Raw genomic sequence first — 115,343 nt, forward strand, 5'->3', positions numbered from 1 at the left:
AATAGTCTAGATGTAGAAGCAACGATTACGAAAAAAAATGAAAGTACAGCACTTTACACAAGTTCAAAAAAGAACATGCAAATGGCACCTAATTCTAATTTTAATTATCCAATCTCATTAAATGGAGAAAAATTAAAAGCGGGAAAATACACGTTAAAATTAAATGCACAAGCAAAAGAAGGAAAATGGAGTTTCACAAAAGATTTTACAATTAGCGAAACAGATGCGAAAAAATACAATAGTCAGGATGTTTCAATTAAAAAAGATTGGACATGGGTTTATATTTTAATTGGTATTTTATTGATTTTAATTGCACTATTTTTAATTTTCTTTATTATAAGACGTAACAGAAAAAAACAAGAAGAGCGTCGAAGACTGGAAGCGGCACGAAATAGAAAAAATGTTCGTCGTAAAAAACGTCCGTCAAAAGACCAGATACCCAAAAAATAATAAGGTAAAGAAATTCCAATTTTAAGCAATATTGGGGTTTCTTTTCAGTCATTATAAATAACATAAAAAACAAATTAGGTAATGAAAGGAGAGTGGAGAGGGATGAATAGTTTTTTATCTAAAACAGATGTCCGTAAACTACTCTTAATTCATACAATTGAAGAAAGTTTCCAACAAAAAGTGTCGATTTCAGATTTAAAAGAAAAAATGGGTGTGTCTGAATTTATTTTATTGAATACCTATGAAGAGTTAAAACAAGATATTCTTAAGTATCAATTAGATGAACAACTTCAGATTCAAAAATTAAATCAAGTTGTTCAGTTAAAAAAAAATAGCAGTTTTTCTACAGATACATTGAAAAATCTTTATGTAAAGGAATCTTTAGGATTCCAAATCATTCAGGATGTGTTTGAGGACATGTTTACAAATTCCAATGATTATGCAGATCTCTTTTACACGAGTCGTACAAAAGTTTACTCTAAAGTAAATCAACTTAAAGCCAAACTTGAAAAACTTGGAATAAAACTTTCATCACGATTTAAATTAGTTGGAGATGAAATTGCGATTCGAACCTATATAAACAACTTGTATACTTCAGTCTATGGCATGGACGATTACCCTTTTTCGACAACATTAAAGGAACAAACTATGCGTTTTATCAAATTGATTGAAACTAAAATGGATATTTATATGACTCAAACAAGTACGACCAAATTACTTTATTTTATTAGTATTTGTCGAATCCGAATTGAAAATGAGCAATTTGTAAAAAATGCACCGGCTACGATAACGGGTTTAGAAAGTGATTCTTTTGAAGATATTTTGAAGGAAACGTATCAAGAAGTATTTAATGAAAAAGTAAGTCACAATGAAATTGATTTACTGGTATTATTTATTGAAAGTCTAGACGAGTTTCCTCTTGAATTGGAAAATCAAGAACTAGATAGTTTAACGAACTTCTTTATCACAGAGTTTCAAAAACAATTTGGAAATCTTGATGAAACTTTTTTTAAGGAAGAATTAATTAATGAACTGGTAAAAATCCATTACCCTGTTTTAAATTTTAATTGTTTACAAACAGAACTAGACGTTCCAGTCCGAGCACGATTTATTGAAGAAAATTACCCAGAGGTATTAGAATTTTGTCGCCATTTTATCCAAAAAGCATCGAAATCGAAAAAATTTTATTTGATTAATCAAAATGATGTTTATTTATCCAATCATTATATTTTCTTGCTGATCAATGTGTTGCCACCATCCTTTTTTTCATATCCTGTAAAAGTATGCATTGATTTCTCATTGGGTAAAAATTACAATCAATTTATTTATCGAAACATTCAAACGTTTGATTTTATTAACATTGAAATCAGTCATCAATTAACAGAAGATATTGATATTTTGCTTTGTGATTATCCAATCAGTGGGCTTCATCAAGACACGAAAGTCATTGTGTGGAGTGCGCCACCAACTGCAGGAGATTGGGCAAACTTTGGTAGATGTATCGCAACTGCAAAAGGCAAAAAGCCACTAAAAAAAGGAGGTATTCCACTTGAACTATTTTAAACCAACGCCGTATACTAAAACGTGTTTATTATTTGGGTGTTTATTTTCCTTTAAAGTACTAGTATTGGATACTCCGACTGTTGCTCATGCAGAAGAGAGTGGCTATTTATATGAGGTTGACAACTCTGCATTTGAAACAAAACCAGTAGATCCATTTAATCCAACAGTGAATGTAGAGCCTGTTCCGCCAGTTTACACTCCAGATCAAAAAGTAGAAGAAAGTACAAAACGGTCCTATTCGACATCACCACCAAATGGAAAAGTCCCAATATTATTAAATAAAAATAAAAAACAATTTAAAAATGTGACCAATAAGGTAGATCCATTATTAAATCAAAATACATTAGTACTTACGCTAAATAGTGGGGGAAATGATTTTGGTGGAGATGATCCTAATATGCTTTATTTAGAAGAACTATATACAGTTTTAGCAGGAAATTTATTGTATGGGGAAGAAGCGAGTGGAATGGGGGATATTTAGTGATAGTTAATAAAAAATATTGGGAAGAGGTATCTATATATGCGATTGAATTTCTGACAAATGAACTGAAAGAACGTAAAATTTATAAATTATTAGTCTTTCCAATAGCATTTACAACTAATGAAATTCAAGAAGCGATTATTGAAAATTTTTATAATGTTAAAGAGGTAACATCGATAGAAATCCAATTAGATGGGTTGCTATTGAATACAAATGAAAATGAATCAATGGACTATTAAAAAAGAAAGATAAGACTCATTCCTTTAGCTGGAATGAATGTTATCTTTCTTTTTTAATAGTTTCTATTTTTCAAATTGAGAAGCATAAAGTTGATGATAAGGGCCATCCTGTTGAAGCAGATCTTTGTGGGCACCCATTTCAACAATGTCCCCATTTTCCATTACTAAAATCAAATCAGCTTCTTGAATGGTTGACAATCGATGGGCGATGACAAAGCTCGTACGCCCCTTCATCATTCTAAGAAAACCTTCTTGAATTTTTTGTTCGGTTAGCGTATCAACAGAGCTAGTAGCTTCATCTAAAATCAACATTGGCGGATTGCTCAACATGGATCTTGCAATAGTTAGTAATTGTTGCTGTCCGCCAGAAATTGAAACCCCGCCATTTCCTACAATTGTATCATAACCATGAGGCAATTTTATGATAAAAGAATGAGCAAGCGCAGACTTAGCAGCTTGAACAATTTCTTCTTCGCTAGCAGTAGCATTTCCATAGGCAATATTCTCTTTGATGGTTCCTGAAAAGAGCCAAGTATCTTGTAGAACCATTCCAAAAGAACGGCGTAGACTATCTTTTGTGTAACGCGTAATCGGTTGACCGTCAATTTCAATCGAACCGCTATTCAATTCATAAAAACGCATCAACAAATTAACTAAGGTGGATTTTCCAGCGCCGGTTTGTCCCACAATAGCAACTGTTTCACCTGGACTCACAGCTAGATTGAAGTCTCTTATCAAAGGGCGATCAGGAGAGTAGGAAAAAGCCACATGATTAAATTGAACTTCACCACGAACGTTTTCTAATTCCAATGCATTCGGTTCATCTGGAATTTCTTCTTTGCTATCAAGTACTTCAAAGACACGGCGTAGTCCAGCTGTGGCCGTCTGAATCTGAGTCGTGATACCAGACAATTCAATAAAAGGTTTTGAGAATTGAGAAGAATAGATAACAAAGCTAGAAACGGTTCCAACGGTTACGGCCCCATTTCCATTAACTACCAAAATACCTCCTATTACACCAATTAAAAGATAAGAAAGATGGTCAACAAAACGAGCAGAAGGATTTGTAATTGAGGAAGTAAACTGTGCTTTTTGTCCCCAGGTATATAAACGATGATTAATTTTTTCGAACTCTTCTTGGACTTGCTCTTCATGATGAAAAGCAGTAACGACTTTTTGATTCGTAACCATTTCAGAGACAAATCCTGAAATCTCACCAACAATCTGCTGCTGCTTCGTAAAGTTTTTTTGAGAAAGAAAAGCCACAATCCAGGCAATTAAAAAGATTAATGGAGTAGTAACTAAAACGATTAGCGTTAAAATAGGGCTTAGATAAAGCATAAAGCCAAGAGAAACAAAGACAATTACAACGCCTGAAAAGAGATTATTCAATGTGATGCTTACGGCATCTGAGATACTATCCAAATCATTTGTAAAACGACTGATGACATTGCCATGAGGCGTGTTGTCAAAAAAGCTTAAGGGTAATTTTGTGATTTTATCAAAGGTTGCAATACGTAAGTCCTTTACAGCACGATAAGCGACTTGGTTTGAAAAATAAATAATCAGCCATTGTGTAATAGTAGCTAGTAGGAAAGCTAGACCAAGTAGCAATAAGACGTGAAATAAATCAGAAAAAAGAACTTGCCCCTTTCCGACAATTGCATCAATCGCCTTTCCAGTATAATAAGTTGCACTAACGGAAGCGACTCCTCCGATTAATCCACAAAGGAGTGCCCAGCTGATTGAGCTACGATAATGGAGTAAATAAGGCAAGACACGTTTGATATCAGTTGTTTTTATTTTTTTAAGCATTATCAGCACCTCCGTTGGCTTCATTTTGAGAATAATAGAAGTCTTGATACATTTGAGAATGGGCTAATAAGTCTTGGTGTGTTCCTTTTGCTGCCATTTTTCCATCATTTAAGACTAAAATTTCATCAGCAGATTGAATGGAACTAATTCGTTGCGACACAATAACCAAGGTAGTGTCGTTTAAACGTTGACGCAAGGCTTGTCTTAAATTCAAATCGGTTTGATAATCCAATGCGCTTAAAGAATCATCTAAGATTAAAATAGCTGGTTTAGCAATTAAGGCCCGAGCAATGGTCAACCGCTGACGTTGTCCACCTGAAAAATTCTTTCCTCCTTCAAAAACAGGAGAGTGGATTCCTTCTGGTAATTGATTGACGAAATCTGCGCTTTGTGCGATTTCTAATGCTTCTTGAATATCTTCATCTGTGGCATCTGCTTTCCCCCAACGAAGGTTTTCAGCAATTGATCCAGTAAATAAGCTGCTGTTTTGTGGAACGATGCCGACTTGCTTTCTTAAAGATTCGAGAGAAAATTCTGAGACTGGCAAACCGTAAACATAGACACCCCCACTAGTAGCATTGTAAAAGCGAGGAATCAAATTGATAAGTGTGCTTTTACCACTACCGGTAGGACCTGTAATACCTAAGACCTTACCTTTTAACAAATCAAATTTAATAGCAGTTAACGCGTTTCCAGCATCCTGTTGATACGTAAAATCAACATTTTTAAAACGCACTGCATAAGAATGTTTCGCATGTAGTTTATTAGGAAATAATTTAGGTTGAGAAGGGTCAGTAACTGTAATAGGAGTATCCAGTACTTCGTTAATCCTTTGCGCAGAAGCAGAAGCTTTGGTAAAAAGGACGACTAAATTTGCAACAATAATTAACGCTAACAACATTTGAGTGATATAGTTAATCAACGCCAGTACGTCTCCTTGGCTCATATTGCCACTATTTACTTGGAATCCCCCTGCGTACAAAATCACAATAATTCCAGTATTCATAATCAAGGAAGTTGCGGGCGTCATTAAAGCAGATAAGTTTCCTACTCGAATATAAGCTTTAGCTAAATCATCACTAACATCATGGGCACGTTTTTTTTCTGCATTACTTTTAGCAAAGGCACGAATCACCCGAACACCACTTAAATTTTCACCAACTACTTGAGCTAAGCGATCCACTTTTTTTTGCACACGGCGATATAAAGGAATCGTTTTAGCCATAATAAAATACAAGATAACGCAAAATAAGGGCAATAAAATAGCAAAAACTAAAGCGAGCTTAGGATTAACATAAATCGCCATAATAATCGAACCAATACATAGAAATGGGGCACGAATTACTAGCCGAATTAGCATAGCTAAAGCCAACTGCATTTGATTAATGTCATTTGTAGCACGAGTAATTAAAGTAGATGTTCCAAAGGCGTCAATTTCAGCATGAGAAAAAGAATTAATTTTCTTCATCAAAGTACTTCGTAATTCGGTTCCAAATCCCTGTGAAGCAATAGAAGCCGAATATTGGCAAATAAAAACAGAGATTAACCCAATGACTGACATCAAAAGCATTAAGCCTCCCATTTTATAAATATAGACAGTGTCCCCTTTATTGATTCCGTTATCAATCAATTTAGCCATTAACAATGGAAGAAACAATTCAAAAATGGCTTCAATCAATTTGAAAATGGGGCCAATCACCATTTGAACACGATATTTTTTGGCGTATTTTAATAATGCAATCAAATTATTAAACTTCCTTTCATATATATAGCATTTTATCTCTAAAGTATATCATAAAAGAAAACGATGCTAAAAGGTTGAAATTGATAAAAAAATCACAAAGTAGTATGATGAAGTTAAAAATAGTTTGAAGGAGTGAAAATATGGCAGTTTCTTTTCCACAAATAATGCTTTTATTTTTTGTTTATGCCGTAATTGGCTGGTTATGGGAGACGGTTTATTGTTCTTTAAAAGCTAGGAAATTTGTTTATCGAGGTTTTTTAATTGGCCCCTACTGTCCAATATACGGTTTTGGTGTGTTAGCTGTTTTGTATTTTATTGAACCTTATCAGAAAAATATTATTTTTTTATATGTTATGTCAGCTATTGTTGTTACCGTGTTGGAGTATGTGACAAGTTATGGGCTAGAGAAAATTTTTCATACGACTTGGTGGGATTATAAAGACGTTCCATTTAATATTAATGGACGGGTAGCTATTCCTATCTCGTTATTTTGGGGCTTAGGTTGTGTAGTAATTGTTAAGTGGATTCAACCGCTGGTGATGAAAATAGTCAATTATTTAATAACTGACTTTGGAAATAGCTTGCCATTGATTTTATTTGGACTCTTATTTATTGATTTTTGTTATTCAGTAGCGAGTATGAATGCGTTCCAAAAAGAAGTCGCTAAAATAAGTGAAGAATTAGAATCTAAAAAAGCCGAAATTAGCGAGGGGATTTCCGAATTAAAAGTAGAAGCAAAGCAAAAATTAAGTACCAATCATTTACGCTTCAATCAAAAAAGAATGTTAAATTCATATAGAAAAATCAATATGCCTGAAATTAAATATTTTAAAGAAATAAAAGAATTGCAAAATCAAAAAAAGCCTACGAAAAAAACTTCCAATTAAATCAGATAATTGGAAGTTTTTATTACAAAAAAAGATTACAAACCGTCATTTTTGTGTAATATTTCATCGTTTTCGTCTAAAATTCACGAATTTTTTTAATTAATTGCTCTGAATTTGAGAAAATCTCGCCATTTAATTTCACTAAACCAACGGTATACAGATTCATATAAGAAAATTGAGATTCTCCAACAATTTGTAAAGCTGCTAGTTTTTTTTGATTGGTAGCACCTAATTGTCTAGAATCGGTATACAAACCTAAAATGGGGATTCCTGCTTGATAAGCAACGCCAATTTCAGTAGCAACCCCCACATCAATAATAGCTCCATCCATTATTGCAATCATGAAATCACTTGACAATAAAGCGTTTGTGTCGTATTTTGCAATTTGCATGGAATCTGCATAGGCATTTTTATCATTAATTTCCATTTGCTCTTGTGGTACATAAATTTCTAGTTCAGGATAATTGGTCCGTATTTTTTTTACAAGTTGTTCATTGTAAAGCAATTCCATTTCAGAAAATAAAGGACTCGCAAAATAAGCTTTTTTCTTCATTTTAATTCCTCCTAATATCTTTTGTTACATTTTCAGTATACCTTAAAATTTGTTTGTAACAAAAAGTAACCTTTGTGAAATATATCGTTGCTCAATATTCGTTATAATTGTGAGAGCAAAAAGGAAAACAAGAATTATGAAAACTGAAAGGTGTTGTCACTCTGTGAAGATAAGAAAACTGGTTGCAAGTATGATAATTGCATTCATCAGCATTAACTTAATTGCAAGCGTAGGTCATGCAGCTTCTCTTGATGAAATTTCAAAAGAGCAACAAGCAAAACAAAGTAGCATGGCAGCAGTAGATAGCCAAATCAGCGAAACATTGGTTTCTCTAAATGAAAAAAATAAAGAAATTGAAGATTTAAATACACAAATTGCAGATAAAAAAGCAAGCTTATCAACAACAGCTACTCAAATCAAAGAAAAACAAGCAAGTGTAGATGAACGAATCGAGCAAGCTAAGAAACGTTTGCAAACTCTTCAAACGTCTGAAGTGAATAAAAATATGGTTTTAGTTATGATGGAATCTGAAAGTGTAACAGATTTCTTCAATCGTGCAATCATGGTTGGAACGTTACAATCAGCTGATAACGATAAATTAGAATTAGCAGTTAAAGAAAAAGAAGAACTAGCAAAATTAGAATCTAAATTAAAAACAGACGCAGTTGCTCTTGAAGAGAAAACAGTAGCTGTCGATAAACAATCTAAAGAACTAAACACCAAAATGGTAAGTCTACAAAAAACAATGGACGATAACAAAGCGGCTTTAGATGAATTGGATAAACAAAAACAATCAGAACAAAAACGTGTAGACGATGAAGCTTCTGCTAAACAAGCAGCTGAAGCAGCGGCTAAACAAGCGGCAGAAACAAAAGCTGTTGCTGTTCCAGCTGCAGATACTACACCTGTTGCCACTCCAGCAACACCGAATGCTCCAACTCCATCAACGGGTGGCGGTGCATCTTCAGGGAAAACCGTTATTGTTGAATCAACTGCTTACTCAGTTGCAGAAAGTGCATCAAGTTTTTATACGGCTTTAGGAATTGATCTACGTCAAAACCCAATGGTTATTGCAGTTGATCCTCGTGTGATTCCATTAGGTTCACGTGTTGAAGTTTCTGGTTATGGCACAGCAATTGCAGGAGATACTGGTGGCGCGATCAAAGGAAATAAAATTGATGTTCACTTCTCAAGCGTAGCGCAATGTTTACAATGGGGACGTAGAACCGTTACTGTTAAAATTTTAGACTAAATAAAAAAGGTGTCCTGTATATGGTAGATATCGAGTTTTATAAAGAACAAGATGAAGAAGCCTTTTTAGAACGTTGGGAAGCAAAATTTGGTGAAATTGAAGATATCGATGCTTTTTATCAAACCATTGCAACTACCGTTCAAAAAGAATATGAACAAAATCAAGTCAAATTAGGTAATAAGTATGTTTATGAAGGTATCTTAGTTGGATATGTAGATTACAATACTTATAATAATTGGTTTTTGTTTAGTAGTTCAAAATTATAATAAACAAATAAAGAGCAAATCCATCAAAGGATTTGCTCTTTATTTGTTTTAGATTAAAAAATTCAAATGAACCTAATGATGAATAGTGTTAAAATAGATAAGGTAATTTTATATAAAAGGAGTCTAAAATGAAGAATAATAATGAAGTACATAAAGCCTTTTTATTGGGGATTTCTCGTCAATTAATGTGGGGCTATGTTGCAATTGCGATATTTATGATTGGAAGTGGATTAGAGCAGGCATTTCTTTCAAAACAATTGATTGAAATGGGTTTTTTAGCAAATCAAGCAGCGTTCATTTTTACAATTTATGGAGTAGCTGTTGCAATTTCTGCGTGGCTTTCTGCTATTTTAGCAGAGTTGTTTGGTGCCAAAAAAATTATGGTGTTTGGAACGATTACATGGTTGGTTTTTCAAATTGGATTTATTTTATTCGGGATTATTCCAGAAAATTACTTAATGATTGTCTTGATGTACGGACTACGAGGGTTTAGTTTCCCATTATTTGTCTATGCGTTTATTAGCCTGATTACTCAAACTACTCCGATGAAGCAATTGCCAGGAGCAATGGGAGGGTTTTGGTTTGCCTATTCATTGGGATTAGGTGTATTTGGTTCCTATTTGCCTAGCTTTACGATTCCAAAGGTTGGTTATATTGGAACACTTTGGTTGGCGGTTCTTTTTGTTGGGCTAGGCGGTTTGATTAGTGTATTTGGTTTAAAAAATGTGAGGACTTTTGATCATTGTCAAATAGAAGAAGAGTCAAAAGAACCTTTTAAAGATAGCATAACCATTCTATTTCGCAAGCCAAAAATCTTTTTAGCAGCCATCGTAAAAATGATTAATCAATTGGCAGCAAATGGCTACGTTATTGCGATGCCTCTTTTTTTAACAAGTCATAAAATTGGCTTTACAATGTCAGAATGGCTTCAAATCTGGGGGTTAATGTATTTAGTTAATATTGCATTTAATTTGATTTGGGGAATGGTTGCCAATCATTTGCCGTGGCATCGAGTGGTGGAATGGTTTGGTTGTGTCGGAATGGCTCTTGCCTGTGTTTTATTTTATTATGTTCCGTATTTATATGGTCCTAATTTAATAGCAATGTTTGGTGTAGCAGCGTTATTCGGTGCGGCATTAGCAGCTTTTACACCTATTTCAGCTATTTTTGTAGCGTTGGCACCTGAAGAAACAGGAGCGGCAATGTCGATCCATAATTTAGCCGGTGGGCTAAGTCAGTTTGTTGGATATGGGGTGACGGGCGTGTTGTTAAGCTTGTTTGATACTGCAGGCTTTGTTTGGAGTATGGCAGGCATTTATTTAATAGGAGCCGTTTGTGCTCACTTTTTAGCAGCTGAGGACTAGCAAAAAAATAACCAAACTACGCTTAAACGTAGTTTGGTTATTTTTTATAGAACTTTTTCTAAGAAATTTTTAGTTCGCTCATTTTTAGGATGATCGAAGACTTCAGTAGGTGTTCCTTCTTCGACAATATAACCGCCATCCATAAAAATAACACGATCGGCCACTTCTTTAGCAAAGCCCATCTCATGCGTTACGACAATCATGGTCATTCCTTGTTTAGCTAAAGTTTGCATAACTTCTAAAACATCCCCAACCATTTCAGGGTCGAGAGCGCTTGTGGGCTCATCAAAGAGCATGATGTCTGGAGACATAGCTAAAGCTCTTGCAATCGCGACACGCTGTTTTTGACCACCTGAGAGGGATTTAGGATATGCATTGGCTTTATCTTTTAGACCAACCGTTTCTAACAAACTTAAAGCACGTTTTTTTGCAGAATCTTTTGTTTCTTTTTTTAGTTCAATTGGAGCTAATGTGATATTTTCTAAAATAGTTAAATGTGGAAAAAGATTAAAATGTTGGAAAACCATCCCGATATTTTGACGAACTTGATTGATGTCAATAGTTGGGTCCGTTAAATCGTAATCATCTACAATCACCGTTCCACCATTAATTTCTTCCAAGTGATTCATACAACGTAAGAAAGTACTCTTACCAGAACCAGATGGGCCAATCATACAGACAACTTCGCCTTCTTGAATTTCTAAATCCAAGCCCTTTAAGACTTCTAGACTGCCATAGCTTTTCTTTAAATTTTCAACTTTTAATTTAACCATTGTTGATTCTCCTTTCAAGACGATTGGATACTTTTGTTAGGAACGTAATCACGATAATATACATTAAGCCAATGATAAACCACATATTTGAATCGTAGGTTCTAGCGATAATGATTTTACCGGTTTGTGTTAATTCTACTAATCCGATAATGGATAAAATTGATGTATCTTTTAGTGTAATAACAAATTGATTGATAAATGAAGGGATCATAATTTTAACTGCTTGAGGCAAGATAATTTTACTCATTGATTTTCCATAAGGCAATCCGAGACTTCTAGCAGCCTCTAATTGACCATTGTCAACTGCATTGATACCACCACGAACAAGTTCGGCAATGTAAGCACCGGCATTTAAGCTTAAAATAATAATCGCAGCTAACGTAGCAGGCATTTTGATTCCTAGCATTTGTGGAATGGTAAAGTAGACGAAGAATGCAAATACAATCATCGGTACGCCACGCATGATATCAACATAGATCATTGCAATCCCACGTAAAATTTTACTTGGTGTCACACTTAGTAAGCCAAAAAGAATGCCTAAAACAGAAGCAATCGCAATTGAAATCAAGGTAATCAATAATGTTTTACCAAGTCCAGCCATTAATTGACCAGCATTTTCTTTTGCTAATGCTAACGTGCTTGTTTTTTCAACTTTCTTGTCAGCTTCGCCTAAATAACGATTTTGAATTTTTTCATACTCGCCATTGTTTTTAAGATTCGTTAAGCCATCATTGAACATTTTTAACAATTCTTGATTTTTGCCTTTATTAACAGCAAAGCCATATTGGCCGCCTTTTTCTTTATCTGTTACTAATTTTAAAGGTACATTTTGAGTAATCGCATAAGCCATTACTGGATAATCTTCAAAAGCAGCATCAGAATTTCCAGCTTTAACGTCTTCGTACATATTAGAAGAATCATCAAAGGTCGTCACTTTAAAACCATATTTATCTTTAATCGATTGAGCAAATTCAGCGCCCTGAGTTCCTGTTTTAACAGCTACTGTTTTGCCTTTTAAGTCGTCGTAGCCTTTTATGGTATCGTTTGTATCTGCGACCGCCATTACGACGCCACTTTCAAAGTAAGGGTCTGAGAAGTCGAATTTTTGTTTACGCTCATCGGTAATGCTCATTCCTGCAATAACACCGTCAACTTGATCCGTTTCAAGAGCTTGAACTGCAGCATTGAAGCCAAGGGGTTTGATTTCAACCTCAAAACCTTGATCTTTTCCAATGGCTTTTAACAAATCCATGTCAATTCCTACAAAATCACCTTTTTTATCTTGGAATTCAAAGGGGGCAAAGGTTACGTCCGTCCCGATAATGTATTTTTTAGTTGTTTCAGCAGCTGCTTTTTGTGGGGCTGCAAAGTTAAATAGCACACCTAATAGTAGTGTGATAGATAATAGAAATAAGTGTTTTCTATGTTGTTTCATCATATCTCCTCCTGTTTAAGAATTCATTTTATTTCAAAATTAAAAAACATGCAACTAATATGTAATCACGTTATGTCATAAGATATGACATTCTTTGTAAGGAGTTTAGAGTGAAGCATTTAAGATACTTTAATGAATAGAATGAAAGCGTCAGAACTTATACTATAGTTGACAATTTTGATTATTTAAAATAAAATGAATGAAAGTCAGTCATTTTTGATAGGAGGACTTTATGAAAGATAAAAAACAAAAATTAATCGAAGCAGCGATTGCGATTTTTACGGAAAAAGGGTTAGAACAAACAAAAATCTCTGACATTGTTAAGCATGCAGGCGTTGCACAAGGAACTTTTTATTTATACTTCCCTTCAAAATTAGCGATTATGCCGGCAATTGCAGAAGAAGTAGTGAAAGAAATTTTAGCGGTAGCCAAAAAAGAAGTCAATTCACGAGCAGCTTTTACAGAACAACTCAACCAACTGGTTGAGGTTAGTTTTACTTTGACGAATCGATACTCTGAAGTGATAGCTCTGACGTATGCGGGTTTAGCTTCAAGTGATTATTTAACAGAATGGGAAACCATCTATGAACCTTATTATGAATTTGTTGCTGCTATTTTAGAAGAAGCCATTCAAAAAAAAGAAATGGATGTCACGTTAAATCCTAAACAAATGGCTAGATTAATTATTGGATTAACAGAATCAGCAGCAGAACAACTTTATTTATATGATACTAAACCAAGTCAACAATTGATTGAAGAACAACAACAAGCAACTGCAGAATTTATTAAACGAGCGTTACGAATAACTATCTAAAGGAAAAGAGGAATAGCAATGATTAGAAAAGCAACAAAAGCAGATGCAGCATCGATTGCGCCGATGATTATGGTGATTCTAGAAGATATGGAATTAGATGTTTTTAAAACTTTATCAAGAGAACAGGTGATTGAATTATTGATTGCCGGTATTCAAACGGAAGATTATCGTTACAGCTACAATCATGGCCATGTATGGGAAAAGAACGGTGAGATAGCTGGGATTGTTTTTGGTTATCCAGGAGCAATTGAACCGCTAATTGATGCACCATTAACAGAAATTATTCAAGAAAAAGGGTTTGATACATCGATTCAACTATTTACAGAACCAGAAACATTTCCAAATGAATGGTACCTTGATTCAATTGTTACAAAAGAAGCTTTCCGTGGGCAAGGAGTTGGAACAGAGTTGTTAGCAGCTCTTCCAGATTTTGCTTTAGAAGACGGTCAAAAAGTAATTGGTTTAAATTGCGATCAACAAAACCCGCAAGCACAAAAATTGTATGAGCGAATGGGCTTCAAAAAGAACGGTGAAGTGACAATCAGTGGACATCTGTACAATCATATGCAAAAAGAAATAACTGAAAAATAAAAAAACCGTTAAATCACTTAGTGGTTTAACGGTTTTTAGTAAGTTTAGAAAAAAGAGTCTTAATACGGTTGAAAAGAAATACGGCGATTTCGAACCTTTTGAGGAAGTCGATTGAGCAATAAATGATCTAGTATTACTGCGATACATAAGCAAATCGGAGCATCTTTAGGATCTTCAATGGATAGGGCGTAAAAGTCTCCAGTAGGCAAATAACTTTTTTCCATCGTCATAATTAACTGGTGTCCTTTTTTTATTTGGTAATGATGATTGTAAAAATCCCCAGTCACCAGCCAGTGAAGCTTGCTTACTTTAAAAAAAGGCATTTTTAAGCCGTAATGTTTAGATAAGCTTCCTACTTTTTGATCTGCAAGATACAAATCGAATTTAGGCAAAATTGACAGTAGGGTTTGCTTTGCTTCAGCAACTAATGTACCGTCAATTTTATATAGATAAAGACCATCGCCAACATTTCCCCATTTTCCAATGAGTAGATAGCAATCTTTTCCAGACTCGTCTTTAATAATAATACGCTCTTGCATGGATACAAATTGTTGTTTCATATATAAATGAATCATAATTATCCACCTCTATGGATAGAATAGCACAAAACCAAGATTAAATCAGTTACGAAAAGCATAAGATTTTTTCAATTTTAGGTGTAAAAAAATATTAAAATAACCTAAATATCGTAATGTGTTAGTATTCAAATGAGGGAGAATGTGCTAAAGTAAAAAAAGAAAATTTCACGAAATGAGGAAGAGAAGATGAAGTTAATTGCGTATAATGTTCGAGAAGATGAAAGGAAATATATCGAAAAATGGGCAAAACGCAATAAAATCGAAGTAGCAATGACGGATGCAAGGATTACTGCAGAAACAGCTTTTCTAGCTAAAGGCTATGATGGTATTTGTGCGTTACAAACGAGCGCTTATGAAGCAGAAATGTTCCAATCAATAGCTCAATTAGGTATTCACAGTTTTGCAATTCGTTCGGTTGGCTATGACAGTGTAGACATCGAAGCTGCTAAAAAAAATAACGTGAAAGTGACCAATGTACCAGGATACTCACCGAGTGCAATTGCGGAATTTTCAGTTAGCCAAGCATTGCAATTAATTCGTCGTGTCCCTGCATTTAATCAACGTATGGAAGAGCAAGATTTTCGTTGGAGTGGTTTAATTTCAAAGGAATTGAAGCATATGACAGTTGGCGTGATTGGCACTGGTCGAATTGGCCAGAGTGCAATTGATATTTATCAAGGATTTGGAAGCAAAATTTTAGCGTATGACGTTTATCAAAATCCTGATTTAAAGGATCGCGTTACTTATGTAGAAGAAATAGCAGAGCTTTTCCAACAATCTGATTTAATCACCTTACATGCACCAGCTCTAGAAAGTAATTTTCACATGATTAACGAAGCCGCAATCAATCAAATGAAACAAGGTGTTTATCTTGTTAACACTGCACGAGGCAGCTTAGTTGATACGGATGCTTTATTGTCAGGTTTAAATAGTGGGAAAGTGGCAGGAGCTGCTTTGGATACCTATGAAAATGAAACAGCTTATTTTTCTCATGATTGGCGTGGCAAAACAATAGAAGACACAAGATTACAAGAATTATTAGATCGTAGTGACGTACTGTTAACGCCACATATTGCTTTTTATACAGAAAAAGCAGTTGAAAATATGGTAGATATTTCTCTAGATAGTGTAAAAGAACTTGTTGAAATAGGAAAAAGCAGAAATGAAATTTATTAACTTTCATTTCTGCTTTTTTTTATGAGAACTTAAATTTTATCTTGTTTTGTTAAACGATAGCCACCATGGAAAACAGGGCCAACATACTCGTTGAAATCAAAGCCACTACGGATTGCTTCTGAAACAAAGTCTTTTGCTTTTAAAACAGCGTCTTTAACAGAAAGACCGTTTGCTAGTCCAGCAGTAATTGCAGCTGCAAACGTACAACCAGCTCCATGGTTATGGGCCGGGGTGATTTTTTCTGTTTCTAACACAGTAAATTCAGAACCGTCATAAAAAAGGTCGATGGCTTTATCACCAGCTAAGGCTTTTCCGCCTTTAATCACCACGTTTTTCGCACCCCGTGCATGGATTTTTTCAGCAGCTTTTTTCATGTCCTCTAGATTGGTTAATTTACCTAAACCAGATAAAACACCCGCTTCAAATAAATTAGGTGTAGTGATAGTTGCTAAGGGAATCAACTGATCTCTTAATGCATCGGCACTATCTGGATTTAAGACCTCATCCTCACCTTTACAAACCATTACTGGATCAATCACGATATTTTCTAACTGATGCGTTTTAATCGTTTCAGCAACTAAGTCAATAATAGGAACCGTTCCAAGCATTCCTGTTTTCATTGCATCGATTTTTCCACCTGCTAAATTTGTTTTTAGCTGTTCCTTCACGATAGCAACGTCAATTGGAAAGACATTGTGATGCCAATCGTTGTCAGGATCCATGGTAACAATGGTTGTTAGAGCAGACAAACCATAGGTGCTATATTCTTCAAATGTTTTTAAATCGGCTTGGATACCAGCGCCACCACTTGAATCACTACCGGCAATTGTTAATGTTTTTGGAATAACTGTCATTTGGGAATTTCCTCCTTATATATCGGGTGTAGCATAAGTTGTTATTTTATTTTTACGTTAAATCCGTCTTATTGTCAATAGAAAATTATAAGTTTTCATTGATACTGCGCATAATGGCTTCAGCGACACCATTTTCATTGTTATTAGAAGTCAGGTGTTTCGCATGTTTTTTAACGTCTTCTTCCGCATTTTCCATCGCAAAGCTAACACCCGCAACATCTAGCATGGAGACATCGTTAAAATTATCGCCAATTGCCATCACGTTTTCTAATGGAATCCCTAATTTTTTAGCGGTTCGTTTTAAAGCAATGCCTTTTTGAGCGTTTTTATGATTGATTTCGATATTGTTGATAAATGAAGATGTAATCGCTAATGTTCCTAAGCTTTCAAGTTGCTCTTTGATTGGTTGCAAGGTACGTTGACCATCATCGCTAAAGGCGATTAATTTTAAAACTTCAATTGACTCATCATTTACAAGTTCTTGATAATCATCAACATAGTTAATATTCATTAATTCTAAACGAGCAGCAGCGAGAACAACGCCCATTTTATAAGTGGTATCAGGATTTAAATTGACTAGTAAAGAAGCCACAGATTCAATCCGTTTAACTTTACTTTCTGAATAGATTCCTTTTGAAGTGACCATTTCGGCATAGATATTGTGTTCTTTTAATGTTTTTAAAATAGCATGGACTGTTGCTTTATCAATTCCGATATTGTCAATAATTTGACCAAATTCATCGTAAACTTGCGCGCCGTTAAGTGTAATCATCGGACAACTAATTCCTACTTCAGCCAGTAAAGGATGAGCTTCAGTATAGCCACGCCCAGTTGAGACCATAAAACGAATGCCACGACGTTCTGCTTCAGCAATCGCTTCAGCGTTGGTTTTTGAAATAACCATTTTTTCATTTAACAAAGTTCCGTCCATATCTGATGCAATAAGTTCTATCATGATGTATCCCCCAATATGTTAGATTCATTTTAAGTTTACCATTAAATGACTGAAAAGAAACTTAAAAAGTTTGATAAAGAGGTTTTTTTACGTTATAAAAAGGAGAATGGCAATTTATAATAATATTAAATAACGATTGATACAATACGGTTTTTTTAGTAGAATTTAAGTAGTAGCCTAATTAAAGGAGGATAAAAGAATGAAAGAACTTATTCATAATGAGTGGCAAGAGGTGTTAAAAGATGAATTTGAAGCGCCTTATTATCAACAATTAAGACAATTTTTAAAAAAAGAATATCAAGAACAAGTTATTTTTCCAGAGATGAACCACATTTGGGAGGCTTTTGAATGGACGCCTTATGATAAAGTCAAAGTAGTGATTTTAGGACAAGATCCTTATCATGGACCTAACCAAGCTCATGGATTAAGCTTTTCAGTTCAACCAACAATCAAAACGCCCCCTTCTTTGGTAAATATATACAAAGAGTTGCAATCGGATTTAGGGATTCCTCCTGTGAATCACGGGTATTTGAAAGCATGGGCTGAGCAAGGCGTCTTGTTATTAAATACAGTTCTAACAGTTCGAAATGGACAAGCAAATTCTCATCGTGGTCAAGGATGGGAAACATTGACAGATGCTGTGATTAAAAAATTAAATGAACGAGCAACGCCGATTGTGTTTATTTTATGGGGAAAACCATCTATTTCTAAACTAAAATTAATCGATACAACAAGGCACGCAGTCATAACAGCGCCACATCCAAGTCCATTATCGGCTTACAGAGGATTTTTTGGTTCAAAACCTTTCTCAAAAACGAACGAAGCATTAATAAAATTTGGCGAAACCCCAATCAATTGGCAGCTACCAGAAACTGTGTAACACTTTTTGGGTGATACTATATAGAAACTGTATTAGTTTTAATTTAAGAATATTTGTTCTTTAGGGATTTCTTATAGAAAACAGCTGAAAAAACTGTTATTTTTTTTTTGAATAAGATATGGTAGAATAGAAGAAAATATGATAATTTGCTGGAGGTAAGTATTGTGGAGTTATTTGATAGTCTAAAGTTTAAAATTGTAAGAAAAAAAATTCGTGTGGTATTTCCTGAAGGAACTGAGCCTCGTATTATTGGTGCTGCTGTTCGTTTAGCATCTGAAGAATTGGTTTCTCCTGTGTTGATTGGGAGTGTTGAAGCAGTTTCTGAAGCGGCTAAAAAACGTGGCTTTAACGTTGACAATATCGAAATCATCGACCCTGCAAATTATGCAGAAATTGACGCTATGGTAGCATCATTAGTTGAACGTCGTAAAGGAAAAGTATCAGAAGAACAAGCTAGAGAATTATTAAAAGACGAAAATTACTTTGGAACAATGTTGACTTACATGGGCTTAACAGATGGTTTAGTAAGTGGTGCGGTTCATTCAACAGGAGATACGGTTCGTCCAGCATTGCAAATTATTAAAACAAAACCAGGCGTTTCACGTACAAGTGGTGCATTCATCATGTTACGTGGCCGCGATAACGAAAAATATTTATTCTCAGATTGCGCAATCAATGTGAACCCAAATGCTCAAGAATTAGCTGAAATCGCTGTTGAAAGTGCAAAAACAGCCGCTTTATTCGATATCGATCCAAAGGTAGCAATGCTAAGCTTCTCAACAAAAGGATCAGCAAATGCTCCTGAAGCTAAAAAAGTAGAAGAAGCAACAAAAATTGCTCAAGAATTGGCTCCAGATGTTTTAATTGATGGAGAATTACAATTTGATGCAGCTTATATCGCTTCTGTAGGACAACAAAAAGCACCTGATTCAAAAGTAGCAGGTCAAGCAACTGTCTTTGTTTTCCCAGAATTACAATCAGGAAACATTGGCTACAAAATTGCACAGCGTTTTGGAAACTTCGAAGCCATTGGTCCAATCTTGCAAGGTTTAAACAAACCAGTTTCAGATCTGTCTCGTGGATGTAACGAAGAAGATGTATACAAATTATCAATCATTACAGCTGCACAAAGCTTGATGAACTAAAAGAGCGTATTAGCATAGTGCTAATTAAATGCACTAAACTTAAAATTGTAGAATTTCTATAGAGCGAATCTTTCGCTCTATTTTTTTATTTTATTTTCTATACACTAGCTGAATTCTTTATGTATGAGGTTAGTATTAAACGTTTTTTTTATGATCAATAAGAAAGGATAGAACGAGAAAAAAGAGCTAATCAAATGATGCAAATTCCACATCATTGACCGAGCTCAATTAAAATAGTTAAGGATATCAAAATTTTAAAAAAACCTAAAATATTAATTTTTTAGGAATGCTTTTTAGTTCTAAGAAGTTTTTTTATTGCATGTGTATTGTAGCAGACGCATAACTTCTTTCTATTGGTCCGTTACCTTGCCAATCTGCATAGAGGCTAACTTCCAATTCATCATCAATAATATCTTTGTTGTCTAAAATAATATCTACGCTAGGAATCTGTTCCAAAATACCTGCTGATTTGCTGTAATATGATTTTCCTGTTTGTTTTCCAACTACATCTAAATGGCTTTCAAAAACGATACCTGCTACACTATATAAACTATTACCATGTATCTCCACTTGATTTGTATCCATATTTCTCCAAGCTTTGACAGGGTTTGGATCTAAATAATCATGTTCCCATTCTCCACCATAAGAATCAACCTTTAATTCTGTGATATTATTTTTTACAGTTGCTTGTTGATTTTCTTGTAATTCTGAAGCACCGACACTTTGACCAATCATTGTTGAACTTCCTAAAATAATCATAGATAAACACAGTACTGAAATACTTTTTTTCATCATACCTTCTCCTTTTAATATAAATTTAATTATCATAAATCTATTTTATATTATCATTTATAGAATTTATATAATAGTTAAATAGCACAATAGTGATAAAAATCATCGCATTTGTAATTTATAAGTAAAATAAATATTCAAAAATGAAATGTGGTTTAAGTTGTTCATTTAAATGGAGAAATCGATGAATAAAGGTAGCTAGAGATAACTTAAAAAAATTCTATTTACCTCATTTCAGTTAAAAGGTATAATGAATGTTATCTAGCGATTAAAAAAATTACTAAAGAAATGTTGAGGGAATTTAATGAAAGCAAATCCAAATTTTTACATTCAAACCGTGAATACAGCAATTACAGATACGGAAGACAATGGCGAACGTTTAAGTGAATACTTTGAAGTGTTACGTGGAGCGTTAGACAAGAAAGATTTAGCAGCTATTTCAACAGAAGAATTAAGCACCATTAAAGAAAACTTTGCAGAGGGTACCCAAAAATACGTTGCAATCGAAGCAAAATTAAAAGGTTTAAAAGCACCAATCAAATTATTGGGTGTAAATAGTCAATTATTAAAAGCGTACAAAGAATTTGTTGAAGGCTGTCAAGCAATGACCGACAGTATCGATGTAGCGAAGCATGAGGTTGATATCGCAGCCTTTGATCAAGCAGAAAATATGCAAGATCAAGCAACGGGCGCTTTAATGAAAGCTGTGGAACGCATTACAAAAATGATGTTTTAAGAGAAAAGGTCTATTTTTTAATAGGCCTTTTTTATTAGCAGAAACTTCTTATATGGTAAAGAAGTTAATAGAAATTTCTTTAGACTTTCGTTATACTACTTATTAAAGGATTGAGAACGTTACGTTTCTCCATTTGAAAAGGAGCGGAGCCAATGCGTACAAAACATGCGAAAAACGAAGCAGAAACAAAGGAAATCGCTAAAAGCTTAGCGGATTTTTTAAAAGAAGGCAGTGTTCTTTTATTAGAAGGAAATCTTGGTGCTGGTAAAACAACATTTACTAAAGGCATCGCAGAAGGTTTAGGTATTAAAGAAGTCATTAAAAGTCCAACTTATACCTTGATTCGAGAATACCAATCAGGTCGATTGCCACTTTATCATATGGACGTTTACCGTTTAGAAGAAGTGGGCGGAGATGAGTTAGGATTGGAAGAATATTTTCAAGGAGAAGGCGTGTCGATTGTTGAATGGGCGACCTTTATCCCAGAAGATTTGCCAAAGGAATTTTTAAAAATTAAATTGGTGCCGATGGGGGAAGATTTTTCTGAACGAAATCTTGTTTTTGAACCAGTGGGAGCACAGTACGAACAAATAGTAGCTAATTATTTTGAAGATAAATGATACCAAAAGGAGCGACACACGATGAAAAAAGAAAAAATCGATATTGTAATCAGAGAAGCGATTCCAGATGATGCAAAAGAGGTGTTGCGCTTTTTAGAAGGTGTTGCGACAGAAACAGGCTTTCTTTCTTATGGTGCAGAAGGGTTAGCGATATCTGAAGAAGATGAAAAATATTTTATTGAAAACATTTTGAATTCTGAAAACAATTTATTGTTAGTAGCCATACTAGGTGAGCAAATAATCGGAACGGCAAGCGTTAAAGCGGAAGCAAAACCTAAAATGAAACATATAGGAGAAATTGGAATCTCGATTTCTAAGGATTTTTGGGGCTTTGGGCTAGGTACGATGCTGATGGAAGAACTCATTATTTGGGCGGAAGAATCAAAGGTCATCAGACGCTTAGAATTGACGGTACAAGACCGAAACCAACGAGCTATTCATCTCTATGAGAAAATGGGCTTTGAGCAAGAGGGGCTATTAAAACGTGGTGTCTATGATGATGGGGAATATTTAGATGTTCAACTAATGAGCAAAATGATTGATGCCTAAAAAAACGACCAAATCTTTGAGATTTGGTCGTTTTTTTTATACGTGTTTTACTAATTTTTTTAAAGGTTCTGTGCCAAAATTATTTTCTAAATGCAATAAAATAGTCGCACAAGCATTGCTGTCATCTAATGCATAGTGGTGATTTTCTAAGTTGATACCAAAATGATCACAGACAGTGTTTAGCTTATGATTAGGTAGTTCCGTTAAGAGTCTACGACTTGATTGAACGGTACATAGTGTTTGGAAATGAGGGCGTTCAATTTCATAGTAGTCAAGACAGCCATTTAAAACCCCTTGATCAAAAGGTAAATTATGAGCTACAATCAATTTGTTTTCTTTGAAACAGGGCTTCATATCGTCCCATACTTTTGCAAAGTTTGGCGCATTTGCTACATCCCGTTCGTGGATGCCGTGAACTTGGACATTACGCCAGAAAAAAGGAGTCTCAGGTTTAATCAGTGTGTAATAGTTATCAACGATTTGACTGTTACGAACCACTGTTAAAGCTACTGAACAAGCACTATGTCGTTCATGGTTAGCTGTTTCAAAATCCAGTGCAACAAAATTCATTTTTTTCACCTCAAAACAAGTTTCTTTCATACCTAATAGTATAAACTTTTTACTAAGGAAATACTAGTTATGAAAAAGAAAAGAACCACGTCTAGCGATTAAATTTCTTATGAGGATAGTGTAAACCTTTATATTGAAATGAGGTAGTTAATTTTTGTTTAAGTTGATACTGTTTAACAACTAATTGTTTTCGTTCGTTAGGAAGAACTTCTAGTAGCAAAAAACTTCCATTTTTCACTTCATATAGAAAGTTAAAGGCTTTTTGTCCAGCAATCAAGCAATTATAAGGTTTATCTTTATGCTCCAAAGTAAAACGAGCGAAAGGCGTACCAGTTGAAGTACTGATGATTTTGATATCCGAAATAACTTTCCCGTGGATTTGATAGGTTTTCATATGAGTTCCTCCTAACAAGTTAAAATAGTTAAAACTATTATACGAACAAACGTTCCTTTTGTAAAGCGAAATCCTAAAAAATTTTTATTTGAAATGTTCCTTGACATGTAATGCATTACACAGATTATAGTAAAGACAGGAAAGAAAACGCTTTAATAATAGGAGGATTTTTATGACAAGAGATGCATTGAAGATTGTAACTATTGGTGGCGGTTCAAGTTATACACCAGAATTGATTGAAGGGTATATTAAACGTAAAGATGAATTACCCATTAAAGAAATTTGGCTTGTAGATATTGAAGAAGGCAAAGAAAAGCTTGCAATTGTTGGTGAGATGGCTAAACGGATGGTAAAAGCAGCGGGGCTTCCTTGGACAGTTCATTTAACATTAAACCGTCGTGAAGCTTTAAAAGATGCCGATTATGTTTCAACACAATTCCGTGTGGGTTTATTAAATGCTCGAATCAAAGATGAACGAATTCCTTTATCTCATGGTGTTTTAGGTCAAGAAACCAATGGCGCGGGTGGAATGTTCAAAGCCTTTAGAACGATTCCAGTGATTTTAGATATTATTAAAGATATGGAAGAATTATGTCCAGACGCATGGTTGGTGAACTTTACTAATCCAGCTGGAATGGTGACAGAAGCAGCAATCAAGCATGGTGGATGGAAAAAAACAGCTGGCTTATGTAATGTTCCGATTGGACATCGTAAACAAGCTGCTGAAAAATTAAATTTACCAGAAGATGAGTTGTTCTTTAAATTTGCAGGAATTAATCATTTCCATTGGCATCGTGTTTGGGATAAAACAGGAAAAGAACGGACAGCTGAATTGATTGATCTGATTTATGGACCGCAAAGTGAAACAGAAAGTCATTTGAAAAACATTCACAACGTGCCATTCCATTATGAACAAATTAAAGATTTAGGAATGTTGCCATGTGGCTATCATCGTTATTACTATATTGAAGACGAAATGTTAGAACATTCAATTGAAGAATTTAAAAAGGGTGAGACAAGAGCACAAGTGGTCAAAGCAACAGAGGCTCGTTTATTTGAACTTTATAAAGATCCTAATTTAGATTATAAACCGAAAGAATTAGAAGAACGTGGGGGTACTCACTATAGTGATGCTGCTTGTGAACTGATTGCTTCGATTCAAAATGACAAACGTACAGATATGGTTGTTTCAACAGCTAATAATGGAACGATTACAGATTTACCATATGATTGTATTGTTGAAGTATCGGGACCCGTTACAAGTCACGGACCAGAGCCTTACAACTGGGGAGCGTTCCCACCAGCAGCAAGAGGTATTATTCAAATGATGAAAGGGATGGAAGAAACCGTTATTCGTGCCGCGATTGATGGCGATTATGGCACAGCGTTACATGCCTTTACAGTGAATCCCTTAGTACCAGGTGGAGTGATGGCTAAAACATTATTGGATGAATTATTAGTTGCCCATAAGGAACATTTGCCACAATTTGCTGAAAAAATTAATGAAATTGAAGCAACACAACCTGAAACAGTAGCGTATGTTTCTCATCTAATGGAAAGTAATTAAAAAAAAATCCTGTTCGTGAAATTTCACGAACAGGATTTTTTTATTTAAGTTTATTTGTAATGATTTTTGTAATTTCCATTAAAATGACAGCTCCAAGTGCAAGACCAGCAGCAACAAGCCATTGATCCCAACCAAAGTTCGCTGGAATAGAGAAGATTTCACGAACACCTGGTAAGACAGTAAAGGCGTAAAGTACCGAACAAACCCCAACTGCTAATAAAACATATTTGTTACTGAAGAAACCAGCACCAAAAGCTGTTTGAGTATTTGAACGTGCTGCAAAAGTTTGTAACGTTCTTGCTAAAATCAAGGTTGTAAAGGCCATTGCGATACTCATTTCATTGGAATAACTTAGTCCAATGTATTGTGAAATAATCACGGCAATCCCAATCAAGATTCCACGATAAAGGACAGATTTTAAGGTGTCACCAGCAAAGATGCCTTCATTTACATCTCTTGGCTTACGGTCCATTACGTCAGGCTCAGCTTTTTCCATTCCTAGTGCAATTGCAGGTAAGGAATCATTTACTAAGTTAATAAATAGAAGTTGAAGAGCAGTAAACGGGTTCACCCAATCCATTACTAAAGCCGCAATGATTGCAATAATTGCCCCTAAGTTTCCTGCGAATAGATAGGCAATGGCTTTTTTGATGTTATCAAAGACATTTCGTCCAACTTCAACAGCACTGATAATTGAAACAAAGTTATCATCTGTTAACACCATTGCTGCAGCGTCCTTAGCAACGTCTGTTCCACTACCCATTGCAATTCCGATGTCTGCTTGTTTTAAAGCAGGAGCGTCGTTTACACCATCACCAGTCATTGCAGTGATATTGCCTTTTTTCTGCCAAGCACGAACAATTCTTATTTTATTTTCAGGAGAAACACGGGCATAGACAGAAATTTTTTCTAATTTAGCATCCAATTCATCATCAGATAAAGCATCTAATTCTTGACCTGTTAAGGCGATATCATCCTCTGCCATTAAACCAATTTCACGTCCAATTGCTTTAGCAGTCGTTTTATGGTCACCTGTAATCATAACGGTGTGGATACCGGCTTTATTCGCTTCGTCAATCGCTGCATAAACGGCTTCACGAGGAGGATCAATCATTGCCGTAATCCCAACTAAGATTAAGTCGTGTTCGGCATCTGCATCTAAAGTATTGTCTTTGCTGAACGGTTTGTAAGCATAAGCTAAGACACGCAACGCACGATTTGAAAATTCTTCATTTTGTGTTGAAAAACGAGTTAATAATTCATCTGTCAAAGGCACCACTTCGCCGTCTAATAAGACACTAGTACAACGATTAAAGACCACGTCAGGTCCACCTTTAGTCAATAAAACGCGTTCGTTGTCAATCGTATGAATAGTGGACATCAATTTACGATCTGAATCAAAAGGCAATTCATCTTCACGAGGGAATTTTGAACGTAAGTTTTGGTAAGGTAAATTCAATTTATTGCTGTATGCAATTAAGGCTACCTCTGTGGGGTCTCCAATTTCTTGACCTTCTTCACTGATACCAGAGTCATTACATAAAACCGCAATTTCGATTAAACGATTTTCTGAAATAGACCACGAAGTAGGATCAGCGTTGAAATCACCTGTTTGACCATTTGGTAAATAATAATCTACGACAGTCATTTTATTTTGAGTTAGGGTTCCTGTTTTATCTGTACAAATGACACTAGTTGAGCCTAATGTTTCAACAGCAGGTAACTTACGAATAATCGCATGTTTTTTTGCCATTTTATTAGTACCGACTGAAAGAACAATTGTAACAATTGATTGCAATGCTTCAGGAATTGCTGCAACAGCTACGGCAACAGCAAACATAAAGGCATGGATGATTTCAGTTGTTAAATCTTTTGGCTCACCAAGATAAATACGAACAGCTTGGATGGCAAAAATCAAAACACATAAAACTAAAATTCCAACCCCTAATTTTTTACTAAAAGCATCTAATTTAACTTGTAGAGGAGTAGCTTTATTACTAGCGCTATCAAGCAGACTTGCAACTTTACCAATCTCGGTATTATTAGCAGTACCGGTTACAACGAAAAGTCCACGACCATAAACGACCATTGAACCACTATAAACCATATTAAAGCGGTCGCCTAATGGCACTTCACCTTCAATTGTTTTAGTGTCTTTTTCGACGGGAACAGATTCACCTGTCAGCATGCCTTCATCCACACGCAAAGAACCGGATTCTAACAAGCGACCGTCTGCAGGTACATAATCGCCAGCATCTAGAAGAACAATATCACCAACTACGATTTCTCTAGCAGGAATAACTTCTTTAACGCCATTACGTACGACTTTTGCAAGAGGAGCGGACAGTTGTTTTAAAGCATCTAGTGAACCTTCAGCTTTCTTTGTTTGAATCACACTTACAATTGAATTAACCATCAGTACTGCAAAAATAATCAAAGACTCCATTACATCTCCAAGTGCCATTTGAATGACTGCTACAATTAGTAAGACAATTACCATTGCATCCTTGAAAGTACCTAGAAATAATTTTAAAGCAGAATCGGTTGTTTTAGTTTTTAGTTCATTGAAACCATCTTTTTCTTGACGTTTTTTAACCGCGCTGTTTTGTAGTCCGTCAATAGAACTAGTTAGATCTTTTAATATTTTTTCCTCATCTTGTTGATAAAATGACAAATGGGACACCCTTTCAAAAATAATATTTTGGTTTGTACTGATAAATAAAAAGCTTACCTAAAAACATCAAGTTAATCGAAAAATAATCCAAACAATTAGTTTCTAATTATCAATCGTATTATTTTTACCGCATAAGAAATACTATCATATAAAAGCAGTAGAAACAAGCTATATTCCTTAGTTAATAAGGAATATCTTACAGATAAAGAATAGGTTAATTGATTAAAAATAAACGATGTTTATAAAAATAAGATTCGAGAGGGTTCTCAAATCTTATTTCTATAAGTTGATTTCCAATTCAACTGGGCAATGATCGCTGCCTAAAATGTCATTGTGGATTTTTGCTGAAATTAATTGAGCTTTTAATTTTTCAGAGACACAGAAATAATCGATGCGCCATCCGGCGTTGTTTGCCCTTGCATTGAAGCGATAGCTCCACCAAGAATAAGCGCCCTCTAGATCTGGATAAAAATAACGGAATGTGTCAATAAATCCTTCGTTTAAAAAATCAGTGAATTTTTGACGTTCTTCATCAGAAAATCCAGCATTTTTTCGATTGGTTTTCCAATTTTTTAAATCAATATTTTCGTGGGCTACATTTAAATCGCCACACATAATAACGGGTTTGTCTTGATTTAAGGTTAATAAGTATGCTAAAAAGTCTTCTTCCCACGTCATGCGATAATCTAAACGTTTGAGTTCGTTTTGTGAATTAGGCGTATAGACAGTTACAACATAATAGTCAGAATAACGCAGTGTGATAACGCGGCCCTCTTGATCATGCTCTTCTTTTCCTAAGCCGTAAAAAACTTCTAAAGGTTCATGTTTGGTGAAAATGGCAGTTCCTGAATAGCCTTTTTTAACCGCATAGTTCCAATATTGGAAATAGCCTGGTAAGTCCAAATCAATTTGTCCTTCTTGAAGTTTTGTTTCTTGTAAGCAGAAAAAATCGGCATCAAGTGTATTAAAAATATCAACAAAGCCTTTTTTGACTACAGCACGTAACCCGTTGACGTTCCATGAAATCAATTTCATTTTGGCACCTCTTTTATATAGTAATAAGTTTATTGTATTTAAAGAGAGAAAAGAATGCAAAGTAATAATGGAGCTCCAACAAACAAAATTAATGTCACATGAATTAATTCTATTATTGTTTCACTAAATAATTTGGTAGAATAAAGAGAACGGTAGTATAGTTAGAAATGAGGATGAAAAAAATGAAAAAAATAGGTGTAATTGGATTAGGTGGAATTGCTCAGAAGGCTTATTTACCAGTAATGATGACGATGAGTGATGAAGTCGATTGGCATTTTTATACACGAAATCAAGAAAAATTAGCAAAAATTGGCAAACAGTACCGTGTGGAGAAGCTTTATTCAACCATTGAACAGCTGATTGAAAGTGGTATTACAATGGCATTTGTTCATACGGCTACCGAAACCCACGGTCAAATAATCAAACAATTACTAGAAAATAAGATTCATGTGTATGTGGATAAACCGATTAGTGAGAACCTTGAAGAAGTAAAAGAATTGATGGAATTAGCTTCTGAAAAAAAAGTGCAATTAGTAACAGGTTTTAATCGTCGCTTTGCGCCAATGATTCAAAAACTAAAAGCCGTACCAGAAAAAAATATGCTCTTTATTCAAAAGAACAAAACGAACAGTCAAACAAAAGTGCAACGAGGAATTTATGATATGTTTATCCATGTGTTAGATACAGCCGTTTATTTATTAGATGAACCGATTTTAAAAACATCGTATCATTTGAAAACAGAAGGAGAGTATCTCAAAAATTGTGTAATGGAAATCATTACTGAAAATTCAATTTGCATAGCCTCTATGAACTACATGTCGGGAGCGAATACAGAAACAGCTGAAGTGATGTCAACTGTTGGTGGAACCCATCGAGTGGTTAATTTAACGGAATATGAAGGCAATCAGAATGGTGAAAAAACGATAATTGAATTTGGCGATTGGGAAACAACTTTGGAAAAAAGAGGATTTGCTCCAATTATTCGTAAATTTATTGAAGGAGTTGAAACGGGTGAAGCAGCTGTGTCAATGGATTCAGCGTTAACTAGTCATCAACTGTGTCAAAAAATTGTGAATGGAGAAATTAAACATACGTTATAAACCTGTAAAAGCCTTTATGATTTCGCTCTAAAAAGAAATCATGGAGGCTTTTACCAATCCTTCAAAATCCCATAAGGCAATGCTAAAAATTCACGACAATAGCTTTTAAAGGTAGCAGAGCTAGTTGATTTTGCAGGCAGTCCGCTAGCATTGATACCTGCACGCTTAGCCAACATCAACGCGCGGTACATGTGGAAATCACTTGTTACGATTACAACATGATTTGAATGGAGCCATTTTTTTGAATTAGCGATATTTTCTTCTGTGCGTGTTGAGCGGTCTTCTTTTTGAATACGTTTTTCGTCAATACCATGAGCAATTAAATACTGCTCCATCACGTTTGCTTCGGTATCTGATTCATCAGGTCCTTGTCCACCGCTGACAATAACTTTAGTAGTGGGGTTTTCTTTTAAATAGGGAAGACTAGCATCTAATCTTTCTTGTAGCACTTTGCTTGGTACTGCTGGATTTCCTCGAACTTGTGCACCTAAAATAAGCATGGTTTCTATATTTTTTTCGGGTATTTTTCTTGTTCCTGAAAAAATTAAACTTCCTATTATTATTAAAATTACTAGTAATAGAGGGATTCCAAAAAGAAAGATTTTTTTTATCCATTTCATTATTTCCACCTACTTATCTGTTTTTCTCTATAGTTTAACAAATAAATTTAAAGAAAAACATAAGATATTTTAATTTAGACTAAAAGGTTTCCTTTTCTAAAGAATTACAAAGAAATGGTAGAGATTCTTTTCAAAGCAGAAGCAAAATGGTACTATTATATGGATGAAACTAAGAGTGGAGAGGTAAATCATGTCAATTAAACAAATAAAAAAACAATTTCCCAATGTGACGATGAAAGAAAATGAACCTTTAGCCAATTACACGTATACTGAAACCGGCGGACCAGCTGATTTACTTATTTTCCCAAAGACTGAAAAAGAAGTGGTAGAGCTTGTGACGTGGATCAAGGAATTTGATTTGCCTTTAACAGTACTTGGTAATGCTAGCAATTTGATTGTAAAAGACGGTGGGATTCGTGGAGTCGTGATGATTTTGACGGACATGAAAGCTATTGTTGTGGAAGGCAATCGAGTCATTGCTCAAAGTGGTGCTAAGTTAATCGATACTTCCTATGCTGGTCTAAAAGCAAGTTTAACGGGTTTGGAATTTGCATGTGGCATTCCAGGTAGTATTGGTGGAGCGGTATTTATGAATGCAGGAGCTTATGAAGGTGAAGTTAGTGAAGTGCTAGAAAGCGCGCTTGTTTTAACATCTGAAGGTGAAGTAAAGCGATTATCGAATCAAGAATTAGAGTTTAGCTATCGCCACAGCGCGCTACAAGCAAATGGCAGTATTATTTTAGAAGCCGTTTTTGCTTTGAAAAAAGGCGATCATGAAATGATTCAAAAACGAATGGAAGAATTGACGTTTTTACGTGAATCGAAGCAACCGTTAGAATACCCATCTTGCGGGAGTGTTTTTAAACGACCAACAGGCTATTTTACTGGAAAATTGATTCAAGAAGCAGGATTACAAGGTAAGATTTGGGGGGGCGCTCAAATTTCTGAAAAACATGCAGGTTTTATTGTGAATATTAATCAAGCAACGGCTACTGATTATATTGAATTGATTGCTCATATCCAAGAAGTCATTTTAAAAAATGCTGGTGTTGAATTGGAGACCGAAGTTCGAATTATCGGGGAAGATCCAATTGTATAATGACCGAACTAGAAGTGCTACTATTGAATGATGGGGCCTTCTTTTTTTTGAGCTCATTAAAATGAAGATTTGAATGACTATTAGTTGACTATTTAAAGCGACAACTTTAAAATGAAATAGATTAGAAAAAAATGAAAAAAATCTAATAATCATAAACACTTAAACTAGTTATTAAGTATAAATGGGGGATGACAATAATGGGGAAATATTTAGTATTGCAAACAGATTTTGGTTTAGGCGATGGAGCCGTTAGTGCGATGTATGGTGTAGCGCATATGGTAAGTGATGAAGTGGTTGTGGAGAATTTAACCCATGATATTCCACCTTACGATATTTGGGTGGCTTCTTATCGATTGTATCAAACCGTACAATATTGGCCAAAGGGAACAGTTTTTGTTTCAGTTGTAGATCCTGGAGTTGGCAGTGATCGTAGAAGTATTGTGTGTAAAACGGAATCAGGTCACTATATCATCACGCCAGATAATGGTTCATTAACACATATTAAGCACTATCAAGGGTTAGCAGAAGTACGTCGAATTGATGAATTAACCAGCCGTTTGCCTCATTCTGAGGAAAGTCATACTTTCCACGGTCGGGATATTTATGCCTATAACGGTGCACGATTAGCGAGTGGTGAAATCAATTTTGAAGATTTAGGTGAAGTAGTGGAGCCAGAAACGTTGCAACAGTTAGAATTAGTAGATGCAAATGAAGCAAAAGGGATTTTAACAGGTAGCATCGATGTATTGGATATTCGTTTTGGTTCTTTATGGACGAATATTCCATTAGCGCTATTTAAAGAAGCTGGAATTGTCCATGGCGATTCAATTCAAGTGTCTATTTTTCATGAAGGCAACCAAGTGTATCAAAATATTATGATGTTTGCTAAATCATTTGCAGATGTTCATATTGGGGAACCGCTCGTTTATGTTAATTCATTAGTAAATATGGGTGTAGCTGTTAATCAAGATTCATTTTCACGCTTGTATCACATTGGAACCGGGTCTTCTTGGACGATTCAATTGCGTAAGGCACCAAAAGTAATTTTTGACTAAAAGAAAATTGGAGGAAAAGAAATGAAAAAAGAATTATCAGTAAAAACCATTGTAGCAATTGGAATCGGTTCGGCATTATTTGTTATTTTAGGTCGTTTTGCAGTGATTCCAACAGGTATTCCAAATACAAACTTAGAAACAACCTATCCATTTTTAGCGTTGATGGCAGTTTTATTTGGTCCGATTGCAGGTGGTTTGATTGGTTTGATTGGTCATACACTTAAGGATTTCACAACGTATGGTGGAGCTTGGTGGAGTTGGATTGTGTGTTCAGGAATTATTGGCGTGATTTATGGTCTTGCAGGAAGTAAAATTAGACTGGCAGCAGGTGAATTTGGAAAGAAAGAAATATTCCGCTTTAATGTGTATCAAGTAATTGGGAATATTATTGTTTGGGCAGGAATTGCACCCGTTTTAGATATTTTAATATACAGTGAACCGGCGAATAAAGTCTTTGCACAAGGCGTCTTAGCGAGTGTTTTGAATATTATTTCAGTGGGAATCATAGGCACGCTAATGATGGTTGTATATGCTGCTACTCGTACGAAAAAAGGGAGTTTGAAAAAAGACTAGTATTAGTGGTAAAATCTAATTGTGAAGCTGAGTGGAAAACAAGCCCTCAGTTTTTTTAATATTAATAGGTACTTAAATTTATAAATAATGGAAGTGGAGAATTAAAATGAAGAAACCATTGATCACATTTGAAAACTTTACGTTCCAATACCATAGTCAATCAGAGCCGACTTTATATGATCTTGATTTAACCATTTATGAAGGGGAAAAAGTCTTGGTTGTTGGGCCAAGTGGTTCAGGAAAGTCAACTTTTGCTCAATGCATAAATGGGTTGATTCCGAATATGTATGAAGGAACAATAAACGGTTCCGTAATGGTAAATGGAAAAAATTTAAAAGATAGCAGTGTTGTAGACTTGTCTTTTGATGTAGGAACGGTTTTGCAAGATCCAGATGGTCAATTCATTGGGCTGACGGTGGCTGAAGATATTGCCTTTTCTTTGGAAAATGATGCAGTCTCACAAAGTTCAATGAAGCAAGTTGTTCAAAAATGGTCAAAAGTAGTGGAGATTTCATCACATTTAGACAGCCGACCACAAGATTTATCGGGAGGCCAAAAACAGCGAGTGTCGATGGCTGGGGTATTAGTAGATGAAGTGCCAATTTTATTATTTGACGAGCCGCTAGCTAATTTAGATCCAGCTGCTGGAAAGCAAGCAATTGAATTAATCGACCAAATTCATCAAGAATCGAAGACAACTGTTTTAATTATTGAGCATCGTTTAGAAGATGTGTTGTATTGTGATGTTGACCGTATTTTGGTTTTTTCAGAAGGACGAATCATTTCAGATTGTGGGCCAGATGAACTGCTACGCACAGATATTTTAACGGAAACGGGAATTCGCGAGCCATTATATGTCACTGCTATGAAATACGCTGGAGTTGATTTAGAAGCATTGCCAGATTTAGCGAATTTAAAAAAATTACACAGTCCGTATTTGAAAGAGGAAATGGAACAGTGGTTGAATGCAATCCCTGAAATTCGTATTCCAAAGCATGAAACGCCGTTATTGACGTTAGAAGATCTTTCGTATCGTTATCGTAAAGACAAGCCCTTTGTGTTAGATGACGTTTCAGTGACGTTTAATAAGGGAGAGATGTTAAGTATTGTTGGGAAAAATGGTGCGGGTAAATCAACGCTATCGAAGGCTATTTGTGGATTTATCAAGCCAAGTTTTAAGGAGATGCGTTGGGAAGGGACTGATTTTTCAACATTGTCTATTAAGGAGCGAGCAGATCATATTGGGTATGTGATGCAGAATCCAAATCAAATGATTTCTAAGACGATGATTTTTGATGAGGTAGCGTTAGGTCTAGTATTGCGAGGCGTTTCAGAAGAAGAAATTAAAAAACGAGTTGAAAAAGTTTTAAAAATTTGTGGACTGTATTCTTACCGGAATTGGCCTATTTCAGCGTTGAGTTTTGGACAAAAAAAACGCGTGACGATTGCAGCTATTTTAGTATTAAATCCAGAAATGATTATTTTGGATGAACCGACAGCGGGACAAGATTTTAAACATTACACAGAGATGATGACATTTTTAGAAAAGCTTAATCGGCTAGGTGTAAGTGTTGTGATGATCACTCATGACATGCATTTGATGTTAGAATATACCAATCGTGCGCTAGTTGTAGCAGATGGAGAAATTTTAGCAGATACAGAGTCCGTTAATGTTTTGACAGATCAAGAATTAATTAAAAAGGCATCGTTAAAAGAAACCACTTTATTTACTTTTGCTAAAGTTCTTGGAATGGCGGATCCATTTAGTTTTACGAAGAAATTTATAGCTTATGATCGTGAGGTGCGTCTAAAATGAGTGACCAACAAATTTTAGGATATATTCCAGAGAACACACCTATTCACCGCTTAAATGGTGCGTCTAAATTAATTTGTTTAATTTTACTTTCAGTTGCTTGTATGACGACCTTTGATACGCGTTTTTTAATTTTTATGAGTCTATTTTCGTTAGCTTTATTTAAGGTGTCACATATTAAATGGCGTCAAATCTCTTTTGTTTTAAAATTTATTTTCTTTTTTTCATTGTTGAATATTGTGGCAGTTTACCTGTTTTCACCAGAATATGGAGTCGATTTATATGGATCTAGAACGGTTTTGGTTGAAGGTATTGGGAGGTATACGATTACAAGTGAGCAATTATTTTATGAATTTAATCTGATTTTGAAATACTTCTGTACGATTCCGTTGGCACTGATTTTCTTATTAACTACGAATCCAAGTGAATTTGCTTCAAGCTTGAATCGAATTGGGATTAGTTATAAGATCAGCTATGCTGTGGCGTTAGCGATGCGTTATATTCCAGATATCCAAGAAGATTTTTATAGCATTTCTCAAGCACAGCAAGCAAGAGGGTTTGAGATGTCAAAAAAAGGGCGTTTGCTCTCTAGAATCAAAGGGATTGCACGAATTATTTTGCCGTTGATTTTTTCAAGTCTGGATCGGATTGAAGTTATTAGCACAGCAATGGAATTGAGGCGTTTTGGTAAGAATAAAAAACGTACGTGGTATGCGGAAAGGCCCTATCAAAAGATGGATTATTTTGTAGTAATTGTTGCAATTGTTATTTCAATCATAAGTTTTAGCCTGTTTTATGTAAATGGCAGTCGATTTTATAATCCGTTTCATTGAAAAAATTGTGAAGCTTGTCTTCACGATTTTTTTCTTTTTAATGGTCGTTAATTAAAGAAATTCTCATAAAAATACCATTGAAAAATGAAGTTCCTTTTATAACGAAAAAAAAGAAAGAATAAAATAGCTTGATATAAAAGGAAAGCAGAGGATGAAATTCAATTTTTTTCGAACTTTATAAAAACAATCCTGTATTTTTATGCTATAATTTACACTAGTGATTAAAATAAAAAACTTATAAGGAAGTGAATAGACCTTTGCCAATTTTAGAAGGAGCCATTATTTTATTTGTCCTAGTTGTGGTGTCTAATATTATCAGCCATTACATTGTTTCAATTCCAACAGCCCTAATTCAAGTCGCATTAGGCTTGATGGCCGCATTATTTTTTGGAATTCAAATTGAACTGGAGACAAGTTGGTTTATGCTCTTGTTTGTTGCCCCACTTCTATATAATGACGGAAGGCACTATCCTAAACGGGATTTATGGAAATTAAGAATCCCTATTTTTGGGAATTCAATTCTTTTAGTTTTTCTAACGACAATTGTTGGTGGGTATATTATTACTGCCATGACTGATAATAAAATTCCATTGGCGGCAGCGTTTGCCTTAGCTGCTATTTTATCGCCAACCGATCCAGTAGCGGTAAACGGGATTGCAGAGCAAGTAAAACTTCCAACTGGAATTTTGCGCCTTGTTCGTGGAGAAAGTTTAGTTAATGATGCCAGTGGTTTGATTGCCTTTAAATATGCAATTGCAGCAACTGTGACAGGTGCGTTTTCTTTAAAAGAAGCTACGCTTGATTTTTTCTATATGGCAATTGTGGGAATGATTCTTGGGATTGTTCTAGAGCTTTTGCTGTATGCGTTGAAAAATTGGTTAAGCAGCCAAGGGATTAAAGACGTTGTCTTGCATACCTTGATTCAAATCTTAACCCCATTTATGATTTACTTAATTGTTGAAGATTTATTCCACGCATCAGGTGTTATTGCAGTAGTAGCCGCAGGTGTTGTGGCGAATAACAAGCAAGTGTTAGTAGAAAATCGAATGGCTGAAGTTCGAATTGTAACGGAGCGGACATGGGACGTGATTATTTACTTGTTAAATGGATTGGTGTTCTTGATTCTTGGAATCGAGCTGCCATTTGCCATGCGTTCAGCTTTAAAGAACCCATTGATGGGAAATTTTCTGCTAGTAGAATATGTAATCATTCTTTGGTTAGTGATTTTGATTTTAAGAATTTTATGGACGTACAGTTACATGTGGTTTGATTTTTCATTTGGGAAACACAAAAAAGAAGTGAAACCAAGTTTTAAAATTGCGTTGATGTCAGGTTTGACAGGAGTTCGTGGTGCTGTGACAATGGCCGGTATTTTATCTGTCCCATATGTATTGAACTCTGGTGAGGCTTTCCCTGGCAGAGCAATTATGTTATTTTTAGCATCTGGCGTAATTGTAGCAACCTTGATTGCCGCAACAGTTGCATTGCCTTTCTTAACAAAATCGAAACGCCGTTTAGTGACTTCAGGGGATGAACTAGCTGATTATCCTGAAGAGGAAACAGATAGCTCTGCAGATGATGATTTAAAGGAAGCGCAAGCTAGAATTCATATTATGCAAGTTGCGATTCGTACGATTGAACAAGAAAGTCGGCCGGAAAATCGAATGGCCTCCTATGATTTAATTCATGAGTACAACCATATGATCCGTCGCTTACAAATGGAGTACAACAGCCAAGAAACGATTACTCGCTTTTTAAAAGATGAGGTGAGTATTCGCTTAATTGCAATTGCAGCAGAAGTTGAAAAAGTGAAGGAACTAAAAGAGAATGGGTCAGTTGATAAAGAAACAGCTGAACAATATTTACAAGTTCTTGCTAGACGTCAAAACGGTTTAAATAGTGATATTGGTTCGCGTTTAAATCACGGTTGGATTTTATTGAAACGAACCTACCGTAAAAGTTTACGTGGTCTTTTAAGACTAAAAAAAGGAGCCTCGTATCAAGAGCAGTATCGTAAACGCCTTGCTTTAGAAAAAGAAGCGGCTAAAAGTGCGATACGTAAACTATCAGAGTACATGAAAAAAGAATTGAAAAAAGATGGGAAGGTGGATAAGACCATCGCTTACCATTTGATTGTTGAATACCGTAATAAAATTGAACGGATCAAACGCTTTGGTGAAGATTATTCAGAAGAATATGAAAAACAATTGCAAGAGTTGCGTTTAAAAGCTTTAAATTCAGAAAGAACCGACATCCAAAAAATGTTTGAGAATGGTGAAATCAGCCGTGAATTAGCGAATTTATTGCGCCGTTTTGTAAACTATACAGAAAGCTCGGTCATGGATATTGGAAATGAAGAGTAACTGTTATTTTATTAAATGAAACTATTCAGAAAAGAACCCAAAAATAATTGATTTTTTTCAATTATTTTTGGGTTTTTTTCTTGTTTTTTTAGAAAAACGCGTTATAATATATAAGGTTTAAGTAAACTTAATACTTAGTATAAGTAAACAATTGTCGTTTGAAGTTTAGTAAAAGTAAACTTCAAACTAAACAGATTCAAGAAAACCAATGGAACTAAAGGAGAATTTTAATGGAAATTGGCAAGCGAATCAAAAATTTACGAATTCAAAAAAATTTAACGCAAGAAGAACTGGGAGAACGAACTGATTTAAGTAAAGGATATATCTCTCAATTAGAGCGAGATTTAAGCTCACCATCAATGGAGACTTTTTTTGATATTTTAGAAGTGTTAGGATGCAGTCCTAAAGACTTTTTTGAAGAAGGACAAAAAGAACAACGTGTGGTTTATTCAGCAGAGGAAATGACGGATTTTGAAGATGAAGAAAAGGGTTATCAAATGAAATGGCTCGTTCCTGAATCAAATGAAAATGAAATGGAACCTGTGTTGCTTACGTTTAAAGAATCAGGAGAGTTTAAAAAATTTGCGCCCTCTCTTTCAGAAACGTTTGGGTATGTAACGAAAGGCGCGATTTGTATTGAAATAGGCTTGAAACGTTATTATGCGAAAAAAGGCGAATCGATTTATTTTCATGGTACAAAAGAACATCAATTAAAAAATGATTTTAATGGCGAAAGCCAGCTGTTACTTGTGGTAACGAACTCTTACTTATAATGAAATCACCTAAAGGAGTTATTTAAAATGACAAAAAATTCAATTATCGCATTTGAACATGTGGTGAAGCAATACGACGAGGATGAGCCGGTTTTAAAGCAAATTGATTTTGAAATTGAACGTGGCAAATTTTATACCTTATTAGGACCATCTGGTTGTGGGAAAACAACGATTTTAAAATTGATTGCAGGGTTTATTGAAGCCTCAGAAGGAACGATTTTGTTAGATGGAAAAAAGGTTAACGATGTTCCAGCAAACAAGCGAAAAGTAAATACGGTTTTCCAAGACTACGCGTTATTTCCTCATATGAATGTCTTTGAAAATATCGCTTTTGGGCTAACGATTAAAAAAATGGATAAGACTTTGATTAAAGAGAAAGTAAAAGATGTACTAAAAATGGTTCAATTATCTGGTTATGAAAATCGTGGGATTAGTGAAATGTCAGGTGGTCAACGTCAGCGAGTAGCCATTGCACGAGCGTTAGTAAACGAACCAGAGGTCCTTTTATTAGATGAACCTTTATCAGCGTTAGATTTAAAGTTGAGAACAGAAATGCAATATGAATTAAGAGCACTGCAACGTCGTTTAGGAATTACATTTGTATTTGTGACCCATGATCAAGAAGAAGCCTTGGCGATGAGCGATGAGATTTTTGTAATGAACAAAGGGGAAATTATTCAAAGTGGAACGCCAGTGGATATTTATGACGAACCGATTAATCGCTTTGTTGCGAATTTTATTGGCGAAAGCAATATTGTAAAAGGTCATATGGTTGCTGATTACGAAGTGAAATTTGTCGGACATACCTTTGAATGTGTGGATGCAGGGATGAGAGATAATGAAGCCGTTGAGATCGTGATTCGCCCAGAAGATTTAGCCATTACATCAGTTGAAAAAGGCAAGCTGGCTGCAACCGTTGATACACAATTGTTCCGCGGCGTTCACTATGAAATTATTTGTCATGATAGCGAAGCCAATGAGTGGGTGGTTCATTCGACTAAAAAAGCAACAATTGGAGCAAAAGTTGGCTTGTTTTTTGAAGCAGAGGACATTCATGTTATGCGCTTTAATGAGACAGAAGAAGAATTTGATGCACGTTTAGAAAGTTACGAGGAAGATTAAGGAGGGGTGTTATGACAAAGCAAACAAAAACGTTTTATTTTATTCCCTATGTTTTTTGGCTATTGCTATTTGTAATTGCCCCGCTATTATTGATTTTATATCAATCTTTTTTCAATGTAGATGGTCAGTTTACGCTGGAAAATTATCAAACGTATTTTACTTCAGGTACGTATTTAAAAATGACCTTTAATTCCGTTTGGTATGCCTTTTTAATTACCTTATTTACGTTATTAATTAGCTATCCTACGGCGTATTTTTTAAATAAAACGAAGCACAAGCAATTATGGCTAATGTTGATTATTTTGCCGACTTGGATTAATTTGCTTTTGAAGGCTTATGCTTTTATTGGAATATTTAGCATGAATGGGAGTGTCAATCACTTTTTAGAATTTATTGGCATTGGCAGACATCAAATTTTATTTACAGACGTGAGCTTTATGTTTGTTGCAGCCTATATTGAACTGCCTTTTATGATTTTGCCAATTTTTAATGCAATTGAAGAATTGAATCCTTCTTACATTAGCGCTAGCCGTGATCTAGGGGCGAATAATTTTGAAACCTTTAGACGAGTTATTTTTCCTTTAACACTAAACGGTGTGAAAAGTGGTGTTCAAGCAGTCTTTATTCCTTCACTATCCTTATTTATGCTAACGCGTTTAATTGGGGGGAATCGAGTGATTACCCTTGGAACTGCAATTGAGCAACATTTCTTAGTAACACAAAACTGGGGAATGGGCTCAACGATTGGCGTGGTTTTAATTGTTGCCATGATTTTAATTATGCTGTTAACAGGGGAAAAGAAAAAGAAAGGGGGCAAACTTAAATGAAAAAAGGCTTGTTAAAAGGTTCAAATTTGTATTTAATCGCTGTTTTTAGTTTATTGTATGCGCCCATCTTTTATTTGATTTTTTATTCCTTTAACGCAGGCGGCGATATGAATGGCTTCTCAGGCTTTACTTGGGAACATTATTTAGCGGTTTTTGAAGACAAACGGTTGATTACAATTGTCTTGAATACCTTATTGGTAGCCTTTCTGTCAGCATTGATTGCAACGATGATTGGAACTTTTGGGGCAATGGGCATTTATTATACGAAAAACAGAAAAACAAGAAATACGTTGCTTAGCTTCAATAATATTTTAATGGTTTCTCCTGACGTCATCATTGGGGCAAGTTTTTTGATCTTCTTTACCTTTTTAGGTTTAGGACTAGGGTTTGGTTCAGTTTTGCTTTCTCACATTGCCTTTAGCATTCCAATTGTCGTGTTAATGGTCTTGCCAAAAATGCAAGAAATGAATGACTCGATGATTATGGCTGCGCGAGATTTAGGAGCAAATAGCCTTCAAGTGCTAAGTCGTATTGTTTTGCCAAGTATCACGCCAGGTATTTTAGCAGGCTTTTTTATGGCTTTTACCTATTCGCTTGATGACTTTGCAGTGACCTTTTTTGTAACAGGAAATGGATTTAGTACGTTGTCTGTAGAAATTTATTCACGGGCCAGACAAGGGGTTAGTTTGGAAATCAACGCTTTAAGTGCATTGATGTTTGTTTTCTCACTAGCACTAGTTTCAGGTTATTATTTTATTCAACAACACAACTACAGCAAAAAACAAAAGCTAAGACATAAGCAGCATGCTGAGGCGGTGGATATGATATGAAAAAATTAGGAACCTTAATGGCAGCTATTTTAATTCTATGTGGTGGACTTTACGCCTATGCAAAGCATTTAGAAAAAGCACAAGGATTTTCAGGGAACAATACGATTACCCTCTATAATTGGGGAGATTACATTGACCCCTCTTTAATAAAGAAATTTGAAAAAGAAACAAACTATAAAATTTCCTATGAAACATTTGATTCAAATGAAGCCATGTTTACAAAAATCAAACAAGGTGGAACAGCCTATGATTTAACAATTCCTAGCGAATATATGATTCAAAAAATGATCAAAGAAAAAATGTTAGTGCCGCTAGACAAATCAAAAATCAAAGGTCTAAACCATATCGACCCGCGTTTTATGGATTTAGCTTTCGATCAAAAAAATACCTATTCGATTCCTTATTTTTGGGGAACATTAGGAATTATTTACAATGATAAATATATAAAAGCGAGTGATATGCAACATTGGAATGATTTATGGCGACCAGAACTAAAAAATAATTTAATGTTGATTGATGGTGCTAGAGAAGTAATGGGGCTGTCGTTAAATAGTTTAGGCTATTCTCTAAATAGTAAAAATCAAACGGAGCTAGACAAGGCTGCAGCAAAATTAAGTACCTTAACCCCAAATGTCAAAGCCATCGTAGCCGACGAAATTAAAATGTATATGATTCAAGAAGAAAGTGCTGCTGCAGTGACTTTTTCTGGAGAAGCCAGTGAAATGTTAGACAACAATGAACATCTGCATTACGTGATTCCAAGTGAAGGATCTAATCTTTGGTTTGATAATTTTGTTATTCCTAAAACCGCTAAAAATAAAGAAGGAGCCTACGCCTTCATTAATTTTATGCTAGAGCCTAAAAATGCAGCACAAAATGCTGAATATATCGGATATTCTACGCCGAATAAGGATGCCATGAAGTATTTACCAAAAGAAATCGCGAATGATAAACAATTTTATCCAAGCGATGAAACGATGTCCCATTTAGAAGTGTATCAAGATTTAGGTGCGGACTATTTAGCGATTTACAATGATTTGTTTTTAGAGTTTAAGATGTACCGCCGATGATTGGAAAACTCAGTAAAAACGCGTTAAATCAACAAAAATTCAGGAGAATAAGCCACCGTTTTTACTGCCAGTTTTCCAAAATTCTACCAAAAGCGACGAAATTGTCGCTTTTTTTGGTGTTTTCTACCAGAGAATTCTACCAGAGATTTTTAGTTGGAAAGCTTGATTTATGTAAGGATGAGCGTAGATATTTTTTTAATAGAAAAATCATCATTTTAAAAGGAGTGTTAAAAATTGCTTTTTTTATCTAGAAAAAGGCTACTAAAAACATCTACTGCAAACGGTGAAAATGTTCATATTCTATTACTAAAAAAGATTAGAAATAAATAATTAGTTTGTTCTAGTTAATAATGTTGTATCCTGTGAATTCTATCATTTGAAGAAAATCGTTACTTTTACGCGACCCTAAATCGAAAAGACTACAAAAAGAATGAACCTTTAGATGAAGATATCGCGATTATTAGACCTGGAAAAGTTCGTTCTTTGCTAGACTTAATTTTTAAAAATCACTTATTTTCATTAAATGATATTCTAAATGACTATTATATTGACCGTTCATTTTTAGAATCTCTATTTGGGATTGAAAATAAATTTCTAAGCAAGTACTCTGAAGAGTCTAATAGAGAATATTTTAATAACTCAAATGTTGTTTCTTTGTTCGCTAAGGAAAACTAATTAATATTGAAGGACGTTCTTATTAAGACGTCTTTTTTTTTCGATTAAATTATAAGTGAACTTCGCAACAATGGAGATTGAAATAGCAATAAAATAAGGAGTCTTACTCTCGTTTTCCGAAACTATTAATCAACTTAAAGAGACAAAATAAATGAATAAAGAAGAGGCAAAACGAGTATATTGTTATAGTTTTTTTAAATACTAGAGAAAATTATTAAGAAGTATTTATGAATGATTTTTGAGGGAGAAATGAACAAATTTTGAAAGAAATTTAGAGGAATATAGGAAGGTGTAGGCTTAAAATTGAGGATAAAATAAGGATATAAGATAATAACTAAACATTATTATTGAAAGAAAGGAGGAAGAAAATGGGGAAAATAGAATCAGTAATTAATTGGTTTCAAATAAGAAAAGGGAAAGTAACTTATTCAATGACGAATCGTTATGGTCCAAACAGCTATGATTGTAGTTCTGCTGTGTATTATGCATTAATGCAGGGAGGTTTTGTAGCTGAGGGAACGTTTCCTGGAAATACAGAAAGTTTGTACCAGTTGGAAGGTAAGTTGTTAACACCGATTAGTCGCGGTGAAGTTCGACGAGGAGATATTTTTGTTGCAGGTATAAAGGGGAATAGTAGTGGTTCAAATGGTCATACGGGTGTTTTTTTGAGTAATCAAACTATTATTCACTGTACTGGTGGTCGAGGAATTGTTGAAACTCAAGCATCGGGATGGATTGGAGGTCCACCAGTTTATTTTTATCGCTTAAAAGGATCAGAAGATAATGAAGGAACAAGTAAACCTAAAAAAGGAGAGACAACTATGCAATGTTTTTATCAAATTAAAGGAAATCCAGGGATTTATTATTTCGATGGAAAGAATCTTACAGGATTGAATGATATGGATGAACTAAATATTTTAAATCAGATTTACAAAGCAAATAATGACAATGATATGCCGCGTATTATTACTGATGGAGCTTGGTTTAAAAGGTTAGTAGATATGGCAAAACGTCCAGTAAATAATGTTTAAAATAAGATGGATTATTCAATTTTTTTGAATTTTAAGAGTCAAAATGAAAGGAATTGGACTATGGTAAATTTTACATCAACTCAATTAGAAACAGCAAAAACAGTATGGAATACACTAAAACAGTTTGGCTATAATGATAATTCCACGGCAGGTATTATCGGTAATCTATATGCAGAGTCAGCTCTCAATCCAAATGTAAATGAACACAGTGGAGGCGGAGGTTATGGATTAGGTCAGTGGACTCCAAAAAGTAATCTATATATGCAAGCAAGCATTTGTGGGATTTCGAACAGTGAAGCAGAAACAGTACAAGGGCAAGCAAAGATAATCGCACAAGGAGATACAACAGGTCAATGGTTGGCTTATGGGAATACGGCCTATCATCCGACTGTAAAAAATTATCAAGTGCTGTCAGAATTCAAAAAAATAGCTGATTTAACAGCAGCAGCAGCAGCAGCGAATTTTTGTGCGCATTGGGAAAGGCCTAATGTAAAGTATGCGCATATGGATATTCGAATAGATGCTACTAACAGTATTTATGAATTATTAGGAACAACTCAAAAAAATAATAAAGGAGAGGTTACAATGCAGTGTTTTTATCAAGTTAAAGGAAGTGCGGGGGTTTACTATTTTGATGGAAAGAATCTTACAGGATTGAACGACATGGATGAATTAAATATTTTAAATAGAATTTATAAAGAAAATAATGAAAAAGATATGCCTTATATTGTTACAGATGGGGCTTGGTTTAAGAGATTGACTGATATGGCAAAACGCCCAGTAAATAATATCTAAAAATTAATTTAAATAGTTAGCGAATTAGCTTTAATAGAAAAAATAATAATTTCTATCGAGTAGAATCTTCTACTCGATTTTTTTTGTAAGCAATAAGAGAAAGGGAGTAGTTGACAATTAAAAATCAACATGATAGTATGATAAATACATAAAACGTAACGATTACGATTTAAACCTAATAAAGGAAATTTAATTATTAAAGGAGAGAAGACAATGGCAAAAAAATCAAAAATAGTAAAAGCAGAAAAACAACGTCAACTGGTTAGTGACTATGCCTCAATTCGTAAAGAATTAAAAAAACAAAGAAATTATCAAGCATTAGCAAAATTACCAAAAGATTCAAATCCGAATCGCTTAAGAAATCGAGATCAACTAGATGGCCGTCCCAGAGGATATTTACGAAAATTTGGCTTATCTAGAATTAACTTTCGAGAATTGGCATTGAAGGGTCAAATTCCAGGTGTGAAAAAAGCAAGCTGGTAGACTATTTTTAGGTAGTCACAAAATAATAAAATGACAGGAGAGACTCTATATGGAAAAACAAGATTTATCAAGCGCCTATCGCCGTTTAGTTAAAAGTACAAATAGAAAAACACGAAAAAGAGCATTAAAACTTATCCATGAACATAAAAGAAAGAGAACCAAACAATTGATACAGCTGACAAAATAATTTTAGTTGCATTAATTGAACGAACAAAGACACTAAAATAAGCAAGAGTTAAAAAGGGGAGCATTATGAAAAAAAAGATGGCATTGGTTTTAGTAATGATAGTTGCAATTGTAAGTACGGGATGTATAAAAAATGAAAAAACAAAAAAAACGGAGACGTCTTCTAGTCAATTAGAAAAAAAAGAAACCGAAACACACTCTCACCATCACGCTACAAAAGCAAGCGAGGGAATTTTTGAAGATAATGAAGTCAAAGAACGTTCCATTTCAGATTGGCAAGGCTCTTGGAAATCGATTTATCCCTATTTAGTGGATGGTTCACTAGATGAAGTATTTAAAGAAAAAGCTAAGACGGGGGATAAAACTGTCGATGAATACAAAAAATATTATGAATCAGGCTATAAATCAGACATAGAAGCCATTGATGTTTACAATAACAAAATGGCGTATCTTGTTAACGGTGAGTGGCAAGAGGCAGAGTATGAATCTGCAGGCTATCAAATTTTAACCTATGAATCGGGTAAAAAAGGAGTTCGTTATCTTTTTACTTCTAAGACAGAAGAAACACAGGCTCCAAAGTATGTTCAATTTAGCGATCACCTTATAGAACCTCATAAGAGTGGTCATTTTCATATCTACATGGGAAATGAGAGTCACGAAGCGTTGTTGACGGAAATGACTAATTGGCCGACGTTCTTCCCAAGTAAAATGAGTAAAAAAGAGATTATTCACGATATGCTGTATCATTAATATCAAAAATCCCCTTGACATGAAATGCATTCCATACTCTATAGTAATTATAGGAGCAACGATTACTATAGAAATGGGGAGACAAGATGAGTCATACGATTATTTTTATGGATGTAGATGGGACGCTTTGTGATGATACCGGACGTGTACCAGAATCAGCCGCAATGGCGATTAAAGCAGCAAGAAAGAATGGACATTTGGTCTATTTATGTACAGGACGTTCAAAATCAGAGCTTAATGAAGAGATCATGTCGATTGGCTTTGATGGCTTAATAGGAGCTGGCGGAGGATATGTTGAAAGCAATGGTGAAGTTCTAAGTCATTTAAAATTTGAAAAAGAGACAATGTTAGATTTAATTGATTTTTTAGATGAAAATGGTGTGGCGTATTATTTAGAATCAAATGATGGATTATTTTCTAGTAAAAACTGTGTATCAACAATGAATGAAATTGTCTTTTCGGACATAGATCAAGCAAGTGAGGATTATCAAAGTTTAAGATCAACCTTAGATGTCTTTTGTAGTTATTTGACTGAAAAAAATGATTCTATCGATTATTCTACTATTAATAAAGTTTCCTTTATCAACAACCAAGTTCCTTTTGGAGTGGTTCAAGAAAAATTTGGTACTGAATTTAATGTGATGCGAAGTACGGTTCCAGTTTTTGGAAAAAACAGTGGCGAAATCGTCTTGAAAGGAATTCACAAAGGCGTTGCCATTACTCAATTGCTTGAACACCTTAATGAAGAGGTTTCAAGAACCATGGCGTATGGCGATGCTCATAATGATATTGAGATGTTTGAGTTGGTAAATGTTGGAGTAGCAATGGGAAATGCTAGCGAAGATTTGAAAAAAATTGCGGATGATTTAACGACAGCTCATAATCAAGATGGTATCTATCAAAGTTTTAAAAAATATCAATTAATTTAAGGAATGAAGATGGCCCCTTAGAGTTTTATAAGGGGTATTTTTTTATTTCTTTTTTATTAGTTTTAATTGGTATAATTGTGAATGATTAAATATACTTTTTTATAAATAGAATTAAGTAATAATTAAAGGGATATCTTTAGACAACATTATAACATTATGTTAATATTCATTTTGTAAGCGGAAACAAAAAATAAGGATGAGGAGATGTTCTAATGAAGAATCGGTTAATAAAATTTATTTTGGTGGCAGCGTTAGTTGTTGGAGGATTAGGTGTTTTCACAGCTTCAGCATCGGCACATGGATATGTATCATCACCAGGCAGTCGTGCCTATAAAGGCAGTAACTTAGGTGGCAATTTAAACACAAATGTTGGACAAGCTCAATGGGAACCACAAAGTATTGAAACATTAAAAAATACCTTTATTTCAGGTAAGCTAGCAAGTGCTGGTTTAACTCAATTTGCACCATTAGATGAACAAACTGCAACCAGATGGCATAAAACAGACATTAAAACAGGCGTTCAACCTATTACGTGGACATTAACAGCAAAACACAGCACAACTAATTGGAAATACTTTATGACAAAAGAAGGCTGGAACCCAAATCAACCATTAGACATTAAAAACTTTGATTTAATTGGTCAAGTGAATGATAATGGTGCGATTCCGACTTCACCAACTACCCACAATGTAACCATTCCAGCAAATCGCACAGGCTATCATGTAATCTATGCAGTTTGGACAATCAATGATACAGCAAATGCATTTTATCAAGCAATTGATGTGAATGTAGTAAAATAAATAAATCAATCAATGCCATCTCTTAATTAGAGATGGTTTTTTTTATTTAAGAATAGAAAAGAAATATAGTTCAGAAGAAATGTTTTTTAATCTGAATTTAATTTATGTGTTGTTGTTATATAAAAATTGGTATTTTTATTTCTGTATTAAGAAAAAAACAAATAGTATAAAAAGAGTTAGATAAATGATAAAATCCGTTAAAAAAAATGATACACAACTTCTGAAAAATAAAGAACAGTGGATTTAGAAAAAATTGGTCTAATGATAATAAAAAATAAGTATCAAATAAAAAATAAAAATAATTTAATTTTTATAATTATAAAAATGTAGGTATGCTATTCTTAAAAAGTAACAAAATAGAATAAAAGGAGAAGTGATTATGAAAAAGAATCTATTAAAATTTGTTTTAACGGTTACATTGGTATTAGGAGGAGTTGCAGCATACGCATCAACAGCTTCAGCACATGGATATGTTTCTTCACCTGCAAGTCGCGTTTTTAAAGGAACTGAACTAGGTGGAAAGTTAAACGAAAATATTGGCGATGCGGCATATGAACCACAAAGTATTGAAACCTTCAAAGACACTTTTGTGACTGGTAAATTAGCAAATGCAGGAATTTCTCGTTTTTCATTATTAGATGAACAAACAGCTGAAAGATGGAACAAAACAGATATTAAAACAGGAGTTCAACCTTTTACTTGGCATTTAACAGCTCCACATTCAACAACGACTTGGGATTATTACATGACAAAACAAGGTTGGGACCCAAATCAACCATTAGATATTAAAAACTTTGAATTAGTAACACAACAAGATGATCATCATGCTATTCCAGTTGAAAATCCTACACAACTTGTAACGATTCCAGCTGATCGTTCTGGATATCATGTTATTTTAGCAGTTTGGAATATTTTTGATACACCAAATGCATTTTACCAAGCAATTGATGTAAATGTAGTCAAATAAATAAAAAAAGAGCGCCTAATTCAAAAAAATTAGGTGCTCCTTTTTTATTTATTTCCTGGGAAATGAGCTACATTAAACAAGCTTTTAAAACCAGTTCAGCAGCATTTTGATGAAGAATTTCATAGTCTGTATCTTCTATTTTTTCAAGATTCATACGACTAAGATGTACCACTAAACAATTAGCAGCAGGAATTTGATAGAGAGAGGCTAATAAATAAAGCACAGCCGTTTCCATATCGCAGTTTAACACATGACGCTCTTGCCAGTAAGACATGAAAGCAGAATCTACTTTGGGTCCATTAGAAAGTTGAGGGTCTCTCCCTTGACCTAAATAATAAGATTGCGTGGTCATACCTAATCCAACATGACTAGTAAAGCCTTCTTTTATTGCTTTTTCAGTTAGTTTTGCTAATAAAATTGGATCAGCAGTTGCAGGATAAGTATCAGGTGCATAGTTGGCTAGCATTCCTTTGTCTCGGACCATCCCATGGTTAAACATTAAATCACCAGCTTGAATGTCGTTACTCCAAGCACCACATCCTCCTAAACGAACAAATTGTTTAGCACCACTTTGAATCAACTCAATTACAGCAATTTCAGTCGATCCAACTCCCATTCCAGTAGAACAAATGGAAACTCTTTTGCCCTTCCATAAGCCACTGACTAAAGTGAGTTCTCGATTTTGAGAGACGATTCGTGTCTGTTCCCAATTCTGAGAGATGAGTGCCACGCGAGCGGGGTCTCCTACTAAAAGAGTAAGCTCACCGAGATCATCGGAAGTGACGGTTTTTAAATGAGTGGTATTCATAGATATCCTCCAATTTTAGTATGATTAAAGAAATCAAACATATGATAAATTCCTACCTATTCTAACAAAAGTAAGGACTATTAGCAAAAAAGCACTAATTGTATTATTTCTTAATCTTATATGAAGTAATAATTCATGATGTTTTCGTGAAAAAACCTTCATTCACTTGTATTTATGATCTAAGAACATTAAAATAAAAGGGTTAATAGAAATTTATTTTTGCACAAACTTAGTTAAAACAACAAATTGAAAAGAGGAGAAGACATGAGAAAGCAAAAAACAATGGATGGGAATACGGCAGCGGCCTATATTTCATATGCGTTCACTGAAGTTGCAGCGATTTACCCAATTACCCCCAGTTCAACAATGGCCGAATTAGTGGATCAATGGTCATCAGATGGCAAGAAAAATTTATTTGGGCAAGAAGTGAAAGTCGTTGAAATGCAATCAGAAGCAGGCGCGGCAGGAGTTGTTCATGGGTCGTTAAAAACCGGAACGTTAACCTCGACTTACACAGCTTCACAAGGCTTGCTGTTGATGATTCCCAATATGTATAAAATCGCAGGCGAATTGTTGCCAACTGTTTTTCACGTTGCCAGTCGCGCAGTCACAACGAATGCGCTAAATATTTTTGGCGATCATAGTGACGTAATGGCAGCTCGCCAAACCGGTTTTGCCATGCTTTGTGAAGGCAGTGTTCAAGAAGTGATGGATTTATCAGCTGTTGCACATTTAGCAACACTAGAAAGTTCATTACCCTTTGTAAACTTTTTTGATGGCTTTCGTACAAGTCATGAGATTCAAAAAATCGATGTCTTAGAATACGATGAATTAAAAGGTCTTATGAACAAAGACGCTCTGACAGTCTTTCGTCATAATGGGATGAATCCAAATCATCCAACGGTTAGCGGAACAAACCAAAATCCTGATATTCATTTTCAACAAAGAGAAACGATTAATAGTCATTATGAAACTGTTCCAACGATCGTGAAACACTACATGGATGAAATCAACCAGTTGCGAGGAACGAATTATGATTTGGTGAATTATTATGGGCATGCTGAAGCAACAGAAGTTCTTGTTGCAATGGGCTCTGTGACGCCGGTTATTGAAGAAGTTGTGGACTATTTAAATAGTCAAGGCAAGCAAGTGGGCTTGATGAATATTCGCTTGTATCGTCCATTTCCAGTTGCAAGCTTTATTGAGCAGTTGCCAAAAACAGTCGAAAGAATTGCTGTTTTAGATCGTACAAAAGAACCAGGAGCAGGTGGAGAGCCACTTTTATTAGATGTTCAAAGTGCCCTTTATGATTCAGCGATACGTCCAAAAGTAATTGGTGGACGATATGGTCTAGGATCAAAAGACGTGACGTCAAGCGATATTTTAGGAATTTTTGATCATTTAAGTCAAGATAAAACGTCATTGAAACCGAGATTTACAGTTGGAATTGTGGATGATGTGACGCATTTATCCTTGCCTAAAGGGGAAAAAATTGATTTAACACCAGCTGGAACGTATCAAGCAAAATTCTGGGGCTTTGGTAGTGATGGAACGGTGGGAGCGAATAAATCAGCCATCAAATTGATTGGGGATCATACTGATTTGTATGCACAAGGGTACTTTTCCTATGATTCTAAAAAGTCTGGCGGATTGACCGTTTCCCATTTACGCTTTGGTCAAGAGCCAATCAAATCAAGCTTTTTAATTGAAACAGCTGATTTTGTTGCCTGCCATACTGCGGCGTATTTAAATCAATACGATCTAGTTAAAGGCTTGAAAAAAGGCGGTATTTTCTTGTTAAATACAGCTTGGGACGAAGAGCAACTTAGCAAAATGCTGCCAACTAAATTAAAGAAATACCTAATTGAAAATGATATCCAATTTTATACAATTAATGCGGTTAAGTTAGCGAATGAAGTTGGATTAGGCCGACGGATCAATACAATTATGCAAACTGCTTTTTTCAAGGTAACAGAAATTATGCCGTTTGAGGAAGTCGTGAATTTGATGAAGGCTGATGCAATGGCGGTTTATGGAAAAAAATCCATTAAAATTGCAGAGACCAACCAAAAGGCGATTGATGCAGCAGTCGAATTAGTTCATAAAGTGACGATTCCTGAAACATGGGCAACGGAAGAAGTTAGTGAAGAAGAGCGAGACACAAGTCATTTGCCAAAATTTGTTTTCAATATTTTAGAACCGATGAATCGTCAAGAAGGAGATTCTTTAACAGTTAAAAATTTAATCGATAACAAGATGACAAGTGGCGAAATCCCAGTTGGTATGGCTGCTTATGAAAAACGTGGGGTTGCTTTAGAAGTCCCAGAATGGATTCCTGAAAATTGTACCATGTGTAATGAATGTGCCTTTGTTTGTCCTCATGCAGCGATTCGTCCGTTTTTAGCAGATGAAGAAGAAATGGAAGAAGCACCAGCTGGCTATATTGTACGAGATATCCATGGAGCAGACGGACTGAACTATCGCATTCAAGTAGCAGTAGATGATTGTACAGGTTGTGGGTTATGTGTGGCCGCTTGTCCGGCTAAAGAAAAAGCCATTCAAATGCGTCCATATGAAGAACAAAAAGAGCAAGCTGTTAACTGGGCTTTCTCAATGACGTTAAAAGCAAAAGCAAACCCATTTAAGAAAAATACAGTTAGAGGATCACAATTTGAACAACCGTTAATGGAATTTTCAGGCGCTTGTTCTGGTTGTGGTGAAACCCCTTATGTGAAATTGTTGACGCAATTATTTGGCGATCGAATGATGATTGCTAATGCAACAGGCTGTTCTTCTATTTGGGGAGGATCAAGTCCTGCAACTCCTTATACAACGAATAGTGAAGGTTGTGGCCCTGCGTGGTCAAACTCTTTATTAGAAGACAATGCTGAATATGGTTACGGAATGCATTTAGCAAATCAATCAAGACGGGAAGGCATTGCCCTTAAAATGATTGAAGCCATTGAAGCGGGTATTCCAAGTGATGGGTTAAAAGAAGCTTTTGAAAATTGGATGAATGGTATGCTTGAAGGTGAAGGGACTAAGGAACGTGCCAATGAGCTGTTATTTGCTCTGCTTCAAGAAAAAGAACAAGCGCCAATTTTGGAAGAGATTTATCAAGAGCGGAATCTTTTCATTAAACCGAGTCAATGGATGATTGGCGGCGACGGCTGGGCTTATGATATCGGCTTTGGCGGAATCGATCACGTTTTAGCAAGTGGCGAAGATGTAAATATGTTGGTGATGGATAACGAAGTTTACTCGAATACAGGCGGTCAAACATCAAAAGCAACCCCAACTTCTGCGATTGCAAAATTTGCAGCTAGTGGAAAGTACGCTTCTAAAAAAGATTTAGGGATGATGGCGATGAGTTATGGGAATGTATACGTGGCACAAATCGCTTTAGGAGCGAACCAAGCTCAAACGATTAAAGCTTTTGAAGAAGCTGAAAAATTCCCAGGCCCATCATTGATTATTGCATATACGCCGTGTATTGTTCATGGTTTAGTAGGCGGTATGGGCAACGCCTTGAAGGAAACGAAGGAAGCAGTCGATTCTGGCTATTGGTCATTGTATCGCTTTAATCCGTTGTTAAGTGAAAAAGGGAAGATTCCGATGATTCTTGATTACAAAAAGCCTCAATTTGCGGATATGAAAGAATTTATGATGACACAAACGCGCTTCTCATCTCTTTCAAAAGCCAATCCTAGCGTTGCGGAGCATTTATTTGAAAAAACGGTGGAAGATGCTAAAATACGTTTTTATAATTACGCTAGAATGACAGGTCAAGAAGAAAAAATTAGATCAAAACTCGAAAAAGAATAAGAAGGAAAAGCTTCAAGTCTAAAAGATTTGAAGCTTTTTTATTGGGGTACAATATAAGCGGAATCTTCATTATCAGAGATTATCTCCTATCCTTGAAAAAAATATGGTACAATAAAAATGGTCTTAAAGAAAATTTAATAAAATAACTAACACGTCCTAGTAAAGTAATAGGATTTATTTTATTGATTCACGACGCAATGTGTTATTAGTTGCGAAAGAAAGAATGGTGTTTGATATGGAAAATGAATCCGCGAAACAGCTTTGGCAGAATTTTAAATTACAAAATCCAAACGTACCTGATACTTACTCTGTTTGGGCATTTGGCGACTCAAAAGAAATGGCCGATGAACTTTCAGCATTGGTGCTTTCAGGGTTAAAAACAGCTACTTGTAGTGCGTTGCATGGTTATAAATTAGAAAACGAGCCGATTCCAAAAGCTGGTGATTATTCAGTTATTTTGGATGGAAATGGTGAAGCAATGGGGATTGTTCAAAATCGTAAAGTAACAATTTACTCTTTTGAAGAAGTTCCAGAAACCATCGCTTATGAAGAAGGGGAAGGCGATCGAACCTTAGCCTACTGGCGTGAAGAACATGAAGCATTTTTCAGACGTGCATACGCTGAAATGGATTGGGAGTTTAGCCCATCAATGGAGATTGTGTGTGAACAATTTGAATTGGTTTATGCGGCTTAAAATAAATAGATAACTTTTAGGAGGAACGAGACGTGAATTTAAAGCAAATGGTTGGAGAAAAAGCAGCTGAATACATCAAAGAGGGTATGGTAGTTGGATTAGGAACAGGGTCTACTGCTTACTACATGGTGGAAGCTTTAGGACGTAGAGTGAATGAAGGTTTGAATATTATTGGTGTAACGACGTCAACAAGAACGAAGGAACAGGCTGAAGGCTTAGGTATTCCACTGAAAAGTGTAGACGAAGTAGATGTGATTGACATTACAATTGATGGAGCAGATGAAATCAGTCGTGACTTTCAAGGCATTAAAGGCGGCGGCGGTGCACTGTTATTTGAAAAAATCGTAGCAGATTATTCTAAAAAAGTGATTTGGATTGTAGACGAAAGCAAAATGGTTGATGAATTAGGCGCGTTCCCCTTGCCAATCGAAGTCATGCCTTATGGAAGTCTTCAATTATTTAAAATTTTTGAGGCAAAAGGCTATCAACCAGAATTTCGCTTAGATGAAGCTGGTGAAAAATATGTAACAGATGGCGGTCACTTATTGATTGATTTAAACATGAAAGAAATCAAGGAGCCACATGCCTTAGCAACATGGTTAGATGGCTTAACAGGCGTGGTAGAGCATGGCTTGTTTTTAGATCGTGTGAATACTGTCATTGTGGGTTATGAGAATGGTCCAGTTGTGAAAGAAGTGCGTTAATTCAACTAGTTAAAAGAGATTGACAAAAACGATTCATTAGTCGTTTTTGTCAATCTCTTTTTTGAATCCACTTTTTATTAAATCTTGTGAAAAAAAACACAAAAAAGATTGTAATTTCAAAAAAATCAAGTAAAATAAGAAAGTATTAGAACTTATAAATGATAAAATACGATTCAATTAATTAATCAGTAGGAGTGAAATGAAACGATGTACACACCAGATGAAATTCTAGACATTACCATCCAAATGGGCAAAAAGAAAATTGCCAAACCATTATCAAGTAAGCTATTACTTGGATTTGTAGGAGGGGCGATGATTTCGTTAGGCTATTTAGCTTATATTCGGGTTGCCTCTTCAATGATTGAAGAATGGGGCAGTTTTGCAAGCTTTATTGGCGCTTGTGTTTTCCCAATCGGTTTGATTGTGATTCTTTTAGGTGGAGGCGAGTTGATTACAGGAAATATGATGGCTGTTTCGGCTGCTTGGTTGGATAAAAAGGTAACAATGAAAGAATTGCTTATCAATTGGTTGACGATTACAGTAGCTAACATTGTTGGAGCACTTTTCGTAGCGTACTTTTTTGGTCATATCGTAGGCTTAACAAGTTCAGGTGCTTTTTTACATGAAACAGTCACTTTAGCTCAAGGGAAAGTTGCGGCTAGTCCGCTGCAAGCCTTTATTTCAGGAATCGGCTGTAATTGGTTTGTAGGATTAGCTTTATGGTTATGTTACGGTGCTAAAGATGCATCAGGTAAGATGTTAGGGATTTGGTTTCCTGTCATGACCTTTGTTGCGATTGGGTTTCAACATAGTGTGGCTAATTTGTTCGTGATTCCAGCTGCGATCTTTGAAGGTGGTGCAACTTGGAGTCAACTGATTCAAAATTTTGTTCCAGTTTATTTAGGCAATATTGTTGGTGGATCTGTATTTGTCTCAGCGTTATACTACAAAGCCTTAAAACATTAATAAAAAAACGAATTCCATTATTGGAATTCGTTTTTTTTTATTTATCTGGATTTGCAAAAAAGAAACGGATAATTGATACAAATATAAAGAAAAAGCCGCCAATTAAAATTAAATCCATAATGACATGAATGTAGATCATCAAGCCACCGCTTTTTACTGCATTTTCAAGAAAAGGCATTGTTAAGTAACAAATAAAATAAATAATACTAATCAACCAAGCGCTATAAACGATTTTTTTTAACATAAAATGAATCGTTCCCTTCATTCAAAATGATAGAGTATTTGTTGGAAAAGGACTCTTTACGTATCATAGCAAATCTCTTTTCGTTCTACAAATAAAATTTTCGCATATTCTAGTATTTAGGTGTACAATAGTTGTATCAACAAGAGGAAAGTAGGGATTTTAATGAAATTAGTTTTTGTACGTCACGGACTTAGTGATTGGAATGCCTTGAATCAATTTACCGGTTGGGTGGATGTTGATTTAAGTGAAGCAGGATTAGCAGAAGCAACGGAAGCAGGTCGTAAAATCAAAGAAGCAGGCCTTGAATTTGATGTTGCCTTTACTTCTGTCTTAAAAAGAGCCATTAAAACCTGTCACATCGTGTTAGAAGAATCTGACCAATTATGGGTTCCAGAAGTAAAATCTTGGCGCTTAAATGAACGTCATTATGGAGCGTTACAGGGCTTAAATAAAAAAGAAACAGCTGAAAAATATGGTGCAGACCAAGTTCAATTATGGCGTCGTTCGTATGATACCTTGCCACCATTATTGGCACCAACGGATCCAGGATCTGCAACAAATGACCGTCGCTATGCAAACTTACAAAAAAGTCGTATTCCAATGGGTGAAAATTTGAAAGTAACGCTAGAACGCGTTATTCCTTTCTGGGAAGATCAAATCGCTCCAGCTATCTTGGATCACAAAACTGTTTTAGTAGCAGCACATGGCAATTCATTACGTGCCTTAGCAAAATACATTGAGGGCATTTCAGATGACGATATTATGGCATTGGAAATTCCAACAGGTCAACCGTTAGTTTATGAATTAAATGAAGATTTATCGGTTAGTAAAAAATATTATTTATAAGGGAATAGATTGGAACAGTCTTGATAAAAATCAAGACTGTTCTTTTTTTATTAAAAATAAATGAAAAAAAGATGAGATTTTATGCTATAATGGCAGATACAATTGGGGGGATACATAAATATGAGAAAGCAAGAATGGTTAGAGGCAATAAAGGTCATTTATCCAGTAACAATTGGTTTTGTACCATTGGGAATGGCTTGTGGAATGGTGTTGTATGATGCTGGATTCAGCCCGTTAAGTATTTTATTAATGAGCTTGCTTGTATATGCAGGAGCTTCGCAATTTATGGTGGCTTCGATGCTTGTAATGGGGGCAACGGTGCCGGCGATGATTATGATGACGTTTTTTTTGAATTTAAGACATGTTCTAATGAGTTCAAGTATGTCAACGCATTTTAAAAATAGTTCGATTCCAATGATTTTCTTGTACACACACTCCTTAGCAGATGAGAGCTATGCAGTGAATTACAATCAATTTCATAATCATGAATGGAGTGAAACGAAAGCTTTGAAAACAGGGCTTATTCCGTATGTAGTTTGGGGAATAAGTACTTTTGTAGGAGGAATTATTGGCAGTAATTTAAGCATTAATACAACGATTATGAACTATGTGCTGATTGCGATGTTTATTTGCTTATTAGTGATGCAGTTTGTTTCCCCATTATTTTTAGTGGTAGGGATTGTTGCAGGCTTTTTTTCTGTGGTGTTAATGATTTTATTGAAGCATAATATTGCCTTAGTTATTGCGGCTATTCTAGCGTCTTTTGTGGGATTTTTCATAGATCAGTATTTGACTTCAAAAAAAGGAGCGGTGTCTGATGAGTCGTGAACAGCTTTATTTAATTTTGGGAATGGCAGTAGTAACCTATTTACCAAGAATGTTGCCGATGTTGCTATTAAGCAATCGGGAAATTCCACCTAAGTTTGTAAAATGGATGTCCTTTATTCCAGTTTCTATTTTTTCTGCGCTAATTTGTTCAGATATCTTTTTCTGGCAAGGAGCGTTTTCGATAAATCCGGTTATGAATTTAAAATTATTACCTGCCGTACTTGTTTTGTTTGTCGCTTATTGGACTAAAAATATTATGTGGTCGATTCTTTTTGGCGTTGCAGGGATTTCTTTAATGGTTTCTCTTTTTTAATCAATAAAAAGACAGCTCTTTTTTGAGAGGGCTGTCTTCTTGTCTATGCTTTGATGGCTTTTGCAATTTCCTCGGCTAAAACGTCATAGCCGACCTCGCTAAAGTGAAAACCGTCCTCTTGAAGGCAATCTAAATAATTAGGTCGGTCCAGCATAGCCAATTGCAATTCAGCTAGCTTTGTTTGGTATTGAGTTGCCAATTCACGGACGATATTTCCATAATGGATTAAGCGACTATTTGGGCGTTCTGCTTGTTGGAGTGCCTGATTGCTTAAAGCAGGTGTGATTAAAATTACTTTTGACGCTCCAATGGTTTCAATCATCTTAGTTAGATGGAGTCGATACTCGTCAATTTGCACCAGTAGACCAGTGGATGCGTCGTTTGAACCAAAGAATACAGTAACTAAATCTGGTTGTTTGCTTAAAACGTGTTTTTCTAAGCGAGCAATGCCATCGACTGTCGTGTCTCCAGGGATTCCGACATTTAGAATTGTTTCTTCTGGAAAATAGGTAGCTAATTTTTTAGTTAAAATGGGAGAAACAAAATCATTGGCATAGCCAGCCGTAATACTGTCTCCAAATAAAATAAGTTTACGCATAAAGGATCTCCTCTCTCTGATTTTTATTATAGAGGAGTTTAAAAAAATCTGCTAGTTTATTTGAAGGCAATTAAAGGGAATTTTAAAAGGAAATAATGATATAATAAGTAAGAAGGAATCAACTATTGGAGGAATCAGGATCATGAATCAAGAAACAAAGCGTTTAACAAAAACTTGTGGGGAGTCAAGAGTTGTTCAAACTCATCGTGTTTTTCCCTATGATTTAAATCAACATAAGACCTTATTTGGTGGAAAATTAATGAGTCTGATTGATGACACAGCATCTATTTCGGCTACTCGTCATAGCAGAGCCGTTTGTGTAACAGCGTCAACCGATTCGCTTGATTTTTTACATCCTATTTTTGAGGATCATTCTGTTTGTGTTGAAACCTATGTTACAGGAGTAGGTAAACGGTCGATGGAGATTTTTGCAAAAGTGATGGGAGAAGAGTTGTTAACTGGAAAGCGTTATTTAGCGGCAACAAGCTTTATGACTTTTGTGGCTGTTCCAACAGCTGAGCATCCAACGATTGTTGTGCCACTGATTGAGGCTTCTACAAAAGAAGAAAAAATGGTCTGTAGTGGATATGAAGAGCGTCGTCAAAAAAGAATCGCAAACCATCAATTTAATGAAGCGTTTGCGGATAGTATGACAACCAACACACCATGGTCAGCTACTTGATAAAAAAGGGGAGGGGCTTTTTTGCTTAGAAAATGCACAGAAAAAGATAAAAAGCGGTTATTAGACTACTTAGAAAAAGAACCAGCGCTAAATTTGTTTACAATAGGGGATATTGAGATGTATGGCTTTGAATCGTCGAGTCAAGACGTTTGGTGTTATGAAAATGGGGCGTTGGAAATTGAAGGCGTTCTATTACGGTATAAAAAGAATCTCATCCCTACCCATAGTATTGATTTTTCTGGCATCGAGGAATTTATTTCTTTGATTCGAACCATTGATTTTACTTATTTATCAGGAAAACAAGCGATTTTAAAAGACTATCAAGAGGCTTTTCCATCATTGATTGCCACAAGTACTTATTTTGCTGAATGTCAGAAGTTAGCGGAAAAAGTGGATACGACAAGAGTGGAGGATTTAGAAGTTGAAGGTATTTCCGAGTATTTTCAATTGATGCGTACTTGCTTTAATAAGTGTGAGCTTGTTGCAGAAGAAGTAGTGGAGAAAATTAAATCAGGAAAAGCAGTGATGAAAATTGTTAAAAATCAAGCTGGTAAAATTGTAGCGGGTGGAGAGGTCTCGGTTGAAAGCCAGACTTCTGGAATGATTATTGGCGTAGGGACGTTACCTGAAGAGCGTGGTCATGGTTTTGCCTCAGCGGTGGTGTCAGAGTTAGTTAACCATTGCCATGAGCAAGGAAAATCGGCTTGTTTGTTTTATCATAATCCAATAGCGGGGAAAATCTATAAACGATTAGGATTTCAAGATTTAGATCAATGGATGATGTTGAAGAAAAAGTAGAGAGTAGGCGCATCGATGATGAATAAAAAAGTGAAAAAGATTATTTTAGGTGGTGGAACACCGCCGCCAAGTAAGGAAATCATTGATTATGCGACAGAAGGTTTATCCTCAGGGGCGCGAATTTTATATTTAACGGTTCGAGTAGGTGGAGCGGTAAAATATCAGGAACAATGCCGTCAGCTATTTTATGAAGCCGGCTTTACTCATTTTGAAACGATTTGTGGAGATGATGTGGAAAAAGAGATTCTCATAAAAGCTATCCAGTCAGCAGAGTTGATTTTGATTGGCTCTGGGAATACTTTGAAATATCACCGGATTTACAGCAAAGGCGAAGTGAAAAAAGTGTTAATTGAAGCCTATTACTCAGGCGTTCCTTTAGTAGGATTTTCAGCGGGAAGCTTGATTATGCCAGAAACAATGTTGGTTTCCTATAAGGATAACCTGTTTGGAATCCGTGTAAAAAAAGGATTGGGACTAGTAACGGATTGCGTCATTAGTGCGCATTATTCAAAATGGCGGGAACACCGAATGTTACGAGCAGGACTAAAAAAAGCCAAGGTGCCAATTGGCTATGGTATCAATGATGACAGTTATCTCGTTTTTGAAAACAATCGTCCCCGTTTTTTTGGGACGATTTATATCGAACGAAACCATCAAATAAAAAAAAGCCTCGTCTAACGAAAACGTTAGGCGAGACTCTTTAGCTTAATGAATTTTTACTAAAGTACGACCAGTCATTTCACCGGATAAAATTTTGTTAAAGGCAGTAGGCAATTCGTTCAAGGTAATTTCATTGTCAATCATCATTTCTAAATGATCGGGTTTCATAGTAGTTGCAAGGCGATTCCAAAGGCTTTTTCTTAACGCCATAGGACAACTTACTGAATCAATTCCTGTTAAGTGAATCCCTCTTAGAATAAATGGAAGAACGGTTGAATCAAAGTGAAGGCCTCCAGTATTACCGCTTAAAGCGAGTGTCCCACCGTAGCTTAATTGGGCTAACCATTGAGTAAGTCCATGACCACCAACAGGATCGATGATTCCTTGCCAAAGTTGTTTTTCTAACGGTTTGATTTTTTCCAATTGAAGTTCAGCAGGTGTTGTAACGGTTGTTGCTCCAATGTTGTGTAAATAGTCTGTCGAAGCAGTAGCTTTTCGAGAGGCAGCAGTGATTTGTTGATAGCCTAGTTTGTTTAGCATCGCAATAGCCATACTTCCAACGCCTCCTGTAGCGCCAGTCACAAGAATCGAATCAGTTACTGCCAATGGATTTTGCTCCAACGCGTGAATGGATAACGCAGCCGTAAAGCCAGCTGTTCCAATAATCATCGCCTCTTTTAACGTTAAGCCCGTTGGTAATGGGACAATCCATTTACTAGGGACGCAGGCATACTCGCTAAATCCACCAAAATGAGCAGTTCCTAGCTGATAGCCAGTGACCAATACTTTGTCTCCAATGTTAAAATTGGCATCTGTAGAAGAAACAATTTCACCGCTTAAATCGATTCCAGGTATCATCGGGTAGATCCGAACGACCCCACCGCCTTTTTTTGTGGCTAAGGCGTCTTTATAGTTTACGCTAGAATAATGAACTTTAATAAGGCACTCTCCTGTAGGTAAATCGCTTAAAGTAAGTTCTTCAATTGCTGTTTGGATGGTCTCCGATTCATTTTTTGCCAGCAAAGCTTTAAAGTTAGTCAAATGTATCACGCTCCTAATCATTGTTTATACTCTCTTTACTATAAAGGGAAATGATAGAAAATGCGAGGATAAAAAGAAAGGAAGAGATAGATGATACACTTTCAATCAATTGAAAAAAAGAAGCGAGACCCTTATTTTGACCTGTTGTTGATTGGAGATGAGGGGGTTACTGAAGTTGAAAAGTACCTTGACAAGGGAGAGCTATTGTTAGTGTTAATGGATCAGTTTGCGATAGGTGTGATGTTATTTATTCCAGTTGATCAAACAACAATTGAATTGAAAAACTTTGGTCTTTTACCTGAATGGCAAAGGAAAGGTTTTGGTGGACAGGCATTAATGCTAGCGATAGCTTATTATCGTGAACGCTATCAAAAAATGGAAGTAGGGACAGGGAACTCTAGCTTAGACAATTTAGCATTTTATCAAAAATGTGGATTTCGGATGGTAGCAATTAAATCAAATTTTTTTAGCAACTATGCAGAACCCATTTACGAAAACGGCATTCGGTGTTTGGATTTGGTTGTTTTTGAAAAAACGATTGAGAACAACTAAAAATTGAATAGTTGGATGATGTATAAAATTCCCAATACAATTTTCTTTTTTGTTATTTTTTTTAAGATCGCTTCGCAAACTGCTGGTAATCAATTTCTCTAGCTAGACACCAATCACGAACAGATCCACTAATAATAAGATCGGTTTCTTGCAATTCAGGAATTGTCTTTTTACCAAGGAGCGTCATCATGAGTTTTAGTTCTTCTTGCCAATTTTCAATCGTTTGAATGGTTGAATCAACGCCATCGTTTAAAATAGAATGTAGGAAGAATCCTGATGCACCAACTGCTTTGGCACCTAAAGAAAGAGATTTAATAATGTCGAAGGAATTTCGTACGCCACCAGAAGCAAGTAGATTCATTTTCGTTAAGAAAGATTGAGCTTCCAATAAGGAAATAATTGTTGATTGTCCCCAATTTTCTAAGAAATCAAGAGAATGAGAAGCACGACGAACATTTTCAATTGCAGCAAAATTAGTACCGCCTCGTCCACTTAGATCAACGGTTTCTACACCAATTTCATTTAACAACGAAAGGGTATTGCGGCTCATTCCAAAGCCAACTTCTTTGACAATCACAGGCACATCCACTTGTTTCACGACGGCCTCGATTGAGGTTAGCCAATGATGGAAATCACGATCGCCTTCAGGCATAATCAGCTCTTGAGGGGCATTTACGTGTAATTGAATCGCATTTGCTTGAAGCATGTCAATGGCGCGAAGTGCATTTTCAACCGAATGATCTGCACCAAGGTTTGCAAAAATAAGACCAGCTGGATTGTATTGGCGCAACACCTTGAAGGAACTAGTGACGTTAGGGTCTTTTAAAGCAGCGCTTTGTGAGCCAGAAGCAATCGCAACACCAGTAGCTGCCGCTACTTGAGCAAGCTGGGCATTAATTTTTTCTGTTTTTTCACTTCCGCCAGTCATTGCATTGATATAAAAAGGAGAGGACATATGAAAATCTAAAAAGGAAGTACGAATATCCACATCATTAACAGACATTTCAGGAAAAGATTGATGGACAAAGGCTAGTGAATCATAGTCTGATTGTTTTGGTTTGTTGAAAAATTTTTCAGCAATTTCAACATGTTCATTTTTACGATTTAATTGGGACACTGTACATTCCTCCTAGCTGAATTTATTTTTTTGAGGTGCCATTTTTTTCTGTAAAAACATGGAGAGGTAGCGTCGTGATTCCTACTTCTTCCCAAGCTGTCACTAATGGAAGCAAGCCTTCTTTTTGTTGGAAAACGACAATTCCGCAATCTCCTCCGCCTGCACCAGATGATTTTGCAGCGCCATTAAAGGTTTCTGCTAGATCACAAAGTTTTTTCAAGGCGGGTGTTTCAATTATGACGTTCGTTTTGGCGCTCATTGAAAGCAGTAATTGACGATTTACCCGAATTTGTTTTTGAATGATTTCGATATCGCCATTTTGAAAAGCTTCGATAATAGCATTAACGCAGTTTGTGCTGTTTTTTAAAAAGGTTTCGTAGGCAGTCACATCAAGTTTACGTTGATCATTCACCTTATCAACAAGATTTGAAGTTGACGCAGGTGAACCTGTCCAGCCAATGATGAGACGCAAGTCACGTGGAGGCGTTAAAGGCAAAATGGATAAAGAGGGCCAGTCTAATTTTAAAAGTTCGCTTAGACTTAATTCTTTTTCTTTTGCTAAGACCCAATCACGATCAAAGGTTTTAAAGGCAATCCAACCGCCATAGACGCTTGCAGCAATATCTCCACAAGAACCGTTCCCTTGTACAAATAAATGAGCTAAAGCAGCGATTTTAAAGATTTGTTCTTTTGATAAGTTCAATTCATAATATTTCGAAAGTGCTTTAACAGTTGCCACGGTTACGGCGCCACTTGAGCCTAAACCGTATTTCTTCCCATTTGAATTGTCTAATTCACTTGTGACAGTCAGCTCATAAAAAGATAATTCTTTGCCTTGCTCCTTTGCAAAACGTTCAGTTAAATTCATCGCTTCTAAAATATAATGAAAAGGATTCTCGCGTTTGTCTAATACGAGTTCTCCATTTTGTCTTGTCCAAAGAATAGGGAGTTCGCCATATTGAAAAGAGCGAATGCTTCCATAATTTTCTGCGTGAGTTAAACGAACCGTAATAAATTGGTCAACGGCGACAATAATTGCAGGATGTCCTGCTTCTACGACGGCGTATTCTCCAGCAATATACAACTTGCCGGGGGCTGAAGCTTCAATCATAAAATTAAACTTCCCTTCAAATTAAATAAAATCTAGATTTAGAGTAAACGAATACCAGGACCAACGCCTGCTGAAATTAATTGTTCTTCTTTAAATAGTTGACTAAAACGAGCTTTGACTAATGATAGCTCAGATTTTTTACATAGCACTTTTACATTTGGACCAGCATCCATTGTAAAATAACACTGAAGTCCTGCATGACGTAGCTCACGAACGAGTTGCATGGCTTTGATGCTATCTGATTCCCAATAAGAAAAGGGAGGGTTAGCGCCAAGCATGGTGCCGTGCATTTTCAAACCATTTCGTTCTGTAATTTCGCCAACTTTTTGGAAATCATGTTCTTGAATGGCTTGTTTCATTTCTGCTAAATCAAGTGGCGTTGTTTCAAGCCAGCCTGGATAGAAAGGGGATGTCTCAACCGTGCGTTTCATACCAACACGGCTTGATACGGCTTTTTCATGTTTGTTGACGACAACGATTAGCATAGCAAGATCCCAATTGGCATCATCAACGGGAACAGCATAGGACGTTTCATCGCTATCTCCCATTTGCCATTCTACAAAGCCGCCAAAAATACTTCGTGAAGCAGAACCTGACCCCCTTCTAGCTAAGCGAGATAGTTCAGTTGGCGTTAAGTTTAAATCACAAGCTTGACTGCTAGCACCAGCTAAAGCGGCTAAGCCTGAAGCAGATGAAGCCAAACCTGCTGCTGTTGGAACATGGTTGGTACTATGGATGATTGCAGACGTTGAAATGGCTGCTTTTTCACGAACTAAATCTAAAAAACGGCTGACTTTTTGAGTTGCCAGTTCATCTTGAAGCTGTTCGTTTAAGTAAAATTGATCGTTTTTAAGTGTTGAATCAAAGGTAACTTTTGTATCTGTGTAAAAGGCATCTAACGTTAGAGAAAGACTGCTATTCATTGGTAAAATTAGAGCATCGTCTTTTTTTCCCCAATATTTAATTAAGGCAATATTGGTATGTGCGATCGCGCGACCACTATTTTTCAATTTGATTTGCTCCCATCTGATAAATCCACGTATTTTTAGCACCGTTTTGCTTTAATTTTAGTGCAATCCAGTCAGCATCAGTTTGTGTTTCTGCTAAGGCAATCATGCAACCGCCTAAACCACCACCGGTTAATTTTGCACCAAATGCGCCATTCTCAATTGCCGTATCCACCAGTAAATCTAAGGTTGAATTGCTAACACCTAACTGTTGAAGTAAATGATGTGCTTGGTTCATACTTTCGCCAAGCGTTTCTTTATCATTGCTGCTTAATGCTAGTTTTGCTTGTTTTGAAAGAGTTCCTAGTTGGGTGATTTTTTGTTGAGTAGCTGCTTGATGGGTGATAAATTGCTCTTCAATTAGTTGAATCGCTTTTTTTGTTTGTCCCGTAATGCCAGTATCTGCAACAATCAAGCAGCCATTAAGATTTAAATCAAAGGCTTCAAAAGCTTGGTTTTTCACATAATAAAGGGGTGTAGTCCCACTCGTCATGGCAGCATCTAAGCCACTGGGATTGCCATGAGCGATCGTTTCAGCAACATCAATTAGATGCATTAATTGTTCTCTTTCAAGAGGCTGATTGAAATAATCATACAAAGCTCTGATTGTCGCAACGGCAACGGCAGCACTTGACCCCATGCCACGTTCCGGTGGAACCATACTTGTAATTGTAATTGAAAAATCAACAGCAGATTTCTTTAAAACGGCAAGTGTTTCAGAAATGGCTGTTAATAAACTGTTGAGTCGTAATGGAGCCTCTTGTAATAAGCCACGATAAAAGGTGCAGTCAAGAGTTGCAGGTCCAATTTTTTGTTCAATTGTTGTTTGGATGGAAACTGCTGGAAAAGGAATTGCAATCGCTGGCTCTCCGTAAACGACAGCGTGTTCTCCCATTAAGATAATTTTTCCATTAGCTGTCCCGAATCCCTTTTTTGGCTCTTGATTCATTGCAAGAACTCCTATCCTATATAATCAATCTTATTTTCTACATTAATATAGTAGAAACAGGCAAAACGTATTAAAAAGCATACCGCCAAAAATTTTAACATAGAATAACTGATTTTACTATTATATCTCAATATTTAAGGAAATTTTAATGCTTAGGATAAATCTAGTGAACCAGTCTATTTTATCGAATAAATGGCAAATAGTAAATTGAATGACTTAAATTTTAGAAATTCTTCGTGAAACTAAGAAAAACTTAACAGGAACTCAAGGTTAAACTTAAGAAATAAAAGAAATCAAAAAAACTTGTGGGAAAACTATATAAATGACTGCTTTTTTGGTACAATAATCAAGAAGTTAACCCTAGGAGGATCCAATTGTTATGAAGGAATCAGCGACATATCATATAATTGAGCGGGATGAATGGCAAGAATTTTATCAAAATAGTGTCGCTCCTTTGACGAAAATAGAATTAGAACAGCTAAAAGGATTAAATGATCGAATATCTTTGACGGATGTTGAAGAAGTGTATATCCCTATCGCTCATTTAGTTGATATTTATTTAAAGCAATATGAAGATCTACAAGAAAATAAACTGCGTTTCTTAAAGAAAAATGTAGAGAAAAAGCCGTTCATTATTGGCATTGCAGGAAGTGTAGCAGTAGGAAAGAGCACGACAGCACGTCTCTTACAGATGATTTTATCGCGTGTTTATAAAACCAAGCGTGTTGAATTGATTACGACGGATGGCTTTTTATACCCTAATCATGAGCTAGAAAAACGTGGCATTATGGATAAAAAGGGATTTCCTGAAAGTTATGATATGAATCGCTTGATTAACTTTTTAGGAGACGTGAAAAATGGCGTTCCTCATGTTGGGGCACCACTTTATTCACATGAGATCTACGACATTATTCCAGAGGAATTTGAATATATTGACCAACCCGATATTTTGATTGTAGAAGGCATCAACGTGTTACAATTGCCTCAAAATCAACAAATTTACGTCAGCGACTTTTTTGATTTTTCCATTTTTGTGGATGCGGAGCCAGATTTAATTGAACAGTGGTATTTAGAACGGTTTGGCTTATTGCTTAAAACAGCCTTTAAAGACCCGACAAACTACTATTACTCCTATGCCATAGGAAATCAGGAAGAAGCCTTTACAATGGCGCGAGACGTCTGGAAACGAGTGAATTTAACGAATCTAGAAGAATACATTATGCCCACGCGAAATCGAGCCGATTTGATTATTCATAAAACCACCAATCACAAAATCGACCAACTGTATTTAAGAAAATATTAGAAATTGCTTCAAAAAGCGTGAGAAATGTTGACCAAAGGCAAAAGAATCGCTACAATATACGAATAACCAAGACTTGTTTGACAAGTCAAAAAAATAAGATGGGGTGAGCGCAAGTGGCCAAAGCTACTGATATGACAACGATTGAAAAAATTATTGTGCTTGACTTTGGAAGTCAATACAACCAATTAATTACTAGACGCATCCGTGAATTCGGTGTCTATTCTGAATTACTTTCTCATAAAATCACTGCGGAAGAAATCAAAACGATGAACGTTAAAGGGATTATCTTCTCAGGAGGACCAAACAGTGTTTATGATGAGGGTGCATTTAAAATTGACCCAGCTATCTTTGACTTAGGAATTCCAATTTTAGGAATTTGTTACGGAATGCAATTGATGACGGATGTATTAGGTGGAAAAGTTGAAGCAGCCAATAACCGTGAATACGGAAAAGCTGAAATCGTGATTGAAGACGCCACTGCTCCATTATTTAAAGGATTAGCAAAAGAAGAAACGGTTTGGATGAGTCATGGTGATTTAGTAACTAAAGTCCCAGAAGGCTTTACTATTTCAGCAACAAGTGCTCATTGTCCAATTGCTTCAATGTATGACAGCAAACGTAACTTCCATGCAGTTCAATTCCATCCAGAAGTACGCCACTCCGTTAACGGAAACGAAATCTTAAAACATTTTACATTTGATATTTGTGAGTGTGCAGGAGATTGGAGTATTTCAAACTTTATCGAGCTTGAAATTGCAAAAATTCGCGAAACAGTAGGCGACAAAAAAGTTCTACTTGGTTTATCAGGCGGAGTAGATTCAAGTGTTGTTGGTGTTCTTTTACAAAAAGCAATCGGGGATCAATTAACCTGTATCTTTGTTGACCACGGCTTATTACGTAAAAATGAAGGCGATCAAGTAATGGGAAGCCTTGAAGGTAAATTTGGTTTGAACATTATTCGTGTTGATGCAAAAGAACGCTTTATGGAAAAATTAGCTGGCGTAAGCGATCCAGAACAAAAACGTAAAATTATTGGAAATGAATTTGTTTATGTTTTTGATGATGAAGCAACTAAATTAGACGGAATTGATTTCTTGGCACAAGGAACACTTTATACAGATGTAGTTGAAAGTGGAACCGACACTGCCCAAACAATCAAATCACACCACAATGTTGGTGGACTTCCAGAAGATATGCAATTTAAATTAATCGAACCTTTAAATACTCTATTTAAAGATGAAGTTCGTGAATTAGGAATCGAGTTGGGCATGCCTGAAAGTTTAGTATGGCGTCAACCATTCCCAGGTCCAGGTCTAGGAATTCGAGTTCTTGGCGAAATTACTGAAGAAAAATTAGAAATCGTTCGCGAAAGTGATATGATTTTACGCGATGAGATTGCTAATGCAGGTCTTGACCGTGACATCTGGCAATATTTCACCGTTCTACCTGGCATCCGTAGTGTTGGTGTTATGGGAGACGGCCGTACGTATGACTACACTGTTGGAATCCGTGCGGTAACTTCAATCGATGGAATGACAGCTGACTTTGCACGTATCCCTTGGGATGTTTTGCAAAAAATCTCTGTTCGTATTGTTAATGAAGTAAGTCATGTAAATCGTATTGTGTATGATATTACGAGTAAGCCACCTGCAACTGTGGAGTGGGAATAAAATAAATTAAATCGTAAATCCTTAGTTAGTAAGGATTTACGATTTTTTTTTTGAAATATTGTAAAATAACTATCTAACTATGATAAAATAGAATTAAATTAAAATCGTTATTTTAATTATCTAGAATAATTCAATAAAATAAGGAGCTACATATGACAAAAATAGCCACAAATGAAGCAGTCGTTTCCAGTCTATCAAAAGAAATGGTTCAAGCGACTCAAGAAGTGAACTTTTCATTAAAAAAATCAATTTCATATTCAAACAGTCAAGCAGCGACGACGTTAAAATCCTGTTTGTCAGATATAAAAGAAGCAACTCAGGAGTTTCAAACAGGCGTTGATACCGACGTTAAAAATCTCAAAAAAATTCATGAAGCTATTAAGAAAACCGATCAAGAATGGGGGGTCAACTAACCATGAATCAACCAAGTAGCCGTCAGCTGAATGAAGAATATTTAGACTCTGAAAGTGAATTACGTCAGTTAAAGAAAACGAATCAAGCCATTGAAACAGCTTACTCTACTTTCCAACATATGCAAAATAAAGAAAAAGAATTATGGGGAAAGCTTCATCAATTAAGTAGAGGAACAGAAGCAGAACGTTCGATTAGCAGAGAATGCGACCAGTTAGAGGAAGAACAACAATTCTTCAACCGTAAATTAGTAAGTGGGGAAGAAGCTTTAGAACAGCTTATCCGCAAAAAAACTGCTCAACGAAATCAACTAGAAGAAGATTTTCTAAAAGCAAGTAAGGTGGAAAATGAATGCCAAGAATCGACTACCAAGAATTAAAAGGGCTGTCCGATGAACTAACCAGTCTTAGACAGTCGATTGTTTCTTACCTAAAAGAATACAATCGTGCCAATGACCATTTTGTAGAAGAAAATGAATTACAAGGTCAAGCGTGGTCTTCTGCTAAAAGTTATCATAGAAACTATAAAACGATTTCAGATAGTATTTTTAACGCGATGTACGACCTCGATGATTCATTTAAAGCTTATCTTGCCACTTTTAAAAGTCTAGTGGGAGAAGCTGAAAATAGGCTAGATACAGATAAGTTACAGGATTTACAAAATCAATTAAGACAGCTTCAAACACAAAAATTAGACTTTATGGAAGAAATGGCGAAAGTCTTTAAAGATGTGCCTATTTTGAAAGAGTTTTTCGGACAACAGAGTATGTACGGAAAAATGAAAGAAATTGAATTGTTAAAACGATACGAACAATTTGAGAAGCAAACCCAAGGGAATTTTGATAACGTTCATGAAACCCTCAGGGCAATTCTACAAGGGTTAGCCTACTTAGGAGATAGCAAGAATTTTGAAAGTGGGGCGAATGGGTATCATGCTTTAAATCTGAATTCGTTAGAGTGGTATCAAACGTTAGAAAAATACAATAGCGAAAACAAAGAAGATCACTATGAAATCAAAGAAATCAAAACGAAATATGGAACATTTTATCAAATTTTAAAAAATGGAAAAGTTCAAAAAGAAGCCACAGAAGCCTTACAGAAATCAAAACTAATGGAATCGGTAGACGTGATGGCACAACTGACACCAGATATTTTGAAGATACTGATGGGGATTGATGATGTTGAGGTCTTAATGGACGATGGTTCCACAAAAGTTCAGAAAGCTGGAGCAAGCTTTTGGCTATTATTAAGCGTCTTGCCACCTGATAAAATAAAAGATATCATAAGGAGTGCGAAGCTAGCTAAAAAAGCAGGAAAAGGATTAGATGGCATTCATTTAACGGAAAAAGAGTGGAAAAATTTTAAGGCGTTGGATAAAACTGGGGATACAATTAAAGCTTTCAAATGGGAAGGGAAAAGTATTAAAGCAATAGCTAATAATTTAACTCCTAACGAATTAATTCAGCAGTTGGAAAAAAAAGGATGGCAAAAATCAATTGAACAAGGTGGTTCAAAAAGTGGTGTAGCTACAATTTTTATCAATCCAAGTACTGGGGAAAAAATAAGAATTCATGCAAATCCAGGATATGGTATTCCTTATTTTAGAGTTCAAAATTCGGGAGGAAATTATGTAGATGCTTCTGGGGTTTTTCCGAGCAATGCAACTAGGCAGGAAGTTAGAAAATTGACCCATTTTTATTTTAAAAATTTAAATTAGAGGAGAATGATTGTGAATAAAAACGATATTATTGAAGCAAAATTATCTGAATTTGATTTCACAGATAGCATTATAACAAAAATATATTTTGAAGCGAACCTTACTGATTTAGTAATAGAAGTTGATTATTTCTGGACGGAATTGGAAAAAGGTGAAAGAATTGAATTTAAATTTTGTAATTGTCTAAACTTTAATTACGATATGCCAAAAAACTTATATGAATTGAATAATGGAGAATTAAATTGGAGCCAGTTCACTATTCAAAAAATAGAATTTGAAAATAGTGAATTTCCTAAATTGGATATATATACTTATAATTACATGAAGCCATTAGTAAGTGTTCAATTTGCTGATTTTACTTTTTCTAGAAAGGAATAAAAATAGATTTATTAATGTAAGGTTGGTCTTATGAGGATAGATAAAATAATGTGGATAAATGAGGCAATAAAGGAAGCTGAGGTTGAAGTTACTGATGATAGGTTTAAAATACTATGCTTTTCACAACCTCTTGATTTGTCTGTAGGTGATGAGTTGAAAGAACCTGTCTATTGTTTAGATGTAACAAATATTATGGTTAATAAGGAATTTAAAGAAGAGATAACAAAATTGACAGGATATTTTTCATATCTTATTTCTGGAAAATTAATTGATGTAAAAGAAAAAATAGTAAAAGTTGGTGGATTTTTATTTGAATTAGACACTGATAAAATAGATGGAGATATCATCGAAGATTCTTATATTTCTTTTGAATGTACGAGAGTAGATATCTTTTGATTGCTACACTATTTTCATTGAACATGTATTCTATAGAGTTACAAAAAGTCAGCAAGGAAAAGCTCAACATTCAGCTCTGCCTGTTCGCAGAAAAATCACCTAAAACACTGATATAATCACTTATAAACTTCAAATCGATTAGTCTGTTTATCAAGTGAGAGTACTAGCTATACATTAGTTGATGTGCAAACGTTTATGTAAAAAGATTTAATAGGTTATAAAAAGGAACAGGAATTAAAAATACTTGATAAAAAGCATCATTACCGCTTTTCATCAAGTATTTTTTTACGCTAGAATGGGAGGTGTTCCTTCGGCATTTCCTAAGACAACATCAATTTGAATTAATGCATCTTGAGGTAAATTGGATACGCCAACGGTTCTTCTTGCAGGTGTTCCTGAAGGAAAGAAGGTTGCGTATACTTCATCGACAGCATCAAGATCGGTGATGTCTTTTAAATAAAGGTTTACCTTCACAACATCCTCCATCACGTGGTCAACATGTTCAATAATTGTCTTAATATTTTCAAGGCATTGTTGCGTCTGTTCTTTTACGCCACCAGCGACGAATTTACCTGTTTTTGCATCGATAGGCAATTGAGCTGAAAGATGATTATAATGAGAAAAGGCTATCGATTGTGTCGCTAAAGCATCAATTGGTGCGTTTTTAGTATTGTTTGCTTCAAGAATAAGACCGTGTCTGTCCTCAATTGCTTGTGGCGGTGTGCCATCTCCGTGGGAGACAACTGCTTCAATTTGAATTAAAGCATTCATTGGTAAATCAGAAACAGCAACGGTTGTTCGAGCCGAAACATAAGCCACAGTTCGTGCAATAGCAGAATCTGGGAAGAAGGTTGCGTAAACTTCATTTACAGCGTCAATGTCTGAAGGGTTTTTAAGAAAAAGAGTTGTTTTAACAATATCATCAAAAGGAACATCAATACTTTCTAAAATCGTTTTAATATTCTTCAAACACTGTCTAGTTTGCTCTTTAATACCACCCACTACTAAGCGACCAGATTTTGGATCGATAGGTAACTGAGCGGAAAGATTGTTGTAATGCGAAAAAGCGACAGTTTGTGTTGAAAATTGGTCGATTGGCGCAAGAGGTGTATTATTTGTCAGCTTGATTAAGTCGCCTGCTTGTGGGGCTTTTGGAATTGTTCCTTCGCCATTTGAAACAAGAGCTTCAATTTGTACCAAAGCGTTCATCGGTAAAGCATCCACTGCAACAACTGTTTTTGAAGGGAAATAGCCTGAAAAGAAGGTTTGATAAACTTTTTCTACGGCTTCAATCTCTTTGATAGTTTTAACGAAAATAGTTAGTCGAACAATATCATTCATCACATGATCGATACTAGTTAAAATCGCTTTAATATTTTTCAAGCATTGTTCAGCTTGTTCCGTTACAGATCCAGATAGCAGCTTACCAGATAGTGGATCAATTGGCAATTGAGCGGAAAGATGATTGTAATGAGAAAAAGCGACTGTTTGTGAATAGAAAGGATTTTGTGGTGCTTGCTTCGTATTTCTTGCTAGTACGACGTTATCGTTACTCATAGTAATATTCCCCATTTCTTTTTTTTACATTCCAATATAAATTGTAAGCCTTTTCATTCTTTAGGTCAACGCTTTATTAAAATACACTTAGGAACAACCTGCTTGTAATTTATTGAAAGAACGAGTAAAAACCAATGATAAAGAACTCTAATAGTAACATACAGGTTCATTTATCATTGGTTTGGCATCATGTTTTGGTGTTGAGTAATGAATTAGTTTAAACGTGCACGAGTCACAACTTTTTGAATGAAAGCTTTTCTTTTTTTTGTGGTAGTTGTTGCAATGTTTCCCTGATGAATCCAAGTTACTTTTTTTAGGCCCATATCTTTAAATACTCTATTTTTAAGTCCTTTAATAGGATTTCCAGCAAAATAACGAATATACCATTTAGGTGCTTCTGAAGTGGTAACGAGAAGAACTTCTTGAATCGTTGTTAGCTTTCCTACTAAACGCCCTTTAGTTTCAGTATAAGCAAATCCTTTTAACATGACCTTATCGAGAAATCCTTTGTAAATTGCTGGCAGACCGTACCACCAAATAGGTGTAACAATAATGAGCTGATCTGTTTGCAATAATAGTTCTTGATACTTTTCAACAAGAGGGTCGTGTGACATCCCTTTTGAAAAGCCTGCTAAGTCCTCAAGTTCCATAACAGGATTGAAACGATCCTCAATTAAATTGATTACGGTAGCATTTGTTTCTGCTGTAATTTTTTCTACAAGTGCGTGATTAAAACTTTTTGAATAGGGATGTCCTGTGATAATCGTTGTTCGCATATTATTCCTCCTCAAGATTATTGTCAAAAATTAAGTTCACAAGATCATTTAGAGTTTTAGTTGTTTCCTCTGTTACCTCAGCGATTGCAAGGGGTCTCATTAAATCAAGTAAATCAATAATCTTTTGATAATTTGCTATTTTTACTAGTAGTTCTTCTCGTTTAGTTAACAATAAATCATTCGTTCGTTTAATGCAGTCCTCTTCATCAGGTGTATTACTAAAGGATAGCAATTCTTTTATCTCTTTAATGGAAAAACCTGAATATTTCATAACTAAAATCAGCTTTAAGCGTTGTTCATCCTCTCCATCATACACGCGGTATTTATTTTCAGTTCTTTTTGTTTCAAGCAATCCTTTTTTTTCATAATATCGAATGGAAGAAGCTGGAATTGCTAATTTATCTGAAAAAGCTTTAATTCGTTGCATCTGACGATCTCCTCCTTAAATGAATCATAACATTGAACCTTGGTTTAATGTCAAGGGGGGAACCGTGTCAGTGTTTTTGTTTATAGGAAATTGAATTAATTGGAAAGTTCTATATAATTAAAAGAGAGAATTTCAAGGAGTTGATTTTTATGATAAAAAAAGAAGAAATGCCGCTTTGTGATGTGGCAACGACTGTTCAATTAATTGGAAGCAAGTGGAAAACGCTCATTATTCGTGATTTGATTACTGGACCAAAAAGAAACTCAGAACTGCACCGATCATTGGCAGGTGTGTCTCAAAAAGTATTAACAGCAAGTCTGACTTCGATGATTGAAGATGGATTGGTGGAACGGATTGATTTTGAGAAAGTTCCTCCTCACATTGAATATCAATTAACTCCTTTAGGAGAAAGCTTGTTGCCTGTCATTGAAGCTATGCGAAAATGGGGGCAATTCTACAAAGAACAGGATTTAAGAAGATAGTTACAAATTTGTACCTACTTAACAGATCTTTAAATGTTCGCTATACTTTAGATAGTATATTCTAATAATTAGAGCAATTAAGGAGGATGTTAGTGTGATGAATGAGGCTACAAAAATAAAAGCTGTTCATACAAGTGCAGAATGGGTAAAACTTGATGATGAATCCGTTTTAAGAGTGGTGAAAAAAGACAAGTTGATGGAATTTGATGAAAATACGTATGTAAAATTAGTAGATTTGTCTTTTCAAAATGGAGTGATTGAAGTCAAAATGTTGAGCCGTTTACTACCAGATGCACCTGATTTTGCTCGTGGTTTTATTGGAATTGCATTTCGAATTAATGAAGAGGATACAGCATTTGAATCTTTTTACGTGCGACCTACTAATGGCCGAATTGCAGACCCAGTCAGAAAAAATCGTGGGGTACAATATTTTTCATATCCTACGTATACGTTTGACTATTTTAGAAATTTAGGAATAACAGAATTTGAAGGCCCAGCTGATATTGGTCTGGATGAGTGGATTTCTTTAAAAGCAGTGGTGGATGGCCCTAGAGGAGAATTCTATTTAAACGGTGAGAAAGAGCCGGTATTAGTCGTTGAAAATATGAAACATGGTGGCGGTGCTAAAGGGGCAATTGGACTTTTTGTAGATATAGGAACCGAAGCTTTTTTCAAAGATTTAACAGTGACTAAAATCAATTAAATAGATTGTTGCGATTAGGAAATTAAAACGCCATGACGTTAGCCGTTGAGTTAGTTTGTTAAAAAGAGTTTAAGTTAAAACCCCAACAAGAATCATTTTCTTGTTGGGGTTTTGACTTAAACATTTAATATATCCAATAAAATAGTTAAAAAATCTTACAGTAAAAAAATCTTTCCATCACAAGCTTCAATGGTCTCATCATCCCATAAAGAAACTTGAACTTCGCCAATATGAGCTTTTCCTAGTAAAAACATGCACATTCGACTTTGACCAATTCCACCACCAATCGTTAATGGCAAGGCATTGTTTGCTACTTGTTTATGAAAATCAAAAGCCAATCGATCTGTTGCATTCGCTTTTTCAAGTTGTTCCAAAAGAGATTGATCGTCCACTCGAATTCCCATGCTAGAAAGCTCCATTGCACATTGCAACGGTTCATGCCAAACGAACAAATCACCATTGAGAGACCAGTCGTCGTAATCAGGAGCGCGGTGATCATGAGGTTTGCCATTTTTTAATGTGTCACCAATTTGCATGACAAAGGTTGTCGGATGCGCCTTTACGTATGCATGCTCTCGCTCTTTTGAATCGAGTTCAGGATAAAGATCAGCCAATTCCTGGCTTGTAATAAACGAAATTTCTGTTTGAATTGGAACCGTAACACTTGGATACTTGGTATGCAAACGACTGGCAGTTTCTGCCATGGCATTCACAAGACTTTGTACGACTTCTTTTAAATAATCAAGGGTTCGTTGTTCTCTTGAGATAACTCGTTCCCAATCCCATTGATCTACATAAATCGAGTGTAAGTTGTCTAAGACTTCGTCGCGACGAATCGCATTCATATCTGCATATAACCCATTTCCAGTATGGAAATCGTATTGCTTTAAAGCCATACGTTTCCATTTTGCTAGCGAGTGGACCACTTCGCCATTATCATTGAGTGATGGCACATCAAATTGAACAGGGCGCTCAACCCCACTTAGATTATCATTTAGCCCAGATTGTTGATGAACAAAAAGTGGAGCTGAAACACGTTTTAACTTTAGACTACCTGTTAACGCTTCTTCAAAGCAGCGTTTGATAAATCCAATTGCGGTTTGTGTGTCGTACACATTTAAGATTGATTCGTAATTTGTTGGAATACTTGTTTTTTTGATAAGACTACACCTCTTTTTAATTATACTCTCATCATTTTACCATAAAACAAAAGGAAAGAATGCTTTTTTTGATGGATTCAAAGAAATTAAACAGCTTATCCTATAGAGATAGATACAGAACTTCATAAACAGCGTTAAATTTACTCTTTACTGAAGGAGTAGTTTCATAAAAATAAAACTCCACATAGTTCCATTTATCTGGATTGTACAAAATTTTGCTATAAAGTACTATATCAAGCAAATAGTTAATTTTTACTTTATTATGAAAAGAATTTATTCGTCAATAATTCATCTAAATTGACATTAACGGTTTTAAAATAATTTTTAGTAAGTATTATTTGTTATAATTCTTCACCTAAAGTAGCAATTTAAACATAAAAAAATAAGATACTATAAAACTACTTGACCTAGAGTCAACTCCAAGTGTTAAACTATAAAAAAAGGAGGAAGATACATGAAAATAAATGAAGTCAGTAAAAAATTTAACATCAGTATTGATACCTTAAGATATTACGAAAAAATTGACCTAATTGAACCAATCAAAAGAGAAAACGGCATTCGCAATTACCAACAAGAAGATTTGGATCATATCGATTTTATTATTTGTATGAAAGAAGCTGGTTTAACTCTTGAAGCAATTAAACATTACTTTGATTTATATCGTGAAGGAGAAGAAACCTTAGAGCAACGGGAAGAAATTCTTGCCAAGCAACAAGCAATCATCCTTGAAAAAATGACAAAACAACAAAAAACCTTAGATTATCTCGACTACAAAATAAATTTAACAAAAGATCGAATTAGTCAAAGAGATCGTCAAAAAATGGGAGTGAATTTATGAAAAAAACATTGTATTTAATGAGGCATGGGCAAACATTATTCAACGCTCGACGCAAAATCCAAGGGGCAAGCGATTCTCCTTTAACTGAAAAAGGAAAACAACAAGCAATAACCGCCGGAACTTATTTTAAAGACAACCAAATTAAACTGACTCACGCCTATTCATCAACTCAAGAACGGGCAAGTGATACGCTAGAATTAATGACTCAATTGCCTTATACTCGATTGAAAGGTCTGAAAGAATGGGATTTTGGTACATTTGAAGGAGAAAGTGAAGATTTAAATCCTCCGCTAACACCAGAAGAAGAAACGTATGGGGATTTTTTTGTTCGATTTAATGGTGAATCGGATAAAGACGTACAAAATCGGATGAATACAACATTACTTGAACTGATGGAGCAAGAGAATCACGAAAACGTCTTAGCGGTGAGTCATGGTGGCGCTTGTTTTATGTTCTTAAAAAAATGGGAAGATTTATCGAAACGTGAGGCTATTCGTTTTGATAATGGATGTATTTTAAAATTTGAATATGAAAACCAAAAGTTTACCTTTATTGAAGCAATCAATCACAACTTTTAGAAAGAAGGAGAGCATATGGACAGAACTCAACTAAGTCGGGAAAAATTTAACGAACTATTTGGCGAATTTCCAACAATTGATTCAAAAGATCCCGAGTTAATGGAGATTTTGCAAAAATTTATTTTTGGTGAAGTTTTTTACGTTGGCGATCTGGAAGATTCATTAAGAGAGCTTGTTACGGTCGTTTTACTAGCTGTCCAACAAACCTTTCCTCAATTAAAAGCGCATACAGAAGCTGCATTAAGGATAGGTGTAACACCAATTGAAATAAAAGAAGCCATTTATCAGTGTGCTCCTTTTATCGGATTTCCGAAGACATTGAATGCTGTTAATGCTATTAATGAAGTTTTTGAAGAACAAGGAATCGCTCTTCCACTACCTAGTCAAAAACAAGTGACAGAAGAGGAGCGCTTTGAAAAAGGAAAAGCAATTCAAACGCCTATTTATGGCGATGAAATTCAACAAGCCCATCAAGACTTGCCTGAAAACTTGAAAACCGTAGTGCCGAACTTTTTAACTGCATTTGGGTTTGGTGACTTTTATACGAGATCGGGGTTGTCACTACAAACAAGAGAGCTTTTAATTTTATGTATGCTGGTTGCAAACGGTCAAGAAAAACAAATTTTAGCACATGCGAAGGGAAATTTGAAAGTAGGAAACAGTAAAGAAGTCCTGCTTGCAACGATGATTCACTGTTTGCCTTATATCGGCTTTCCAAATGTCTTAAATGCCATTTCAATCATTAATAAAAGCTAAAAAGGGTTATCTTTGGAAATTACTATTCTTTTTTTGTATAATAAAAGAAAAATTGGAGGGATGCACAATGACAGAAGATAACGGTAAATTAGATCAAGTCAAAGGTGAAGTGAAAGATCGCGTAGGCGGAGCAACAGGAGACAAACAAAAGCAAGCAGAAGGCATGTTTGATAAAGCTGTTGGAAAAGTAAAAGAATTCGCTACTGAAGCAAAAGATAAAACAGAAGATTTTATCGATGATGTGAAAGAAAAATTTTAAAGCGAATCAAGTGAATAGAGGTCGTGACATAGAGGCCTTAAAAAAATAAAACGATCTTGGTGAAATTCAGAATAACTGAATCAGAAAACGGATTAGCAAAACTTAAAGTAACCAACGGAGTTGTGGATATGAAACCTTATCTTAATCCGATTCAAGAAACCCTTGATAAATACAACGATATTTTTAATGACGTGAAGAAAGATAACCTTGAAAGTGCCATTAATAAACTGGGACCTACTGTAAAAAATGGGATGATTGAGACGGGTTTAGCTGCACGAAATGGACGAATTGGGACTAAAGTAATTGTGAAAACAGAGTATAAAGTCAAACGCAATGGCCAAACAATTACTGAAAAGTTGGAAGTCACAGTAGAAACGTATGTAAATCCACTTAATGTCGCTCCGATTCCAATAAGTGACTATGAGGACGTAGTTAATTCAATTCAAGATAATTCCATGTCATTAATAGACATAGCATTAACTGGAGTCATTGTTACTGCCGCAATTGCCGCGCTACCATTAGAGTTAATAGATTCAGCTGGGACAGGTATTGCGGCTGCGTTTATTTCAATAATCGCTTATGGAAAAAGAATTATTTCCTGAAATTGAGAGAGTGCAGAAGTAGCAGTCATTTTAATATTATTTTGTGTAAAATGTTTTTGAATAGTTCAAGTTAGTTTAGAATGAACTTAAAAATCGGTTAGACTAAGTTAAAAACTAAGTCTAACTGATTTTTTTGTACATAGAAAAATGTTTTAACCTTAATCTTAAATAATCTTTTTGATAATAAAGTGAAATAGTGTAGCGGTTAATGATACTCCTCATAGAGTGGACTATAAATCAATACCGCCATAAACGGATAATAAAAGAAAAATTTGAGATATTAATAAACATATATACGCAATTTTTCTATAATTTACTATATTTTGTGGAATGGGTATGAAAGCTTTATTTTCATAAATATTGGATACACTGTAGGTAGAAATCGCTTTTTTTTCCTTTTTAATTATACGGAAATAGTTAATTGTAAAGATTAATGTTATAAATATTGAAATCACTAAAAAATAAAAGCCAATTTGATTAGTAAGATTATCATTATTGGACTTTGAACCAAGAATAACGAGACCTGAAAAAATTAGTATTATATCTAAAACATAAAGTTTTATCATAAAGCTATTTATTTTAAATTCATAAGGCCAAATACTATAGAGTGGACTGTTATTTTCTATTAGGTTAAAATTAGACTTTTTCAGAAAAAATTTTTTCAATACTAGATCTATAATAATAATTGAAAATTAAAGATAATGAAACAAAAAGAAGACAAATACTTACATATATATAATTTGAAATCATTATGAGTTCCTCCAATCTGCATTTTAATCAGTATATCATATTCGAGATGCTTGAAAGTTAATTCTTTATCGATTTTGCTAATTTTATAATAGATACTTTATTTTACATTGCAAAGTAAAAATTAAAAAAGTTAAAGGTTAAAATAATCACTTTTTTATGATTTTTTTATTATAACTAAATTAACCTAGACTCTGTAATGAGTGATACTAGTAAACAACTTTGAGCAAAAAATAAACTAACATATGAAATTTTTTTATAGAATGTAATCTTAGCAGGCAATATAAAAAGCACCTTATTTTCAAGATTGTTGGACGATGAATATATTTGCAAAGCAAGTTGCTCTTTTTTAATAATCCTGAAGTAATTAATAGTCACAACTAAGTTAATAACAGCAGAAAGGATTAATAAAAATAGCCCAAATTGCATGTAACTAATAGACACATCCATATTTGATAAGACTAAAAATAATCCAGCTACAAATAATACTAAACCAATAATATACAGATAATAGATCAGTTTGTGGATTTTTTTTTCAACAGGATATATTTTGTATAAGGGGCTATTATCTGATGAAAATTGATGAGAATCATATTTTGTTTTAAATTGTTTAAGTTTAAATTTGTAAATATAGTTGGAAATGAAAAGGATAACCATAAAAATAAAAGTAAAAAAGAAAAAAAGATTGAATTGAAACATTATATTAACCTCCAAGAATTGATATTTTTATTATAACATAGCGAAATTCTAGACTGATAAGATTTAGAGGTGATATTCGTTACTTTATAATAGAACAGTGCTAAAAACGGTTGTTTACGTCAAATAGATAATAGAAAAAATAGTGACAAATATATATCGCTATTTTTTTACATTTAAATAGGCGAAAATAATTCTTTTTGACAGTAAGTCTAACATTTTTAATTATACTACTTGCTAGATTAGCAGTATATGGACAGATCAAAAGTTTGAAGAAGGTAATTAGATTAACTAAAAACGCCATCTATCAGTAGATGGCGTTTTGCAAATTTATTTTTTTGTTTTAAGACAAGTTCCAAAAATGGCTAGGATACCAGCGATAATCATGAGAATATCAGAATAATTCAATGGTTGCTTCCATATTATTTTAGATACAACTAACATTAATAATAATACAATCACTATGGCAATAATGGTTTTAAGTGGAGTATTTATTTTATCCATACTAATCAACTCCTTATCTTGATTTTACAACAATGCCTGTGAAACTAACATCTAGAGTTACGCCTTTTCCATTATTTCTATAATTAATTTGATTAGCAAGTCCTCCAGCTGTAATACCTGCAGCAGCAACGGCTACACTAATAATGGCTGTCACACCGCCTAAACCAGCAATAATAGCAATGATTGAAGCAGCTCCTGTTGCTTTTCCTAAATTGTAAACAAGAGTTTTTGCTTGTTGGTTAGAAAGTGTAAGTCTAAATGAGTTAGCACGTGCGCTTCTAACCGTATTTGGATTATTTAAATCATATACGGTATTTTTTAAAACTGTATAATCGTTTTCTGTCATAATATTTTTTGCTTTTTCGTTCAGTGTGTAAACGCCATCGGTTACAGTTAAATATTGGTTAACTGCATCTGTATAGCTATTTAAACTTTCAATGTTTCCCACAGAACTATCTTCTTGGTAAGTTGATTGTTCCATAGTAGTAGTTGTAGTTGCTGCAGATACTGTAAATGAAGCAGGTAAAATAACTGAACTTAGACTGGTAAGAATTATTGCAGAAATAAATAAGTTTTTTTTCATAATGAACACCATTCCTTTTAGTTTTTTACGTACACTTGAAACTAATTTAAAGGTAACATAATTGATATAGAAAATATGGTTATTATCACATAAGTGAGCTTTTTAGTCTTATATGAAGCACATTTATTAATTGAAAAATCTCATAAAACGATAGTTAATGACTTTGATTACAAATTAATTAATCATTCTGTCTTAGTAGATTTTTCAAAAAATTTACGTCAAAGGAACTAAACATTAGTGGCATCAGCTTCAATTTTGGTATCCTCTGTAAATAGAGTTTGACAATCAGCAAGGCTAGATTGAATCCGTTATGAGTGGAATCATATAAAAAATGTGTATTTGTTCTGAGTATAGGACTATAAAATGCCGGTTAACATTATTTTAGTATGATAAGTAGGATATCTAGCTTCTTGATAAATAATCTTAACTAGGATTTTACTCTCTAAATGAATGACAAAACGACTTGGTCCATGGTATAGTTTTTGTATACAAACAGCACTATTTTTTTGTTGGATGATACTTTAATCATAACAAGAAGTGCTGTTTTATTGAATTTTTTTGAAGGGAGTCTCATAAAACATGCAGTTTTATACATTTGATTATTTAGTCAGTCAGTCTAACGTTAACAGTTATGTGAAATATACCATCATTTTCTTTGTTTTATTATTTTTAACTTTTGTGATTATTAAATACATGCGGGATCGAGTGCAAACGAAATACCGAGATTTAAGTATTATTTTCTTTTTAATTTTGGTATTTATTATTGGCATCCAATTTACGGATTATTCCCAATCTCAATCAACGGTTTCACAATCCGCACAAATGGTTCAATTTATCGAACAATTAGGTAAGGAAAAGAAAGTAAAAGCGGATGAGATTCTAGTCAATTCAACAGTACTTAATGATGAAATGGTCGTTAAAATCGATCAAAAATTTTACCAAGTGGATTTTAATTCTGATTTTTCAGCCTATCATACCCAAAATGTTCAGTTGGTAAATCCAGCTATTACGATTGTTAAAGAAAATTAAAATTTACCAGTAGGAGAGTGTTTGGTTTGGATTTATATTATGCAGCTATTATTAAATTAGGACTAGGTTTTATTTGTTTGATTTTTCAAATCAATTTATTAGGGAAAGGCAATTTAGCTCCTAGTTCTGCAATGGATCAGGTGCAAAATTATGTGCTAGGTGGCATTATTGGTGGCGTAATCTATAACGGCGATATCACGATTTTGCAGTTTTTTTTAGTCCTCATTATATGGACGATTCTTGTATTTACGATCAAGTTTATTAAAAATCATAATAAATATGCTAAGCGTTTGATTGATGGAAGGCCGATTACCTTGATTGCTAATGGTCAGGTAGATGTTGGCGAATGTTTACGTTGTGGTATTTCAGCTAATGATTTGACCTTTAAGCTTAGAGCAGTAGGAATTTATGAAATCAAACTAGTTAAGAAAGCCATTATGGAGCAAAATGGTCAGTTGACTGTCATTCAATACGGAGATGATAACATTAAATATCCGTTAATCATTGACGGTCAAATTAACGAGGACGTCTTAGACTTAATCCACAAGGACAGCCAATGGGTCCACGAAGAATTGACGAAAAAGCAGTACCAACTAAGCGATATCTATATGGGTGAATACGATTCAGGAGAAATTTACCTTTACCCGTATAAATAAAAAAGCATGAATTCTTATCTTTAAAAGAATTCATGCTTTTTTTATTTAGAAAGAAAGTAAGATAAGACCCGTGTATCCTCACTTAATTCAGGATGAAAGGAGGTCACTAAAATAGTGTTACATTCAGCAGCGACAATTTTATCGTCAATGGTTGCTAGTACACGTACACCAGTCGCTACTTCCTTGATATAAGGTGCGCGAATAAAGATAGCAGGGATATGATCGCCAATTGATGCGACAGATAAAGATGTCTCAAAACTGTTCACTTGTCTACCAAAACCATTCCGAACAACGGTAAGATCAATTAGATTTAAGCGAACCTCACTAGGGTGTTCTTTTTCCGTAGTGCTACACAAAATCAAGCCAGCACAGGTACCTAAGATTGGATGCCCTGCCTTAGCAAATTCGATCAACGGAGATTCAAGCTGATAGTCTCTGATTAAACGTCCAATAGCAGTTGACTCACCGCCAGGAATAATCAAGCCATCTAAGGAGTTTAAGTCAGCTGCTTCCTTAACTAAAACAACGTTGACGCCTAAAGCTTCAAGCATTCGTTGATGTTCTGCCACTGCACCTTGTAAATTTAAGACACCAACAGTCTTCATCATGTTACCAGCCTCTTTCTTGCATACGCTCAGATTTATCTAATGTAGAAATATCAATGCCTTTCATTGGTTCGCCTAGTCCTTTAGACAATTCAGCTAGCAGTTCATAATCCTCAAAATGAGTCGTTGCTCGAACGATGGCTTCAGCAAATTTTGCTGGGTTTTCAGCTTTAAAAATACCTGAACCAACAAACACTCCATCTGCGCCTAAACTCATCATTAGTGCAGCGTCAGCTGGTGTAGCAACGCCACCTGCGGCAAAGTTAACAACAGGTAATTTTCCTAATGCTTTGATTTCTTTAACCAACTCGAAAGGCGCACCAATTTCTTTTGCAAAGGTCATTAATTCATCGTTTTCTTTTGTCACGAGCATTTTAATTTGTTGGTTGACTTTGCGCATATGACGGACGGCTTCCACAATATTTCCAGTACCTGGTTCTCCCTTCGTACGAAGCATAGATGCTCCTTCGCCAATCCGACGCAGTGCTTCTCCTAAGTCGCGACAGCCACAAACAAAGGGCACAGTGAAGTCTGATTTTAACAAATGAAACTCTTCATCAGCAGGTGTTAACACTTCACTTTCGTCAATATAATCAACGCCCATCGCTTCTAAAATACGCGCCTCGCTAATGTGTCCAATTCGAGCTTTAGCCATGACAGGAATGCTAACAGCCTTCATCACTTCTTCGACAATGGTTGGGTCTGCCATTCGAGCCACTCCACCAGCTGCACGAATATCTGAAGGCACGCGTTCCAACGCCATCACTGCTACCGCTCCAGCAGCTTCGGCAATTCGTGCTTGTTCCGCATTTACAACATCCATAATGACGCCACCCTTTTGCATTTGTGCCATTCCTCGTTTTACTAAATCAGTACCTAATTGTTTGTTCATTTGATTCTCGTCCTCCTTTAGTGTTCGTTCTCCTTTAGCATAATGAACTTTTTAACGCTTCACTACAGCCAATTGGATTGTTTTTTATCCATCCAATTTAATCAACTGTGCTATACTATAAAAAAACAAGTGGGAGAAGATGTAAATGTGGAGTTTAATTGCTTACAACAACCAAAAAATACCGTTGTATCAAAAAATTATGCTGTTAATCGAAGAGCAGATCAAAATAGGAAATTTGCCTGTGGGGAGTCCGATTCCATCTGAACGTAAATTAGCAGAATTGCTAGAAGTCAATCGTTCAACCGTTACAAGAGCATTTGAAGAACTCAGTGATAGAGGCATCATTATCCGAAAAAAAGGAAGCGGTTCTTATGTAAATACTGAAAAATGGGGACTTCAAACGCAACCTATTATCAACTGGCAACCACTATTTGGGGTTAATACAGCCATTGAAAAAAGCCCCTATCAGCGAAAAATTGATGCTTTAAAAAAATCTGGTAAAATGCAAACTTATTTAGATTTATCGAATGGGGATTTGCCCACTGATTTAGTGCCAGCGCTAAAAACACCTGAACTTTCTTGGGGAGAATTAATCCAAAAAGAAAATGAGATGACTACGAACCAATTGGGAATTTTATCGTTGCGACAATCCGTGCAACGTCATCTAGCAAAAACCTATCAGATGAAGGTTCCGTTAGAAGAGATACTGATTACTTCTGGTACACAGCAAGGGCTCTTCTTAATTGCCCAAGGTTTATTAAAGCCAGGAGATACAATTGGTGTTGAGGCGCCCTCCTACTTTTACTCCTTGCCACTTTTTCAAGCAACAGGTGTCCGAATCGTTCCATTGCCAATAGATAAGGAAGGGGTTATGATGGGGCCTTTAGCAGAAGCGTGTTTAAACTATTCAATCAAAATGATTTTTATTAATCCTATTTTTCAAAATCCGACAGGCTCTATTATGAGCTTTGAGCGAAAAGCAGCATTGTTAGAATTTTGTCAGCTACGACGGATTCCAATTGTCGAAGATGACGTTTATGGCGGTTTAAATTTTTCAACAGATGAGGTCACGCCATTAAAAAAGATGGATCAAAAAAATCAGGTGATTTACTTAGGCTCCTTGTCAAAATACGTTGGTCAGCATCTAAGAATTGGATGGATGGTAGCACCGCAAAATATCGTGACTCAACTGGCTCACATTCGCCATCAAATTGATTCGGGTTTAAGTGTGTTGCCACAAATTTTAGCAGATACTTTTTTAGTGAAGGATTTTGTTAGTCAACAAGCCCGATTAAAGAAAGAACTTAGCAAACGAGCGGAGTATGCTGAGGATTGGTTAACGGAGCGTTTTTCAGACAAGGTTCAATTTGATGAGGTAAAAGGAGGGTACCATCTATATGCTCGTTTTCCCGAGCTTGATGTGAAGGCATTTAATAAGCTGTTGGATGATTTATTAGACGAGAACATCATTGTGGGGGAAGGGCAATTTTTTGGAGATACAGTGCCAGGAATGAGGATTAGTTTTGGACATGCTGCTAATAAAGAATCGATGGCTTATTTTAGTCTTAAAATTTAGTTTTAGGAGGTAAGATGCTAGTTGTTATGTTCATAATGAAAGTATTAATTTGATAGTAGGAGGAAATGAAATGCGAACAGAATCTGAAGTGTTACAACAAATCAAAGCATTTGCAATGGAAAACGACGACATTAAAGTAGTTGCAATGAATGGATCTCGTGTCAATCCAATGGTTCCAGAGGACTCATTTAAAGATTATGATTTGGTTTTTTTTGTAGAAAAACTTGAACCTTATCAAAGTCAAAAAAATTGGTTAACAACATTTGGTGATATTTTAATTTTATGTGAGCCTGAAATTGATGGTTTAGGAGAGCCATTATTTGCTGATAAGGAAGGATATATTTTTCTGGTGATTTTTACAGACGGTATACGAATGGATATTCAATTAAGACCTGTGTCTTTGTTAGCTAGCTATCTAAAGGAAGATTCCTTGACTAAAATAATAATAGATAAAGAGCAACGAATGCCATTAAAACCTGTTCCAAATGATTCTAATTATCATGTTCAAAGACCTAGCGAAGAATTGTATCAAGCAAGTTGCAATGAATTTTGGTGGCAAGTATTAAATGTGTTAAAAGCCTATCATCGAGATGAATTACTCGTGGCGGTTTATTATTTAAACATGACACGCAGTGAGTTGATTCGCATGCTATCTTGGCAGGTGGGAATTGAAACGGATTTTAGTTTAAGCTTAGGAAAAGAGCATCACCTATTGCAAAGGTATCTACCAAAAAAAGAATGGAAAAAGTTACTAAGCAGTTTTGATACTACTTCAAGAGAAACGCTTTATGAAAGTTTATTAATTATCCGAACACTTTTTAAAGAAGCTTTACGAATGGTGGGCAATTCATTGAATTACTCCGTTGAAGATGGAGAACTGATTGTGGAAAAATTTTTAGAAGCTCATTGTAAGAATCAGAATTTTAAATAGCGCAAAATAAAAGCACAAAAACCGATAGTAAATCGATTTTTGTGCTTTTTCGTTTATGCGGTTACTTTTCTTTTAACATAATAACCAAACGTTACAAGGATAAAAAGGGCACCTATCAAGATTGGAGAATTCTTGTTGCTTTCACCCGCTTGTGGAAGAGTGGGTGCTTTAGTGTCTTTCTTGTTTGTTTGATAAGGCGTTAAATCAGATGGTAATGTGGAGCTTGGTGAAAGTGGTGTTGCTGGTCCAACAGTATCTACTGGTTTTTCTACTGGAGCTGGTTGTTGAGTGTCACTTGGTTTTTCCAGTGACGGTTGCTCAGGATTTGAAGGATCAATTGGATCTGTTGGTTTTTCTTGTTCTGGAAAGGTGATAGCTGTTTTAACAATTTCGCTTTCATTTCCAGCATCGTCGTAGCTTTGTGCCCAAATTTCTGTAGCCGTTGCTTGTTCAAACGAGGCGGTGTAAGGGTGGTAAGTTTGCCCTTGATCTAAGCTATAACGAAGATGAGTAAATTGCTGTTGTTGCTGAGTCAATTCTTTTTCGTAGCCAATCGTAACGAAAACAGGAGCCGTAAAGCTTAGTCCACGTGTTTTAGAGGAGACTGTAATAACGGGCTTAGCAGCAATCTCAGGTTGAATCGTCGTCACTTCATAGACCGCTACTTCAGACTTATTGCCATAACGATCCGTGGCATAAAAGAAGACTTTTTGATTGATTGCAATCGCTAATTCTTTTGTATAAGGCTCGTAATGTTCACCATCGTAGCTATAAAATAGGGTTTCCTCGTCATTAGCCGTTGCAATTAACGTTACTGCTTGATTGGTTAAAGCTGTAGTACTCGGTGTAATAGTTGGTGTTTTCAAGACTTCATTTTTATAGAAAACGGTGATTGCTTTGCTAGCTGTATTTCCCATGCTATCCGTTAAACCAACCTGCAAATGATTTTCTCCATCAGTTACTGGAATTTCATAATCGAAAGCAGCCGCTGGTTTTCCTTCAAAGAATTTTTCATCAAAGGTATCATAATTAATATCTGTATGAATGTTTTCATTGTTGACAACTAATTTATAGCCGGAGAAATTATCGGAAATCAAGCCTTTTAAATGGAACGGATTTTCATTGGTGTAAACAGAGTAGGCCCCCTTTTCATCAACCGTCAATTGATCTAACTGTAAGGTTGGCAAAACGGTGTCGACAATGACATAATACCCTTCATTAATAAGCGGTTTTCCATCGTTTTCATGATTAGATTGAAGGTAAAAAGCCACGCTGTGTTTCCCTTGTTTTAGTTCAATTGGAAAACTAAAGGTTAATGTAATTGGATCATAGTCAACCTCTTGTTGGTTGATTGTAAAATGATCGACTTTTTCACGTAGTCGCCCTTTGATTGTATAAATTCCCGTTGCCGAGTCGTAGCTTGGATTGCCAACACCAACCGAAGTGATGCCATTGACGTTGATGTTTTCGAGTGAAAGAAGCTCTGTTTGTTGGTAGCCAGTTGTGGTAAGCAGTCTTTTTTCCACTGTTTGGTTGCCGTATTCATCTGTTGCACGAAGGGTAATTAAATTTTGCCCATGAACAAGCTGCAGGGTAGTTTGAAAGCTACCATCTGGTTTGATTACAGAAGTTAAATCCATTTTTGCAGAATTGCTTGACTGCTCAAGTTCGAGTTTTTTTGTTGTGTTTCCTGTAGTACCAGTAAGTGTCGCCGTGGTTTGATTTGTTGTACTACTTTCTTGATCTGGATTGATAATGGATAATACTGGTTTTTGTGTTGAGACGGTAATTGGAACTTCTTGAATCACTGATTTTCCTTCAAGATCATTTGAAAAAATCAGGCTTTTTGTTGCATTAGTTATTGGAACCGCAACTTTAAAGAATCCATCTGTCGTAGTGGCTTTGATCCCATTGACTGCTAAGTCTTGCGGATAAGCGCCTTGAATAGTAAACGTTTGGTCAGCGTCTGAAAAACTTGCTGTATTACTTGTAATGACTTGATTATCTGTAAGGTTGAATAAAACGAAGCCAGCGTCTTTGCCGTATTGCAAATAGTGATTTTGATAGGTGGAATTTCCGGCGTAATCTGAGATCATGAGCTCTACTTGATTTTGTCCCGCCTTTGGTTTTTGCGAATCGTTCAAAGGAATCGAAACGGTACCTGCTGTTTGATTGCTGAGGTCATAGGTTTCAATCTTTCCATTTACGGCAACCGTTACGGCTCTTAAATCCACACCACTTAATTGATCGGTTAGGTTAACCTTTAAGCTTGGAGCTGTCAGAGTATCATCAAAGCCAAGTTTTTCAATGTTAGGTTTTGTCGTATCAACTTTAATAGGCAAATACATTTCTTGAGGTTTTGCCTCGGCAAGATCAGCTTTAGCCACCACTTTTAATTGATATTGACCGTCGGGCACAACTTCATTGTTCCCAGTTTTAACATTATAAATCGTTCCATCCCAATTGGCATCTGTGATAGTGTGTGATGAGAAGCGACCAGCTCTAGCATTAAAAGTATCCTTACGAATTTGTTTTTCTTCGGTTAAACGACGCAAAACTTTTTTATCTGCATCGACTATTTCGTAAGTGACGTTTTTAGCATTACGTAAAAAATTAAAAGTTGGTTTTGCTTCATCCTTGCGTCCATCTTTATTTGGTGAAATGGCCACTAATTCAGGATCAATGGTGTTGTTTTTTAAGCCTAAGAAGGTATTGTTTTTATCTGTAAAATAACCGAAGCCTTGAATGGATGCTTGATCATAAATCGGTGCATCAATAACAGGAGCTAAACTGTAGTCACCATAAAATCCAACAAAGGGTATTGTTAAACTTGGTTGAGTGTCACTTGTGAAACCAATATACCCTTCGACGAATTGCTGTTTTGCAAACGATGAGGGCAAGACTAATTGAAGCTGAATCGTTTGTGTTTCACCGGGTTTTAAAGTGACACTATTTTTGGATGTTGTGAGTTTAGCATCGTTGATTTTTGTTTCATAAACTTCAGCGGTACTTGTTTGAGCCTCTGTATAAACACCTCCAAAATCAGTGAATTGATACGTAGCAGCTTTAGAACCGTTATTTTGTAAGGTCACTGAAAAACGAGTATTTTGCTCAATTTGTTTTAGTGCTAACGCACCATCGCCATCTGTTGAGTCTGTTAAACTGGTTGTGTTTTCGATGGCTTTGTCTACTTTGATTTGCCCAGCGCCTTGTCGGCGTGGTGAAATTATAACATCATCGTGGTTTTTATCTAACATTGGCAAGGCTGTATTCATAACGGATAATTTTGCAAAACGAGTGAGCTCAATGCCACTTAAGTCTGTTTTTTTCTTTTTTAAGGCTTGGTATACAAGCGCTTGAGAACCCGCAACAAATGGAGAAGACATTGATGTTCCACTTTTTGTTTGGTAGGAATTATTGTTAACTGTTGAATAAATATTTCCTCCTGGAGCAGAGATTTCAGGTTTGAATTCCAAATCAGGTGTTAGCCCCCATGATGAAAAATCAGACATTTTTCCTGTTTTTGGATTGGCGAATTGATAACTGCTGATGTCAAAGCTAAATTGTTGCGTAGTGTGTTGTTTTGCTAACGCAACTAACGCATCCCCATCTTCTTTTGTAAGGCTCAGTGTTAAGTAGCTTGGATCATCAAGCTGCATATTAATAGGCGGACTATCGGGTGTATTGTTATAAATGAGAGCTGCCTTAGCACCATGTTCCTTAGCGATTCGTTGTTTATCAGAAAAGGCAATGGCTCCCCGTTGGATTAAGACGATTTTATTTTTTACGTCTTTGTCTTGATAGTCTCGTTCTGCACCGACGCCCACCTCAATTAAATCTGTTGGCTGATTTAAGATGCTGGCATCAGCTGTTGTAGCATTTGAAAAAACAATCGCACCAGATGGAGAAGTGGATGTTTCCATTTTGTGAGGGTGCTTAGTACCATCAGCATCTACTAATTGAACCAGTAAACCTTCGCTTGTAATAGACGTATTCTCAGCAGAAGCAACCGTTAAAGCTTCTGTTGTGACGCCAGGAGACCCTAGTGTTCCTGTGTCTAACGTTCCTAATTTATTTTGTGGATCAACACTTGTATTATCAGTGGTACTCATGCTGCTATTTCCTGCCGAAATAACCGACAAGACACCTGCTTCAGCCGCTTGTTTAATGACCAATTGTTCAGGTGAGTTAGGATCAACGGTACCAGAAACAGATCCTAAGCTCATATTCAAGACGTCTGCTCCTAATTTAACGGAGTCTTCGATAGCTGCAATCACATCATCATCTAAAGCGGTTGCCACACGAGTATTATTTGGAAAAACCTTCATTGCGAGTAGCTGTGCTTCTGGTGCAACCCCAAGAACTGCTTTTGCTGGATCATCGCCGACGCCATTTGCAGCAACAATGCCAGCAACGTGCATCCCATGCATGCCAGTACCTGGATTTGTATCGACAATATCTTCGTTGTTATCAGCGTAGTTGTGACCAAAAGGAACTTTTCGAGTAAAGGCTTGACCATAGCCAAGCTTTTTAACGCTTCCGGCTCCAGCATCAAGAGAAATTTTTTCTTTTGTATCATCTGATAGTCGCAAGTCTTTATGGGTTGGATCAACACCAGAGTCAATAATTGCAACAACCATGCCTTCTCCTTTTAATTGATGTTGTTCCCAGACTTGTTGGACGTTTGCTAATTGATTTGCATCAATGGATGTTGGGGAATAAACCTTTGCAGCAGAAACGGCTTCTACGCCGTCCATTGCTTTAATCGCATCAACATCTTTGTATTTTGCATCGATTGAAAAAGCATTGATTAAGTAACCAAATGAACGATCGCTTTTATTTCCGGTTAATGATTCGATTTTATTTTTAATGGTTGTTTGACTTTCAATAACGGAATCAGCTGCTTGATCAATTGATTGAACAGAAGATTTTGACCCCGTTGGGACATCCAGACGTTCAATTGCAGCATCTTTTTTTAATTGAATGATTAATCGAATTTCTTGATTGTCGTCAAAAGAGTTTTCATTAAATTGGTTCATGTCAAAACCACGACTTGCTAACTGGGCTTTTACATTTTCTTCAAAAGCTTTTTTACTAAGATCATGGATAGAATCTTCGCTTTTTTTGTGAGCCTCCATCAACTGTTGATAATTGGTTGTTTGCTGTGGCGGTGTTGCTTTTTCGCTCCAAGCAGTTGCTGAAAAGGTACTAAAACCAGTAGAAAGCATTAAAATCGTTAGTAAAAAACGACTCCTTCTTTTGCGCTTTCTTGTGTAACCAAACTTCTCCATTTTAAAATCCCCCTTTTTACTTTTATGATAGTCAAATAAAAGTATTAGGTTTATTATAATCTAATTTTAATTATAATTCAATTGATTTTTAATAATTTTTGAAAATTCAGTTAAATTGGTCTATTAATCTTCTATTAGTAAGAGTTGATTCAAGTCAAGGAGTTGAGTACAATAATAGAAAGAACCAGCGGACTAGAGCCTTGAACCGGTTTAGCTAAAAAGGAGAGCACAATTATGTTGGAAAGCAGTCAACAAAAAGGTCAGTCATTAGCACAACAAGTGGCAAGTAAGATGGAAGAGTTCATTAAGGAACAGCGCTATAAAGTGGGAGATAAGCTACCAAATGAATTTGAACTAGCAACCGAATTAAACGTTGGAAGAGGAACGATTCGAGAAGCCATTAAATTATTAGCTGCACGAAATGTTGTAATAATCCAACGAGGAAAGGGGACATTTGTATCTGAAAACCCTGGTTTGACAGAAGATCCACTTGGTTTGAGCTTTATTACAGATAAAAAAAGGCTAAGCCACGATTTAATGGATGTTCGTGTGATGATTGAACCTGAAATAGCCAAATTAGCAGCAGAACACGCGACTCCTGCTGAGGTAGAAGAAATGGAAGCGATATGTTTAGCGATTGAGAAGCTGATTCATGAAAATAAAAACCATGAAGAAAAAGATATCCAGCTACATTCGGCTATTGCAAAAGCGAGTAAAAATGTCGTAGTACCTAGTTTAATTCCGATTATTCAAACGGCCATTTCGTTATTTATTAATTTAACCAATCGAAGTTTAAAAGAAGAAACGATTGAAACCCATCGACAAATTGTGGAAGCGATAAAAATTAAAGATGGTGAGGCTGCTAAAAAGGCAATGCAGCGACATCTAGGCTACAACAAAGATGAATTAAATATTTAAAAAAGCATCCAAACTCCAGGGATGTTTTTTTTATGGTTGACATTCGTTTTAGAAAGCGTTATCATTTTTATAGACATACGACGTATGACGTCTCAAAAATAGGTCAAGGAGTGACGATGATGAAAATTGGCATTATTGGATTAGGCAAAATGGGCATTAATTTAGCAGAAAATTGTGTGGATGCAGGACATCAAGTTGTGGGGTATGATTTACACTTACCTCAATTAGCTGAAAATCAAAATGAAATGACACTGGTCAACCATTTAAGTCAAATGATTGAAGAACTACCGCGTCCACGAATCATTTGGTCAATGGTACCAAGTGGAGCACCAACAGAAGCTATTTTTCAAGAAATGATGACACTCCTTGAACCGGAAGATATTTTTATTGATGGTGGGAACTCTAATTATAAGGAGTCTGTGATACGTGGCAAATTAATGGCAGAAAAACAGCTTTATTTTTTTGATGTAGGAACTTCTGGTGGCATGAAAGGCGCTCGAGAAGGCGCTTGTTTTATGATTGGTGGCGATGAACACATCTTTAAACAAATTGAACCTCTTTTCGCGGGAATTGCAGTTGCCAACGGATACTTATATGCCGGAGCAGTTGGAAGTGGACATTATTTAAAAATGGTTCATAACGGGATTGAATATGGAATGATGCAAGCCATTGGCGAAGGTTTTGATCTTTTGGAACATGCTCCTTATTCGTTTGATTATGAAAAAGTAGCGAAGGTTTGGAATAATGGTTCGGTTATTCGTTCATGGTTGATGGAACTGACTCAATCAGCTTTTAAAAAAGACCAACGTTTAGAAGAAATTCAAGGAATCATGTATTCATCAGGTGAAGGCAAGTGGACAGTTGAGGAATCTTTAGAACAACAAGTGGCTACGCCGATTATTACAATGTCTTTGATGATGCGTTATCGCTCGCTTTATCCAGATACGTTTAGTGGAAAAGTCGTTGCAGCATTACGAAATGAATTTGGTGGTCATGAAGTTGAAAAGAAATAGAGGTGGAGAAAAATGAAAGATTATGTCATTGGTGTAGATATTGGCACAACAAGTACGAAAGCTGTTTTGTATGATAAAAATGGAAATGTTAAAGGATATGCTAATAAAGAGTATCCATTGTATCAAGAAATACCAGATATGGCGGAGCAAGATCCGGATGAGATTTTTGAAACCGTGATTGATGTTCTAACAGCGGTGGTTAGAAAAAGTGGAGCAGATGTGGCTAGAATCGCTGGGGTTTCATTTTCAAGTGCGATGCATAGTTTAATTTTGCTAGATGAAGAGAATCAATTGTTGACTCGTTGCATTACGTGGGCGGATAATCGCGCTTATCATCAAGCAGAGGAACTAAAAAATTCAGCTGCAGGCTTAGCAATTTATCACCGGACAGGAACACCGATTCATCCGATGTCGCCTTTAAGTAAAATCTTGTGGCTAAAAGAGGAACATCCTGACTTGATTCAACAGACGGCTCATTTTATTGGGATTAAGGAATATGTGTTTTATAAACTATTCGGTCAATTTAAAGTGGACTTCTCAATTGCATCGGCAACAGGCTTATTCAATATTCACGAATTACGTTGGGACGATGAAGTTCTTGCGCTTTTGGATATTTCCAACGAGCAACTTTCTGAGTTAGTTGAAACTGATCATCAAGTAATGGGGTTAAAACAATCTTATGCTGAAGTTATGGGATTGCCGATTGACACACCTTTTATTGTCGGCGCAAGTGATGGCTGTTTATCTAATTTAGGAGTCAATGCGATTGATGGAAAAACTCTTGCCTTGACAATTGGTACGAGTGGAGCTGTTCGGATGGTTACCGATAAACCTGTGACAGACGCTCAGGGTAGAACGTTTTGTTATGCTCTTACAAAGGATAAATGGGTGATTGGTGGGCCAGTTAATAACGGGGGAATTGTTTTCCGCTGGGTAAGAGATCAATTATTTGCCCCTGAAAAAATTACTGCAGAACAAATGCAAGTTGACAGTTATGAAATTTTAACACAGATTGCAGAAAAAATTCCAGCAGGTTCAGATGGATTGCTGTTTCATCCTTTCTTAGGAGGGGAACGGGCACCTCTTTGGGATGCCAATGCAAAAGGCTCTTTTATTGGCTTAACAACGAGACATACAAGAGCACATATGGTGCGAGCATCACTTGAAGGGATTGTTTTTAACTTATATTCAGTGATGTTGATTTTGGAAGAGCTGGTTGAACGACCAGAAAGAATTCATGCCACAGGAGGATTTGCTCGTTCTGCATTATGGCGTCAGCTATTAGCAGACATATTTGAACAAGAGGTTTCCATTCCAGAAAGTTATGAAAGTTCTTGTTTAGGAGCAGCAGTTATTGGAATGGAAAGTCTAGGCTTGATTGAATCCATTGAGGAAGTGTCCTCGATGATTGGGGTAACGAATCAACATATTCCTAATGAAGCTCATTTTCCAGTCTATCGTGAATTATTGCCTATTTTTATCCGCACTACTCGACTGCTACAAAGTGAATTTCAAGCGATTGCCGATTTTCAACGAAAATATACTCATTAGCATCAACCACTAGGAGGGAAAATAGATGGAATTATTAATAGTAGGTTTAGGTATTCTAATTCTTTTGTTCTTGATTATGAAGGTGAAGTTAAATACATTTGTTTCTTTAGTCATTGTTTCAATTTTAGTCGCAGTTGGGTTAGGAATGCCGTTAACGCAAATTATTACCACTGTTGAAAATGGTATTGGTAGTCAGTTGGGCCATTTGGCATTGGTCTTTGGTTTTGGAGCAATTTTAGGTAAGTTAGTGTCAGATGCCGGCGGAGCATACCGTATTTCCACAACCCTTATTAATAAGTTTGGTCGTAAGAAAATTCAAATTGCGGTGTTAATTGCATCATTTATTATTGGGATTGCGCTGTTCTTTGAAGTAGGTCTTGTCTTACTAATTCCGATTATTTTTACCATTGCAAGTGAGCTAGGGATTTCAATACTTTACTTAGGAATCCCAATGGCTGCAGCCTTATCTGTCACTCATGGTTTTTTACCTCCTCATCCAGCTCCAACAGCGATTTCAGGAATTTATAACGCAAATATCGGTATGGTATTGCTTTATGGTTTTTTGATAGCGATTCCAACAAGTATTATTGCAGGTCCGTTATATACAAAAGTAGCACAAAAACTTGTACCAGATGCATTTAATCGCACAGGAAATATTGCAGCTTTAGGAAAACAGAAAAAATTTGTTCTTGAAGAAACACCAGGTTTTGGAATCAGTACATTGACGTCATTATTCCCAGTTATTTTGATGGCGCTTGCAACATGTTATGAACTGTTAAGTGGTGGAAAAATCACAGAAAAATCTTCTATGTTTGATCAAGTGATTGCTTTTATTGGCACCCCAGGTATGGCAATGCTCTTATCCTTATTGTTTGCAATCTATACGATGGGGATACGTCGCAAACAAACGATGCCAGAAATTATGAAATCAGCAGAGGAAGCCATTAAACAAATTGCAATGATGTTATTGATTATTGGTGGTGGAGGAGCCTTCAAACAAGTGTTGATTGACGGTGGTGTGGGAGATTACGTGGCACAATTATTTGTCCACTCAACGTTATCCCCTTTGATTTTAGGCTGGGTAATTGCGGCAGTTTTAAGAATTTGTCTAGGTTCTGCAACAGTAGCTGCATTGACAGCAGCTGGTTTGGCTGCGCCTTTAATGGCAGCTACTGGAACCAATCCAGCATTGATGGTGATTGCTACTGGAGCAGGCAGTTTGATTGCCTCTCATGTTAACGATGCAGGTTTTTGGATGTTCAAAGAGTACTTTAACTTATCCATTAAAGAAACATTTGCTACATGGACCGTTTTAGAGTCAATTATTTCAATCGTGGGATTGATTGGCGCTTTGACTTTGAATTTAATCGTCTAATTTAAAAGCTCAGATTCTTATAGAATCTGAGCTTTTCGTCTGTTAAAAAGAATAAAAAACAAGTAAAAATGCCACTAATATCAATTCTAGTAACGTAACTAAAAAAAGTAAGAGGATAGGAATCCAACTTTTTTTAGAGGTTTCAGGATGTTTATGATGATAAGTGATTTCTTGATGGTAAAAATAAAAAAATTCAACGAAACTAATTGTAACGAGAATGGCGCCAAAAGCGATTAAGTAATACATTAAAGTCATCCAGCCTTCCTCCTACGATTTCGTTTATTAAGAACAATCAATAATATTCCCACGCTCAAACTGCAACTCGCAAAAAGAATGACCCAGAGTTTAGGCAAGACAAAACGATCAATCGCGTTGGCATTTAATTTTTTTGCTTCTTCTTTTTTTATATCAAAATCAGTTGACCAAGACCATGAGTTATCAGCGCTTTTTGCTGTAGTATGAACGGTGTATTTACCTGGTTTCATATCCGTGTTTCCCCAAGGAATTTGAAAATCCATTACAGAATTAGGTGCAAAGGTAGCGGATTTAAGCTGACTTTTTTTTAATACTTCTGTTTGATTTTTTTGGTAAGTGTTGCATGGATAGTCACATTGTTGGCAATAGCAGGAGTAGTGTTGGCAATTTTGATATTGATGGATCGATAGTCATTTACTAAATCTGCCTTTGCACGAAGCAGATTTAAATTTGCTGAAACATATTTTTTTTCAGACAGCATCAGTGCAGTAATATAAGAAAAATTGTTGGTGAGCTGAGCTTCGTCTTGTTTGCTATTTTTTAACTGAGATTCGATTCCGCCAAGAAGTACCCCTTGGAAGTGGTTATCAGGAATTTTAATATATATGGAAACGAATCGGTTTTGATACGGTGGAATAACTACATCCCGACTTTCCTTAGGAATTTCCACCAATTTGGTAATAGTTTGTTCTAATCGATAGGATTCAAGACCTGATCGATCAGAGTATTCAATTAATCCATTACGATTCGTTTTAGCTAAGTGGAATTTATTTTCAACCGTGATTTCTTCATTGGTATTATTGTGTAATTCAAGTTGGATTTCTTGTGAAAAATTTGGAGTGACTTCTAAATCGAAGTATGAATTTTCAGGAGTGAGTTGGTTCTCTGGTAAAAGAGCTTTGACTGTAAAGGCAACAGATTGATTATTGCCTTTTGTTTCGGCAACACTTAAAGAGGGGAACCAATAGAAACTAAGGAATAGAGAAAATGTCGTAAGCAATACAAGGAAAACGGATGGTTCTTTTTTCAAAATAGTAGGACTCCTTTAATTCATTGCGCAAGAACTTGATTAAATTTCCTACGCAATGCTGATAGTTTATTAAGGTGTTTGATTTGGTCCAGCAGTTAAGGTCCAAGTAATTTTTCCAGCATAATCGTCGCCAACTTTTACTTTTGCCAAATCTGCCACCTTTAATTGAAGCTGATCTGCAGGGATTAAGGCTTGCCAAGCTCCAGCGCCTTGACCGTCTGTAGCATCCACAACCAAATCAGGTGTACTGTCATTTGAAAGAAGAATCGCATCATTTGGAATAGGAGTAACGGTAGGACTACTTACAGTTCCGCGAATGCTCTTCATGGAAACACCGGGCATTGAAATCGCTGCACCAGATAATGCACCTTGAGAACTACTAGTAAGTTTATTGCTGATTTTAGCGGTAAGATTCCAGCCAACATGTGTTCCACGTACATCTTCAACTTCAGTATAATAAGTAGGAGAAGTATCTGCTAAGGGAATAGAGGCAGCTCCTGTTGCTATAGCAGTACTTTTAAAGTTGAACAATTTAGGAATACGCATTAAAGCCAATGAGGCTGCTTCATTTCCTGTACCGGGGTTTGATGTATCGGATGGATCTGTTGTTTCAGGTGAGGTAACCGTTCCAGCTAAAAATTCAGCTTGTAGGTCTGTTGTTCCTTCTTGGGCATCTGCTGCTAAAACGACTGACGTACTTAAAAGAGTTGCAGTTGAAATCAAGCCGATGATAAGTAATTTTTTTTTCATTTTTTCCTCCTAAAGTTTATAATAGCTGAATGCTATCATCTTTTTGTTGCGTACTCCAACGAGTGTTAACGATATTTGGAATACATAGCAAACATAGCAAGTTCTCATTCTTTTTACAATTTCTTAATTTCCAATCTCAAGTGTCAAAAATAAAAAAAGAACAAGCTTAAATTGTTGTTTTTTTAGATAAAACTAGATACCTAAAGCTTTTAAAAGGTGAAAGAGACTTTCATTTAGGGAAGAATGTAATTGTTCTCTTTCTTTTTGTTGATTGACTAAAATGTTTAATTTTTTATACTGATAGAGAGAAACTAAAAAAGACATTAAAAAGAAGGGGGGAGTTTAGCAATGAATGTAAAAAAATTGCTACTATTTCTACTACTAGTCACGAGTATTTTTTCATTAAGAATTGTTTTTGCAGTTGAGGAAGAGCCATTCTTAGCGGATGAAAAAAAGTTGTGGGAGCTATCGCCAGAAATTGATCACGCACAGGGTGTATTTAAAGGTGGGGCCATTGATGTTAATGCTGAAAATAGTTATGATCTTTCAGGTACTAAAAGCTCAAATAGTTTAAATTCCCTTAACTTTTCAGAAAGTATAGCTTATGCCAGTAACGGAGATGCTATCGTGATTGGTACGACTTCGGTAGAAGAGGTTCAAGGGATGCCAATTCTTGACGAAAACAATGAACCTTATTTATTTGCTACTAACAAAATTGCTACTATTGGTTTTGTTGCCCGAATCAATCAAAAAACTAAAAAAATTGTTTGGATTAAAACAGTTAAGGAAACAGGTTATATCGCTGCAAGCAATCGTGGTACTCAATACACGTATTTAGCAAAATCTGATGATGGCAGCTTTATTGTGGCTGGAGCACAAACTGGCGTTGCTCCTACTGGAGGATCCTACCCTATTGTCAAAAAAATAGATGAGAATGGCACCGTTCATTTTAATTTGAAATTATCAAAAATTCTAAGTTATGATATGAAATACTCTAAGGCGCTCGCTGCAAAGGAGGTCAGTCGTGACGGAGAAACGTTTATGCAAGTGATTGTAGCATTACGTTATGAAGATAAAATTCTATCGGTCTTAATTGATAAAAACAATCAACCGATTGCTGTTGAAACAATTGATGCAATCGGCTATAAGGAGGATCCAAATCAAGCCTATCGAGGAAGCTTTGTAAATAAAGACACCTTTTTTTTTATTACAATAATTTTAAATCACAAACTGTATGCTGTTAAAATAGAAAATGGAACTGGAAAATCAGAATTAATCCCACTTTCGTCAGAGATTATTTTTCCCAAACAGGAACCCATCTCTAATTATGTTGTCGCCTCAGATCAGCCAGGTATTTACTATTTTATCGCAGTACAAAAAACGAAGATGGTTATCTCTAAGTATGATTCCACTACGAACCAAGTTAACGACACCAAAGTATTTGCAACAGAAAATTCCAATTTAAATACATTTAAATACTTAGCAGGTAAGGGATTGGTGATAGGCGGAGACAGTGCAGGAAATGATGAAATCGTCCCCAAGATCGTATCTAAAAAAACAAGCTTTTACACTATTTTAGATGAGCAATTGCAACCCAAAGAGTATCGCTTCCTTGAAACAACGCAACAGTCAAGTTTATTAACTTTCGTCACTTTGGAAATGGAAAATGGCGATGAAAAAATCGAAGCGTTTATTCGTTATGAAGGTATTGAGCCTGATAATTATATTCGTGATGTTCATTACCCAGAACCAACAGCGACGACAGCTATTAAAGATACTGCAACTCTGTTGATAGAATTTGGAATCAGCGATGCGCCACTACTTATAACAGGGACACCGATACTTGCGAATCTTTCGACAGAAATCAATTTAATGGAAAATGTTTCATCAAAAGGTAGTAGTGGAAAGGACTTAACGAGTACAATTGTTCATTCTGATTACCGTAATGTATTAGGCGTAGACACCGTTTACTATCAATCTAAATTGACGAATACGCTGAAAACAACAGGCTATCGTGAAATTCAAAAAATTAATCCCTATAAAGAATTTACATTACCAGTAGATGGAACGTATCAAGTTGGCGATCGTTTTGAGGTTCCAGTGATAGAGTCAACTGCCTTTAAAGGAATGGATGAAAAAAACCGACTGAGCTATTTAATTACTTCGGTAAGTGAGGAAGAAATCGGTGTCAACGTAACGATTTATCGAGAAGATGGAGAAAAAAAGTCAGCTACAATTCAGCACGATTTTGTCGTAAAGAAGAACAATCCTCTTGCTATTTATGGCGAAGACATTGTGGTAGAGCGAGGGGAATATCAAGAATTAACCGAGGTTATTCCCTTCTTTAATGCGGAAGCAAAAGACCAAGTGACTGGTGAAAATCGCACAAAAGAATTGACGTTTTTGTCCTCCAATTTAAATTTACAAAAAATAGGCAAGTATCAAGTGAAGGGTGGCATTGAAGACGTTGTTTCCACGGATTTTTTGATTTATGTAGAAGACACGCATCCACCTATTTTAGAAAGTAAGGCTGAAATAATCTATCAAAAAGGAACGGTTATCGAAGAAGAACAATTTTTTCAAGATATTCAATTGAAAGTAAACGAAGAAGCAGATACATTTTCTAATTTTGATGGAAGTATGTTAGAAGCAGTCGGAGAATATCTGATTGAAATAGTCTCTATTGATGAATCCGCAAATTTCACTTTTCATTATGTGACAATCAAGGTTAAAAATGCTCCTGAAATAAATGGAGATACGCAATTTATTGTTGAAGGAACAGACTATGAGCCTCTTTTACAGGAAGTAACGGCTAAGGATTATGATAATAAGGATTTAACGAATGGCATAACAGTTGTGGAAAACAATGTCGATCCCTCTAAATTAGGTGTCTACCAAGTAACGTATCAAGTCACAGATACCAATCACTTTACAACTACAAAACAAGTTCACGTTATTGTATACAATGACGATGATCATGGGAATCTTCAACAAGGCTTACCTGTTATTAATTTTACAAAAGGCCTTGAATCTATCAAAGTAGAACAATTTAGTGGCCCATTAGACTTGATGGCTATTTTTGGCATTGAAGGACTTGATAAAGTAGAAGGCAAACTGACAGATTTGATTCATATGACGTTAAATAATCAAACAATTACTACCTTTACGCCAGACAAGTTAGGAGAGTATCGGATTCATCTGAATCTAAAAAATGGTAAAGGCGATGCTGCAGTAGAAAAAATAATTACATTAACTGTCTATAAGGAAGATAGCCCTAATACAGGCGCAAAAGGGGAGCTGGTTCTACAAAAATTACCAGGCCATTTTTATTTTGAAACTGCAAAAATCCGCTCAACTACAACAAAAATAAAATTAGACAAGCAGGCAAAGAACCAGCAGGGAGATGCACTTTATTCCAATGCATTAACTGAAGGGTTTAAAATTAGAATAAAAGATCAAAGAGCTTTAAGTGAGGAGAATATGGAAGGATGGCAATTGTCTGCTAGCTTGAATTTTCTAAATAAGCAGAATAAGGATTTACGTCCAAAAGGTGCAAAAGTATTTTTAAAAGCGAAAGAAGCTGAAATCTTCCATATAAACTCAGACCATGAGACCCTTTCTGAGTTCAGTCCATCCGAAACATTTGAAATCAGCAATGATAGGACAGAAACCTTGATTTCAGCTGTTAGAGAAGGTCAGGTGTCGAAGCAAGTGGTGATTCCTTTTGAAACTGTTGAGCTATCAATCCCTCCTAATCAAATGCATCAAGGAGCTTATATGGGTGAAATGAAATGGCGTTTGATAGCAGGTCCTTAAATGTATAAAAAGTAATTAATTTAATAAAAAAGCTATTTTCTTTAAGTAGAAAATAGCTTTTTTTGTTTTTTTTACCCGATAAATGAATTTTTATTTAAGAGAAAAGGAGAGATTTTAAATTTCTAAATAAAATAACGATATATACTGATTCTGATATAACAACGATAGTTTGATTTTTGATTTTTTTTTTTGATAATTTTCCAAAAAGTAAAACAGTTTTGAAAAAAGACCTATGCTACTATTTTGTTATAGCTTAAAGGAAAGGGGACAGTGAGCAATTGATGTATAAAACTTCATTTTAAAAGGTGAAGGAAACTTACTTATTTGGTTCACGAGGGGGAGCTAAATAAAATTAAAACTTTACTAGTATTTTTCAATAATAGAAAAATAGTTGTAAAAGAAAGGAGAACAAGTTGAAATCTAAACATTGGTTAGGAATAGTTACAATAATAGGTCTGTTTGTTTTGATGAGCATAATCATTGTGAGAGGATTAAATTCTGATCCAACAATTAAAGCAACGCAAGAAGACCAACCAACTGTAAAGGGTCTAAGTTTACAGACAAATCCAGTTCAGGATTTGAATACCTCTTTTGATATCCAATTAGAACTACCAGCAGATTTAACAACGAAAGTTGAATTAGAAGTACCCCCACTTGTTTCTTTTGATGAAATTAAAGCAATCAAACAAAATGAACACGTAAAAGCAACTATTACTTATCAACAAGCAACGTCTACTGTTACCATTCAACCAAATCAAGAAGAACAAGCAGTAGCAACTATTGATGACGATGCGAGCGAGATAAGCAATATGGTTTTAAAATTGCCTTTTATTGCCAAAGAAATTGGTGAAGGAACCTTTAACGCAAAAGTAGCATCGCAAGAAACTATTACTCAAGAAGTTTCTATTGTAGATCCAGAACAAAAAGATGATGCGCCAGTTGATTCAACACTAATTACGGATTCAATCGAACCCAAAACAACAGAAAAGATATTGGAAGACCCAGCTTTTGAAACGATGAAAATCAACGCCTTAGCAGTTGAACCTCGTGCTGGAACTAATGTATCAACATGGACTGAATTTATTAGCGCCTTAGGAAACGCGGCAGTATCAAGTATTAATGTAACCGCAGATTTAACTCGTGGAACAGGTACCGCAGCAGGTACGTACACGCGTTCCATCACTATTAACGGCAACGGTCATACAATTGATTTTGGAGCCAACAATGGCAGTATTACGTTAGGCGCTGGACCTGTTGGGAGTGTACTAGAACTAAATGACTTGACTGTAAAAAAAGCAGGAGCTGCAGCCATCGTTACAGCAACAGCTGCTAATAGTAGTAGATGGGAAGTTGTGGTTAGAAATGTAAATGGTGCTGAGACAGGGAATGTATCTAGTTTTATCAATGTACCCAATGGAACGATTACAGTTGATGGTGGAAATAGTACGTATAATTTAAGCAATGCGAATACAGTATTTACAGCCATGAACTTCAATGTAATTAATGGTGCTAAACTAAACTCTAGTGTCAATGGAAACAATTATTATTCAAGTGTTGCTGGTTCAAAAGTAACAATTAATGGCGGTTCAGTTATTAATTTCTATAGTGAAGCAGATGTTGCCATGCAAATGACAGCTAGAACCGATTTTGAAGTGAGTGATCCTGGAACTCTTTTAAGTGTTGAGGGAAATTCGAATGCAACAGGTGATGGTGGGGCGTTAATTTCCATCGTTGGAGCAGGGACAGAAATCAATGTTAAAAATCAAGCTGAGATAAAAATTCATAGCAAACGAACTGTAGCCATGCTAATGAATAGCTCAGGAGGAGTATTTAATGTTTCTGGGGGATCAAAATTAAATCTTCAATCCGATAATAACGCGAATAACTTTGGTGCGACATTGCGTTTTAGAATTTCAGGAAACATGACGTTTAACGTCAGTGAAAATTCAGAAATCAATATTACAAAAACCGGTGGAGCTGCACCTGCAGTCCGAATGTATGGAACGGATAATAAATTTATTGTTAATTCAGGTGGGAAGGTAGCTATCCGAAATTATGGGAATGGCACTCCTAATAATGGTGGAGTAGATGCAGGAAATCAGGGAATCTATTATACAGATAATCGTGGAGACTTTGAATTAACAGGCAAAGGATCTGAAGTAAAAGTACTTGCTGATAATGGACCCGCTATTGATATGGGAACTAGAACGGGAAGTATTACAGCTGGAGAGGGGACGGTTTTTGTTGCCCAAGGGAACACAAGAGCAGCAACTTCAGGAATCTTTAATACTGGAGTCAGCACCATCTCAGTAGATAAACCACTTTTTTACGATTTTAGAAATGATCGTACAGGTGGTGGTTATGTTTTTGATGTGCGAGCAAACTCAACGTTTACCTCTACTCAATCTGATTTAAGTGTTTGGAACATTGGAGACAACCTAGATGGAGATCCTGCAAAAAACTGGTCATTATTTGATTATGTTTTATCTGGAGCCAACTTTGTCACTATCAATTCTACAAATGTACCAACGGAATTTAATACAAGTGCTAATTCATATGGATCAAAAGGAGCTTCTTCTTACTCACGAATGAGTGGAAATAATGCCGCTCCAATTGTAGATGAATTAAGAATGCCCACCAATGCGGATAAATCGATTTTTGGTCACGTAAAAGTTCCAATTGGGACAACGGATGGCCGTGATTCATGGACAGATGAGAGTTATGTGGTTGTTCAAGTAACCAAGCCTAATGGCACAGTATCAGAGTTTACTGCGCCAACGATTGGAATGAATAATAATAGCCCAGGTTTGAGTATCTATGGAGAAAAACCACGTGCAGGGATGTTTAAGATCACTCTACCCAATAATCAGTTTGTTGAAACTGGCGATCAAGTAAAAGTAATCAAAGCGTGGCGTGGTGTTAGTGATCCAAATTCAAATCGGAATCACAGTAGCTTACCAGAAGATTTGATTGCACCAGATCGAATTTCTAAAGATGTAACGCCACCAACACCAACAAAAATAAATGATGAAGCCACAATTAATAATGCAACTAAACAAATCTCAGGTCACTCAGCTGAACCGAATAGTTTAGTGAGTATTACAGTTAATGAGACAGAAATAACAGGATCGGCAATCGTTGCAAGTAATGGAAGTTGGACCTTTGATTTACCGAGATATTTAGAAAAAAATGACGTTGTGCAAATCTTCTTACAAGATCAAGCTGGAAGCGCGATAGGGGTTGACAATCCACCTGTGACAAATAATACAGTTGGAAATAAAAATCCAAAAACAACGTTAGCTTATCATGATGCAATCTTTGAAGCAGCACCAAAAGTAACCATCCAAGATGTATTACCTGATACCAACAAAGTGGTTAAATCAGTGTCGGTGAATAATTCTAACAATACAACACAAGTAGGATCAATCTTAACGTATACCTTAGATATTTCAAATAATAAAGCAGCAGCAATCGACACAAAATGGAAAGATATTTATGCTGTAGATACCTTAGATGTTGGATTAGATGTCGATTTATCAAGTGTTAAGGTGAATGGAAGCAACCTTCCAGCAGATAAAGTGCAATTTAATGAAACAACTAGGGAGTTAAAAATAAACGTCAATGATTTAAATACACAAGAAAGTGTCAGAGTAACATTTGATACAAAAGTGAATGCTAAAGGAATTAACAAAACCATTTTGAATACAGCAACAGCAGTTGGAAAGTCACCAAGAGAAGTCGAGCCCTTTAAACCAGGAGCAAACGATCCAACGGCTACTATGCAGACGTATCAAGCGGTATCAAATACGATTCCCAATCCAGGGGGTTCTGTTTTTGGAGTATTAGAATTCGTTTCTGCACCAAGTTCCATTTCATTTGGTGAGGATTTGAAAGTGTCAGCTAAAAATCAAATTTATGGTATTGAAACAATGAAAGACAACTTAACCGTACAAGACTCACGTGCCATTAAATCAAGCTGGACAATGACGGCTAAAATGGTTTCTATTTTAACAAGCACGTCAGGTCATGAGTTGCCAAATGCAGTTCGTTACTCATCAAATGGAGATTCAACCATTATCAATCAAACGGCAACCACGATTATGGAACATACCAATAAAAATGAAGATCCACTAACCATTAATGATACGTGGAACAAAGAGAACGAAGGCTTGATTTTGAAAATTGACGGTGGGAAAGCAAAAGCAGAAAGTTATTCTGGTACGATTCAATGGACACTACAAGATACTCCACCTAATAAGTAAGGAGGAAAAAGATGAAAAAATATAGTTGCTTAATCGCAGTCATCCTAATTTTAACTTTTTCCATGGGGGATAAAAAAGTATCTGCAGCTGAAACAAATGCGTATCAGTCTAATGGAGAAGTTGAATTTTATGGGGTCTATGAAGAACCAACAGAAGAAGAAAACCCAGTGGTTGACCCTACTTTACCAAGTACAAATGGGCAAGTTAATGTACCAGTAAACAGTGGGGTGACCAACGGAGCTAAATTACCACAAACAGGTGATCAATCACCAATCAGTTTTTTTGTTATCGGGGGAGTCATTTTATGTTGGAATGGATATTTGCTCTATCATCGATTTCAACTAAAAAATAAATTATAAAAAATTCGGGGGAAATAAAAATGAAATTAACTAAATTAATCACAACATCAGCAATTATCTTAACAGCACTAAGCACAGCATCAGTAGCGTTAGCAGCAGACGGCGGCGTATATGAATCAAACGGTTCGATTGAATTTGTGCCATTTGATGGTATTACACCACCAGTTGATCCAGAAAATCCAGACCCTAACAAACCGGTTCAACCAATCGATCCAACAAATCCAGATGAAAAACCAAATCCAGGAACAGCTGGACCGTTGAGCATTGATTACGCTTCTAGTTTAGATTTTGGAAAAAATAAAATTACAAACCGTGATGAAACTTATCATGCAAATGCAGTTAAATTAAGCGATGGTCGTTTTGTTTCAAACTATGTTCAAATTTCAGATAACCGCGGAAGTAATGCAGGTTGGTCATTGACAGTGAAACAAGAAGGTCAATTAAAAAATGAAACAGCGATGAACAAAGAATTGACAGGTTCAGTTATTAAATTGGTAAGTCCAGTAGCAGCAAGTGTTTCAGAAGGAATCTTAGCACCTAAAGTAGAAAATATTACACTAGATCCAACTGGTGAAGCATCAATGGTGATGAATGCAGCAGATGGAGCCGGTGCGGGTACTTGGGTTGACCGTTTCGGAACCGTTGAAGAAGTAACAGAAGGAACTGAAACCGTTCAAAAAAATAAAGCAATTACTTTAGAAATTCCAGGTAAAACACCAAAAGATGCAGTGAAATATACAACAAAATTAACTTGGACATTAACGGATACACCAGCAAACAACTAAAAAAACAGTATAGGGGAGAACTTAAAAATGAAAATGACAAAATTAATGGCAACAACAGCAGTATTAGCAAGCACACTTGTATTAGGAAATGTAGTAGCATCAGCAGAAGCAGGTAAATTACCAGCAACATACGAAACAGATACAACGGTAAAATTTTCACCAAGTGATGAAATTACACCACCAGTAGATCCATTAGATCCAGAAAATCCAACAACACCAGTAGATCCAGAAGATCCAGATAAACCAATCAAACCAGGTACAAACGGACCTTTGAGTATCGATTTTGCGTCCCCATTATACTTTGGTGAAAACAAAATTGTTTCAAGTGATAAAGATTATTTCGCAGAAGCGCAACCTTTATCAGATGGAACAACACGTCCAAATTACGTTCAAATAACAGACAACCGTGGTGGCGAACAAGGTTGGACATTACAAGTAAAACAAAATGGACAATTTATCTCAAAAACATCTAAACGTGAATTAACAGGTGCACAAATTTCATTTGCAAATGGTCAAGTTGCAACAGCAACGGATTCAAAAGTACCTTCACTTATTGCAACTGAATTCACCTTAGTAGCCGACGGTACAGGGGCAGCACAAAATGTGATGACTGCAAAAGCTGGCGAAGGTGCCGGAACACATGTTTACCGTTCAGGAGATGATGCTGCTAAAGCAACAAGTATTAAATTATCAGTTCCTGGTAAATTGACTAAGCTTGCTGAAACCTATGCAACAACTTTAACGTACACTTTAACAGATGTACCCGGAAACGATACACCAGAATAAAGCTTACCCATTTTAATGATGGAAAGCATCGACAGCTACTAGGTCGATGCTTTTCATACTATATTTTAAGGAGCCAATCATGAAAAAAATAATTAAGTTACTTAGTATATTAGCAGTTTTGTTCGGTTTTGTTGGTTTTTATTCTAATGAAGTGCAAGGAGCAGAACTCAATTTTGCCGTAGAACCTGTTATTCCCGAAAATCAAATTGATAAAACCAAGACATATTTTGATTTGAAAATGGCACCTGGAAAAGATCAACTACTAGAAATAAAACTGAGAAATGATACGGAAAAAGATGTAATCGTAGAGCCCAAAATAACAAGTGCAACCACTAATTTAAATGGAGTGGTGGAATACAGTCCAACTAAAGAAAAACAAGATGCAACATTGAAATATCAGTTAAGTGATTTAGTAGAAGTTGATAAATCGATTAAAATACCCGCTAAAAGTAGTGTTGTATTACCCTTAGCAGTGAAAATGCCGAAAGAAGAATTTGATGGCATTTTAGCAGGTGGAATTACACTACAAGAAAAACAAGATACTGAAGAAAAAACATCGAGTGACGACAAAGGCCTTTCAATTCAAAATAAATATGCCTATGTAGTTGCAATGGTTTTAAGTGTAAACGATAAGACAGTAGATCCTCTATTAAAATTGAACAAAGTAGAAGCAGGGCAAGTAAATGCGCGAAATGTAATCAACGCAACGATTCAAAATACAACTCCAGTCTATGTTAATCAGCTATCGGTTCAGTCTAAAATATCCTATAAAGACACTACCAAAACCTTATACAGCTCTTCAAAAGAAGGGATGCAGATGGCTCCTAATTCACACTTTGCTTATCCCATTTCACTAGAAGGGAAAAAACTGGAAGCTGGCGAATACACACTAGAAATGACAGCAAAATCTAAAGACAATGTCTGGAAATGGAAAAAAGATTTTACGATTTCAGCCGAAGTTGCAAAAGAGCTCAATACAAAGGATGTCCAAATTAAAGATCCTTCTTACTGGTTGTATATCATTATTGGTGTCATTCTATTAGCTATTGCACTTCTTATTTTCATCTTGTACAGACGTCGTAAGAAACAAAAAGAGGAAGCTGAAAGAAGAAAGAAAATGGCTCAAAAACGTAAAAAACGTAAAGCAATGGAAGCTAGAAAAAGACAAAACAGAAACGAATAAACCTAAAGGAGTCAGTTGGAAATGAGTAGTCAAAAAAAGAAAAACCAGAAAATAAAAGACTATCTTCAACTTACTTCGATTGTTTTAGCAATTGGAATTGGCTTGTGTTTTATTTTTACACCGTGGTTAAAAAATGAATTAATCGCAAGCTATTCCAACCATTATCTCACTAAAGAATATAAGCAAAATGAATGGATTACGAACGCTACAAAACCTGCTACTTTTGATTATGAAAGTATTCAGCCACCAAACCTCAAAGAAATCGCTTTTCAATCAATAAAGCCTAAATCTGAATTAATTATTGGAAAGTTGACAATCGAAAGTTTGAATATGAATTTACCAATTTTTAAAGGCACAACCAATCAAAATTTACTTTCAGGTGTAGGAACAATGACAGAGCAACAAGAGTTAGGTGTGGGAAACTATGCCTTAGCAGGCCATCATCTATATGATGAAACCTTATTGTTTGGTCCACTTTTAAAAATAAAAGAGGGTGCGCTCATTCAACTAACGAATCAATCAGAGTTATATACCTATAAAGTATTGAATAGCAAAATTGTTCACCAGTCAGAGTTATCTATTTTAGCGAACCAAGGAGATAATCGTTTAACTTTAGTTACATGTGATGTTCCTTTTCAAACCGACCAACGCTGGATTGTTACAGCTATTTTAGTCCATCAAGACAATTTGGTAAAAAAGGAGAAGGAAACCGCATTATCAGAATCAGTAAAAGCATATCAAGAAGTTGAAAAACAGTTTATAAACCAACAAAAAAGAAGCGCATTTAAGCAAAATAATTGGCTTATCTTCCTGTGTTTGTTTCTGTTGCTACTTACTGTACTTATTCTTGTTAAACGATATGGAAAAAAGAGTCGTAGCAATGAAAATAAGTAAGTACACGGAAATCAACAATAGATATGAACATTAAAGTTAAATGAATTTATCGGAGGGATAACTTTGCAGAAATTTTTAGAAAAATCAGATAGCCGAAAAATTGAAGTAATAAATTTTTTAGAAGAAAGTTATTTGCAACAAGCTTCGATTGCAACAATTAGTAAAAATTTAAAAATATCAGAATTCATCCTAGTAAGAACAGTAGACGAATTGATTGAAGACATCGAAAAACACCAGCTGAGCAGCTATTTCATCATTTCAAAAACAGATAAATTGATTCTTTTAAAAAAGTCTGGAGCTGCTTCTATTAACTTACTTCTATGGATTTATTTGAAGCAGTCCTTATCTTTCGAGTTGTTAGATGAAATTTTTAAAGGAACCTTTGAAACAATCAATTATTACTCTGAAAAAAACTTTGTCAGTTACACAAAAATCTATAAGCGATTAATGGAAATAAAAAAAATATTGAATGAACACGACATTCGACTTTCATCAAAATTCAAACTAGCAGGTGACGAAATCAAGATTCGAATGTTTTTTTACCAGTTTTATGTACCTGTTTTTAATCAAATTGAATTTCCTTTCGCAGACGAACTAAAAGCAGTTTCTCAAGATTTGATTGTCAATTTAGAAAAAATCGAACAAAAATCGTTTTCAGAAGCAACAAAAACCAAATTGTCTTTTTTTATTGGCGTGATGTTTAACAGAATTGGGACAGATTGTTATTTATTTAATGCTAGTAAAATAAAAGATAAAGAGCTTCCTCGCGAGCAGTATCATGAAGCTATTTATCCAACGATTATTGAATTTGTTAAAACGTATACGGGAATAGAGCAGCAAAATTTTTTAATTGCAGAAGCAAACTTTATTTTTGCCTTTTTGATTGGCGAAACCATTATTACGGAACAGTTGTCTGAAAAAAAAGCAATCAAAAAAATCCCATTCCAATCGGAAAAAAGAGACTATCATTTGTTTTCCATTTTTTTGATGGAAGAACTTAGTAGCTATTTAGCAAAGGAAATTCCAGATCAATTAAAAGAACAATTTTTACAGCAATTAGATTTTATTCATTTTAAAGTATTTTATTTTGAGCGAATTAATACGGAGTTTACGAAAAATATGAACGTTGAATATATTAAAGAAAATTATTGGGATGCGTATCATTTTTCAATTGAGTTTTTAGAAAAAGTATCAAAAGAAAAGAGTTACCAAAACATCGCGCTAAACAAAGAATTTTTATTTTATCAATATTTATTTATTATTATCAATATCTTTCCACCCGCATTTTTTATGAAGCCAATTAAAATTTGTGTCGATTTTTCATTAGGCGTGAACTACAACAAAATGATTTTGACGAACTTACAAACGTTTAGCTATTTGAATATTGAGGTCTCTGATACCTTAACCAGTGAGACAGATTTATTGATTTCTGACTATTACTTTAATGAAAAATTAGTGAATTGTGAATATTTAGTCTGGAATATGCCACCAACAGCATCTGATTGGGCAAATGTTGGAGAAGCTTTAATGAGAATTAAAAAAAATAAAGAAACTGAGGGTATTGCCAATGGATAAACTAACGAAGTATTCATCTATCAAAAATTGGATTCTTTTTGGCAGTATTTTGTCATTAGGTTACTTAGTTCCCAATAAAG

General features: G+C 35.5%; 114 protein-coding genes and 1 pseudogene (2 of these 115 cut by a window edge). 79 read left to right on the forward strand and 36 right to left on the reverse strand.

The window, feature by feature from the left end; genetic code table 11:
* The 4 genes from BR52_RS00275 to BR52_RS00290 form a co-directional block, all read left to right on the forward strand.
* On the forward strand, window positions 1-450 hold the 3' end of the coding sequence (locus BR52_RS00275) for a WxLIP family cell surface protein (protein ID WP_034568202.1). The gene continues 669 nt to the left of window position 1, outside the view; only the last 450 of its 1,119 coding nucleotides appear in the window; the start codon falls outside the window, past its left edge; it ends in the stop codon at window positions 448-450.
* 102 nt (window positions 451-552) lie between these two features.
* Window positions 553-2,013 (forward strand): AcpB/EbpR/MafR family transcriptional regulator, encoded by a 1,461-nt coding sequence (locus BR52_RS00280; RefSeq protein WP_034568203.1) that lies wholly within the window; start codon window positions 553-555, stop codon window positions 2,011-2,013.
* Window positions 2,000-2,494, forward strand: coding sequence for a hypothetical protein (locus BR52_RS00285; RefSeq protein WP_034568204.1), 495 nt, complete (start codon window positions 2,000-2,002; stop codon window positions 2,492-2,494). The genes BR52_RS00280 and BR52_RS00285 overlap by 14 nt, the downstream gene beginning before the upstream one ends.
* Window positions 2,494-2,733 carry a hypothetical protein gene (locus BR52_RS00290; protein WP_034568205.1) on the forward strand — a complete coding sequence of 80 codons (240 nt, stop codon included), beginning with the start codon at window positions 2,494-2,496 and terminating at the stop codon, window positions 2,731-2,733. The genes BR52_RS00285 and BR52_RS00290 overlap by 1 nt, the downstream gene beginning before the upstream one ends.
* Window positions 2,734-2,796: 63 nt before the next feature.
* On the opposite strand, the gene BR52_RS00295 is transcribed toward BR52_RS00290, so the two are convergent.
* Entirely contained in the window at window positions 2,797-4,551 is a 1,755-nt protein-coding gene (locus BR52_RS00295; protein ID WP_115588704.1) for an ABC transporter ATP-binding protein, read from the reverse strand.
* Window positions 4,541-6,292, reverse strand: coding sequence for an ABC transporter ATP-binding protein (locus BR52_RS00300; protein ID WP_034568207.1), 1,752 nt, complete (start codon window positions 6,290-6,292; stop codon window positions 4,541-4,543). The genes BR52_RS00295 and BR52_RS00300 overlap by 11 nt, the downstream gene beginning before the upstream one ends.
* 140 nt (window positions 6,293-6,432) lie before the next feature.
* On the opposite strand from BR52_RS00300, the gene BR52_RS00305 reads away from it, so the two are divergent.
* A complete protein-coding gene (locus BR52_RS00305) occupies window positions 6,433-7,179 on the forward strand; it encodes a putative ABC transporter permease (RefSeq protein WP_034568208.1) in 747 nt (248 codons plus the stop codon).
* A 76-nt stretch (window positions 7,180-7,255) separates the two neighbouring features.
* Here the strand turns inward: BR52_RS00305 and BR52_RS00310 are convergent, their stop codons facing one another.
* Window positions 7,256-7,732 (reverse strand): nucleoside 2-deoxyribosyltransferase, encoded by a 477-nt coding sequence (locus BR52_RS00310; protein ID WP_034568209.1) that lies wholly within the window; start codon window positions 7,730-7,732, stop codon window positions 7,256-7,258.
* A 163-nt stretch (window positions 7,733-7,895) separates the two neighbouring features.
* Here BR52_RS00310 and BR52_RS13120 point away from each other — a divergent pair, with 163 nt between their 5' ends.
* The 3 genes from BR52_RS13120 (at window position 7,896) to BR52_RS00325 (ending at window position 10,614) form a co-directional block, all read left to right on the forward strand.
* Window positions 7,896-8,984 (forward strand): 3D domain-containing protein, encoded by a 1,089-nt coding sequence (locus BR52_RS13120; protein ID WP_272947676.1) that lies wholly within the window; start codon window positions 7,896-7,898, stop codon window positions 8,982-8,984.
* A 20-nt stretch (window positions 8,985-9,004) separates the two neighbouring features.
* Window positions 9,005-9,250 (forward strand): hypothetical protein, encoded by a 246-nt coding sequence (locus tag BR52_RS00320; protein WP_034568210.1) that lies wholly within the window; start codon window positions 9,005-9,007, stop codon window positions 9,248-9,250.
* 128 nt (window positions 9,251-9,378) lie between these two features.
* Window positions 9,379-10,614, forward strand: a complete 1,236-nt coding sequence (locus BR52_RS00325) for an MFS transporter (protein WP_034568211.1) — start codon at window positions 9,379-9,381, stop codon at window positions 10,612-10,614.
* Between the two features lie 44 nt (window positions 10,615-10,658).
* On the opposite strand, the gene BR52_RS00330 is transcribed toward BR52_RS00325, so the two are convergent.
* Complete coding sequence (locus BR52_RS00330; protein ID WP_034568212.1) at window positions 10,659-11,387, reverse strand: amino acid ABC transporter ATP-binding protein; 729 nt, start codon at window positions 11,385-11,387, stop codon at window positions 10,659-10,661.
* Complete coding sequence (locus tag BR52_RS00335) at window positions 11,380-12,822, reverse strand: amino acid ABC transporter substrate-binding protein/permease (RefSeq protein ID WP_034568213.1); 1,443 nt, start codon at window positions 12,820-12,822, stop codon at window positions 11,380-11,382. Before BR52_RS00335 ends, BR52_RS00330 begins: the two co-directional genes overlap by 8 nt.
* Window positions 12,823-13,054: 232 nt before the next feature.
* On the opposite strand from BR52_RS00335, the gene BR52_RS00340 reads away from it, so the two are divergent.
* The gene (locus BR52_RS00340; protein WP_034568214.1) at window positions 13,055-13,636 is read left to right on the forward strand and encodes a TetR/AcrR family transcriptional regulator; all 582 of its coding nucleotides are present in this window, start codon (window positions 13,055-13,057) and stop codon (window positions 13,634-13,636) included.
* An 18-nt stretch (window positions 13,637-13,654) separates the two neighbouring features.
* Window positions 13,655-14,227 (forward strand): GNAT family N-acetyltransferase, encoded by a 573-nt coding sequence (locus BR52_RS00345; protein WP_034568215.1) that lies wholly within the window; start codon window positions 13,655-13,657, stop codon window positions 14,225-14,227.
* 59 nt (window positions 14,228-14,286) lie between these two features.
* On the opposite strand, the gene BR52_RS00350 is transcribed toward BR52_RS00345, so the two are convergent.
* Window positions 14,287-14,802 carry an LURP-one-related/scramblase family protein gene (locus tag BR52_RS00350; RefSeq protein WP_034568216.1) on the reverse strand — a complete coding sequence of 172 codons (516 nt, stop codon included), beginning with the start codon at window positions 14,800-14,802 and terminating at the stop codon, window positions 14,287-14,289.
* Between the two features lie 189 nt (window positions 14,803-14,991).
* Here BR52_RS00350 and BR52_RS00355 point away from each other — a divergent pair, with 189 nt between their 5' ends.
* Window positions 14,992-15,981 carry a D-2-hydroxyacid dehydrogenase gene (locus BR52_RS00355; RefSeq protein WP_034568217.1) on the forward strand — a complete coding sequence of 330 codons (990 nt, stop codon included), beginning with the start codon at window positions 14,992-14,994 and terminating at the stop codon, window positions 15,979-15,981.
* Between the two features lie 29 nt (window positions 15,982-16,010).
* Here the strand turns inward: BR52_RS00355 and pdxK are convergent, their stop codons facing one another.
* Entirely contained in the window at window positions 16,011-16,835 is an 825-nt protein-coding gene (pdxK, locus tag BR52_RS00360) for a pyridoxine/pyridoxal/pyridoxamine kinase (protein ID WP_034568218.1), read from the reverse strand.
* Window positions 16,836-16,920: 85 nt separating this feature from the next.
* Window positions 16,921-17,790 (reverse strand): Cof-type HAD-IIB family hydrolase, encoded by an 870-nt coding sequence (locus BR52_RS00365; protein WP_034568219.1) that lies wholly within the window; start codon window positions 17,788-17,790, stop codon window positions 16,921-16,923.
* 199 nt (window positions 17,791-17,989) lie between these two features.
* Between BR52_RS00365 and BR52_RS00370 the strand changes: the two genes are divergently transcribed.
* Window positions 17,990-18,670, forward strand: a complete 681-nt coding sequence (locus tag BR52_RS00370) for a uracil-DNA glycosylase (RefSeq protein WP_034568220.1) — start codon at window positions 17,990-17,992, stop codon at window positions 18,668-18,670.
* Between the two features lie 164 nt (window positions 18,671-18,834).
* Entirely contained in the window at window positions 18,835-19,815 is a 981-nt protein-coding gene (gene pta, locus BR52_RS00375) for a phosphate acetyltransferase (protein ID WP_034568221.1), read from the forward strand.
* 312 nt (window positions 19,816-20,127) lie between these two features.
* Here pta and BR52_RS00380 read toward each other — a convergent pair whose 3' ends face one another.
* The gene (locus BR52_RS00380; RefSeq protein WP_034568222.1) at window positions 20,128-20,607 is read right to left on the reverse strand and encodes a hypothetical protein; all 480 of its coding nucleotides are present in this window, start codon (window positions 20,605-20,607) and stop codon (window positions 20,128-20,130) included.
* Between the two features lie 304 nt (window positions 20,608-20,911).
* On the opposite strand from BR52_RS00380, the gene BR52_RS00385 reads away from it, so the two are divergent.
* The 3 genes from BR52_RS00385 (at window position 20,912) to BR52_RS00395 (ending at window position 22,512) form a co-directional block, all read left to right on the forward strand.
* Window positions 20,912-21,343 (forward strand): hypothetical protein, encoded by a 432-nt coding sequence (locus tag BR52_RS00385; RefSeq protein WP_034568223.1) that lies wholly within the window; start codon window positions 20,912-20,914, stop codon window positions 21,341-21,343.
* A 152-nt stretch (window positions 21,344-21,495) separates the two neighbouring features.
* Window positions 21,496-21,963 (forward strand): tRNA (adenosine(37)-N6)-threonylcarbamoyltransferase complex ATPase subunit type 1 TsaE, encoded by a 468-nt coding sequence (gene tsaE / locus BR52_RS00390; protein WP_034568224.1) that lies wholly within the window; start codon window positions 21,496-21,498, stop codon window positions 21,961-21,963.
* A gap of 21 nt (window positions 21,964-21,984) precedes the next feature.
* Window positions 21,985-22,512 (forward strand): GNAT family N-acetyltransferase, encoded by a 528-nt coding sequence (locus BR52_RS00395; RefSeq protein WP_034568225.1) that lies wholly within the window; start codon window positions 21,985-21,987, stop codon window positions 22,510-22,512.
* Window positions 22,513-22,548: 36 nt separating this feature from the next.
* Here the strand turns inward: BR52_RS00395 and BR52_RS00400 are convergent, their stop codons facing one another.
* Both BR52_RS00400 and BR52_RS00405 read right to left on the reverse strand, forming a co-directional pair.
* Window positions 22,549-23,082 carry a 3'-5' exonuclease gene (locus BR52_RS00400; RefSeq protein WP_034568226.1) on the reverse strand — a complete coding sequence of 178 codons (534 nt, stop codon included), beginning with the start codon at window positions 23,080-23,082 and terminating at the stop codon, window positions 22,549-22,551.
* Window positions 23,083-23,173: 91 nt separating this feature from the next.
* The gene (locus tag BR52_RS00405; RefSeq protein WP_034568227.1) at window positions 23,174-23,476 is read right to left on the reverse strand and encodes a hypothetical protein; all 303 of its coding nucleotides are present in this window, start codon (window positions 23,474-23,476) and stop codon (window positions 23,174-23,176) included.
* A gap of 172 nt (window positions 23,477-23,648) precedes the next feature.
* On the opposite strand from BR52_RS00405, the gene BR52_RS00410 reads away from it, so the two are divergent.
* Window positions 23,649-25,043 (forward strand): 6-phospho-beta-glucosidase, encoded by a 1,395-nt coding sequence (locus BR52_RS00410; RefSeq protein ID WP_034568228.1) that lies wholly within the window; start codon window positions 23,649-23,651, stop codon window positions 25,041-25,043.
* 40 nt (window positions 25,044-25,083) lie between these two features.
* On the opposite strand, the gene BR52_RS00415 is transcribed toward BR52_RS00410, so the two are convergent.
* On the reverse strand, window positions 25,084-27,717 hold the full coding sequence (locus BR52_RS00415) for a cation-translocating P-type ATPase (RefSeq protein WP_034568229.1): 2,634 nt from the start codon (window positions 27,715-27,717) through the stop codon (window positions 25,084-25,086).
* A 279-nt stretch (window positions 27,718-27,996) separates the two neighbouring features.
* Window positions 27,997-28,752 carry an exodeoxyribonuclease III gene (locus BR52_RS00420; RefSeq protein WP_034568230.1) on the reverse strand — a complete coding sequence of 252 codons (756 nt, stop codon included), beginning with the start codon at window positions 28,750-28,752 and terminating at the stop codon, window positions 27,997-27,999.
* 182 nt (window positions 28,753-28,934) lie between these two features.
* On the opposite strand from BR52_RS00420, the gene BR52_RS00425 reads away from it, so the two are divergent.
* On the forward strand, window positions 28,935-29,852 hold the full coding sequence (locus BR52_RS00425) for a Gfo/Idh/MocA family protein (protein ID WP_034568231.1): 918 nt from the start codon (window positions 28,935-28,937) through the stop codon (window positions 29,850-29,852).
* A gap of 50 nt (window positions 29,853-29,902) precedes the next feature.
* Here the strand turns inward: BR52_RS00425 and BR52_RS00430 are convergent, their stop codons facing one another.
* Window positions 29,903-30,472, reverse strand: a complete 570-nt coding sequence (locus BR52_RS00430) for a YdcF family protein (RefSeq protein ID WP_034568232.1) — start codon at window positions 30,470-30,472, stop codon at window positions 29,903-29,905.
* A 190-nt stretch (window positions 30,473-30,662) separates the two neighbouring features.
* Here BR52_RS00430 and murB point away from each other — a divergent pair, with 190 nt between their 5' ends.
* The 19 genes from murB (at window position 30,663) to BR52_RS00525 (ending at window position 49,446) form a co-directional block, all read left to right on the forward strand.
* Complete coding sequence (gene murB / locus BR52_RS00435; protein ID WP_034568233.1) at window positions 30,663-31,571, forward strand: UDP-N-acetylmuramate dehydrogenase; 909 nt, start codon at window positions 30,663-30,665, stop codon at window positions 31,569-31,571.
* 197 nt (window positions 31,572-31,768) lie between these two features.
* The gene (locus BR52_RS00440; RefSeq protein WP_034568234.1) at window positions 31,769-32,626 is read left to right on the forward strand and encodes an SAM hydrolase/SAM-dependent halogenase family protein; all 858 of its coding nucleotides are present in this window, start codon (window positions 31,769-31,771) and stop codon (window positions 32,624-32,626) included.
* A gap of 21 nt (window positions 32,627-32,647) precedes the next feature.
* Entirely contained in the window at window positions 32,648-33,199 is a 552-nt protein-coding gene (locus BR52_RS00445; protein ID WP_034568235.1) for an ECF-type riboflavin transporter substrate-binding protein, read from the forward strand.
* Between the two features lie 106 nt (window positions 33,200-33,305).
* On the forward strand, window positions 33,306-35,015 hold the full coding sequence (locus BR52_RS00450) for an ABC transporter ATP-binding protein (RefSeq protein WP_034568236.1): 1,710 nt from the start codon (window positions 33,306-33,308) through the stop codon (window positions 35,013-35,015).
* Window positions 35,012-35,845, forward strand: a complete 834-nt coding sequence (locus BR52_RS00455) for an energy-coupling factor transporter transmembrane component T family protein (protein WP_034568237.1) — start codon at window positions 35,012-35,014, stop codon at window positions 35,843-35,845. Before BR52_RS00450 ends, BR52_RS00455 begins: the two co-directional genes overlap by 4 nt.
* 257 nt (window positions 35,846-36,102) lie before the next feature.
* Window positions 36,103-38,208 (forward strand): cation:proton antiporter, encoded by a 2,106-nt coding sequence (locus BR52_RS00460; protein ID WP_034568238.1) that lies wholly within the window; start codon window positions 36,103-36,105, stop codon window positions 38,206-38,208.
* 230 nt (window positions 38,209-38,438) lie between these two features.
* Window positions 38,439-38,981 carry a helix-turn-helix domain-containing protein gene (locus BR52_RS00465; RefSeq protein ID WP_034568240.1) on the forward strand — a complete coding sequence of 181 codons (543 nt, stop codon included), beginning with the start codon at window positions 38,439-38,441 and terminating at the stop codon, window positions 38,979-38,981.
* Window positions 38,982-39,008: 27 nt separating this feature from the next.
* Entirely contained in the window at window positions 39,009-40,103 is a 1,095-nt protein-coding gene (locus tag BR52_RS00470; protein ID WP_034568241.1) for an ABC transporter ATP-binding protein, read from the forward strand.
* An 11-nt stretch (window positions 40,104-40,114) separates the two neighbouring features.
* Window positions 40,115-40,930 carry an ABC transporter permease gene (locus BR52_RS00475; RefSeq protein WP_034568243.1) on the forward strand — a complete coding sequence of 272 codons (816 nt, stop codon included), beginning with the start codon at window positions 40,115-40,117 and terminating at the stop codon, window positions 40,928-40,930.
* Window positions 40,927-41,760, forward strand: a complete 834-nt coding sequence (locus BR52_RS00480; protein WP_034568244.1) for an ABC transporter permease — start codon at window positions 40,927-40,929, stop codon at window positions 41,758-41,760. The genes BR52_RS00475 and BR52_RS00480 overlap by 4 nt, the downstream gene beginning before the upstream one ends.
* The gene (locus BR52_RS00485) at window positions 41,757-42,830 is read left to right on the forward strand and encodes an ABC transporter substrate-binding protein (protein ID WP_034568245.1); all 1,074 of its coding nucleotides are present in this window, start codon (window positions 41,757-41,759) and stop codon (window positions 42,828-42,830) included. The genes BR52_RS00480 and BR52_RS00485 overlap by 4 nt, the downstream gene beginning before the upstream one ends.
* A gap of 1,043 nt (window positions 42,831-43,873) precedes the next feature.
* Complete coding sequence (locus BR52_RS00495; RefSeq protein ID WP_034568248.1) at window positions 43,874-44,536, forward strand: peptidoglycan amidohydrolase family protein; 663 nt, start codon at window positions 43,874-43,876, stop codon at window positions 44,534-44,536.
* A gap of 60 nt (window positions 44,537-44,596) precedes the next feature.
* Window positions 44,597-45,331: a phage tail tip lysozyme gene (locus tag BR52_RS00500; RefSeq protein WP_034568250.1), complete on the forward strand. Its 735-nt coding sequence runs from the start codon at window positions 44,597-44,599 to the stop codon at window positions 45,329-45,331.
* A gap of 213 nt (window positions 45,332-45,544) precedes the next feature.
* Window positions 45,545-45,814 carry a 30S ribosomal protein S14 gene (gene rpsN / locus BR52_RS00505; RefSeq protein WP_034568253.1) on the forward strand — a complete coding sequence of 90 codons (270 nt, stop codon included), beginning with the start codon at window positions 45,545-45,547 and terminating at the stop codon, window positions 45,812-45,814.
* A 49-nt stretch (window positions 45,815-45,863) separates the two neighbouring features.
* Entirely contained in the window at window positions 45,864-46,001 is a 138-nt protein-coding gene (locus BR52_RS12905) for a putative metal homeostasis protein (protein ID WP_160113853.1), read from the forward strand.
* Between the two features lie 65 nt (window positions 46,002-46,066).
* The gene (locus BR52_RS00510; protein WP_034568254.1) at window positions 46,067-46,750 is read left to right on the forward strand and encodes a ZinT/AdcA family metal-binding protein; all 684 of its coding nucleotides are present in this window, start codon (window positions 46,067-46,069) and stop codon (window positions 46,748-46,750) included.
* A gap of 86 nt (window positions 46,751-46,836) precedes the next feature.
* The gene (locus tag BR52_RS00515; RefSeq protein ID WP_034568256.1) at window positions 46,837-47,679 is read left to right on the forward strand and encodes a Cof-type HAD-IIB family hydrolase; all 843 of its coding nucleotides are present in this window, start codon (window positions 46,837-46,839) and stop codon (window positions 47,677-47,679) included.
* A 212-nt stretch (window positions 47,680-47,891) separates the two neighbouring features.
* Window positions 47,892-48,479, forward strand: a complete 588-nt coding sequence (locus BR52_RS00520; RefSeq protein WP_034568258.1) for a lytic polysaccharide monooxygenase — start codon at window positions 47,892-47,894, stop codon at window positions 48,477-48,479.
* A 379-nt stretch (window positions 48,480-48,858) separates the two neighbouring features.
* Complete coding sequence (locus BR52_RS00525) at window positions 48,859-49,446, forward strand: lytic polysaccharide monooxygenase (protein WP_034568260.1); 588 nt, start codon at window positions 48,859-48,861, stop codon at window positions 49,444-49,446.
* Window positions 49,447-49,513: 67 nt separating this feature from the next.
* Here BR52_RS00525 and BR52_RS00530 read toward each other — a convergent pair whose 3' ends face one another.
* Window positions 49,514-50,254: a nucleoside phosphorylase gene (locus tag BR52_RS00530; protein ID WP_034568262.1), complete on the reverse strand. Its 741-nt coding sequence runs from the start codon at window positions 50,252-50,254 to the stop codon at window positions 49,514-49,516.
* Window positions 50,255-50,518: 264 nt separating this feature from the next.
* On the opposite strand from BR52_RS00530, the gene nifJ reads away from it, so the two are divergent.
* From nifJ to BR52_RS00550, 4 genes are all read left to right on the forward strand, one after another.
* Window positions 50,519-54,079 (forward strand): pyruvate:ferredoxin (flavodoxin) oxidoreductase, encoded by a 3,561-nt coding sequence (nifJ, locus tag BR52_RS00535; protein WP_034568264.1) that lies wholly within the window; start codon window positions 50,519-50,521, stop codon window positions 54,077-54,079.
* 235 nt (window positions 54,080-54,314) lie between these two features.
* Window positions 54,315-54,773, forward strand: a complete 459-nt coding sequence (locus tag BR52_RS00540) for an ASCH domain-containing protein (RefSeq protein ID WP_034573318.1) — start codon at window positions 54,315-54,317, stop codon at window positions 54,771-54,773.
* 32 nt (window positions 54,774-54,805) lie between these two features.
* Entirely contained in the window at window positions 54,806-55,477 is a 672-nt protein-coding gene (gene rpiA, locus BR52_RS00545; protein WP_034568266.1) for a ribose-5-phosphate isomerase RpiA, read from the forward strand.
* A 207-nt stretch (window positions 55,478-55,684) separates the two neighbouring features.
* Window positions 55,685-56,443, forward strand: coding sequence for a formate/nitrite transporter family protein (locus BR52_RS00550; RefSeq protein WP_034568268.1), 759 nt, complete (start codon window positions 55,685-55,687; stop codon window positions 56,441-56,443).
* 37 nt (window positions 56,444-56,480) lie between these two features.
* On the opposite strand, the gene BR52_RS00555 is transcribed toward BR52_RS00550, so the two are convergent.
* The gene (locus BR52_RS00555; protein ID WP_034573320.1) at window positions 56,481-56,687 is read right to left on the reverse strand and encodes a hypothetical protein; all 207 of its coding nucleotides are present in this window, start codon (window positions 56,685-56,687) and stop codon (window positions 56,481-56,483) included.
* A gap of 162 nt (window positions 56,688-56,849) precedes the next feature.
* Here BR52_RS00555 and gpmA point away from each other — a divergent pair, with 162 nt between their 5' ends.
* The 3 genes from gpmA (at window position 56,850) to BR52_RS00570 (ending at window position 58,674) form a co-directional block, all read left to right on the forward strand.
* Window positions 56,850-57,533: a 2,3-diphosphoglycerate-dependent phosphoglycerate mutase gene (gene gpmA, locus BR52_RS00560; protein WP_034568270.1), complete on the forward strand. Its 684-nt coding sequence runs from the start codon at window positions 56,850-56,852 to the stop codon at window positions 57,531-57,533.
* Window positions 57,534-57,653: 120 nt separating this feature from the next.
* Window positions 57,654-58,361 (forward strand): AzlC family ABC transporter permease, encoded by a 708-nt coding sequence (locus BR52_RS00565; protein WP_034568272.1) that lies wholly within the window; start codon window positions 57,654-57,656, stop codon window positions 58,359-58,361.
* The gene (locus BR52_RS00570; RefSeq protein ID WP_034568274.1) at window positions 58,351-58,674 is read left to right on the forward strand and encodes an AzlD domain-containing protein; all 324 of its coding nucleotides are present in this window, start codon (window positions 58,351-58,353) and stop codon (window positions 58,672-58,674) included. The genes BR52_RS00565 and BR52_RS00570 overlap by 11 nt, the downstream gene beginning before the upstream one ends.
* Window positions 58,675-58,717: 43 nt before the next feature.
* Here the strand turns inward: BR52_RS00570 and BR52_RS00575 are convergent, their stop codons facing one another.
* On the reverse strand, window positions 58,718-59,272 hold the full coding sequence (locus tag BR52_RS00575) for an SGNH/GDSL hydrolase family protein (RefSeq protein WP_034568275.1): 555 nt from the start codon (window positions 59,270-59,272) through the stop codon (window positions 58,718-58,720).
* A 142-nt stretch (window positions 59,273-59,414) separates the two neighbouring features.
* Here BR52_RS00575 and BR52_RS00580 point away from each other — a divergent pair, with 142 nt between their 5' ends.
* From BR52_RS00580 to BR52_RS12475, 3 genes are read left to right on the forward strand one after another with little or no spacing between them, the layout of a single operon-like run.
* Window positions 59,415-59,954 carry an acyl-CoA thioesterase gene (locus BR52_RS00580; RefSeq protein ID WP_034568276.1) on the forward strand — a complete coding sequence of 180 codons (540 nt, stop codon included), beginning with the start codon at window positions 59,415-59,417 and terminating at the stop codon, window positions 59,952-59,954.
* Window positions 59,955-59,975: 21 nt separating this feature from the next.
* Window positions 59,976-60,752 carry a GNAT family N-acetyltransferase gene (locus tag BR52_RS00585; RefSeq protein WP_034568277.1) on the forward strand — a complete coding sequence of 259 codons (777 nt, stop codon included), beginning with the start codon at window positions 59,976-59,978 and terminating at the stop codon, window positions 60,750-60,752.
* A 15-nt stretch (window positions 60,753-60,767) separates the two neighbouring features.
* Complete coding sequence (locus BR52_RS12475) at window positions 60,768-61,430, forward strand: Type 1 glutamine amidotransferase-like domain-containing protein (RefSeq protein ID WP_051915577.1); 663 nt, start codon at window positions 60,768-60,770, stop codon at window positions 61,428-61,430.
* A 27-nt stretch (window positions 61,431-61,457) separates the two neighbouring features.
* Here BR52_RS12475 and BR52_RS00595 read toward each other — a convergent pair whose 3' ends face one another.
* A complete protein-coding gene (locus BR52_RS00595; protein WP_367593379.1) occupies window positions 61,458-62,462 on the reverse strand; it encodes an oxidoreductase in 1,005 nt (334 codons plus the stop codon).
* Between the two features lie 81 nt (window positions 62,463-62,543).
* Between BR52_RS00595 and BR52_RS00600 the strand changes: the two genes are divergently transcribed.
* The gene (locus tag BR52_RS00600) at window positions 62,544-63,005 is read left to right on the forward strand and encodes a GNAT family N-acetyltransferase (protein ID WP_034568279.1); all 462 of its coding nucleotides are present in this window, start codon (window positions 62,544-62,546) and stop codon (window positions 63,003-63,005) included.
* A 61-nt stretch (window positions 63,006-63,066) separates the two neighbouring features.
* On the opposite strand, the gene fni is transcribed toward BR52_RS00600, so the two are convergent.
* The 4 genes from fni to mvk are packed head-to-tail and all read right to left on the reverse strand — an operon-like array spanning window position 63,067 to window position 67,189.
* On the reverse strand, window positions 63,067-64,122 hold the full coding sequence (gene fni / locus BR52_RS00605; RefSeq protein ID WP_034568280.1) for a type 2 isopentenyl-diphosphate Delta-isomerase: 1,056 nt from the start codon (window positions 64,120-64,122) through the stop codon (window positions 63,067-63,069).
* 22 nt (window positions 64,123-64,144) lie between these two features.
* Window positions 64,145-65,233, reverse strand: a complete 1,089-nt coding sequence (locus BR52_RS00610; protein ID WP_034568281.1) for a phosphomevalonate kinase — start codon at window positions 65,231-65,233, stop codon at window positions 64,145-64,147.
* 38 nt (window positions 65,234-65,271) lie between these two features.
* A complete protein-coding gene (mvaD, locus tag BR52_RS00615) occupies window positions 65,272-66,243 on the reverse strand; it encodes a diphosphomevalonate decarboxylase (protein ID WP_034568282.1) in 972 nt (323 codons plus the stop codon).
* On the reverse strand, window positions 66,233-67,189 hold the full coding sequence (gene mvk / locus BR52_RS00620; RefSeq protein WP_034568283.1) for a mevalonate kinase: 957 nt from the start codon (window positions 67,187-67,189) through the stop codon (window positions 66,233-66,235). The genes mvaD and mvk overlap by 11 nt, the downstream gene beginning before the upstream one ends.
* Window positions 67,190-67,568: 379 nt before the next feature.
* Here mvk and coaA point away from each other — a divergent pair, with 379 nt between their 5' ends.
* The 7 genes from coaA to BR52_RS00655 all read left to right on the forward strand — a co-directional run bounded on the left by coaA (window position 67,569) and on the right by BR52_RS00655 (window position 73,063).
* Window positions 67,569-68,492 carry a type I pantothenate kinase gene (gene coaA, locus BR52_RS00625; RefSeq protein WP_034568285.1) on the forward strand — a complete coding sequence of 308 codons (924 nt, stop codon included), beginning with the start codon at window positions 67,569-67,571 and terminating at the stop codon, window positions 68,490-68,492.
* Between the two features lie 131 nt (window positions 68,493-68,623).
* Window positions 68,624-70,162: a glutamine-hydrolyzing GMP synthase gene (gene guaA, locus BR52_RS00630; RefSeq protein WP_034573323.1), complete on the forward strand. Its 1,539-nt coding sequence runs from the start codon at window positions 68,624-68,626 to the stop codon at window positions 70,160-70,162.
* A gap of 152 nt (window positions 70,163-70,314) precedes the next feature.
* Window positions 70,315-70,575: a DUF3130 family protein gene (locus BR52_RS00635; protein ID WP_034568287.1), complete on the forward strand. Its 261-nt coding sequence runs from the start codon at window positions 70,315-70,317 to the stop codon at window positions 70,573-70,575.
* A gap of 2 nt (window positions 70,576-70,577) precedes the next feature.
* On the forward strand, window positions 70,578-70,952 hold the full coding sequence (locus BR52_RS00640) for a hypothetical protein (RefSeq protein WP_034568289.1): 375 nt from the start codon (window positions 70,578-70,580) through the stop codon (window positions 70,950-70,952).
* The gene (locus BR52_RS00645; RefSeq protein WP_034568291.1) at window positions 70,925-72,289 is read left to right on the forward strand and encodes a T7SS effector LXG polymorphic toxin; all 1,365 of its coding nucleotides are present in this window, start codon (window positions 70,925-70,927) and stop codon (window positions 72,287-72,289) included. Before BR52_RS00640 ends, BR52_RS00645 begins: the two co-directional genes overlap by 28 nt.
* A 12-nt stretch (window positions 72,290-72,301) precedes the next feature.
* Window positions 72,302-72,667 (forward strand): hypothetical protein, encoded by a 366-nt coding sequence (locus BR52_RS00650; RefSeq protein WP_034568293.1) that lies wholly within the window; start codon window positions 72,302-72,304, stop codon window positions 72,665-72,667.
* A 30-nt stretch (window positions 72,668-72,697) separates the two neighbouring features.
* Complete coding sequence (locus BR52_RS00655; protein WP_034568295.1) at window positions 72,698-73,063, forward strand: hypothetical protein; 366 nt, start codon at window positions 72,698-72,700, stop codon at window positions 73,061-73,063.
* A 285-nt stretch (window positions 73,064-73,348) separates the two neighbouring features.
* Here the strand turns inward: BR52_RS00655 and BR52_RS00660 are convergent, their stop codons facing one another.
* From BR52_RS00660 to BR52_RS12665, 3 genes are all read right to left on the reverse strand, one after another.
* Window positions 73,349-74,620 carry a RidA family protein gene (locus BR52_RS00660; protein ID WP_034568296.1) on the reverse strand — a complete coding sequence of 424 codons (1,272 nt, stop codon included), beginning with the start codon at window positions 74,618-74,620 and terminating at the stop codon, window positions 73,349-73,351.
* Window positions 74,621-74,832: 212 nt separating this feature from the next.
* A complete protein-coding gene (locus BR52_RS00665) occupies window positions 74,833-75,396 on the reverse strand; it encodes an NAD(P)H-dependent oxidoreductase (protein ID WP_034568297.1) in 564 nt (187 codons plus the stop codon).
* Window position 75,397: 1 nt separating this feature from the next.
* A complete protein-coding gene (locus BR52_RS12665; protein WP_081890672.1) occupies window positions 75,398-75,823 on the reverse strand; it encodes a MerR family transcriptional regulator in 426 nt (141 codons plus the stop codon).
* A gap of 149 nt (window positions 75,824-75,972) precedes the next feature.
* Here BR52_RS12665 and BR52_RS00675 point away from each other — a divergent pair, with 149 nt between their 5' ends.
* Both BR52_RS00675 and BR52_RS00680 read left to right on the forward strand, forming a co-directional pair.
* Window positions 75,973-76,305, forward strand: a complete 333-nt coding sequence (locus BR52_RS00675; protein WP_034568298.1) for a winged helix-turn-helix transcriptional regulator — start codon at window positions 75,973-75,975, stop codon at window positions 76,303-76,305.
* A gap of 97 nt (window positions 76,306-76,402) precedes the next feature.
* Window positions 76,403-77,008 carry a hypothetical protein gene (locus BR52_RS00680; RefSeq protein ID WP_034573326.1) on the forward strand — a complete coding sequence of 202 codons (606 nt, stop codon included), beginning with the start codon at window positions 76,403-76,405 and terminating at the stop codon, window positions 77,006-77,008.
* Window positions 77,009-77,163: 155 nt separating this feature from the next.
* Here BR52_RS00680 and asnA read toward each other — a convergent pair whose 3' ends face one another.
* Entirely contained in the window at window positions 77,164-78,168 is a 1,005-nt protein-coding gene (gene asnA / locus BR52_RS00685; RefSeq protein WP_034568299.1) for an aspartate--ammonia ligase, read from the reverse strand.
* 100 nt (window positions 78,169-78,268) lie between these two features.
* Window positions 78,269-78,409 (reverse strand): DUF4865 family protein, encoded by a 141-nt coding sequence (locus tag BR52_RS13165; protein WP_167753648.1) that lies wholly within the window; start codon window positions 78,407-78,409, stop codon window positions 78,269-78,271.
* Window positions 78,410-78,622: 213 nt separating this feature from the next.
* On the opposite strand from BR52_RS13165, the gene BR52_RS00690 reads away from it, so the two are divergent.
* The 5 genes from BR52_RS00690 to BR52_RS00710 all read left to right on the forward strand — a co-directional run bounded on the left by BR52_RS00690 (window position 78,623) and on the right by BR52_RS00710 (window position 81,201).
* On the forward strand, window positions 78,623-79,006 hold the full coding sequence (locus BR52_RS00690; RefSeq protein ID WP_034568301.1) for a MerR family transcriptional regulator: 384 nt from the start codon (window positions 78,623-78,625) through the stop codon (window positions 79,004-79,006).
* Complete coding sequence (locus BR52_RS00695; protein WP_034568302.1) at window positions 79,003-79,584, forward strand: histidine phosphatase family protein; 582 nt, start codon at window positions 79,003-79,005, stop codon at window positions 79,582-79,584. The genes BR52_RS00690 and BR52_RS00695 overlap by 4 nt, the downstream gene beginning before the upstream one ends.
* A 15-nt stretch (window positions 79,585-79,599) precedes the next feature.
* Window positions 79,600-80,340: a carboxymuconolactone decarboxylase family protein gene (locus BR52_RS00700; RefSeq protein ID WP_034568305.1), complete on the forward strand. Its 741-nt coding sequence runs from the start codon at window positions 79,600-79,602 to the stop codon at window positions 80,338-80,340.
* 67 nt (window positions 80,341-80,407) lie between these two features.
* Window positions 80,408-80,599: a CsbD family protein gene (locus tag BR52_RS00705; protein WP_034568306.1), complete on the forward strand. Its 192-nt coding sequence runs from the start codon at window positions 80,408-80,410 to the stop codon at window positions 80,597-80,599.
* Window positions 80,600-80,727: 128 nt separating this feature from the next.
* Complete coding sequence (locus tag BR52_RS00710) at window positions 80,728-81,201, forward strand: hypothetical protein (RefSeq protein ID WP_147291896.1); 474 nt, start codon at window positions 80,728-80,730, stop codon at window positions 81,199-81,201.
* 924 nt (window positions 81,202-82,125) lie between these two features.
* On the opposite strand, the gene BR52_RS00715 is transcribed toward BR52_RS00710, so the two are convergent.
* The 3 genes from BR52_RS00715 to BR52_RS00720 form a co-directional block, all read right to left on the reverse strand.
* Window positions 82,126-82,647 carry a hypothetical protein gene (locus tag BR52_RS00715; protein ID WP_034568310.1) on the reverse strand — a complete coding sequence of 174 codons (522 nt, stop codon included), beginning with the start codon at window positions 82,645-82,647 and terminating at the stop codon, window positions 82,126-82,128.
* Between the two features lie 327 nt (window positions 82,648-82,974).
* Entirely contained in the window at window positions 82,975-83,148 is a 174-nt protein-coding gene (locus tag BR52_RS12825) for a hypothetical protein (RefSeq protein ID WP_156099048.1), read from the reverse strand.
* A gap of 13 nt (window positions 83,149-83,161) precedes the next feature.
* Entirely contained in the window at window positions 83,162-83,731 is a 570-nt protein-coding gene (locus tag BR52_RS00720; protein WP_034568312.1) for a hypothetical protein, read from the reverse strand.
* 579 nt (window positions 83,732-84,310) lie between these two features.
* Between BR52_RS00720 and BR52_RS00725 the strand changes: the two genes are divergently transcribed.
* Both BR52_RS00725 and BR52_RS00730 read left to right on the forward strand, forming a co-directional pair.
* The gene (locus tag BR52_RS00725; protein WP_034568314.1) at window positions 84,311-84,760 is read left to right on the forward strand and encodes a DUF3290 domain-containing protein; all 450 of its coding nucleotides are present in this window, start codon (window positions 84,311-84,313) and stop codon (window positions 84,758-84,760) included.
* 26 nt (window positions 84,761-84,786) lie between these two features.
* Window positions 84,787-85,416, forward strand: a complete 630-nt coding sequence (locus tag BR52_RS00730) for a DUF421 domain-containing protein (protein ID WP_034568316.1) — start codon at window positions 84,787-84,789, stop codon at window positions 85,414-85,416.
* Between the two features lie 41 nt (window positions 85,417-85,457).
* On the opposite strand, the gene pdxT is transcribed toward BR52_RS00730, so the two are convergent.
* Both pdxT and pdxS read right to left on the reverse strand, forming a co-directional pair.
* On the reverse strand, window positions 85,458-86,024 hold the full coding sequence (gene pdxT, locus BR52_RS00735) for a pyridoxal 5'-phosphate synthase glutaminase subunit PdxT (protein ID WP_236707152.1): 567 nt from the start codon (window positions 86,022-86,024) through the stop codon (window positions 85,458-85,460).
* 1 nt (window position 86,025) lies between these two features.
* On the reverse strand, window positions 86,026-86,913 hold the full coding sequence (gene pdxS / locus BR52_RS00740) for a pyridoxal 5'-phosphate synthase lyase subunit PdxS (protein ID WP_034568317.1): 888 nt from the start codon (window positions 86,911-86,913) through the stop codon (window positions 86,026-86,028).
* Between the two features lie 145 nt (window positions 86,914-87,058).
* On the opposite strand from pdxS, the gene BR52_RS00745 reads away from it, so the two are divergent.
* Together BR52_RS00745 and BR52_RS00750 are read left to right on the forward strand one after the other, a co-directional pair.
* On the forward strand, window positions 87,059-88,489 hold the full coding sequence (locus BR52_RS00745; RefSeq protein WP_034568319.1) for an aminotransferase-like domain-containing protein: 1,431 nt from the start codon (window positions 87,059-87,061) through the stop codon (window positions 88,487-88,489).
* Between the two features lie 70 nt (window positions 88,490-88,559).
* Window positions 88,560-89,420, forward strand: a complete 861-nt coding sequence (locus BR52_RS00750) for an aminoglycoside 6-adenylyltransferase (protein ID WP_051915580.1) — start codon at window positions 88,560-88,562, stop codon at window positions 89,418-89,420.
* Window positions 89,421-89,473: 53 nt separating this feature from the next.
* On the opposite strand, the gene BR52_RS00755 is transcribed toward BR52_RS00750, so the two are convergent.
* Window positions 89,474-94,711: a S8 family serine peptidase gene (locus BR52_RS00755; RefSeq protein ID WP_051915581.1), complete on the reverse strand. Its 5,238-nt coding sequence runs from the start codon at window positions 94,709-94,711 to the stop codon at window positions 89,474-89,476.
* 234 nt (window positions 94,712-94,945) lie between these two features.
* Here BR52_RS00755 and BR52_RS00760 point away from each other — a divergent pair, with 234 nt between their 5' ends.
* Genes BR52_RS00760 through BR52_RS00775 form a run of 4 tightly spaced genes read left to right on the forward strand, consistent with a single transcriptional unit; the run spans window position 94,946 to window position 99,568 of the window.
* Entirely contained in the window at window positions 94,946-95,629 is a 684-nt protein-coding gene (locus BR52_RS00760) for a FadR/GntR family transcriptional regulator (protein ID WP_034568321.1), read from the forward strand.
* A 32-nt stretch (window positions 95,630-95,661) separates the two neighbouring features.
* On the forward strand, window positions 95,662-96,642 hold the full coding sequence (gene gnd / locus BR52_RS00765) for a phosphogluconate dehydrogenase (NAD(+)-dependent, decarboxylating) (protein WP_115588682.1): 981 nt from the start codon (window positions 95,662-95,664) through the stop codon (window positions 96,640-96,642).
* Window positions 96,643-96,654: 12 nt separating this feature from the next.
* Complete coding sequence (gene gntK, locus BR52_RS00770; protein WP_034568325.1) at window positions 96,655-98,193, forward strand: gluconokinase; 1,539 nt, start codon at window positions 96,655-96,657, stop codon at window positions 98,191-98,193.
* Window positions 98,194-98,218: 25 nt separating this feature from the next.
* Complete coding sequence (locus BR52_RS00775) at window positions 98,219-99,568, forward strand: gluconate:H+ symporter (RefSeq protein ID WP_034568327.1); 1,350 nt, start codon at window positions 98,219-98,221, stop codon at window positions 99,566-99,568.
* 42 nt (window positions 99,569-99,610) lie between these two features.
* Here the strand turns inward: BR52_RS00775 and BR52_RS00780 are convergent, their stop codons facing one another.
* The 3 genes and pseudogenes from BR52_RS00780 to BR52_RS00795 all read right to left on the reverse strand — a co-directional run bounded on the left by BR52_RS00780 (window position 99,611) and on the right by BR52_RS00795 (window position 101,603).
* The gene (locus BR52_RS00780) at window positions 99,611-99,823 is read right to left on the reverse strand and encodes a hypothetical protein (RefSeq protein ID WP_034568329.1); all 213 of its coding nucleotides are present in this window, start codon (window positions 99,821-99,823) and stop codon (window positions 99,611-99,613) included.
* Window positions 99,820-100,853, reverse strand: a pseudogene (locus BR52_RS00790) (WxLIP family cell surface protein). The gene BR52_RS00780 and the pseudogene BR52_RS00790 overlap by 4 nt, the downstream one beginning before the upstream one ends.
* Window positions 100,854-100,922: 69 nt before the next feature.
* A complete protein-coding gene (locus BR52_RS00795; protein ID WP_034568335.1) occupies window positions 100,923-101,603 on the reverse strand; it encodes a WxL domain-containing protein in 681 nt (226 codons plus the stop codon).
* A gap of 348 nt (window positions 101,604-101,951) precedes the next feature.
* On the opposite strand from BR52_RS00795, the gene BR52_RS00800 reads away from it, so the two are divergent.
* The 9 genes from BR52_RS00800 to BR52_RS00840 all read left to right on the forward strand — a co-directional run.
* Window positions 101,952-105,419, forward strand: a complete 3,468-nt coding sequence (locus BR52_RS00800) for an immunoglobulin-like domain-containing protein (RefSeq protein ID WP_034568336.1) — start codon at window positions 101,952-101,954, stop codon at window positions 105,417-105,419.
* A gap of 482 nt (window positions 105,420-105,901) precedes the next feature.
* The gene (locus BR52_RS00805; RefSeq protein ID WP_034568337.1) at window positions 105,902-109,681 is read left to right on the forward strand and encodes a pectate lyase-like adhesive domain-containing protein; all 3,780 of its coding nucleotides are present in this window, start codon (window positions 105,902-105,904) and stop codon (window positions 109,679-109,681) included.
* 11 nt (window positions 109,682-109,692) lie between these two features.
* Entirely contained in the window at window positions 109,693-110,040 is a 348-nt protein-coding gene (locus tag BR52_RS00810) for an LPXTG cell wall anchor domain-containing protein (RefSeq protein WP_051915582.1), read from the forward strand.
* Window positions 110,041-110,060: 20 nt separating this feature from the next.
* The gene (locus BR52_RS00815; protein ID WP_034568338.1) at window positions 110,061-110,825 is read left to right on the forward strand and encodes a WxL domain-containing protein; all 765 of its coding nucleotides are present in this window, start codon (window positions 110,061-110,063) and stop codon (window positions 110,823-110,825) included.
* A 27-nt stretch (window positions 110,826-110,852) separates the two neighbouring features.
* Complete coding sequence (locus tag BR52_RS00820; RefSeq protein WP_034568339.1) at window positions 110,853-111,611, forward strand: WxL domain-containing protein; 759 nt, start codon at window positions 110,853-110,855, stop codon at window positions 111,609-111,611.
* Between the two features lie 79 nt (window positions 111,612-111,690).
* The gene (locus BR52_RS00825) at window positions 111,691-112,794 is read left to right on the forward strand and encodes a WxLIP family cell surface protein (protein ID WP_034568340.1); all 1,104 of its coding nucleotides are present in this window, start codon (window positions 111,691-111,693) and stop codon (window positions 112,792-112,794) included.
* 21 nt (window positions 112,795-112,815) lie between these two features.
* A complete protein-coding gene (locus BR52_RS00830; protein ID WP_034568341.1) occupies window positions 112,816-113,688 on the forward strand; it encodes a class A sortase in 873 nt (290 codons plus the stop codon).
* 63 nt (window positions 113,689-113,751) lie between these two features.
* The gene (locus BR52_RS00835; protein ID WP_051915583.1) at window positions 113,752-115,263 is read left to right on the forward strand and encodes an AcpB/EbpR/MafR family transcriptional regulator; all 1,512 of its coding nucleotides are present in this window, start codon (window positions 113,752-113,754) and stop codon (window positions 115,261-115,263) included.
* Window positions 115,256-115,343, forward strand: the 5' end (the start) of a protein-coding gene (locus BR52_RS00840; RefSeq protein WP_034568344.1) for a hypothetical protein. Its footprint extends 416 nt past the window's final position; 88 of the gene's 504 nt are visible here — the first part of the coding sequence; the start codon lies at window positions 115,256-115,258; its stop codon lies beyond the right edge, outside the window. The genes BR52_RS00835 and BR52_RS00840 overlap by 8 nt, the downstream gene beginning before the upstream one ends.

Origin of the sequence: Carnobacterium divergens DSM 20623 (genome assembly GCF_000744255.1) — a bacterium.
Taxonomy (GTDB): Bacteria; Bacillota; Bacilli; order Lactobacillales; family Carnobacteriaceae; genus Carnobacterium; species Carnobacterium divergens.

Bases quoted from the DNA above. Each gene is read 5' to 3' on its own strand.
- BR52_RS00280 (WP_034568203.1), top strand. From the start codon at position 553: ATGAATAGTTTTTTATCTAAAACAGATGTCCGTAAACTACTCTTAATT.
- BR52_RS00305 (WP_034568208.1), top strand. From the start codon at position 6,433: ATGGCAGTTTCTTTTCCACAAATAATGCTTTTATTTTTTGTTTATGCC.
- BR52_RS00310 (WP_034568209.1), bottom strand. From the start codon at position 7,732: ATGAAGAAAAAAGCTTATTTTGCGAGTCCTTTATTTTCTGAAATGGAA.
- BR52_RS00320 (WP_034568210.1), top strand. From the start codon at position 9,005: ATGGTAGATATCGAGTTTTATAAAGAACAAGATGAAGAAGCCTTTTTA.
- BR52_RS00325 (WP_034568211.1), top strand. From the start codon at position 9,379: ATGAAGAATAATAATGAAGTACATAAAGCCTTTTTATTGGGGATTTCT.
- BR52_RS00330 (WP_034568212.1), bottom strand. From the start codon at position 11,387: ATGGTTAAATTAAAAGTTGAAAATTTAAAGAAAAGCTATGGCAGTCTA.
- BR52_RS00335 (WP_034568213.1), bottom strand. From the start codon at position 12,822: ATGAAACAACATAGAAAACACTTATTTCTATTATCTATCACACTACTA.
- BR52_RS00340 (WP_034568214.1), top strand. From the start codon at position 13,055: ATGAAAGATAAAAAACAAAAATTAATCGAAGCAGCGATTGCGATTTTT.
- BR52_RS00345 (WP_034568215.1), top strand. From the start codon at position 13,655: ATGATTAGAAAAGCAACAAAAGCAGATGCAGCATCGATTGCGCCGATG.
- BR52_RS00350 (WP_034568216.1), bottom strand. From the start codon at position 14,802: ATGATTCATTTATATATGAAACAACAATTTGTATCCATGCAAGAGCGT.
- BR52_RS00355 (WP_034568217.1), top strand. From the start codon at position 14,992: ATGAAGTTAATTGCGTATAATGTTCGAGAAGATGAAAGGAAATATATC.
- pdxK (WP_034568218.1), bottom strand. From the start codon at position 16,835: ATGACAGTTATTCCAAAAACATTAACAATTGCCGGTAGTGATTCAAGT.
- BR52_RS00365 (WP_034568219.1), bottom strand. From the start codon at position 17,790: ATGATAGAACTTATTGCATCAGATATGGACGGAACTTTGTTAAATGAA.
- BR52_RS00370 (WP_034568220.1), top strand. From the start codon at position 17,990: ATGAAAGAACTTATTCATAATGAGTGGCAAGAGGTGTTAAAAGATGAA.
- BR52_RS00380 (WP_034568222.1), bottom strand. From the start codon at position 20,607: ATGAAAAAAAGTATTTCAGTACTGTGTTTATCTATGATTATTTTAGGA.
- BR52_RS00385 (WP_034568223.1), top strand. From the start codon at position 20,912: ATGAAAGCAAATCCAAATTTTTACATTCAAACCGTGAATACAGCAATT.
- tsaE (WP_034568224.1), top strand. From the start codon at position 21,496: ATGCGTACAAAACATGCGAAAAACGAAGCAGAAACAAAGGAAATCGCT.
- BR52_RS00395 (WP_034568225.1), top strand. From the start codon at position 21,985: ATGAAAAAAGAAAAAATCGATATTGTAATCAGAGAAGCGATTCCAGAT.
- BR52_RS00400 (WP_034568226.1), bottom strand. From the start codon at position 23,082: ATGAATTTTGTTGCACTGGATTTTGAAACAGCTAACCATGAACGACAT.
- BR52_RS00405 (WP_034568227.1), bottom strand. From the start codon at position 23,476: ATGAAAACCTATCAAATCCACGGGAAAGTTATTTCGGATATCAAAATC.
- BR52_RS00410 (WP_034568228.1), top strand. From the start codon at position 23,649: ATGACAAGAGATGCATTGAAGATTGTAACTATTGGTGGCGGTTCAAGT.
- BR52_RS00420 (WP_034568230.1), bottom strand. From the start codon at position 28,752: ATGAAATTGATTTCATGGAACGTCAACGGGTTACGTGCTGTAGTCAAA.
- BR52_RS00425 (WP_034568231.1), top strand. From the start codon at position 28,935: ATGAAAAAAATAGGTGTAATTGGATTAGGTGGAATTGCTCAGAAGGCT.
- BR52_RS00430 (WP_034568232.1), bottom strand. From the start codon at position 30,472: ATGAAATGGATAAAAAAAATCTTTCTTTTTGGAATCCCTCTATTACTA.
- murB (WP_034568233.1), top strand. From the start codon at position 30,663: ATGTCAATTAAACAAATAAAAAAACAATTTCCCAATGTGACGATGAAA.
- BR52_RS00440 (WP_034568234.1), top strand. From the start codon at position 31,769: ATGGGGAAATATTTAGTATTGCAAACAGATTTTGGTTTAGGCGATGGA.
- BR52_RS00445 (WP_034568235.1), top strand. From the start codon at position 32,648: ATGAAAAAAGAATTATCAGTAAAAACCATTGTAGCAATTGGAATCGGT.
- BR52_RS00450 (WP_034568236.1), top strand. From the start codon at position 33,306: ATGAAGAAACCATTGATCACATTTGAAAACTTTACGTTCCAATACCAT.
- BR52_RS00455 (WP_034568237.1), top strand. From the start codon at position 35,012: ATGAGTGACCAACAAATTTTAGGATATATTCCAGAGAACACACCTATT.
- BR52_RS00465 (WP_034568240.1), top strand. From the start codon at position 38,439: ATGGAAATTGGCAAGCGAATCAAAAATTTACGAATTCAAAAAAATTTA.
- BR52_RS00470 (WP_034568241.1), top strand. From the start codon at position 39,009: ATGACAAAAAATTCAATTATCGCATTTGAACATGTGGTGAAGCAATAC.
- BR52_RS00475 (WP_034568243.1), top strand. From the start codon at position 40,115: ATGACAAAGCAAACAAAAACGTTTTATTTTATTCCCTATGTTTTTTGG.
- BR52_RS00480 (WP_034568244.1), top strand. From the start codon at position 40,927: ATGAAAAAAGGCTTGTTAAAAGGTTCAAATTTGTATTTAATCGCTGTT.
- BR52_RS00485 (WP_034568245.1), top strand. From the start codon at position 41,757: ATGAAAAAATTAGGAACCTTAATGGCAGCTATTTTAATTCTATGTGGT.
- BR52_RS00495 (WP_034568248.1), top strand. From the start codon at position 43,874: ATGGGGAAAATAGAATCAGTAATTAATTGGTTTCAAATAAGAAAAGGG.
- BR52_RS00500 (WP_034568250.1), top strand. From the start codon at position 44,597: ATGGTAAATTTTACATCAACTCAATTAGAAACAGCAAAAACAGTATGG.
- rpsN (WP_034568253.1), top strand. From the start codon at position 45,545: ATGGCAAAAAAATCAAAAATAGTAAAAGCAGAAAAACAACGTCAACTG.
- BR52_RS12905 (WP_160113853.1), top strand. From the start codon at position 45,864: ATGGAAAAACAAGATTTATCAAGCGCCTATCGCCGTTTAGTTAAAAGT.
- BR52_RS00510 (WP_034568254.1), top strand. From the start codon at position 46,067: ATGAAAAAAAAGATGGCATTGGTTTTAGTAATGATAGTTGCAATTGTA.
- BR52_RS00515 (WP_034568256.1), top strand. From the start codon at position 46,837: ATGAGTCATACGATTATTTTTATGGATGTAGATGGGACGCTTTGTGAT.
- BR52_RS00520 (WP_034568258.1), top strand. From the start codon at position 47,892: ATGAAGAATCGGTTAATAAAATTTATTTTGGTGGCAGCGTTAGTTGTT.
- BR52_RS00525 (WP_034568260.1), top strand. From the start codon at position 48,859: ATGAAAAAGAATCTATTAAAATTTGTTTTAACGGTTACATTGGTATTA.
- BR52_RS00530 (WP_034568262.1), bottom strand. From the start codon at position 50,254: ATGAATACCACTCATTTAAAAACCGTCACTTCCGATGATCTCGGTGAG.
- nifJ (WP_034568264.1), top strand. From the start codon at position 50,519: ATGAGAAAGCAAAAAACAATGGATGGGAATACGGCAGCGGCCTATATT.
- BR52_RS00540 (WP_034573318.1), top strand. From the start codon at position 54,315: ATGGAAAATGAATCCGCGAAACAGCTTTGGCAGAATTTTAAATTACAA.
- BR52_RS00550 (WP_034568268.1), top strand. From the start codon at position 55,685: ATGTACACACCAGATGAAATTCTAGACATTACCATCCAAATGGGCAAA.
- BR52_RS00555 (WP_034573320.1), bottom strand. From the start codon at position 56,687: ATGTTAAAAAAAATCGTTTATAGCGCTTGGTTGATTAGTATTATTTAT.
- gpmA (WP_034568270.1), top strand. From the start codon at position 56,850: ATGAAATTAGTTTTTGTACGTCACGGACTTAGTGATTGGAATGCCTTG.
- BR52_RS00565 (WP_034568272.1), top strand. From the start codon at position 57,654: ATGAGAAAGCAAGAATGGTTAGAGGCAATAAAGGTCATTTATCCAGTA.
- BR52_RS00570 (WP_034568274.1), top strand. From the start codon at position 58,351: ATGAGTCGTGAACAGCTTTATTTAATTTTGGGAATGGCAGTAGTAACC.
- BR52_RS00575 (WP_034568275.1), bottom strand. From the start codon at position 59,272: ATGCGTAAACTTATTTTATTTGGAGACAGTATTACGGCTGGCTATGCC.
- BR52_RS00580 (WP_034568276.1), top strand. From the start codon at position 59,415: ATGAATCAAGAAACAAAGCGTTTAACAAAAACTTGTGGGGAGTCAAGA.
- BR52_RS12475 (WP_051915577.1), top strand. From the start codon at position 60,768: ATGATGAATAAAAAAGTGAAAAAGATTATTTTAGGTGGTGGAACACCG.
- BR52_RS00600 (WP_034568279.1), top strand. From the start codon at position 62,544: ATGATACACTTTCAATCAATTGAAAAAAAGAAGCGAGACCCTTATTTT.
- BR52_RS00610 (WP_034568281.1), bottom strand. From the start codon at position 65,233: ATGATTGAAGCTTCAGCCCCCGGCAAGTTGTATATTGCTGGAGAATAC.
- mvk (WP_034568283.1), bottom strand. From the start codon at position 67,189: ATGAATCAAGAGCCAAAAAAGGGATTCGGGACAGCTAATGGAAAAATT.
- coaA (WP_034568285.1), top strand. From the start codon at position 67,569: ATGAAGGAATCAGCGACATATCATATAATTGAGCGGGATGAATGGCAA.
- guaA (WP_034573323.1), top strand. From the start codon at position 68,624: ATGACAACGATTGAAAAAATTATTGTGCTTGACTTTGGAAGTCAATAC.
- BR52_RS00635 (WP_034568287.1), top strand. From the start codon at position 70,315: ATGACAAAAATAGCCACAAATGAAGCAGTCGTTTCCAGTCTATCAAAA.
- BR52_RS00640 (WP_034568289.1), top strand. From the start codon at position 70,578: ATGAATCAACCAAGTAGCCGTCAGCTGAATGAAGAATATTTAGACTCT.
- BR52_RS00645 (WP_034568291.1), top strand. From the start codon at position 70,925: ATGCCAAGAATCGACTACCAAGAATTAAAAGGGCTGTCCGATGAACTA.
- BR52_RS00655 (WP_034568295.1), top strand. From the start codon at position 72,698: ATGAGGATAGATAAAATAATGTGGATAAATGAGGCAATAAAGGAAGCT.
- BR52_RS00660 (WP_034568296.1), bottom strand. From the start codon at position 74,620: ATGAGTAACGATAACGTCGTACTAGCAAGAAATACGAAGCAAGCACCA.
- BR52_RS00665 (WP_034568297.1), bottom strand. From the start codon at position 75,396: ATGCGAACAACGATTATCACAGGACATCCCTATTCAAAAAGTTTTAAT.
- BR52_RS12665 (WP_081890672.1), bottom strand. From the start codon at position 75,823: ATGCAACGAATTAAAGCTTTTTCAGATAAATTAGCAATTCCAGCTTCT.
- BR52_RS00675 (WP_034568298.1), top strand. From the start codon at position 75,973: ATGATAAAAAAAGAAGAAATGCCGCTTTGTGATGTGGCAACGACTGTT.
- BR52_RS00680 (WP_034573326.1), top strand. From the start codon at position 76,403: ATGAATGAGGCTACAAAAATAAAAGCTGTTCATACAAGTGCAGAATGG.
- BR52_RS00690 (WP_034568301.1), top strand. From the start codon at position 78,623: ATGAAAATAAATGAAGTCAGTAAAAAATTTAACATCAGTATTGATACC.
- BR52_RS00695 (WP_034568302.1), top strand. From the start codon at position 79,003: ATGAAAAAAACATTGTATTTAATGAGGCATGGGCAAACATTATTCAAC.
- BR52_RS00700 (WP_034568305.1), top strand. From the start codon at position 79,600: ATGGACAGAACTCAACTAAGTCGGGAAAAATTTAACGAACTATTTGGC.
- BR52_RS00705 (WP_034568306.1), top strand. From the start codon at position 80,408: ATGACAGAAGATAACGGTAAATTAGATCAAGTCAAAGGTGAAGTGAAA.
- BR52_RS00710 (WP_147291896.1), top strand. From the start codon at position 80,728: ATGAAACCTTATCTTAATCCGATTCAAGAAACCCTTGATAAATACAAC.
- BR52_RS00715 (WP_034568310.1), bottom strand. From the start codon at position 82,647: ATGTTTCAATTCAATCTTTTTTTCTTTTTTACTTTTATTTTTATGGTT.
- BR52_RS12825 (WP_156099048.1), bottom strand. From the start codon at position 83,148: ATGGATAAAATAAATACTCCACTTAAAACCATTATTGCCATAGTGATT.
- BR52_RS00720 (WP_034568312.1), bottom strand. From the start codon at position 83,731: ATGAAAAAAAACTTATTTATTTCTGCAATAATTCTTACCAGTCTAAGT.
- BR52_RS00725 (WP_034568314.1), top strand. From the start codon at position 84,311: ATGCAGTTTTATACATTTGATTATTTAGTCAGTCAGTCTAACGTTAAC.
- pdxT (WP_236707152.1), bottom strand. From the start codon at position 86,024: ATGATGAAGACTGTTGGTGTCTTAAATTTACAAGGTGCAGTGGCAGAA.
- pdxS (WP_034568317.1), bottom strand. From the start codon at position 86,913: ATGAACAAACAATTAGGTACTGATTTAGTAAAACGAGGAATGGCACAA.
- BR52_RS00745 (WP_034568319.1), top strand. From the start codon at position 87,059: ATGTGGAGTTTAATTGCTTACAACAACCAAAAAATACCGTTGTATCAA.
- BR52_RS00750 (WP_051915580.1), top strand. From the start codon at position 88,560: ATGCGAACAGAATCTGAAGTGTTACAACAAATCAAAGCATTTGCAATG.
- BR52_RS00755 (WP_051915581.1), bottom strand. From the start codon at position 94,711: ATGGAGAAGTTTGGTTACACAAGAAAGCGCAAAAGAAGGAGTCGTTTT.
- BR52_RS00760 (WP_034568321.1), top strand. From the start codon at position 94,946: ATGTTGGAAAGCAGTCAACAAAAAGGTCAGTCATTAGCACAACAAGTG.
- gnd (WP_115588682.1), top strand. From the start codon at position 95,662: ATGGTTGACATTCGTTTTAGAAAGCGTTATCATTTTTATAGACATACG.
- gntK (WP_034568325.1), top strand. From the start codon at position 96,655: ATGAAAGATTATGTCATTGGTGTAGATATTGGCACAACAAGTACGAAA.
- BR52_RS00775 (WP_034568327.1), top strand. From the start codon at position 98,219: ATGGAATTATTAATAGTAGGTTTAGGTATTCTAATTCTTTTGTTCTTG.
- BR52_RS00780 (WP_034568329.1), bottom strand. From the start codon at position 99,823: ATGACTTTAATGTATTACTTAATCGCTTTTGGCGCCATTCTCGTTACA.
- BR52_RS00795 (WP_034568335.1), bottom strand. From the start codon at position 101,603: ATGAAAAAAAAATTACTTATCATCGGCTTGATTTCAACTGCAACTCTT.
- BR52_RS00800 (WP_034568336.1), top strand. From the start codon at position 101,952: ATGAATGTAAAAAAATTGCTACTATTTCTACTACTAGTCACGAGTATT.
- BR52_RS00810 (WP_051915582.1), top strand. From the start codon at position 109,693: ATGAAAAAATATAGTTGCTTAATCGCAGTCATCCTAATTTTAACTTTT.
- BR52_RS00815 (WP_034568338.1), top strand. From the start codon at position 110,061: ATGAAATTAACTAAATTAATCACAACATCAGCAATTATCTTAACAGCA.
- BR52_RS00820 (WP_034568339.1), top strand. From the start codon at position 110,853: ATGAAAATGACAAAATTAATGGCAACAACAGCAGTATTAGCAAGCACA.
- BR52_RS00825 (WP_034568340.1), top strand. From the start codon at position 111,691: ATGAAAAAAATAATTAAGTTACTTAGTATATTAGCAGTTTTGTTCGGT.
- BR52_RS00830 (WP_034568341.1), top strand. From the start codon at position 112,816: ATGAGTAGTCAAAAAAAGAAAAACCAGAAAATAAAAGACTATCTTCAA.